This is a genomic window from Thalassospira profundimaris, assembly GCF_003326675.1.
In the GTDB taxonomy this organism is placed as follows: domain Bacteria; phylum Pseudomonadota; class Alphaproteobacteria; order Rhodospirillales; family Thalassospiraceae; genus Thalassospira; species Thalassospira aquimaris.
Genome location: NZ_JPWF01000002.1, coordinates 57,672 through 173,014, shown reverse-complemented (window position 1 = coordinate 173,014; position 115,343 = coordinate 57,672). Strand labels below are relative to the sequence as shown.

General features: G+C 51.8%; 113 protein-coding genes, 1 tRNA gene and 1 pseudogene (2 of these 115 cut by a window edge). 68 read left to right on the top strand and 47 right to left on the bottom strand.

Annotated features, from left to right (window positions below; all coding sequences use genetic code 11):
• From TH19_RS03450 to TH19_RS03440, 3 genes are all read left to right on the top strand, one after another.
• Positions 1–491, top strand: partial view of a M16 family metallopeptidase gene (locus TH19_RS03450; protein WP_114100942.1) — the 3' end only. 841 nt of this gene lie to the left of the window's left edge; 491 of the gene's 1,332 nt are visible here — the last part of the coding sequence; the start codon falls outside the window, past its left edge; the stop codon is at positions 489–491.
• 117 nt (positions 492–608) lie between these two features.
• Positions 609–2,561, top strand: coding sequence for a DNA mismatch repair endonuclease MutL (mutL, locus tag TH19_RS03445; protein WP_114101215.1), 1,953 nt, complete (start codon positions 609–611; stop codon positions 2,559–2,561).
• A gap of 8 nt (positions 2,562–2,569) precedes the next feature.
• Positions 2,570–3,082 (top strand): GNAT family N-acetyltransferase, encoded by a 513-nt coding sequence (locus TH19_RS03440; protein WP_114100941.1) that lies wholly within the window; start codon positions 2,570–2,572, stop codon positions 3,080–3,082.
• Here TH19_RS03440 and TH19_RS03435 read toward each other — a convergent pair.
• The 4 genes from TH19_RS03435 to TH19_RS03420 form a co-directional block, all read right to left on the bottom strand.
• Positions 3,079–4,548 carry a pentapeptide repeat-containing protein gene (locus TH19_RS03435; protein ID WP_114100940.1) on the bottom strand — a complete coding sequence of 490 codons (1,470 nt, stop codon included), beginning with the start codon at positions 4,546–4,548 and terminating at the stop codon, positions 3,079–3,081. The genes TH19_RS03440 and TH19_RS03435 overlap by 4 nt on opposite strands.
• A gap of 54 nt (positions 4,549–4,602) precedes the next feature.
• Positions 4,603–5,529, bottom strand: coding sequence for an OmpA family protein (locus TH19_RS03430; protein WP_114100939.1), 927 nt, complete (start codon positions 5,527–5,529; stop codon positions 4,603–4,605).
• A gap of 39 nt (positions 5,530–5,568) precedes the next feature.
• On the bottom strand, positions 5,569–6,336 hold the full coding sequence (locus tag TH19_RS03425) for a motility protein A (protein WP_114100938.1): 768 nt from the start codon (positions 6,334–6,336) through the stop codon (positions 5,569–5,571).
• Positions 6,337–6,827: 491 nt separating this feature from the next.
• Complete coding sequence (locus tag TH19_RS03420) at positions 6,828–7,679, bottom strand: GNAT family N-acetyltransferase (RefSeq protein ID WP_114100937.1); 852 nt, start codon at positions 7,677–7,679, stop codon at positions 6,828–6,830.
• Positions 7,680–7,869: 190 nt separating this feature from the next.
• On the opposite strand from TH19_RS03420, the gene TH19_RS03415 reads away from it, so the two are divergent.
• Positions 7,870–8,937: a siderophore-interacting protein gene (locus TH19_RS03415; RefSeq protein WP_114100936.1), complete on the top strand. Its 1,068-nt coding sequence runs from the start codon at positions 7,870–7,872 to the stop codon at positions 8,935–8,937.
• A 9-nt stretch (positions 8,938–8,946) separates the two neighbouring features.
• Here the strand turns inward: TH19_RS03415 and TH19_RS03410 are convergent, their stop codons facing one another.
• The 5 genes from TH19_RS03410 to TH19_RS03390 all read right to left on the bottom strand — a co-directional run bounded on the left by TH19_RS03410 (position 8,947) and on the right by TH19_RS03390 (position 13,995).
• Positions 8,947–9,885, bottom strand: a complete 939-nt coding sequence (locus TH19_RS03410; RefSeq protein ID WP_147250706.1) for a hypothetical protein — start codon at positions 9,883–9,885, stop codon at positions 8,947–8,949.
• Between the two features lie 75 nt (positions 9,886–9,960).
• Entirely contained in the window at positions 9,961–10,911 is a 951-nt protein-coding gene (locus TH19_RS03405) for a metal ABC transporter permease (protein ID WP_114100934.1), read from the bottom strand.
• On the bottom strand, positions 10,908–12,128 hold the full coding sequence (locus tag TH19_RS03400) for a metal ABC transporter permease (RefSeq protein ID WP_114100933.1): 1,221 nt from the start codon (positions 12,126–12,128) through the stop codon (positions 10,908–10,910). The genes TH19_RS03405 and TH19_RS03400 overlap by 4 nt, the downstream gene beginning before the upstream one ends.
• A 27-nt stretch (positions 12,129–12,155) precedes the next feature.
• The gene (locus TH19_RS03395; protein ID WP_114100932.1) at positions 12,156–12,956 is read right to left on the bottom strand and encodes a metal ABC transporter ATP-binding protein; all 801 of its coding nucleotides are present in this window, start codon (positions 12,954–12,956) and stop codon (positions 12,156–12,158) included.
• 64 nt (positions 12,957–13,020) lie between these two features.
• On the bottom strand, positions 13,021–13,995 hold the full coding sequence (locus TH19_RS03390) for a metal ABC transporter solute-binding protein, Zn/Mn family (RefSeq protein WP_114100931.1): 975 nt from the start codon (positions 13,993–13,995) through the stop codon (positions 13,021–13,023).
• A 140-nt stretch (positions 13,996–14,135) separates the two neighbouring features.
• On the opposite strand from TH19_RS03390, the gene mntR reads away from it, so the two are divergent.
• Positions 14,136–14,570, top strand: a complete 435-nt coding sequence (gene mntR / locus TH19_RS03385; protein WP_114100930.1) for a manganese-binding transcriptional regulator MntR — start codon at positions 14,136–14,138, stop codon at positions 14,568–14,570.
• 19 nt (positions 14,571–14,589) lie between these two features.
• Positions 14,590–15,813: a glycosyltransferase family 4 protein gene (locus tag TH19_RS03380; protein WP_181846299.1), complete on the top strand. Its 1,224-nt coding sequence runs from the start codon at positions 14,590–14,592 to the stop codon at positions 15,811–15,813.
• Here TH19_RS03380 and TH19_RS03375 read toward each other — a convergent pair.
• The gene (locus tag TH19_RS03375; protein ID WP_114100928.1) at positions 15,810–16,958 is read right to left on the bottom strand and encodes a glycosyltransferase; all 1,149 of its coding nucleotides are present in this window, start codon (positions 16,956–16,958) and stop codon (positions 15,810–15,812) included. The two genes, TH19_RS03380 and TH19_RS03375, sit on opposite strands and share 4 nt — an antisense overlap.
• A gap of 206 nt (positions 16,959–17,164) precedes the next feature.
• Between TH19_RS03375 and pseB the strand changes: the two genes are divergently transcribed.
• From pseB to TH19_RS03290, 17 genes are read left to right on the top strand one after another with little or no spacing between them, the layout of a single operon-like run.
• Positions 17,165–18,223 (top strand): UDP-N-acetylglucosamine 4,6-dehydratase (inverting), encoded by a 1,059-nt coding sequence (gene pseB, locus TH19_RS03370; RefSeq protein WP_181846298.1) that lies wholly within the window; start codon positions 17,165–17,167, stop codon positions 18,221–18,223.
• Positions 18,208–19,446, top strand: coding sequence for a UDP-4-amino-4,6-dideoxy-N-acetyl-beta-L-altrosamine transaminase (gene pseC / locus TH19_RS03365; RefSeq protein WP_114100927.1), 1,239 nt, complete (start codon positions 18,208–18,210; stop codon positions 19,444–19,446). Before pseB ends, pseC begins: the two co-directional genes overlap by 16 nt.
• Positions 19,447–19,478: 32 nt before the next feature.
• Positions 19,479–20,549: an N-acetylneuraminate synthase family protein gene (locus TH19_RS03360; protein WP_114100926.1), complete on the top strand. Its 1,071-nt coding sequence runs from the start codon at positions 19,479–19,481 to the stop codon at positions 20,547–20,549.
• A gap of 2 nt (positions 20,550–20,551) precedes the next feature.
• Positions 20,552–21,247 carry an acylneuraminate cytidylyltransferase family protein gene (locus tag TH19_RS03355; RefSeq protein ID WP_114100925.1) on the top strand — a complete coding sequence of 232 codons (696 nt, stop codon included), beginning with the start codon at positions 20,552–20,554 and terminating at the stop codon, positions 21,245–21,247.
• Complete coding sequence (locus tag TH19_RS03350) at positions 21,244–22,254, top strand: Gfo/Idh/MocA family protein (protein ID WP_114100924.1); 1,011 nt, start codon at positions 21,244–21,246, stop codon at positions 22,252–22,254. The genes TH19_RS03355 and TH19_RS03350 overlap by 4 nt, the downstream gene beginning before the upstream one ends.
• A gap of 15 nt (positions 22,255–22,269) precedes the next feature.
• Entirely contained in the window at positions 22,270–23,568 is a 1,299-nt protein-coding gene (locus tag TH19_RS03345) for an aspartate aminotransferase family protein (RefSeq protein WP_114100923.1), read from the top strand.
• 39 nt (positions 23,569–23,607) lie between these two features.
• The gene (gene pseG, locus TH19_RS03340; RefSeq protein WP_114100922.1) at positions 23,608–25,080 is read left to right on the top strand and encodes a UDP-2,4-diacetamido-2,4,6-trideoxy-beta-L-altropyranose hydrolase; all 1,473 of its coding nucleotides are present in this window, start codon (positions 23,608–23,610) and stop codon (positions 25,078–25,080) included.
• A 33-nt stretch (positions 25,081–25,113) separates the two neighbouring features.
• The gene (locus tag TH19_RS03335) at positions 25,114–25,791 is read left to right on the top strand and encodes a formyl transferase (protein ID WP_220151686.1); all 678 of its coding nucleotides are present in this window, start codon (positions 25,114–25,116) and stop codon (positions 25,789–25,791) included.
• Between the two features lie 16 nt (positions 25,792–25,807).
• Positions 25,808–26,878 (top strand): pseudaminic acid synthase, encoded by a 1,071-nt coding sequence (gene pseI, locus TH19_RS03330; RefSeq protein WP_258547807.1) that lies wholly within the window; start codon positions 25,808–25,810, stop codon positions 26,876–26,878.
• Between the two features lie 15 nt (positions 26,879–26,893).
• Complete coding sequence (locus TH19_RS03325; RefSeq protein WP_114100921.1) at positions 26,894–27,559, top strand: PIG-L deacetylase family protein; 666 nt, start codon at positions 26,894–26,896, stop codon at positions 27,557–27,559.
• Between the two features lie 24 nt (positions 27,560–27,583).
• On the top strand, positions 27,584–28,177 hold the full coding sequence (locus TH19_RS03320) for a GNAT family N-acetyltransferase (protein WP_181846297.1): 594 nt from the start codon (positions 27,584–27,586) through the stop codon (positions 28,175–28,177).
• Positions 28,170–29,927 carry an ABC transporter ATP-binding protein gene (locus tag TH19_RS03315; RefSeq protein WP_114100919.1) on the top strand — a complete coding sequence of 586 codons (1,758 nt, stop codon included), beginning with the start codon at positions 28,170–28,172 and terminating at the stop codon, positions 29,925–29,927. Before TH19_RS03320 ends, TH19_RS03315 begins: the two co-directional genes overlap by 8 nt.
• A gap of 14 nt (positions 29,928–29,941) precedes the next feature.
• Complete coding sequence (locus TH19_RS03310) at positions 29,942–31,423, top strand: hypothetical protein (RefSeq protein ID WP_114100918.1); 1,482 nt, start codon at positions 29,942–29,944, stop codon at positions 31,421–31,423.
• Positions 31,417–32,958 carry a hypothetical protein gene (locus TH19_RS03305; RefSeq protein ID WP_147250705.1) on the top strand — a complete coding sequence of 514 codons (1,542 nt, stop codon included), beginning with the start codon at positions 31,417–31,419 and terminating at the stop codon, positions 32,956–32,958. Before TH19_RS03310 ends, TH19_RS03305 begins: the two co-directional genes overlap by 7 nt.
• A 40-nt stretch (positions 32,959–32,998) precedes the next feature.
• The gene (locus TH19_RS03300) at positions 32,999–34,075 is read left to right on the top strand and encodes a nucleotidyltransferase family protein (protein WP_114100916.1); all 1,077 of its coding nucleotides are present in this window, start codon (positions 32,999–33,001) and stop codon (positions 34,073–34,075) included.
• A gap of 50 nt (positions 34,076–34,125) precedes the next feature.
• Complete coding sequence (locus TH19_RS03295; RefSeq protein ID WP_181846296.1) at positions 34,126–35,040, top strand: GHMP family kinase ATP-binding protein; 915 nt, start codon at positions 34,126–34,128, stop codon at positions 35,038–35,040.
• The gene (locus TH19_RS03290; RefSeq protein WP_181846295.1) at positions 35,019–35,648 is read left to right on the top strand and encodes an SIS domain-containing protein; all 630 of its coding nucleotides are present in this window, start codon (positions 35,019–35,021) and stop codon (positions 35,646–35,648) included. The genes TH19_RS03295 and TH19_RS03290 overlap by 22 nt, the downstream gene beginning before the upstream one ends.
• 20 nt (positions 35,649–35,668) lie before the next feature.
• On the opposite strand, the gene TH19_RS03285 is transcribed toward TH19_RS03290, so the two are convergent.
• The 3 genes from TH19_RS03285 to TH19_RS03275 all read right to left on the bottom strand — a co-directional run bounded on the left by TH19_RS03285 (position 35,669) and on the right by TH19_RS03275 (position 39,194).
• A complete protein-coding gene (locus TH19_RS03285; protein WP_114100913.1) occupies positions 35,669–36,547 on the bottom strand; it encodes a glycosyltransferase family A protein in 879 nt (292 codons plus the stop codon).
• Positions 36,540–37,112: a hypothetical protein gene (locus TH19_RS03280; protein ID WP_114100912.1), complete on the bottom strand. Its 573-nt coding sequence runs from the start codon at positions 37,110–37,112 to the stop codon at positions 36,540–36,542. The genes TH19_RS03285 and TH19_RS03280 overlap by 8 nt, the downstream gene beginning before the upstream one ends.
• Positions 37,113–37,853: 741 nt before the next feature.
• Positions 37,854–39,194, bottom strand: a complete 1,341-nt coding sequence (locus TH19_RS03275) for a hypothetical protein (RefSeq protein ID WP_114100911.1) — start codon at positions 39,192–39,194, stop codon at positions 37,854–37,856.
• Positions 39,195–39,454: 260 nt separating this feature from the next.
• Here TH19_RS03275 and TH19_RS23230 point away from each other — a divergent pair.
• The 3 genes and pseudogenes from TH19_RS23230 to TH19_RS03265 form a co-directional block, all read left to right on the top strand.
• Positions 39,455–39,616: pseudogene (locus tag TH19_RS23230) on the top strand (DUF6538 domain-containing protein); the annotation flags it as partial.
• Between the two features lie 24 nt (positions 39,617–39,640).
• Positions 39,641–41,254, top strand: a complete 1,614-nt coding sequence (locus TH19_RS03270) for a site-specific integrase (protein ID WP_181846294.1) — start codon at positions 39,641–39,643, stop codon at positions 41,252–41,254.
• A gap of 160 nt (positions 41,255–41,414) precedes the next feature.
• Entirely contained in the window at positions 41,415–42,332 is a 918-nt protein-coding gene (locus tag TH19_RS03265) for a HindIII family type II restriction endonuclease (protein ID WP_114101211.1), read from the top strand.
• On the opposite strand, the gene TH19_RS03260 is transcribed toward TH19_RS03265, so the two are convergent.
• Positions 42,327–43,283, bottom strand: a complete 957-nt coding sequence (locus TH19_RS03260; protein WP_114100909.1) for a DNA-methyltransferase — start codon at positions 43,281–43,283, stop codon at positions 42,327–42,329. The genes TH19_RS03265 and TH19_RS03260 overlap by 6 nt on opposite strands.
• Before the next feature lie 1,148 nt (positions 43,284–44,431).
• Here TH19_RS03260 and mobQ point away from each other — a divergent pair.
• Entirely contained in the window at positions 44,432–45,244 is an 813-nt protein-coding gene (gene mobQ, locus TH19_RS03240) for a MobQ family relaxase (RefSeq protein WP_114100905.1), read from the top strand.
• A gap of 172 nt (positions 45,245–45,416) precedes the next feature.
• Here the strand turns inward: mobQ and TH19_RS03235 are convergent, their stop codons facing one another.
• Positions 45,417–46,457, bottom strand: coding sequence for an AAA family ATPase (locus TH19_RS03235; protein ID WP_114100904.1), 1,041 nt, complete (start codon positions 46,455–46,457; stop codon positions 45,417–45,419).
• 305 nt (positions 46,458–46,762) lie between these two features.
• A tRNA-Ser gene (locus TH19_RS03230) sits at positions 46,763–46,852 on the bottom strand.
• 450 nt (positions 46,853–47,302) lie between these two features.
• Between TH19_RS03230 and rplU the strand changes: the two genes are divergently transcribed.
• The 4 genes from rplU (at position 47,303) to proB (ending at position 50,240) form a co-directional block, all read left to right on the top strand.
• Positions 47,303–47,614 (top strand): 50S ribosomal protein L21, encoded by a 312-nt coding sequence (gene rplU, locus TH19_RS03220; protein ID WP_114100902.1) that lies wholly within the window; start codon positions 47,303–47,305, stop codon positions 47,612–47,614.
• A 35-nt stretch (positions 47,615–47,649) separates the two neighbouring features.
• Complete coding sequence (rpmA, locus tag TH19_RS03215; RefSeq protein WP_008889409.1) at positions 47,650–47,910, top strand: 50S ribosomal protein L27; 261 nt, start codon at positions 47,650–47,652, stop codon at positions 47,908–47,910.
• 165 nt (positions 47,911–48,075) lie between these two features.
• Positions 48,076–49,113, top strand: a complete 1,038-nt coding sequence (gene obgE, locus TH19_RS03210; protein ID WP_114100901.1) for a GTPase ObgE — start codon at positions 48,076–48,078, stop codon at positions 49,111–49,113.
• Entirely contained in the window at positions 49,110–50,240 is a 1,131-nt protein-coding gene (gene proB / locus TH19_RS03205) for a glutamate 5-kinase (RefSeq protein ID WP_114100900.1), read from the top strand. The genes obgE and proB overlap by 4 nt, the downstream gene beginning before the upstream one ends.
• A gap of 9 nt (positions 50,241–50,249) precedes the next feature.
• Here proB and TH19_RS03200 read toward each other — a convergent pair whose 3' ends face one another.
• From TH19_RS03200 to phaR, 4 genes are all read right to left on the bottom strand, one after another.
• Positions 50,250–50,876 (bottom strand): bactofilin family protein, encoded by a 627-nt coding sequence (locus tag TH19_RS03200; protein WP_114100899.1) that lies wholly within the window; start codon positions 50,874–50,876, stop codon positions 50,250–50,252.
• Between the two features lie 130 nt (positions 50,877–51,006).
• Positions 51,007–51,402, bottom strand: a complete 396-nt coding sequence (locus tag TH19_RS03195; protein ID WP_101245549.1) for a helix-turn-helix domain-containing protein — start codon at positions 51,400–51,402, stop codon at positions 51,007–51,009.
• Positions 51,403–51,570: 168 nt separating this feature from the next.
• Positions 51,571–51,927, bottom strand: a complete 357-nt coding sequence (locus TH19_RS03190; protein WP_114100898.1) for a hypothetical protein — start codon at positions 51,925–51,927, stop codon at positions 51,571–51,573.
• A 297-nt stretch (positions 51,928–52,224) separates the two neighbouring features.
• Complete coding sequence (gene phaR / locus TH19_RS03185) at positions 52,225–52,845, bottom strand: polyhydroxyalkanoate synthesis repressor PhaR (RefSeq protein WP_114100897.1); 621 nt, start codon at positions 52,843–52,845, stop codon at positions 52,225–52,227.
• 315 nt (positions 52,846–53,160) lie between these two features.
• Here phaR and TH19_RS03180 point away from each other — a divergent pair, with 315 nt between their 5' ends.
• Complete coding sequence (locus tag TH19_RS03180) at positions 53,161–54,021, top strand: hypothetical protein (protein ID WP_114100896.1); 861 nt, start codon at positions 53,161–53,163, stop codon at positions 54,019–54,021.
• Positions 53,918–55,105, top strand: a complete 1,188-nt coding sequence (locus tag TH19_RS03175; protein WP_258547806.1) for an alpha/beta fold hydrolase — start codon at positions 53,918–53,920, stop codon at positions 55,103–55,105. The genes TH19_RS03180 and TH19_RS03175 overlap by 104 nt, the downstream gene beginning before the upstream one ends.
• Positions 55,106–55,120: 15 nt before the next feature.
• Here TH19_RS03175 and TH19_RS03170 read toward each other — a convergent pair whose 3' ends face one another.
• The 5 genes from TH19_RS03170 to TH19_RS03150 form a co-directional block, all read right to left on the bottom strand.
• Positions 55,121–55,585, bottom strand: coding sequence for an arsenate reductase/protein-tyrosine-phosphatase family protein (locus tag TH19_RS03170; RefSeq protein WP_114100894.1), 465 nt, complete (start codon positions 55,583–55,585; stop codon positions 55,121–55,123).
• 17 nt (positions 55,586–55,602) lie between these two features.
• Positions 55,603–56,388: an amino acid ABC transporter ATP-binding protein gene (locus tag TH19_RS03165; protein ID WP_114100893.1), complete on the bottom strand. Its 786-nt coding sequence runs from the start codon at positions 56,386–56,388 to the stop codon at positions 55,603–55,605.
• A gap of 121 nt (positions 56,389–56,509) precedes the next feature.
• Positions 56,510–57,553, bottom strand: a complete 1,044-nt coding sequence (locus TH19_RS03160) for a transporter substrate-binding domain-containing protein (RefSeq protein WP_114100892.1) — start codon at positions 57,551–57,553, stop codon at positions 56,510–56,512.
• A gap of 21 nt (positions 57,554–57,574) precedes the next feature.
• Positions 57,575–58,651: an amino acid ABC transporter permease gene (locus TH19_RS03155; RefSeq protein ID WP_181846293.1), complete on the bottom strand. Its 1,077-nt coding sequence runs from the start codon at positions 58,649–58,651 to the stop codon at positions 57,575–57,577.
• A 2-nt stretch (positions 58,652–58,653) separates the two neighbouring features.
• The gene (locus TH19_RS03150; RefSeq protein WP_181846292.1) at positions 58,654–59,790 is read right to left on the bottom strand and encodes an amino acid ABC transporter permease; all 1,137 of its coding nucleotides are present in this window, start codon (positions 59,788–59,790) and stop codon (positions 58,654–58,656) included.
• A 301-nt stretch (positions 59,791–60,091) separates the two neighbouring features.
• On the opposite strand from TH19_RS03150, the gene TH19_RS03145 reads away from it, so the two are divergent.
• Positions 60,092–60,736 (top strand): GntR family transcriptional regulator, encoded by a 645-nt coding sequence (locus TH19_RS03145; protein WP_181846291.1) that lies wholly within the window; start codon positions 60,092–60,094, stop codon positions 60,734–60,736.
• A 31-nt stretch (positions 60,737–60,767) separates the two neighbouring features.
• Here the strand turns inward: TH19_RS03145 and TH19_RS03140 are convergent, their stop codons facing one another.
• The 3 genes from TH19_RS03140 to TH19_RS03130 form a co-directional block, all read right to left on the bottom strand.
• Positions 60,768–61,238 (bottom strand): phosphatase domain-containing protein, encoded by a 471-nt coding sequence (locus tag TH19_RS03140; protein ID WP_181846290.1) that lies wholly within the window; start codon positions 61,236–61,238, stop codon positions 60,768–60,770.
• Between the two features lie 151 nt (positions 61,239–61,389).
• Positions 61,390–62,388: a nucleoside recognition domain-containing protein gene (locus tag TH19_RS03135; protein ID WP_258547805.1), complete on the bottom strand. Its 999-nt coding sequence runs from the start codon at positions 62,386–62,388 to the stop codon at positions 61,390–61,392.
• Between the two features lie 370 nt (positions 62,389–62,758).
• On the bottom strand, positions 62,759–63,454 hold the full coding sequence (locus tag TH19_RS03130) for a GntR family transcriptional regulator (protein ID WP_181846289.1): 696 nt from the start codon (positions 63,452–63,454) through the stop codon (positions 62,759–62,761).
• A 176-nt stretch (positions 63,455–63,630) separates the two neighbouring features.
• Between TH19_RS03130 and TH19_RS03125 the strand changes: the two genes are divergently transcribed.
• From TH19_RS03125 to phbB, 14 genes are all read left to right on the top strand, one after another.
• Entirely contained in the window at positions 63,631–64,668 is a 1,038-nt protein-coding gene (locus TH19_RS03125; RefSeq protein ID WP_258547804.1) for a C-terminal binding protein, read from the top strand.
• A gap of 85 nt (positions 64,669–64,753) precedes the next feature.
• Positions 64,754–65,770: a TRAP transporter substrate-binding protein gene (locus TH19_RS03120; RefSeq protein WP_114100885.1), complete on the top strand. Its 1,017-nt coding sequence runs from the start codon at positions 64,754–64,756 to the stop codon at positions 65,768–65,770.
• Between the two features lie 76 nt (positions 65,771–65,846).
• Positions 65,847–66,446 (top strand): TRAP transporter small permease subunit, encoded by a 600-nt coding sequence (locus tag TH19_RS03115; protein ID WP_114100884.1) that lies wholly within the window; start codon positions 65,847–65,849, stop codon positions 66,444–66,446.
• Positions 66,439–67,767 carry a TRAP transporter large permease gene (locus TH19_RS03110; protein ID WP_114101209.1) on the top strand — a complete coding sequence of 443 codons (1,329 nt, stop codon included), beginning with the start codon at positions 66,439–66,441 and terminating at the stop codon, positions 67,765–67,767. Before TH19_RS03115 ends, TH19_RS03110 begins: the two co-directional genes overlap by 8 nt.
• 21 nt (positions 67,768–67,788) lie before the next feature.
• Entirely contained in the window at positions 67,789–69,396 is a 1,608-nt protein-coding gene (locus TH19_RS03105; protein ID WP_114100883.1) for a GMC family oxidoreductase, read from the top strand.
• A gap of 38 nt (positions 69,397–69,434) precedes the next feature.
• A complete protein-coding gene (locus TH19_RS03100) occupies positions 69,435–70,274 on the top strand; it encodes a fumarylacetoacetate hydrolase family protein (protein WP_114100882.1) in 840 nt (279 codons plus the stop codon).
• Positions 70,275–70,538: 264 nt separating this feature from the next.
• Positions 70,539–71,000, top strand: coding sequence for an Lrp/AsnC family transcriptional regulator (locus tag TH19_RS03095; protein ID WP_114100881.1), 462 nt, complete (start codon positions 70,539–70,541; stop codon positions 70,998–71,000).
• A gap of 519 nt (positions 71,001–71,519) precedes the next feature.
• On the top strand, positions 71,520–72,518 hold the full coding sequence (locus tag TH19_RS03090) for a trypsin-like serine peptidase (RefSeq protein WP_147250702.1): 999 nt from the start codon (positions 71,520–71,522) through the stop codon (positions 72,516–72,518).
• A 35-nt stretch (positions 72,519–72,553) separates the two neighbouring features.
• Positions 72,554–74,131 carry a hypothetical protein gene (locus TH19_RS03085; RefSeq protein ID WP_147250701.1) on the top strand — a complete coding sequence of 526 codons (1,578 nt, stop codon included), beginning with the start codon at positions 72,554–72,556 and terminating at the stop codon, positions 74,129–74,131.
• A gap of 47 nt (positions 74,132–74,178) precedes the next feature.
• On the top strand, positions 74,179–74,592 hold the full coding sequence (locus tag TH19_RS03080) for a hypothetical protein (RefSeq protein WP_114100878.1): 414 nt from the start codon (positions 74,179–74,181) through the stop codon (positions 74,590–74,592).
• 105 nt (positions 74,593–74,697) lie between these two features.
• Positions 74,698–76,248 carry a multicopper oxidase family protein gene (locus TH19_RS03075; protein WP_114100877.1) on the top strand — a complete coding sequence of 517 codons (1,551 nt, stop codon included), beginning with the start codon at positions 74,698–74,700 and terminating at the stop codon, positions 76,246–76,248.
• A gap of 17 nt (positions 76,249–76,265) precedes the next feature.
• Complete coding sequence (locus TH19_RS03070) at positions 76,266–76,727, top strand: DUF411 domain-containing protein (protein WP_114100876.1); 462 nt, start codon at positions 76,266–76,268, stop codon at positions 76,725–76,727.
• Positions 76,728–77,045: 318 nt separating this feature from the next.
• Positions 77,046–78,218, top strand: coding sequence for an acetyl-CoA C-acetyltransferase (locus tag TH19_RS03065; RefSeq protein WP_114100875.1), 1,173 nt, complete (start codon positions 77,046–77,048; stop codon positions 78,216–78,218).
• 249 nt (positions 78,219–78,467) lie between these two features.
• Positions 78,468–79,190, top strand: coding sequence for an acetoacetyl-CoA reductase (gene phbB, locus TH19_RS03060; RefSeq protein WP_114100874.1), 723 nt, complete (start codon positions 78,468–78,470; stop codon positions 79,188–79,190).
• 91 nt (positions 79,191–79,281) lie between these two features.
• Here the strand turns inward: phbB and TH19_RS03055 are convergent, their stop codons facing one another.
• Positions 79,282–79,875, bottom strand: a complete 594-nt coding sequence (locus TH19_RS03055) for a cysteine hydrolase family protein (protein WP_114100873.1) — start codon at positions 79,873–79,875, stop codon at positions 79,282–79,284.
• Between the two features lie 113 nt (positions 79,876–79,988).
• Between TH19_RS03055 and TH19_RS03050 the strand changes: the two genes are divergently transcribed.
• Entirely contained in the window at positions 79,989–80,873 is an 885-nt protein-coding gene (locus TH19_RS03050; protein ID WP_114100872.1) for a LysR family transcriptional regulator, read from the top strand.
• Here TH19_RS03050 and TH19_RS03045 read toward each other — a convergent pair.
• Both TH19_RS03045 and gloB read right to left on the bottom strand, forming a co-directional pair.
• Positions 80,860–81,474 carry a nucleoside triphosphate hydrolase gene (locus TH19_RS03045; protein ID WP_114100871.1) on the bottom strand — a complete coding sequence of 205 codons (615 nt, stop codon included), beginning with the start codon at positions 81,472–81,474 and terminating at the stop codon, positions 80,860–80,862. The genes TH19_RS03050 and TH19_RS03045 overlap by 14 nt on opposite strands.
• Before the next feature lie 12 nt (positions 81,475–81,486).
• Positions 81,487–82,257 carry a hydroxyacylglutathione hydrolase gene (gene gloB, locus TH19_RS03040; RefSeq protein WP_114100870.1) on the bottom strand — a complete coding sequence of 257 codons (771 nt, stop codon included), beginning with the start codon at positions 82,255–82,257 and terminating at the stop codon, positions 81,487–81,489.
• 159 nt (positions 82,258–82,416) lie between these two features.
• Here gloB and TH19_RS03035 point away from each other — a divergent pair, with 159 nt between their 5' ends.
• Complete coding sequence (locus tag TH19_RS03035; RefSeq protein WP_258547803.1) at positions 82,417–83,253, top strand: methyltransferase domain-containing protein; 837 nt, start codon at positions 82,417–82,419, stop codon at positions 83,251–83,253.
• Between the two features lie 132 nt (positions 83,254–83,385).
• The gene (locus TH19_RS03030; protein WP_181846288.1) at positions 83,386–84,228 is read left to right on the top strand and encodes a substrate-binding periplasmic protein; all 843 of its coding nucleotides are present in this window, start codon (positions 83,386–83,388) and stop codon (positions 84,226–84,228) included.
• A gap of 42 nt (positions 84,229–84,270) precedes the next feature.
• On the opposite strand, the gene TH19_RS03025 is transcribed toward TH19_RS03030, so the two are convergent.
• The 5 genes from TH19_RS03025 to petA form a co-directional block, all read right to left on the bottom strand.
• Complete coding sequence (locus TH19_RS03025; protein ID WP_114100868.1) at positions 84,271–84,945, bottom strand: hypothetical protein; 675 nt, start codon at positions 84,943–84,945, stop codon at positions 84,271–84,273.
• A gap of 3 nt (positions 84,946–84,948) precedes the next feature.
• The gene (locus tag TH19_RS03020; protein WP_181846287.1) at positions 84,949–85,950 is read right to left on the bottom strand and encodes an inverse autotransporter beta domain-containing protein; all 1,002 of its coding nucleotides are present in this window, start codon (positions 85,948–85,950) and stop codon (positions 84,949–84,951) included.
• 218 nt (positions 85,951–86,168) lie between these two features.
• A complete protein-coding gene (locus tag TH19_RS03015; RefSeq protein ID WP_114100866.1) occupies positions 86,169–86,945 on the bottom strand; it encodes a cytochrome c1 in 777 nt (258 codons plus the stop codon).
• Positions 86,938–88,206, bottom strand: a complete 1,269-nt coding sequence (locus TH19_RS03010) for a cytochrome b (protein WP_114100865.1) — start codon at positions 88,204–88,206, stop codon at positions 86,938–86,940. Before TH19_RS03010 ends, TH19_RS03015 begins: the two co-directional genes overlap by 8 nt.
• Positions 88,207–88,217: 11 nt before the next feature.
• Positions 88,218–88,769, bottom strand: a complete 552-nt coding sequence (petA, locus tag TH19_RS03005) for a ubiquinol-cytochrome c reductase iron-sulfur subunit (protein WP_114100864.1) — start codon at positions 88,767–88,769, stop codon at positions 88,218–88,220.
• A gap of 514 nt (positions 88,770–89,283) precedes the next feature.
• On the opposite strand from petA, the gene TH19_RS03000 reads away from it, so the two are divergent.
• Positions 89,284–89,757, top strand: a complete 474-nt coding sequence (locus tag TH19_RS03000) for a tRNA (cytidine(34)-2'-O)-methyltransferase (RefSeq protein ID WP_114100863.1) — start codon at positions 89,284–89,286, stop codon at positions 89,755–89,757.
• A complete protein-coding gene (hemF, locus tag TH19_RS02995; protein WP_114100862.1) occupies positions 89,754–90,617 on the top strand; it encodes an oxygen-dependent coproporphyrinogen oxidase in 864 nt (287 codons plus the stop codon). Before TH19_RS03000 ends, hemF begins: the two co-directional genes overlap by 4 nt.
• A gap of 45 nt (positions 90,618–90,662) precedes the next feature.
• On the opposite strand, the gene TH19_RS02990 is transcribed toward hemF, so the two are convergent.
• The 3 genes from TH19_RS02990 to TH19_RS02980 form a co-directional block, all read right to left on the bottom strand.
• Positions 90,663–91,580 (bottom strand): hypothetical protein, encoded by a 918-nt coding sequence (locus tag TH19_RS02990; RefSeq protein ID WP_147250700.1) that lies wholly within the window; start codon positions 91,578–91,580, stop codon positions 90,663–90,665.
• Positions 91,581–92,189: 609 nt separating this feature from the next.
• Positions 92,190–92,840, bottom strand: a complete 651-nt coding sequence (locus TH19_RS02985; RefSeq protein ID WP_114100860.1) for a glutathione S-transferase family protein — start codon at positions 92,838–92,840, stop codon at positions 92,190–92,192.
• A 144-nt stretch (positions 92,841–92,984) separates the two neighbouring features.
• Positions 92,985–93,881, bottom strand: a complete 897-nt coding sequence (locus TH19_RS02980; protein ID WP_114100859.1) for a branched-chain amino acid aminotransferase — start codon at positions 93,879–93,881, stop codon at positions 92,985–92,987.
• A 113-nt stretch (positions 93,882–93,994) separates the two neighbouring features.
• On the opposite strand from TH19_RS02980, the gene TH19_RS02975 reads away from it, so the two are divergent.
• The 3 genes from TH19_RS02975 to TH19_RS02965 all read left to right on the top strand — a co-directional run bounded on the left by TH19_RS02975 (position 93,995) and on the right by TH19_RS02965 (position 96,865).
• Positions 93,995–94,510 carry a MarR family winged helix-turn-helix transcriptional regulator gene (locus TH19_RS02975; protein WP_114100858.1) on the top strand — a complete coding sequence of 172 codons (516 nt, stop codon included), beginning with the start codon at positions 93,995–93,997 and terminating at the stop codon, positions 94,508–94,510.
• A gap of 240 nt (positions 94,511–94,750) precedes the next feature.
• Positions 94,751–95,479, top strand: coding sequence for a response regulator (locus TH19_RS02970; protein WP_114101208.1), 729 nt, complete (start codon positions 94,751–94,753; stop codon positions 95,477–95,479).
• A 51-nt stretch (positions 95,480–95,530) separates the two neighbouring features.
• Complete coding sequence (locus tag TH19_RS02965) at positions 95,531–96,865, top strand: ATP-binding protein (protein WP_258547802.1); 1,335 nt, start codon at positions 95,531–95,533, stop codon at positions 96,863–96,865.
• A gap of 109 nt (positions 96,866–96,974) precedes the next feature.
• Here TH19_RS02965 and TH19_RS02960 read toward each other — a convergent pair whose 3' ends face one another.
• Together TH19_RS02960 and TH19_RS02955 are read right to left on the bottom strand one after the other, a co-directional pair.
• Positions 96,975–97,670, bottom strand: a complete 696-nt coding sequence (locus TH19_RS02960) for a nitroreductase family protein (RefSeq protein ID WP_114100856.1) — start codon at positions 97,668–97,670, stop codon at positions 96,975–96,977.
• 239 nt (positions 97,671–97,909) lie between these two features.
• A complete protein-coding gene (locus tag TH19_RS02955; protein WP_114100855.1) occupies positions 97,910–98,593 on the bottom strand; it encodes a GntR family transcriptional regulator in 684 nt (227 codons plus the stop codon).
• Between the two features lie 306 nt (positions 98,594–98,899).
• Between TH19_RS02955 and TH19_RS02950 the strand changes: the two genes are divergently transcribed.
• A complete protein-coding gene (locus tag TH19_RS02950) occupies positions 98,900–99,676 on the top strand; it encodes a ferredoxin--NADP reductase (RefSeq protein ID WP_114100854.1) in 777 nt (258 codons plus the stop codon).
• 204 nt (positions 99,677–99,880) lie between these two features.
• Complete coding sequence (locus TH19_RS02945) at positions 99,881–101,236, top strand: PAS domain-containing protein (protein ID WP_181846286.1); 1,356 nt, start codon at positions 99,881–99,883, stop codon at positions 101,234–101,236.
• A gap of 80 nt (positions 101,237–101,316) precedes the next feature.
• Here the strand turns inward: TH19_RS02945 and TH19_RS02940 are convergent, their stop codons facing one another.
• The 6 genes from TH19_RS02940 to TH19_RS02915 form a co-directional block, all read right to left on the bottom strand.
• Positions 101,317–101,661 carry a tRNA-binding protein gene (locus TH19_RS02940; protein WP_114100852.1) on the bottom strand — a complete coding sequence of 115 codons (345 nt, stop codon included), beginning with the start codon at positions 101,659–101,661 and terminating at the stop codon, positions 101,317–101,319.
• A gap of 184 nt (positions 101,662–101,845) precedes the next feature.
• The gene (locus tag TH19_RS02935; protein WP_114101207.1) at positions 101,846–102,298 is read right to left on the bottom strand and encodes a phasin family protein; all 453 of its coding nucleotides are present in this window, start codon (positions 102,296–102,298) and stop codon (positions 101,846–101,848) included.
• Between the two features lie 228 nt (positions 102,299–102,526).
• Positions 102,527–103,213 carry a TetR family transcriptional regulator gene (locus tag TH19_RS02930; protein WP_114100851.1) on the bottom strand — a complete coding sequence of 229 codons (687 nt, stop codon included), beginning with the start codon at positions 103,211–103,213 and terminating at the stop codon, positions 102,527–102,529.
• Positions 103,214–103,260: 47 nt separating this feature from the next.
• A complete protein-coding gene (proC, locus tag TH19_RS02925) occupies positions 103,261–104,076 on the bottom strand; it encodes a pyrroline-5-carboxylate reductase (RefSeq protein ID WP_114100850.1) in 816 nt (271 codons plus the stop codon).
• Between the two features lie 354 nt (positions 104,077–104,430).
• Positions 104,431–104,937 (bottom strand): type III secretion system chaperone family protein, encoded by a 507-nt coding sequence (locus TH19_RS02920; protein WP_114100849.1) that lies wholly within the window; start codon positions 104,935–104,937, stop codon positions 104,431–104,433.
• A 201-nt stretch (positions 104,938–105,138) separates the two neighbouring features.
• Positions 105,139–105,453 (bottom strand): accessory factor UbiK family protein, encoded by a 315-nt coding sequence (locus tag TH19_RS02915; protein ID WP_114100848.1) that lies wholly within the window; start codon positions 105,451–105,453, stop codon positions 105,139–105,141.
• Positions 105,454–105,664: 211 nt separating this feature from the next.
• On the opposite strand from TH19_RS02915, the gene rfaD reads away from it, so the two are divergent.
• From rfaD to TH19_RS02865, 10 genes are all read left to right on the top strand, one after another.
• The gene (gene rfaD / locus TH19_RS02910; RefSeq protein WP_114100847.1) at positions 105,665–106,651 is read left to right on the top strand and encodes an ADP-glyceromanno-heptose 6-epimerase; all 987 of its coding nucleotides are present in this window, start codon (positions 105,665–105,667) and stop codon (positions 106,649–106,651) included.
• Between the two features lie 109 nt (positions 106,652–106,760).
• Positions 106,761–107,594: a prolipoprotein diacylglyceryl transferase gene (lgt, locus tag TH19_RS02905; protein ID WP_181846285.1), complete on the top strand. Its 834-nt coding sequence runs from the start codon at positions 106,761–106,763 to the stop codon at positions 107,592–107,594.
• Entirely contained in the window at positions 107,591–108,724 is a 1,134-nt protein-coding gene (locus TH19_RS02900) for a class I SAM-dependent methyltransferase (RefSeq protein WP_258547801.1), read from the top strand. Before lgt ends, TH19_RS02900 begins: the two co-directional genes overlap by 4 nt.
• A 34-nt stretch (positions 108,725–108,758) precedes the next feature.
• On the top strand, positions 108,759–109,580 hold the full coding sequence (gene pgeF, locus TH19_RS02895; RefSeq protein WP_114100846.1) for a peptidoglycan editing factor PgeF: 822 nt from the start codon (positions 108,759–108,761) through the stop codon (positions 109,578–109,580).
• A 111-nt stretch (positions 109,581–109,691) separates the two neighbouring features.
• Positions 109,692–110,705: a hypothetical protein gene (locus TH19_RS02890; RefSeq protein WP_114100845.1), complete on the top strand. Its 1,014-nt coding sequence runs from the start codon at positions 109,692–109,694 to the stop codon at positions 110,703–110,705.
• 306 nt (positions 110,706–111,011) lie between these two features.
• Entirely contained in the window at positions 111,012–111,944 is a 933-nt protein-coding gene (locus TH19_RS02885; protein WP_114097993.1) for a ribose-phosphate pyrophosphokinase, read from the top strand.
• Between the two features lie 123 nt (positions 111,945–112,067).
• Positions 112,068–112,682 carry a 50S ribosomal protein L25/general stress protein Ctc gene (locus TH19_RS02880; RefSeq protein ID WP_114100844.1) on the top strand — a complete coding sequence of 205 codons (615 nt, stop codon included), beginning with the start codon at positions 112,068–112,070 and terminating at the stop codon, positions 112,680–112,682.
• Positions 112,683–112,697: 15 nt separating this feature from the next.
• A complete protein-coding gene (pth, locus tag TH19_RS02875; RefSeq protein WP_114100843.1) occupies positions 112,698–113,483 on the top strand; it encodes an aminoacyl-tRNA hydrolase in 786 nt (261 codons plus the stop codon).
• A 65-nt stretch (positions 113,484–113,548) separates the two neighbouring features.
• Positions 113,549–114,652, top strand: a complete 1,104-nt coding sequence (ychF, locus tag TH19_RS02870) for a redox-regulated ATPase YchF (protein ID WP_114100842.1) — start codon at positions 113,549–113,551, stop codon at positions 114,650–114,652.
• Positions 114,653–114,797: 145 nt separating this feature from the next.
• Positions 114,798–115,343 carry the 5' portion of a glutamine amidotransferase-related protein gene (locus TH19_RS02865; RefSeq protein ID WP_114100841.1) on the top strand. 192 nt of this gene lie beyond the right edge of the window, so only the first 546 of its 738 coding nucleotides appear in the window; its start codon is at positions 114,798–114,800; its stop codon lies beyond the right edge, outside the window.

Here is a 115,343-nt window from a genome sequence, read left to right as displayed (position 1 = left end):
ATTTCTACCCGGCCTATGTCATGAACTACATTCTTGGCGGCGGTGGCTTTTCATCGCGTCTGACCGAGGAGGTTCGTGAAAAGCGCGGTCTGGCCTATGGTGTCTATAGCTACCTTGCCAATCTTGATCATGCCGTCATGATGATGGGTGGGGTGGCAACGCGTAATGACGCAATTGGTCAAAGCCTGTCTCTGGTCAGTGCTGAATGGACGAAGATGAAGGAAAAAGGCGTTTCACAGGAAGAACTTGATAACGCCAAATCCTATCTGACCGGGGCTTATCCACTGCGCTTCACAAGCCTTGGCAACCTTTCGGGGATGCTGGTCGGTATGCAGAAAGACGACCTTGGCATGGACTTCCTGGATCGTCGTAACAGTCTGGTGGATGCCGTCACCCTCGACGATGTCAACCGCGTCGCCGCCGAGCTGATGGATCCGGCCAATGTAACGGTCACGGTGGTTGGCAAACCCGAAGGCAAACTGGCCTTCTAGGCACATCATCACACTTAAAATTTCAAAGCGCGGTGAAAGGGATTTCGCCGCGCTTTGTGCTTTGATAGGTTCAAGGCAACCAAGATAAATCATCCGAACATCGCGAGCATTGCCTTCATGACCCTGCGCGTCCTGCCCCAGAACCTGATCAACCAGATTGCCGCCGGTGAGGTGGTCGAACGCCCGGCTGCGGCGCTCAAGGAGCTGGTCGAAAACGCGCTTGATGCCGGGGCGACCAAGGTTGATGTCAATCTGCGCGATGGCGGGCGGACGCTGTTGTCGATCACCGATGACGGCAAGGGCATGACACCCGAAGAACTCTCGCTTGCGGTTGAACGTCATGCGACGTCCAAGCTGCCTGATGATGATCTTTTCAATATCGGTTTCATGGGCTTCCGCGGCGAGGCATTGCCCTCCATCGGGTCTGTCTCGCGGATGCGCCTGACCAGTCGGGTGCGCGGTTCGGAAAATGCATGGTCGCTGACCATTGAAGGCGGGGCCAAGGGCGAACCGGAACCGACTGCCCATCCGTTCGGAACCCGGGTCGAGGTCCGCGATCTTTTCTATGCCACCCCGGCCCGGTTGAAGTTCCTTAAAACCGCACGCACCGAACAGATGTATGCGCGTGAAATCATGGATCGCCTTGCGATGGCGCGCCCGGATGTGGGTTTCACCCTGACGGGCGATGGCAATAAATCGATCCTGAATTATCCTGCTTGCGAAGGCGATCTGTTTGATGCCCGCCTGAAACGCCTTGGTGCGGTGATGGGGCGCGAGTTCCAGGAAAACGCCCTTCAGATCGAAGCCGAACGCGAAGGCATTCGTCTGACCGGTTATGCCGGTGTGCCGACACTGAACCGTGGCAACGCCCAGATGCAGTTCATGTTCGTCAATGGCCGCCCGGTCAAGGACCGGTTGCTTCAGGGGGCTGTGCGCGGTGCCTATCAGGATTTCCTGGCGCGGGATCGTCATCCGCTGCTAGCCCTGTTTTTCGAACTTTCCCCGCGCGATGTTGACGTCAACGTCCATCCCGGCAAGACCGAGGTCCGGTTCCGTGATCCGGGTCTTGTCCGTGGTCTGATTGTCGGGGCACTCAAACATGCGCTGGCCGGGGCCGGGCACCGGGCATCGACCACGGTTGCCGATATGGCATTGGGGGCAGCACGCCGCGAAGGCGATGGTCCATCACTTCCTTATGGTGGCGGGGCACGCACCGGCGGTGGAAGCGGTTTTAACATCGGTCAGTATCAGCCAAGCATTCCAAGTCACGCGGCCATTGAACGCAATTACGCTGCCCAGGCCCCGATGGATCCGCAATCCGGTTATGGTGGCCTGTTTGATCGCGGGCGCGATTTTGGCGGGATGCTGTCAGAAACTTCCGGCGATGGCGGCTTTGCTGCTGCCGCGGCTGCGGCTTTGTCGGGTGGATATGCCGCCGCTGCACCGTCGGCACGGATTGATAATATCGCCGATGAAGGCAAGTTCGTGGATCACCCTTTGGGGGCGGCCCGCGGGCAGGTCCATGCCAATTACATTATTGCCCAGACCCGTGACGGTCTGGTGATTGTCGATCAGCACGCGGCCCATGAACGTATTGTCTATGAACGCATGAAGGCCGATCTTGCCGCCACCGGTGTCAAGCGTCAGGGACTTTTGTTACCAGAAGTCGTCGAACTGGACGAGGCATCAGCCGACCGCATTGCCGACCGTGCCGAAGAATTCGCCGAGCTTGGCCTGATCCTTGAACCGTTTGGACCCGGTGCAATCGTGGTGCGCGAAGTTCCGGCCATGCTGGGTAAGGTCGATGTCGGGGCATTGGTGCGTGACATGGCCGATGAAATTGCCGAGCTGGGGCAGGGCATGGCGTTAAAAGATCGCCTGATGTATGTCTGCGCGACCATGGCCTGTCATGGTTCGGTGCGGTCGGGGCGCAAGCTGAATGCTGATGAAATGAACGCCCTGTTGCGTCAGATGGAAGCAACCCCGCATTCCGGTCAATGCAATCACGGTCGTCCGACCTATGTCGAACTGAAACTGCATGACATCGAAAAGATGTTTGGCCGTCGATAAGGCCGCATATGGGGAAAATCACCGTCCATATTGCCAAACCCGGTGACGCCGATGCGGTGACGGCACTGTTTGAACGGTCCTATGCGGCGTTGCTGGCCAGGGATTACCAACCAGATATCTTGCGGCGTGGCATGGCGTTTCTTGCCCGTGCCAATCCTGATTTGTTGGCGTCCGGAACATATTATCTGGCCAGAACGGATGACGGTGACCTTGCCGGGGCCGGCGGCTGGACCGTAATGCGTCCGGGCGGTGATAAAACCGACATTCAAACCGGGATTGTCCATGTTCGTCATTTTGCGGTTGATCCCGACTACACCCGCAAAGGTATCGGCAAAATGTTGTTTGATCGCTGTGTGCAGGATGCAACGTGCAAGCAACATGTGGCGCAGTTCGAATGCTATTCCACGCTTTCAGCGCGCCGGTTCTATGAATCCCTTGGCTTTGAAGTCATCGGGCCGTTTGAGGCCCCCTTTGCCCCCGACTTTACGTTCCCCAGCCTGCATATGCGCAAGATGCTTTAGTCCCGCAGTTTCAGGTTCCGGGGAAGGCGGGTATTGGCATTGACCCGGGCGCGCTGGATTTGTTCGGCAAACAGGCCGCGTGTACCGCTAAGGTCGGCATCACGGAAATCTGTTCCAGCCAGATTTGTGCCGCTCAGATCACAATTTAGCAATTGCTGCCCGCGGAAACTGGCGTTGGACAGGTCTGAACCCAGAAATACCGTATTACGCAACATCGCATCATTGAACCGCGCGCCCGACAAGCGACTTGCCGCCAGATTGGCGCTATCGAGGTTGCTTTCAATAAAATCAGCCCCGGTAAGGTCGCAGCGGCGCAATACAGCTTGCTTGCAATTTGCCCGTTTGAAGCAGGCAAAGGGCAACCCGCACCGGCTAAGATCAATGCCTTCAAGCTCGGCTTCACGAAGGTCGGCATGTTCAATCGACATGACATTGCCTTCCTTGCCACCGGTATCGACCCAAAGCTTGTGCATAATCAGGGCTTCGTTCAGGTCAATTTCAACAAGTTCTTCGGTATCGTCATCACTTGCGGTATCAAGCGGTTCGTCCTCGACCAGATCAGCCGGGTCTTCCGCGGGTGTCTCCTGGGTCGGGGATAACAGGTCCCGGACCGATTGCACCGCCTTGATATTTTGTGCCTGGGCGTGTTTGTCGCTGACACTTGACGTTCTGCGAAGATCGCCATCATCAAAGATTTGCCCTGCCCCGTTCAGACGCGATTTCAGATCGGCAATATCAAGATTGCCCGCAATACCGGTAATCGGTGATTTGGCCTGTTCGGGTTGAGCTGCGGTTTCAATCGGTTCGGATTTAACCGGTTTGGATGCCGGCGCAGTTGGTGCAACAGGGGATTTGAACGATGTTGCAACCCGTTTGCCCGGTACCGATACCGGGGGCATTTCTTCCATTGCTGCCTTGATCCGGTCGCGTTTGCGGCGTCCCGGGTTTTCCTGCTCTTCCGGGGGTGTTGTGTATGCCTTCCCGGAAACGGTCACACCTGCATTGGCCAAATCTTCCGGCCGGGCAGGGCCGAAATAGTTGTCCTTCAGAACAAAGCGGCGCGGTGCCTTCATCACGGTTTCGATGATCTTGCACAGACGCTGTGGATCCACAGGTTGACGGAATATGCCTTCGATCCCGGCTTCTACCGCATCGCGCATGCCGCGGCGGTCAAGTTTCGGGGCGCCCAAAAGAACCGGGACTGTACGCCCGTGCAAATTGTCATCGGTTGCTGTTTCCCGAATGGCGCGGATGGTTGAAATGCCACGCATCCCGTCAAGATACAGTCCGATCAGAACCATATCCGGGCAGAGTTCGCGGACAAGCTCAATGGTCTTTTCACGATCATCACATGAAACGAAATTGCCAAACCCAAGTGGTTCAACCGCAGTTTTGGCAGCAAGGATGTTCCGTTCACTGTAATCGGCATACAGGATCGTTTTGTTCTTGTTGTCCTTGATCGCCATGATGCGCGATGTCCTTTATCCGCAAGTCACTCTTCTGCGCGCAAACATTCAATATTACGGTGTCGATGGAATGCTGAATGAACGGCGCGGAAGCCCTGTGCCAGTCGGGTCATTTTGACCGTTCATATCCGTTTCGTCAGCCCCTTTTGCATCGTCGCCTGAATTTCTGGAACCGTTGCCGGGATTGCTCGTGCCTTCTGATGCGTTGGATTCAACCATCTGGATGGTGATTTCAACGCGGCGGTTTTCTGCACGTCCCGCGGGCGTGCTGTTGTCAGCAATCGGACGACTGTCCCCATAGCCCTGAATGACCATGCGCCGCGGATCGGTGCCATTCTGATCAATCAGGAAATGCAGAACCGATGTCGCACGCGCAGCCGACAGGTCCCAGTTTGATATATAGGGTGACGATGATGAAACCGGAACATTATCGGTGTGACCGGCAACAAGAACCTCGCCCTCGGTCTGATTGATTACCGGGGCAAGGCGGTTAAGGATGGCCGCAAATTCCTCGGTCATGCCCGATGATCCTGACGGAAAGGCCAGCTCGTTGGGGAAGCGGATCACAACTTCGCCGTCAATGCGTTCAAGGCCGACCTGATCATCCAGGCTCATATTCTCAAGAACACCGCCAAGGGTTTCCTCAAGCGCCTTGGCCTTTTCTTCCTTGCTGTCGGTTTCTTCGATTTCGATCTTCGGGGTTTCGGGCTGCGGGATTTCTGAAACAACACGCGGGCTGTCCGGCGTTGGTGCCTTAAGCGCCTTGCCAACGATTGATCCGTCAAGTTCGATCACACCGGCAAGCTGGTCCTGATTGGAAAACCCGAAGGCCGCCTTGACCGATCCGGCAATCTGTTTGTAACGGATGACATCCATCTCGGCAAAGGTCAGCAACAGAACAAACAGAACAAGCAGCAATGACATCAGGTCGGCGAATGTCGCCATCCATGCCGGTGCGCCTGCTGCGGGTTTCTTTGCCATGGTCCTAGACTGCTACCTGTGTGTCAGAAGTCTTCATCTTTATGCGCCTTCTTCCGCATCCGCGGGCACACCGCCCGGAAGATAGGGACCAAGGATTTCTTTCATGACCATAGGGCTCTGGCTGGCCTGAATTTGCACAACCGATTCAATGATCAGCTGTTTGGTGTTGCGCAAACGATCAACCTTAAGGGCCAGTTTGTCGGCTATCGGAAGGGCAATCAGGTTGGCCAGAACCGCGCCATAGAACGTTGTCAGCATCGCAATTGCCATCGCCGGTCCAATGGCGTCCGGGTCCGACAGGTTGGCAAGCATCTGCACCAGACCGACCAGTGTTCCGATCATGCCGAATGCCGGGGCGGTGTCGCCGATGCCGCGGAACATCAATTCGCCCAGTTCGTCATTCTGGATGGATTTTTCAACTTCGCTTGAAATTGAACTTCTGATCACTTCGCCGCTATGGCCATCCACACACATGCGGATGCCGCGCGCCATGATCTCGTTTTCAACTTCGACATTTTCAAGACCCAAAAGGCCGTTCTTGCGAACCAGACCGGCAAGTTCGATGGCCTTCTCATAAATCGAAAGCGGATCTTCCTTGGGGTTCTTAAAGGCAATGCCAACCCCGATCTTGAGCGACTTGATCACATCGCGCATCGGGAATTTGATTAAAGTTGCGGCCGCCGTTCCGCCGAATACAACCATGATGGACGGTACATCAACAAAAGAATCAAGGCTGCCGCCCAACAAAATGGCGCCAACGATGACGCCCATGCCAGCGATAATCCCAATGAGTGTAGCTATATCCATGTCGGTTTTTTTATCCGGCGTTGAAACTTTTGGTTCGAAGCGTGCAGGTCATTAATTATGGCGTACAACACGCAGCGGTGAACATTATAATTTATTGTTCTGTCGATGTTGCCCGAATGCCTCGGGTTTCATCGGCGTAAAATGGAAGTTTGGTGTTCGGCACTCCACAAAAATTGGGTCTGTCACATCAATTTTCCAGAACAGGATGATAAACTTCCTGCGTCTTGGCGGATTATGGTTCTAACCAAAAGAAGCGCACGATTGTAAAATTACGGCATTCGGTTAGGGCGCGCTATACCTTTGGCATTAAATGTTTGTTGCCAGAAAATTGCGCATTGCTCAACCCCACCGTAAGAATAATTCCATTCGATGTGAACGCGAACAAAAAGGGGCGCATCCCCAGGAAACGCCCCTTGATATCGGCTCATTTGTCAAATCTGAGACTTGCGCAGAAAACTCGCCACATCGAACAGTTGCTTCAAAGCGGTCGATCAGCCCAGTTCAAATGATGAAATGCCAAAGGTCATGGCAAGATCAAGGTCCGGTGCAGTGCCCTTATACATGCGCGCCGTCTCGAATTCGGCGACCATCTTGTGACTGTCAACCAGTTCACGGGCGGCTTCGTTTGGTTCAGGAATATCAAGATAGACCTTACCGCTCTGATCCTTGCGGCTTTGCAAAAGGGCGCCAAACAGGGTTTTGGCATCTTCAAGATTGGCGGCAAACAGCGGGCCAACCTTGTGGCCTTCCTTGCAGGGGCGAATAACGCCATAGCCGCGCAAGCCCATCGGGCCTTTCAGGGCCAATGCCGTATGGTTTTCAGTGCCGATCCAGCCACGCAGGAACTCAATCCGGCTTTCGGCAAACAGTTTGCAAGTCTGTTCAAACGCATCAACGATGGCAATATCATCGATTTCAAGGGTGAACAGATCATCTGGCAGGGTGGCTTCGGCCTTAACAATTCCGCCATAGCGGATATTGCGATGGGCAAATTCAAACCCGGACTTGCGGTAATTGTCCTGCTGATCAATCACGCCATCCAGCCCGATGGTTTTCATCACGCTGTTGTCAAAGGCCGTTTGCCAAAGTTTATAGCCAAGACCGGTACCGCGGCGATCCTTGCGACAGATGTAAAAGCCGACAAAGCCGAAATCGGAACTGTATTGAACCGATGAAATCACGGCGGCCATGCCCTGCTTGTCAAAGGCGGCCCAGAAACCGTCCGGGTCGGTGTTAAAGAACACCCCGGCATCTGAAAGTCCGGGGTTCCAACCTTCACTGGCTGCCCATTCGACGGCAAGCGGAAACTCAAAGGATTTCAGGCGGCGGATCTTGTCTGTCATGTCGATGTCTTCAATGTTCCGGGATCAATAAATACCATCAGGGCCTTAACGCCAAAGGGCTGAGGCGCGACCATTTCCTACCTCTAACACGGTCAGGCAAATTTCCGGATAAATTTTGTTGAGAATGCCTATCAGTTTTATTATCAATAGCTATCCGCAGATTTGCGCCCACATTATGCCGAGGCCCCAAATGCCTTCTGCCATCCTGATTGCAACCACTCGTATCGATTTGCCGGAAAGTGCTGCGCTCGTTGCGCAGATGGCAGACTATTACAGAAGCCACGATTGCGAAGTTCAGGGGGGCGACGGGCAGGCGCGCATTCTGGTTTCGATCGGCCATATTGAATTGCGCAGTAACAAGAACGGCCTGGATGTCGAGGTTGGCGCTACGACCGAAGTCGGCGTTGTGCAGATGAAGTCCGCGATCATTGCCTTGCTACAAGGGGCTGCACCGGACGCCAATTTTGACTGCCGCTGGAAGGGGGCCGGGCAAAGCAATGGCAAGCTTCCCAATTTCCGTGAATTAACGGTTGGACAGATTACTGATCTGTCACCGCATATGCGTCGTCTGCGATTGCATGGTCCTGACCTTGATGCCTATGACGCCGAAGGCATTCATGTCCGTCTGATGATCCCGCCGCGCGGCAAAGCCAATCCGAAATGGCCGACTTTGGCGGAAAACGGCATGCCGGTTTGGCCGACGGGCGAGGACACCGTTGAACAGCGCGTCTATACCATCCGCGACATGGATGCCGATGCGGGCTGGATTGATGTTGATTTCGTCATGCATGGCGATAACGGACCGGGATCGGCCTTTGCCCTTCATGCCGCGGAAGGCGATCTGGTGGCGATGACCGGTCCGCTTGGCGCTGATTTGCCCGATGCAAACTGGATGTTGTTTGCCGGCGATGAAACCGCCCTTCCGGCGATCGGGCGTTATCTGCATGAACTGCCCGAATATGTTGGGGGGCACGCCCTGATCGAGGTGGGTAGCAAGGCGAATATCATCCCGCTTGAAACCAAAAGCCGGATCAGCGTGACCTGGCTTTTGCGCGAAAATGTCGAAGAAATCACCCACAGTCTGATCCAGGATGCCATTCGGGCCATCAATATCCCCAAAGATAGCAACAAGGTCTATTGTTGGGCCGGGGTGGAACAGGCGGACTACAAGCCAATCCACGCCTATTGGCGCAAGGAAATTGGCCTGTCGCGTGATGATTGTGTCGCCATGACCTTCTGGCGTAAAACAGCGGCCTGAAAAAACCGTTCAGTTTGATCGTCGTGTCGCGACCGATGCATGAAGCTTTGGCGCAAAATGGGCAACGGCATCGTCCAGATCAATCAGGATTTCAGAGATCAGCGGATTGTCAGTCTTGATCGTCCCGGCCACAGACCGTTCACGAAGTTCCGTAATGGCCCGGATCAGTTCCAGATTGGTCGGGGTTGCTTTGGCGGCAATCGCCTTGGCATGTGCTGTTACCAAGCGGCGAGTTGCCAGAAAGGCCGCGATTTCCTGTTCTGTGTTGATTGCCTCTTGATCAGATTGCGGGGCCAGCCCCCGCTTGATCGAAAGCCCGGTCATATGGGCTCGGTCGGCAAACAGGGCCGATGTGATCATGCGAAAGGCAAGGATATCGGTCGCCAACGCATTCCGGTTTGCCTTTGTTGAAAGTTTGTCAAAGGCAAACAGATCGGCGTCACGTTCATCCATGTGGTTCTCGGTGTCTGTGCCGCCAAAATGATCGGGCTGGCAATGGCGGACCTCGTGATAGATCAGCCAGCGGTATGTCATATCCACACTGGTAGCATAGGAAAGTTGCTGTCCGAACCAACCCCGCATCAATTGCGCAAAGATTTCCTGATCCAGAAGCGGTGTCAGATTGGCGGGCACAAATATCTGGCAGGTCGCAAGCGCTTTGCCATATTGACGGCCGGTAATCGTAAAGGGGGATCGGGGCAGCTTGGCAAAGGTCGTTTCCGGGTCCTTGATATTGCCAAGGCCAAGCGTTTCGTCGATCCGCGCAAGAAAGTCTGCGCGCCCATCAAAGACATAAAGCGCGATATCACCAAACTGCCCAAGTTCGGCTTGGATGTCGTTTGATCCTTGCGATGGTGCGGCATGCTGAGCCCTTGCATCTGGTTTGGTACCAAACGCAAGGCATGCGGCAATCACCAGCATCCGGACATATGAATGATATCTGCTCATGCGCCCAATTATGTCCGGGATCACGCCATTAGACGATAATAATCGCTTCGATGGCGTGTTTCATTTGACCGGCTTTCAGGCCTCGGCACGTTGCCCGGTACGTTTGCGCTGGGGACCAAACAGACAGGTCAGGATCAGGATGACACCGGAAATGGTGGCGATCATGCCCGCGGCACTGACCGCATAGGGCGATCCGAACCAGCCCGGGCCATATCCGGCAAAGACATATCCCAAAATGGCGGAAATACTGGCAAACAGGGCGGACCATCCGACCTGACGGCCAAGCTGATTGGTCATCAGCCGCGCGCTGGCCGGCGGGCAGACAAACATCGCAATCACAATGATCGACCCGACCGCATCAAATGCGGCCACGGCGGCAATCGCGGTAACGACGACCAATGCAAAGCTTAAAAGTCGGGTACGAATGCCAATCGCCCCGGCAAAGGCTGCATCAAAGGTCGAGATTTTAAGTTCTTTCCAGAACAGCAAAATAAACAACCCGATTCCGACCAGAACAATCGCCAGGCGCGGCAATTGCGGGGGCAGGGTGGCAAGGGCGGCGGGATCAAGAACCGATCCCCAACCGTCGGCATCAAACCAGATCAGGCTTTCAAGATTGCCAAGCAGCGCATGCTGCACATCAATATGCACCGAACTGGTGTCGGTGATTTCCAGGAACAAAACACCGGCGGCGAAAAGCGTGGTAAAAACCAGCCCCATGGCCGCCCCCGGCTCAACCCGGCCAAGGCGTTTGACCACTTCAATCATTACAACCGCAATGATTGCTGCCACACCGGCACCAAGCATCATCGGAACGGCGGTGATTGTCCCGGTTACCAGAAAGGCACCGACAATACCGGGCAAAACGACATGGCTGATCGCATCGCCAATCAGGGCCTGACGACGCAGCAACAGGAAATTGCCCGGAAGCGCACAGGCAACAGCAGCCAGAACACCAATGACAATCGGCGTCAGGCTCAGTTGAACAAACTCCGCCCCAAGGGCCGTGATCAGATCGTCGATCATGCTTTTGCTCCTTGCTGGGCCAAAATCATGCGGTCAATCTCGGCAATCTGGTCTGGTGTCATCATCTGTTCGATCGGGGTCAGGCCGTCATAACGTTCAATCACTGAATCATCGGGCAACATCCGTCGGGCAATTGCCCAGCGCGCCTCGTCACGGGCGGCTTTCTGGGCGGCAATGCGCCCGCGTGCGGTGGCAACCCCGTCACGGCGGATCATGCCCGAACGGCGCAGGATACGCAGGGTCAGTCCGTCATAGATTGGCTCGCGCCGGGCCAGGGACAGCAATCCCTGACGGCGATGTACCCGGCGCTGGAACTGTTGATGACGCAGGGCCGATGCCAACCCGCCGCGCAATGGTGAAAACAGGGCCGAGATCAGGAAAAAGCCAAAGGCGACCAGTACAATGATTGGCCCGGTCGGAAGCGATGCCTCGGCTGCCGAAAGGACCGCACCGATATACCCCGAAAGCCCGCCAACCGCGGCGGCAATGCCGATCATTGGTCCAACCTGATTGGTCCAGAACCGTGCGGTTACCGGCGGAATGATCAACAGGGCAACAATCAGGATCAACCCGACGATCTTAAGCCCGATCACCGTCACGATCAGGGCCAGTCCCATCATTGCCAGATCAATATTGCGGACATTGACCCCGGTGGTGGCGGCATATTCCGGATCAAAGGCGACAAGTGTCATCGGACGGCGCAACAGAAACACGAATGCCGCTGCCAAGGCCCCGGCAACCGCGATGGTCGCGGCTTCGGAAATCAGCATCCCGGCAGTTGATCCCAGCAGGAAGTTTTCAAGCCCGGCCTGGCGGCCTGATGACATGGTCTGGATGACGGTCAAAAGGACAATACCAAATCCGAAAAACACCGACAGGACCGCGCCAATTGCCGCATCTTCGGTCAGTCGGGTTTTACGCGTGATCCATTCAACCATCAAAAGCCCGATGGCCGATGAAATCGCCGATCCGATGATCAGCCCCGGAAGCCATCTTCCGTCACTGCCAAACGCCACCATGATCATGAAGGCAAGGCCAACACCGGGAAGGGTTGCATGACTGATGGCATCGGAAACAAGGGCACGTTTGCGCAGGAAAATAAACGCCCCGGCACTACCCGCAGACAGGCCAAGCAATCCCGCACCAATCGCGACTAGGGCGCTGTTATATCCGGCCTGAAGGAACAGGGCGCTTAGGAAGTAATCGATAAAACTCATGACGGATATCTGCCTTTGCCGGTCGCGCTATGCCAGGTGCAATTCGTCGATATGGGCTGAAGCAAGACGCCCGCCATAGGTTTCCTGAAGGTTCTCGGCGGTAAAGGTGGTCTCGACAGGGCCTTCGGCAATGCGGCGCACATTGATCAGAAGAACACGATCAAAATATTCCGGCACGGTCGACAGATCGTGATGCACGCACACAACGGTACGGCCTTCGGCCTTCAATTCCTTCAGGACCGATACAATGGCGCGTTCGGTGGCGGCATCAACCCCGGCAAACGGTTCATCCAGCAAATAGAACTCGGCATTTTGCGCCAAGGCACGGGCAAGGAAGACGCGCTGTTGCTGGCCACCGGAAAGCTGACCGATTTGACGGTCGGCGAAATCTGCCATGCCAACACGTTCAAGGCATTCCATTGCCTGTTCGCGGTGGCGTGAACGCCAGAGCCGGAAAAGCCCGACCGATCCGTAAAGCCCCATCAGGACAACATCAATCACACGCGCCGGAAAGTCCCAATCCACACTGGCGCGCTGGGGTACATAAGCCACGCGATCACGCGCCTCGGCAAACAGTTTGCCAAAGATACGGACTTCGCCCGACAGCCGGGGCACAACGCCCAGTGTACCTTTCAGAAACGTCGATTTTCCTGCGCCGTTCGGGCCGATAATCGCGGTCATCGATCCGGCCGGGATCGAGGCATCAACCGAAAACACTGCCGGCTTGTTGCCATAGGAAACCGTCAGGCCACGCACGGTCAGCGGTGCATCCGTGGTCGCGACATCAACGATTTTGCCGGATTCTGCAACCAGTTTGGCTGTGCTCATGGGGACTTCCTTGTTTGCCTGTGCGCGGTTTGGTCAATTAATTACGGCGGTCAATATCGTCGGGTCAGGATGCTGCGGCAAGTTTGCCCTGAAAACCGCCTTCGGGCGCATTGCCGCCAAGGGCACGGGTAATCAGGGTGACGTTATGGTCGATCATGCCGATATACGTACCTTCATAGGTGCCCGGTTCGCCCATCGCGTCGGAAAACAGGGTGCCGCCGATGACAACCTTTTGACCGCGGGCTTCGGCCCCTTCGATCAGGGCGCGAACATTACGTTCCGGGACCGAGCTTTCGACAAACACGGCCGAGATTTTGCGATCGACGATGGTGTTGACCAGTTCCTCGACCCGTCGAAGGCCTGCTTCGGATTCCGTTGAAATGCCCTGGATTCCCAGAACTTCGAAATCATAGCCGCGCCCGAAATAGCTGAAGGCGTCATGGGCGGTCAAAAGAACCCGGCTTGTTTCCGGGACGGTGACCGACACGGCTTTCATGTAATCGATCAGCTTGGCGATTTCGGCGATATGTTTATCTGCATTGGCGCGATAGGTGGTCTCGCCCTCCGGATCGGTTTTGATCAGGGCATCACGCACGGCAAGCACGACCGTTTCCCACAATTGCGGATCCATCCAGACATGCGGGTCATAACGGCCTTTGTAGGTCGCATGGCTCAGACGCTGTGCCTTGTCGATGGCTTCACCGACGGCAACCACATTGCGGCGCTTTTCCAGATCAAGGAAGAATTCCTCAAGCTGTGCTTCCAGATACAGGCCATGCCACAGAACAAGATCGGCGCGCGCCATGGCGGCAATGTCGCTTCGGGTTTGTCGATAGGAATGCGGATCAACACCCGGCCCCATCAAGGCGCGGACCTCTGCACGGTCACCGGCGACCTGGCGTGCGGCATCTGCAATCATTGACGTGGTTGCAACCACATTCAACGGTTTCGCCTGTGCCAGGGAAAGACCGGAAAACAGTCCCGCAGTCAGCAGGGTGATGGTCAGGATAAGGGCGCGCGTGGTTCGAACTAGGCTCATCGAAAGTCCCGAAAGCAAATTGAAATCACTCCAGCGAATATCCACTATTTATGTGCGGACTTTTAAAGTTAGTCAAGGCTAAATTGATTTTTGCAAACTTAGTTGTTATGAAGAACGCGGGACATAAATTGGAGAGATCAATGGGCGATGATACGGCGGTTAACCCGCGTCACAACAAGGCAGAAGTTTTCGCCCGCCTGCGCGATGCGCATGCCAGGGAAGTGACCGAAGATTACGTTGAAATGATCGGCGATCTGATCGCCGAAGAAGGCGAGGCGCGTTCTGTCGCCCTTGCCGAACGCTTTGGCGTTACCGCAGCTACGGTGAATAATACCATCAAACGCCTTGAACGCGACGGTTATGTCACCTCGCGCCCTTATCGCTCAATTTTCCTGACGGAAAAAGGTGAGACCCTTGCCAAAAAATGTCGCGCCCGCCACCAGATCGTCTATAACTTTCTCGTGTCGATTGGTGTCGATCCCGAAATAGCGGAATTCGATGCAGAGGGGATCGAGCACCATGTCAGCGAGGAGACGTTGGCGGTGTTTGAAGGGAGGCTCGATTCCCCGAGATGAGGGATGTTTCCTTTGGGAGTTGGTAGATTTATCTGCTGGTTTGAAATTTTATCGAAAATTTAAAATAGTGAAAAAAATATTTTATTTATCCGAAAGTATATTCCCATCTAAATCTGCCAATAGCGTGCATGTGATGAAGATGTGTGGTGCTTTTGTAAGGCAAGGTTTCGATGTAGAGCTTTTTGGTTATAAAGGGAATGCGGATCTTGGAGAAGTTAAAGATTTCTACAATGTGAAATCTTCGTTTAAGATTTTTCTTTTTTCTACGGCAGATATTTTTGTAAACAGACTTCTTATTTTTTGTAGAAGGTGGGTCCCTGGATTTCGTTACGGTTCGATACCGAACTTTTTGACTGGTGTCAGGGTCGTTTCAGAGATGAAGCTTGGTTGTGATGATGTTTGTTACGGTCGCAACCTTTTTTGGCTGTGTGAATTTGCTAGGCGTTACCCAAATAATCAGTTTGTTTTAGAAGTTCATCGCCCACCTAGTGGGGTGCTGGAGCTGCTTTGCTTAAAATATTTGGTAAGCCGAAAGGGTTTCAAGTCCTGCGTAGTTATTTCTTCCAAACTTAAGGCTTTGATGCTTGATCAGTGCAGCTTTCTAAGGGGGGGGTCTGTTCAGGTTCTACATGATGGCGCGGATGAGACAGGTTGGTTGTTTGGTCAACATCGCGAGAGGTTAGGGGCGTTCAAGGTTGGTTATGTTGGTCATCTCTACAAAGGGAGAGGTGTTCAGGAGGTTTTAATTCATGTTGCTCGAGAGTTGAGTGAGGTAGAGTTCCATATTGTAGGCGGTACGCCCGATGACCTTTCGGTGGTTCTTAAGCGCGGTATTCCTGCAAATATGATCATCCATGGTTTTAAAAGACAGGCAGAACTTCCTAAGTTGATGGAGTGTTTTGATGCTGTTGTTGCGCCTTACCAAGATGTTACAACGGTAAATAATGAAGGAAATACGTCTCCTTTTATGTCTCCGTTAAAGATATTTGAATATATGGCTGCTCAGAAAGCGATTGTAGTCTCAGATTTGCCGGTGCTTCATGAGGTTGTAACGCATAATAAGGAATGTTTATTTGTTAATCCAGAGAATGTAAGTGAATGGGTAGAGGCAATCAAGAAACTTATATTTGATGACGATATGAGGCGTGATTTGGGAGTTAACGCGCGTAAAAGATTAGTCTCGCAATACTCATGGGACGTTCGCGCGGGTCATATTTCTCGATTGTATGAATATAATAGCTAGTGTTTTCTGAAAACGTCTAGGTACAGGCTCTCATATCCCTCAATGCATTTGTCAATTGAGAAATACTTCTTAACTCTTCTTTCTGCATTTTGACCAAGTTGGATGCGTTTGTTCGGGTTTTCAATTAAATAATTGAGTGCAGCTGCCATGCTTTCAGGTGAATTTGGGGGAACGATAACTCCTGTAGTGCCGTGAGTTATCGCCTCGGAGTTTCCTCCAACATCTGTTACTATCATTGGAAGGCCCGCGGACATTCCTTCAAGAATTGCATTCGAAAAACCTTCTTCGTGGGAGGCTAAAATGCCGATGTCGCATCCCTTCAGGATGTGCGAAACGTCAGGTCTTGATCCAAGGAAGCGGACCTTAGTACTTATTTTCAAATAAGTAGCCATGTTTTCTAGATTCGAGCGCTCGTTTTGGTTGCCTCCGCCGACAATTAGGAGATGCCATTTTTTGCTCTGGATTTTATGACAGGCAAATAACAAATCTTTATGTCCTTTATAGGGGATAAGATTAGCAACAATCACCAACAATAGATGATCTTCTGGGATGTTGAGTTCGGACCGAATGTCTCGTCTTTGATTTATTGCAATGGGGGATTCTTTTACGCCGTTATAAATGATTTGCACCAGTTCTGAGGGGGCACCTTCATTGATAAGTTCTTTGGCAACAGCATTTGAGTTGGCGGAAATTCTGTCCATCAAATGATGTAGGTAGCGTTCGTACGAGTATATCGAGAGAGTTGATTTTTTTGAGCTTCGATTTAGGCCGCGCCGACTCATGACTCGTTTGAGATTGAAACGGGAAAAACTTAAAGGGGTAAAAAGTTTGTAGCTGGTAGGTAGGAAAAAATGAACTATGTCAATCTTCATCTTCCGAAGTAAAATAATAAATTTAACGGCAGCCCATGTGAATTTCATTGCCTTGGAAAGAAGTGGTTTTTGCAGGTCCTGAATAAAAAGGGGAGGCGATACGACCTTTATTCCTTGCTCCTTCATTTGGTTTGAAAGTTCACCGTCTTTAGCGAAGCAAAAAACAGTTATATTGAATTTCTCCCGATCAAGGCTAGGAAGTACTCGAAGCAAATGTGTTTCTGTTCCACCGCGCTCTAGGGAGCCGATGACAATTAAGATATTTATTGACATGATTCATACGCGGTTAAGGTGATTCGGTGCCAAAGTGCAGGCCTGGGAAGCGCCATTTGTTGATATTTAGGTGTTGGCATGGTTCTGCTTAGTAGGGTAAATATCGCGTCAACATAACCAAGGCAATGGTCAACATAGCTGATCGAAAAACGAGAACGCTCTCTTGTTCATTGCCTGTTATCATCCAAAATGGAAATGGGAAGTTTATGGGTAAAAACACCAAATCTGGAGCAATTTTCCGAGGGTTCTGCGGCGATTTCTCTGTGTTTGATAATATGTCAATCCTCGTTACTGGCGGGACGGGGTCTTTTGGGCAGGCCTTCGTTAAAAAAACTCTAGAAGACTCTAGGGTAAAAAAGGTTGTTGTTTTTTCAAGAGATGAACTGAAGCAGTACGAGTTTCAGCAGGTGCTTGCGGGCGAAGGTTATGATTTGTCCAGAGTTCGATTTTTTATCGGGGATGTCCGCGATGTAGATCGATTGGAAATGGCATTCAAAGATATCGATTTCGTGATTCACGCTGCTGCTCTCAAGCAAGTTACTACAGCAGAGTATAATCCTTTTGAGTGCATTCATACAAATGTCATTGGCGCAGAAAATATTATAAGAGCTTGCCTGAAAACAAACGTTAAAAAGGTGATTGCTCTTTCGACGGATAAGGCGGCCAATCCAATTAATCTTTACGGAGCAAGCAAGTTAGCTTCAGATAAGATATTTGTGGCGGCAAATAATCTGAGCGGCAGAAATGGATGCAGATTTTCAGTGGTTCGCTATGGCAATGTTGTTGGATCACGCGGCAGTGTAGTGCCGTTTTTCCGAAAGTTACTTCAAGATGGGGCAGAGTTTCTGCCAATTACAGATCCGGAGATGACACGTTTTTGGATAACGCTGAGTCAAGGTGTTTCCTTCGTAGTGTCAAGCCTTGCCGAAATGATCGGAGGAGAAGTTTTCGTTCCGAAAATTCCGAGTATGCAGATCGATGATTTGGCAGAGGCAATGGCGCCCGGCGTGGCACGTAAAGTTGTTGGCATTCGGCCCGGCGAGAAAATGCATGAAGTTATGATCCCGTCGGATGATGCCCGCAACACTATCGAGCTTGAAGATCGCTATGTTATTTTGCCGCAAAGTTCAACTCTTTGGCCGTCTGATGCCTTCAATCGCTACTATCAGATGGGGAAAAACGTGAACCAAGATTTTTACTACGCATCCGATAATAATTCGGAATGGTTGCAGGCTGATGATCTTCAAGAATGGCTGAAAAAGTGAACTCTCCTGAATCAGAAAACGGCGATCGACTACTTCCATATGGCCGTCAGTACATTGACGATGATGACATAGATGCAGTGGTGTCAGCTCTGCGTTCTGATTATCTTACGACTGGGCCTTTAGTTGCAAAGTTCGAGCATAAAATTTGCGAGATAACAGGAGCTACGCATGCTGCAGCTGTTTCTAATGGGACAGCTGCTCTGCATTTGGCCTATTTGTCTCTTGGCATTGGAGAGGGTGATATTGTTATTGTTCCTAGTATCACGTTCCTTAGTAGCGCTTACACTGCAATGCTTGTGGGGGCAGAGATCGTCTTTTCTGATGTAGATAGCAAAACCGGATTGATGACTGCCAATCACCTACGTAATGCAATTTCTCAATGTGACCCTGAACGCATTAAAGCCGTATGCGTTGTTCATTTGAATGGACAATGTGCGGATATGGCGGAAATTTGGGATATTGCAAAACAGTATAATATTCGTGTTGTTGAGGATGCTTGTCACGCTATCGGTGGAAAATACAAAGACAGAACGTGTTGGGAGAACGTAGGTTCGTGTAAGTATAGCGATCTTACTGTGTTTTCTTTTCATCCAGTCAAAACTATCGCAATGGGGGAAGGCGGTGCTGTTGTTGGCCGCTGTGGTGAAAGGTTAGAAAGAATTAGGTCTTTGCGGAATCATGGAATGACTCGCGACGTTGGAAAGTTCACCGACAGGTCACAGGCTTTCTCGTCGACGGGGGTAGCTAATCCTTGGTACTATGAGCAGCATGAATTAGGTTATAACTATCGGGTTCCTGATATACTTTGTGCACTAGGCATATCCCAGTTGTCTAAAATCGACATGTTTGTGAAAAAGCGTCGTGATTTGGTTGACTGTTATCGGAGAATGCTTGGCTGCTATGGTGATGTCTTGCAAAGTACTCAAATCTTTGGCGTTCAAAAACCTGCGTGGCATTTATATGTCTGTTTGATAGATTTTGAAAAGATACGTATATCACGAGCTGATGTTATGGAGAGACTTCGCAAAAAAAATATTCTGACAAATGTTCACTATATTCCTTTGTACCGGCAGCCCGTTTTTAGTGGGTGTGGGGATATCGCCGAATTCCCTGGGGCTGAAGCTTACTATGCCCAGTGCTTATCATTGCCTCTGTTCTTTGATATGGAAGAACGCGAAGTCGAGAGAGTAGTGAATAGTCTAGTTGAAGTCGTTAATTTATAGTTTGATGAAAAAGAATAACAAGGAGAAAGTGTGTGATTAAGATTGGGTCTCGTAGTATTGGTGCAGAATCCCCTTGTTTTATTACTTTTGAGGCCGGGCCGACCCATGAGGGTTTGAATAGCGCAAAGGAATTGGTTCTCGCTGCAAGTCAATCAGGTGGAGACGCCGTAAAATTTCAAATGATTGATCCTGACCGACTGGTCGCTGATCGAAAAATGCTATTCAGTTATGATGTGTTGGTTGATCGAAACACTGGTCGTACGGAAACGGTTTCTGAACCGCTTTATGACATTTTGGCTAGGCGTGCTCTATCCTTTGATGAATACAAAGAGATAAAAAGATATGCCGACACCTTAGGGATATCTGTATTTGCGACCGTTTTTTTTGAGGAAGAAGTCGAATTCGCAGCACGCATAGGCTTTGACTCGTTAAAAATTGCTTCGGCAGATGTTAATCATCTCCCTTTGTTGCGCCAGGCGGCAAAGACTGGACTTTGTCTTCAGTTGGACACAGGTAACGCAACAATTGGAGAAGTCGAACAAGCTATTGACGTGATTAGGGCGGTTGGGAACGAAAACATCATCATTCATCACTGCCCTTCGGGTTATCCCGCAAGAATTGAGGGGATTAACTTAAGGGTAATTCATACACTTGGGCAGATGTTCTCTTATCCAATTGCTTTTTCAGATCACACACCAGGTTGGGACATGGATATTGCTGCTCTGACACTTGGTGCAAAGTTGCTGGAGAAAACCATATCAGCGGATCGCACGACAAGAAGTGTCGAGCATATAATGTCACTTGAGCCGGCTGAAATGTCAGCTTTTGTAAAAGCAGTGAGAGAAGTCGAAGGTGCGCTTGGAAACCCGCGTCGGTTGATGTCTCCATTGGAGAAAGAAAAGCGACTAGGTGTTCGTCGTTCGGTGTTCGCGGCCAAAGATATCCTTGAAGGAGATGTTCTGGATGAAGGATCAGTCGAATACCGGCGGCCCGGGAATGGGATAGCCCCTGACCTCTTTGAAAGCTTGGGGCAAGCGAAGGCTAGGAGAGACATTGCGAAGGGCACGAAGTTAAGTGTTGGAGATCTTGACTGGAAAGGTTGAGGATGCGTCGTATAGCAATTATCCCCGCTAAGCGAAGGTCGCGAAGGTTACCAGAGAAAAATTTGTTGAGCGTTGATGGTGTGCCAATGTTTGCACATTCAGTCAAAGCTGCTCAGAAAGCTGAGGGTATTCACCGCGTTGTCGTATCGAGCGAAGACCACGAAATACTTTCAATTGCGGAGCGGTTTGGTGCACATGTTCATTTGCGTGATCCCAAGCTATCATTAGATACATCAACGGTTGCCGACGTTTGCAAAGCTGTTTTAGCTTCTGAAGCTTCTGCAGGTCGGTATTATGACATTATGGTTGTTCTTTATGCCACTGCGCCCTTGCGGTCGACTGAAATCGTTAAGAAAGTCATGGAACTAGCTGAGCAGGATGAAGTTGACGGCGCGCTTGCGGTTACCGATTACCCATATTCTCCATTCCAAGCACTGAAGTTCACGGATGGGGACACCGTGACGCCTGTCTGGCCAGATCTAGTCGGTCTGAAGTCCGAAAATTTACCACATGTATGTGTCGATAATGGTAGCACCTACGCATTAAAGACATCAAAGTTTATGGAGTTTGGGAGCTTTTACTTGCCTAGGATGAAAGCTTGTAAAATGCCACTATCTGAGTCGATTGACCTTGATGAGCCTAGTGATCTTGAATTGCTAAACTACTTTATTGACAAAAAAAGTAGGTCTTTACGGTGAAGGTTCTTGTAATTGGTGCAGGGTCAATTGGTAGCAGACATGCTGAAATCCTGAAGAATTCGGTGGAAACGGCGGTAGTAGAGCCAAGGGATGACTTGCGCCACAAATTTGAGACCTCGTCTGGACTTAAGACGTTTTCATCAGTTGCGGAAGCAAGGAATTGGCTGCCAGACGGGGTGATTGTTGCTGTCCCAACGGATAAGCATGAAGCTGTAATTAGAGAGTTGGCATGCTTTCATGGACCGTTGATGATTGAGAAGCCGTTAGCAGCAACGCGTACATCAGTTTCCAATATTATGAAAATTGTTCAAAATCGTCCAACGCCGACGTTTGTGATGGCAAATATGAGATGCCATATTGGGCCTCGGATGCTGAAGGAAAATATTGGAAAAATTGGTAAAGTATTCAGCGCCTATTCAAACTTTGGTAGCTACCTACCCGACATGAGGCTTGGGATCGATTATCGCAGTATCTATGCATCATCTCGAGAAAAGGGTGGGGGAGTTCTTTTGGATTGTATCCATGAGTTTGACTATCTGAACTGGATACTTGGTGCGTCAACTCTAAGGGTTGCTGCTTTGTCACGAATTTCTGATTTGAAGATTGATGTTGAAGACCACGCAACTGTCGTACTTTCCCATGTCAGTGGAGCGATCTCTACAGTTGAGTTGGATTATTTGCAGCGCGTAAAGCTTCGTGGGTGCAGGTTATCTGGTCATGAAGGTACATTAATTTGGCAAAGTCTCGGGAAGAAACCAGAAAATATCAAGATTACCTTGCTAAAATCAGGTTCGCAGATCCCGGATGTTCTGTTCGAAGGTGGTTACGATTTAAATACAGCTTACGAATCTTATTTGGCCGAATACTTAAAGGTTATCGGTGGTAAGTCATCCAGCGTACTTTTGAGTGCAGATGAAGCTGCTAAAGAGTCGAATCTATTATTTGATATCCTTGATGCAAATTGCGTTCGCGCTGGAACCCAGAAATTGCAGGAAAATAAAACCTAAACGGATGCGGCCAAAATGAACAAATCACTTATTTTTGCAAATAGCTCTGACCTATATAACAGAGCTTCTAAAATTATTCCTACTGCAACACAGACATTTTCGAAAAGTAGAATGCAGTTTCCAAAAGGAAAATCTCCCGACTTCTTGAAAAGAGGACATGGTTCACATGTTTGGGATGTTGATGGAAATGAATATATAGATTTTTTGATGGGGCTGTTGTCAAACTTACTTGGATATGCTGATCCTGATGTCAACTCCGCTGTAGTTAGACAGTTGGAAAAGGGGGTGTCTTTCAGTTTGGCAACCGAGCTTGAGGTTGAACTAGCCGAGAAAATCCAGAATCTTATGCCTAGCATGGAAATGGTAAGGTTTGGGAAAAATGGTACGGACGCAACGTCAGCTGCGGTTCGAGTTGCGAGAGCTGCAACAGGCAAAGATGGTGTTATCGCTATTGGTTATCATGGCTGGCAGGATTGGTACGTTGGCGCTACGTCTCGGCATAAAGGGGTGCCGCAAGCTGTCTCGGAGTTGACTAAAAAAGTACCTTATAACGATCTAGTTGCTTTGGAGGCCATGATCGCACGCATGCGAGACAATGTAGCCTGCGTTATTCTCGAGCCAATGTCAGTCGTTGAACCTTTCCCTGGATACTTGAAAGGCATCAGAGAGATAACCGAAAAGAAGGGAATTGTCCTGATCTTTGATGAAGTTGTAACTGGGTTTCGGTTGGCAAAGGGCGGAGCGCAGGAGCTGTTCGGTGTGCGCCCCGACTTGACAGCTATAGGGAAAGGAATGGGAAATGGTTTTCCTATTTCTGCAGTTGGCGGTCGTCGCGATCTAATGATGGAATTTGAAAATGTATTTTTCTCAGGCACATTTGGAGGTGAAGCTCTGTCACTTGCTGCATCTATTGCTGTTATCGATAAAATCAATCGTGAAGATGTGATCGGTAATATTTGGCAAAAGGGCGAATTGCTAAGAAGTGGAATACTTGCGGAAATACGGAAGTGTGGGCTTGATTCCGCAATTAAACTTCAGGGGGTTGCTCCCTGGCAGATTTTAAGTTTTGATAAAATACATTCTGCTTCTGCAGCTGAAGTTAAAACGTTCGTTGCTGTAGGGTTAATCACATCTGGGATTTTGACAACGGGTACATTTAATATGTCATTTTCTCACTCCATAGAAGACATTGAAGAAACTGTTTCTTCTTTGGCGCGGATTTTTAGTGCATTGACTGAAGAAGCTAAAGTGCCGGGACTAGGAGAAAGGCTTGGCTGCCCATTGATCGAGCCAGTCTTTAAAGTCAGAGACTAGATCGTTTTTGCTTATTGCCGAAGTAAGGATTATAGCAAAATGATTGTGGACTTTCGCTTTGATGCGAGCCATCAAATAGGCGGTGGGCACGCATATAGAAGTGTTGCATTATCTAGGTGGCTTCGTGCGCGTGGCCATTCCTGCCGGTTCATCCTTAATCGTGAAGCAATAAATGTATTACCTTTCCTGAGAACGGAGGGGGTCGATTTATTTGTAGTAAGTGACGATCAAAGTATTGAAATTGAACAGATCGTTAGCATGGCCCCCTCTGACATCTTCGTGATTGACCATTATGGCAAGGACGAGAGTTTTGAAAGGGCTGTAAAACGTGACGGTACGCTCTTAGTAAGTGTAGATGATATCCCAGGAAGAAAGCACAATGTTGATTTGTTAATTGACCCTACTTACGGTCGGGAGGTACGTGATTATTGCTCCTTGATACATGCAGATTGTAAAGTGTTATGTGGCTCGCAGTTTGCCGTTTTAAGAAAAGAGTTCTCTCAATTGAGAAGCCGAAGAAGGCGCGCTGTAGTGTGTCGCTTAAAGCGCATGTTGATTTTAGCGGGTAGTTTGGACCCCAATCGCTTGATCCCCTGGTTCCTTAACGCTGTTGAAACGTCATTCCCTAGCTGCTCTGTCGATATTGTTGTTGGAGGAGCATGTCAGCATTTAGATGAGGTTCGCCTCTCTGCTGAAAAATCCCCTTGCAGCGTGTCACTACATGTCGATGCAGAGAACGTCGCCGAATTAATGAGCTCTGCAGATTTGGTGCTTGGTGCTGCAGGTAGTTCAGTGTGGGAAATCTGTTCGATTGGGGGGGCCTCAATTGTTAAAGTTATCGCATCTAACCAAGTTGATATCGCAAAAGTACTGCAAGAAAATCAAGCCGCATACGTATTGTCCGACGATCCCGAAAATGGGAAGAGTGAACTAGAAAGTATTCTTAGGAAACTTTCAGAGAACCCTGGCCATTTGGAAAGGATCAGACTAAACGCCGCAAAGATGTGTGATGGTCTTGGTGGGGAAAGATTAGTGGCGTTTTTTGAGACTGTTATGCTGGAGCGCTCTGAAAATAAAGTAACAATCAGACCTATTCGAGAGGAAGATGTCGAAATAGTTTATAACTGGCAGATCGAGCCGGGGATGAGATCGTATTTCAGAAATCCAAAGTCACCAACGTGGCGAGAACACGTGAAATGGTTCGACCTGCGCCTAAAATCTTATCCTGATATGACATATATTGCAGAGCTTAACAATGTACCTGCAGGATTGATTCATTTGTACCCATTGGAAGATAATGTCTTTGAAGTATCTATTTTGGTTAGCAGGCAAATGCAGGGAAAGCGTGTGGCGTCGGAAGGCTTGAGCCAACTGCTTGATATACATGCAGAAAATACATTGACAGCAGTTGTCTCGGCAAAAAATGTTGCCTCTTTAAGGTTGTTTAAGTCGAAAGGATTTGTGCCAAGTGCGGGGAATAATGTTTTAGTACGTAAACCAGTTTCGCAATAGTTACAGCTACAAACATATATCTTGGTGCTTATTATGGAAGACTACATTATCGCCACAACCAAAACGTGGAACTTGGCTCAATTTGAGGCAGCACGGCAAAGGTTGCCTGGTAGATGGACCCTCTTTACCTCTCCAGATGATCTAACCTTTGAGGTGCTTAACAATCTCAAGCCGAGATATATATTTTTCCCTCACTGGTCTTGGATTGTGCCCAAGGACATCGTGGACAACTTTGAATGCGTACTGTTTCATATGACCGATTTACCTTTTGGAAGGGGGGGCAGTCCTCTACAAAATTTAATTGTAAGAGGTAACACCAGTACTAAATTAACAGCTTTGAGAATGACGACGGAATTAGATGCTGGACCTATTTATTTGAAGTCTGAACTTTCACTTGAGGGGCGAGCAAAGGATATTTTTGTGCGCGCCAGTGCTATGTGTTTCGACATGATCGAGGACATTGTTACGCAACAGCCGGAGCCGTATCCGCAATCTGGACAAGTTACCGTTTTCAATCGCAGAACTCCGGCGGAGAGCAGCTTACCTTTAACCGGCACAATTCAAGGACTCTTTGACCACATCCGAATGCTTGACGCTCCTAGCTACCCAAATGCTTATTTGGAATATGGCGATTGGAAAATTGAGTTTACAGATAGTGTGATATCAGATCAGGGTTCTTTGAAAGCAAGAGTGACAATTTCTCGGAAGTGAGAATAGTGGCTGCAGAATGAAAGTTTTGAACATGAGAAAATTCATAGACATCGGCGGCAGAAAAATCGGCGATGGTCATCAGCCGTTTATTATCGCTGAAATCTCGGGCAATCATAATGGGGATCTGTCCCGCGCTTTTCGAATCATTGATGCAGCGTACGAAGCAGGTGCTGACGCTGTTAAGTTGCAGACTTACACTGCAGATACGATGACGATCAATAGTGATCTTCCCGATTTTCAAATAACGCAAGGGACTTGGGCCGGATACAACCTATACGACTTGTATAGGGACGCGGCAACGCCTTGGGAATGGCATGCGCCACTCTTCGAATACGCTAAATCAAAAGGCCTCGAGATTTTCAGTACTCCATTTGATGAAAGTTCTGTTGATTTCTTAGAGAGCTTCAGTCCAGCCTTGTACAAGGTGGCTTCCTTTGAGCTTACGGATCATCCTTTGTTGCAATACATCGCAAGAAAGGGAAGGCCAATAATTATTTCGACTGGGATGGCCAGCATTGAGGAAATTGAAGCTGCTGTTCAAGTGATAAAGAATTCAGGAAATGATCAGATAATTGTACTACATTGTATCAGTGGCTATCCAACCCCTGTAAATCAAAGCAATTTGCGGACAATTCCGGATCTTGAAAAGAGATTGGGTTTAAATATTGGACTGTCGGATCATACTCTATCAAATGCGGTGGCTATTACTGCCGTGGGTCTTGGTGCGTGCGTGATTGAGAAGCACATCACATTGAAGCGTTCAGATGGAGGGCCTGATGCAACATTTTCTTTGGAACCGGAAGAATTTAAAAAACTTGTCGCGGACTGCAAAGATGCATTCCTAGCGCTCGGTAGTGCAGGTTATGTCAGGCGCGAAGTAGAGAAGGGCAATGCCATCTTTCGGCGGTCTATTTATGTCGTCGAGAACGTTAAAAAGGGTGATGTTCTTACAGAAAAAAATGTGCGACGAATTCGTCCTGGATATGGGCTTGCTCCAGAGAGATACAGAGAGATACTTGGAAGCATAGCATCAAGAGACTTGCATGTTGGTAAGGCATTAGCCGAAGACGATTTCCAACCCCAATAGAGGCAGAGTTAAATCATGACGAGAGTGCTCGTTGTAGCAGCACATCCTGACGATGATATCTTAGGATGTGGAGGAACAATTGCACGCCATTGCGATAACGGTGATGAAGTTCAGGTTGTTTTCATGACTGACGGTGTATCAGCCCGTGGTATTGATCGTAAGGCTGTAGCCGATCGGTGGAAGGCTTGTGAAAACGCGCTGAGCGTACTTGGTGTCGGCCTGTATCATCGGCTTTCTTTTCCTGATAACGAAATGGACTCTGTTTCCCTTTTATCGATTGTAAAGAAGATAGAAAACATAGCATCGGATGTTGCCCCCGATATAGTTTACAGTCATTTCATGGGCGATCTAAACATTGATCACATGTTGACAGCAAGAGCTGTTTTTACAACATTCCGTCCACAACCGGGTTCATCCGTGAGAACGCTTTTAAGTTTTGAGGTGCCTTCAAGTACGGGGTGGCTGAAAAACGATTTTTGTCCAAATTATTACGTTGATATTAGCGATCAAATTGAGAGAAAAGTATCCGCTCTGTTGAGTTATAATATGGAATTGCGGGACGAGCCGCACGCGAGATCGTTGTCTGCCATCAAGAATTTAGCTAAATATAGAGGATCTTCAGTGGGAAAGAAATTCGCTGAAGCTTTTATGCTTGAGCGCAATGTTATTTGGGATGAATGAAGATTTTCATTTAGGAGAATTACTTTGTCGAGAGTCAGGGATTTTAAAAATAGTTTTGAAAAATTTTCAGTCTGTCCTGATATTAAATTAGATATATTTCGAGAGAATTATTTATCAGAAAATTACGTTTCTTGGTTAAATGATTCAGAAGTAAACAGGTTTTTGGAATGCCGGCATAGTGTCAATGATATTACTAGCTGTAAGAACTATATAGCAGAAAACTATTTTAGCGATTCGTCTGTTTTGTTTGTTATCGTCGAGGGAGAGAAGAATGCTATTGGTACAGTTAGGATTAGCAATATAAATGAATATTACAAAACAGCAGATATCGGTTACTTGATTGGGAATCCGTTATTTTGGGGGAACGGTATTGCAACAAAATGTGTAAGAAAAGTTTGTTGTATTGGATTTGAGGATTTGTTTTTGAGAAAAATAACTGCAGGATATTATGCGAGTAATATTGCGAGTTGTCGACTACTTAATAGATTGGGATTTTCGCAGGAAGCAACGTTGCGCGAGCAGGTAATTGTTGGTGGAGTAGTTGAGGACGTCTTCCGAGCTGGTCTTTTTAGGGGAGATTTAATTAGTCAAAGTACTCTAGGTAATAGATATGCTTGATCGCAATATAGAGTCAATGCGTCACAGCACTCAGCATGGCTTGCTTAAAATGGTTTCGTGGTTTTTGAGTGAGCATCCAATTAGGGCGATTGTTGCGGTTTTACTGTTCTTACTTTCAGGTGTCTCTGAGAGTTTTGGGATCATAATGGTATTGCCATTGCTTGAAACATTACTAAGCGACGGCGGGTTAGGACAAAGTTGGATATCATCGCTGGTCGCTACAATCTTTGAACTTTCGGGCTATGAGCCGAGCACAATAGGTGTGGTTATTTTGATGGTGTCTTTAATGGCGCTAAAATTTTCTTTCACCCTCTCTGCAACGATGATCATCGGTTTCTTTACAGCAGATATTAGTGCTCGTGTCAGAACTGGCTTGGTGGGAGCGTTGTTTTCTGCTCGCTGGGAGTTGTTCTCTCGTGAAAAGACATCTGACTTCGTTCAAGCAATTTCCAACGACGCTGGCAAAACTGCAGACTCCGGGCTGGCAATAAGTAACTTTTGTGCAAAGTCATTGCAGGTTCTTTTCTTGATAATTGCGACGTTTGCACTGGATTGGATGTTCGCATCTAGCGCCGTCATTGTCGGGGCAGTTATTTTATCGATTTCCGTTTGGCCTATCAGATTGGCTAAGAGGGCGGCAACTAGGCAAGTCTCAAATACCAGAGGGCTGGCTAAAACGATGATTGACGTTTTGTCAGTTATGCGTGTTGTAAAGGCCATGAGCCGAGAAAAGTATATTCTCCCAAGAGTTGAAGGTTTTATATTTCGACTGAAATCTAACCAGATTTGGGGAGTTTTCAGTAATGAGCTTTTAAGGTTGTTACCCGAGTTTCTAGCTGTTGTTGCACTCTCGATAAGTATTGCGTTTTTGGTGCCAACTGCGGCTTTGGACCCTAAGGTTTTTCTTTCTTTTTGTTTTTTGTTTGTCCGAATTCTGCAAAGTCTTACTCAAGTACAAGCTCTCTATAAGAATCTTCAAACGGGACAACCAGCGTTTTGGTTTGTCATGAATTTGTATAAGGCTACTTCGACTTATTCTGAAACTCCGTGTGGAGATGTAAATGTGCCGCAATGGCAGACAATAATCTTAGACAATGTTTCGTTTGGATATGACGAAACATATGTACTGAGAGAAGTTAATCTGACGATTAATAGAGGTGAATTTGTAACACTAGTTGGACAATCAGGTAGCGGAAAAACAACAGCAATAAATTTGCTCATCGGATTGTTGGAGCCCACAGTTGGTCGTGTAATGGTTGATGATATAGACCTAATTGCGTTGAACAGGGCTCAGTGGCGATCTCGAATAGGATATCTTCCTCAAGATTGCGTATTATATGCTGGGACTCTATTCGAAAATATTACACTGGGAGATCCGTCCATAACCGAAGAAGCTGTATGGGTCTCATTGCAGAGAGCCGGCGCTACTGAGTTTGTTAAAAAATTATCTCATGGGCTCGACCAGCAAGTCGGCGAAAAGGGTGATTTCTTCTCGGGAGGTCAGAGGCAGCGCTTGGCGTTGGCGCGAGCTTTGGTGGGGCAGCCTGAGATTTTGATTTTAGATGAAGCAACATCTGCACTTGATGAGGATAGTGAAAGAGAGATTTGCAGGCAGCTGCAAAACTTGAGTAAAGATCACGAATATCCAATTACGATCATAGCAATTAGTCACAGAAGTGCATTAGCGAAAGTTGCTGATCAGGTTTACACTGTTCGCGATGGCGAACTCATGACTTGCTCATTGAGCTGAATGTGGAATGTACTATGAGATTTATTGTCATTGGTTTCGGAAGCGATTGGCAAAAAGATGCTGTAGTGAGAGCCGTCGATGAAGCCGATGGAGAAATTGTTTGGTGGAATCTCGCAGAAAGTAAATGGAGACAAATTGTTCGATCTAAATGGCCCAACGCGTTCTTGGGCTCTGCAGCGGACATGGGCTCGTTTTCGGGATGTAAAAATGTTTCCTTAGACGAAGTGATAGAAGCGTCAAAAGGTTTGGAAGCCATTTTGTGGCCGAGCTTTTTTAAGGCGAATAACAAGTTTAAATTTCACCGTCTAGGGCATGATGCGCATTTTTGTTTCTACAGTCAGGTTGGTATTGCATTAAGTATATTGGAGACATACCGGCCAGATGTCATAATTTTTGGGAATGTTCCAACTGGATTTGTTCCCCAGGCGATTTATCACTTAGCGAAGAGGAAAGGAATACGAACTAAATTACTTAAAAGAATGCTTATACCCGACTTCGATGAGTGCAGTGTTCTTATCGAATCTATCGAGGATGGGGCAGTAAATATAAAAAATTTATATCAGTTTCATTTGAACAACAAGAATTTGGGGGAGCTTGAGCTGTTGCCTCCTGTCCAGAGGCATTTAGACCGAATGTGGAATGGAACGACTATGCAAGACCAGGTTCCTGTGTATTCCAAGTGGCTAAAATATAGTGATAATGGCAAAAGTAAACTCAATGCTCCAAGTGTAAAATTATTCCGATCTTTGATAAATTCAGTGGCATTTCGAGTGGGTTTGAAAAAACAGGGGTTAGGCGGTGCGGACTCACTTACTTCGGCCTTTCAGAGGCGCCGTTTGTATAGATCATATCAGAGTAAAGTCAGTCTATTCTCGACGGGGGAAAAGTATATTTTTGTCCCTTTGCATTATCAACCGGAAGCATCGACATCGCCAAATGGCGGAATATTCGCTCATCAAACAGCATTAATTGATATGCTGTCGAAGGCGGTTCCAGACGATTGGGTGATATATGTGAAAGAGCAGCCATCACAGTTATTGTATTACTATCCAAATGATATCTTTCGAACTGATAAGTTCTATAAGCAAATCACCGATTACCCGAACGTTAAGTTGCTATCTGTTTTGGAATATAGTCGTCCGGTCATTGAGAAAGCGGAAGCAGTTGCAACGGTTACTGGGACGGCGGGGTGGGAAGCCATCAATCTTGGGGTGCCTTGCTTATCGTTCGGTTCTCCTTGGTATCAATATTGTGATGGAGTCGTTCAAATTAGAAATAGAGATGATCTAATCAAGGCAATTTCTAACTTGAGCAGCTTTACACCGGATAGGAATAAGATTCTTATCTTTCTAAAATGCTTGCAAAAATACTGTATGCTCGGCGGCTATCGAAGTGACGCTAATTTTACTGGCGACGAGTATGATAGGAAGGTGCAGCAGTTACAGAGTATTATGTTGCGTGGTTGCATTGAGGAAGATGGCGTCTTAACGTGTTAGATTTAATGAAAAACTCATATAAAGGAAAAAAAGTTCTTATCATCCAGCAGAGAGATTGGGCAAAGCGAATAGGCCACCCATTAGCATGTCGCCTCAATCAGTACGGAGCTGACGTTGGATGCGTGGTTATTAAGTCATCTACTATGAAGTTTATTTCCAACCAAATGGACTTTAAATATTCGTTCATTAAGTATGCTGATCCCATTAAAGATATAGGGCCTGGTCACCTCAGTATTTCGGGGATATCGCTTGACGACGTTTGTAAGGGATTAGGTGTCGATACAGTATGGACATTGGTTCAGTCTTCTAGAAATCACGTAAAAAATTATAAAGAAAAATTTTATTACAGCTACAGGCAGGGGATGACGGACGAGTGGCTTGAGGCTTTTATTAAAGCTACGTACAAACATGTTTGCGAAGTTGTTGACCACTTTAATCCAGACATTATTTTCATGCCTAATTTTGCCGCTCTCCAACAGATTATGTTCTCTCTGATTGCGAGGCAGAGAGGTATAAAGCTTTGTGGTGTGGTTGACAGTAAAGTTCCAGGAGTTTTTCTTTTTACAGAGAGTCATTTGGCGCAAAATACAAAGTTTTTGTCAGTCGCGGAAAGCCTAAAAAAGGGAAATTCACAGTCGGGAAACTACAAAAAGGCATTGGATTTCGTCGATGCACAAAAAAAGAAACTAGCCCCGCCAAATAATATTGATATAGCAAGCATTGTAACTAAGAATACAGGGTATCTCGACCTTCTTAGAGGGGGTGTGAATGTTGCAATTAATTCATGCTTTTTCTTTGTCGATTTGTATTTAAATAAAGTAATAAATTATAAAAATAAGGTAAGTATTGACTATCGACCGCCAAATATTCTTTTGAGAGATGAAGTGTCGGCGTGGTTGAACCGTTATAGTGCGGAGCGACGGAGGTATACGGCGTTAAGTGAAGTGAAATCCTACGCATACTTTCCATTACAAGTGCAGCCCGAAGCGACTATTGACGTCCACGCTACTCGGTTTAACAATCAGTTGGAGACGGCGCGGCAGGTTGCTATGTCGATGCCTGGTGATATGACCTTGGTTGTGAAAGATCACCCGAATATGTCCATGCGTCGGTCTCGTAGCTATTTAGACAAAATTCAACGCCTCCCAAATGTGAAGCTAGTAGATTTTCGTATTTCAACGATAGACGTTGTTCGTAACGCTCAATTAGTAATTAGTCCGTCAAGTACGACCATGTTTGAGGCAGCTTATCTCGGAGTTCCAGCTATCCAGTTGGGGGAGCTTGGTACTGCTCGTGCCTATCCTAATATTTGGTACCAACCAGTGTTGCATGAATTGCCATCTACAATTAAGCAGGTTCTTTCCGAATGGAAAATGCTTGATTCGGAAAAGTATCTTCATGATCTTACGTGTTGTGTCGCCGCAGCTTATGATACTGGTTTTGAGGCAAATTACTCTAAAGTATGGAGTGGGGACACTTCATCGGATCTTGAGCTAATCTTGACAGCGTTCTTGCGAGAAGGCCTGATCAAATAGCATAACGAGACATAGTCGTTGCCGCTAGAGAAGGGACCTAATGATAGATTTGGAAGTAGTGGTGGTTGCCGGCGGGAGGGGGACCCGTTTAAAACCAATCCTTGGCGACACGCCCAAAGTTCTTGCGGAATTTGGTGGAAAGTCGAATCTTAGTAGAATTGTTGAATTGGTAAACCGTCATGGCGGCACCAAAGTGACGGTTCTTGCGGGGGTTGGTGCTTCCAAAGTTGCACAAGAAATAGATAGGTTAAAAATTCTAATGCCACACGTTCGGATCGAGCTGCTTATTGAAGAGCAGGAGCTCGGGACAGCTGGTTGTTTTAATGTGTTAAAAGGTAGGCGTGATCACTCTTCATCACTTCTAGTGATATATGGTGATATTCTGTGTGATTTTAGCATTCCACATTTTCTCCATGCGCATGAGAAATCAGAATGTTTAGCCAGTGTCTTCGTTCAGCCAAATAATCACCTATTTGACTCTGACTTAGTTGAATTATCTTCTTCTGGGAAGATAAAGAGAATCCATAAGAAGCCTCATTCTGTGTCAATTAGCGGAACTTTATCTTTGACCAACGCTGCGGTTTATCTAATTAAGGTCGAAGCGCTTGATCGACTTAATCCTGGTTGCAGTGACTGGTTTCATGACGTTTTCCCGCGATTAATAGCGGATGGATACGGGGTATATGGGTACGATAGTTCTGAGTATTTGCACGATTATGGAACTGAAGAGAGATATGCAAAGGCATTAATTGATATTGAGCGGGATATCGTTGGTAAACGTAATAAAGGTGTGATCAGAAATTCTCTATTTTTGATCGAACGTTTAGTCCGGACAAGTAATATTGATCAGAGAAACACTCTAATAGATCTTTTAAAAATAGCAAACGAATATCGAATCCCAATAGTTCTAATGACTGAAGGTAGATTGGAGCCTTGGATACATTGGTGTTGGGAAAATAACGTTTATTTCGATCATGCCAAGCAAGGATCTAGTTTTAGGGACATAAAATTAAATTTCGTGGAGAATAATAACTTAGTCGTATCCAGTGAATTCAATGTTTGCAATAGCGAAAACATGAAGACGGCGTTAACAGTATTAAAAGAAAATTCACAATGATAATATCTAGGGCTCCTTTTAGAGTAAGCCTTCTTGGAGGTGGAAGTGATGTGGCGTGGTACTATAAAGAGTATGGCGGTGCAGTTCTCAGTTCATCTATACAAAAATACATGTATGTTATTATACATGAGTATTTTGGAGGAAAAAGATTTCGATTGAAGTATTCTGAATTGGAAGATGTTGATAGCGTAGAAGAAGTACGGCATCCTCTGATTCGAGCATGTCTTAAAGAATATGCTCCTAACGGTAAGCTGGAAATTGCATCTATTGCCGATGTACCCGCAGGAACAGGGCTGGGGTCTTCAAGTAGTTTTACTGTAGCGCTTTTACACGCACTTAGTACCTACAAAGGGACGATGAAGAGCAGATTGTCCCTTGCCGGTGAGGCTTGTCGAATTGAAATTGACGTTCTTGGCGCGCCGATTGGTAAGCAGGATCAGTATGCCGCTGCATGCGGTGGATTGAATGTTATTCGGTTCAATTCTGACGAAAGTGTGTCAGTGGAACCTGTTAGTATCTCTAGCCAGACCACGGAGACCCTTGAGCGGCGTCTTCGGCTATACTACCTTGGTCAAACTAGAGATGCGAATGTTATTCTCGCCGAGCAAAACGCCGAAACAGCCCGAAGCAATAAGGTTTCAATTCTCGGAGAGATGGTTGCTGGAGTAGATGCTCTAAAACGTGAGCTTGAGAGGGGAAATGCTGACGTTGTCGGAGAGGTACTTCATGAGGCGTGGATGAAGAAAAAATCGCTGGTGAATGGAATATCAAGCTCTAATATTGACGACGTCTATAGTAGAGCGATGTCTTTTGGAGCAACTGGTGGAAAAGTACTTGGTGCAGGGGGAGGTGGATTTTTTCTTTTGGATCATGAAAATCATGACTTTCTTGAAGAAAAACTGAAGATGTCTTCTTTACCTTTTAGAATAGATAAATCTGGGGCGTGTATTATGCCCATGTTTTAGAAATAGTAAGACGAATAGGTGTTGTTGTGGCTATTATAAATACAAGTGAATGGTTTTCAGAACTTAAGTCAGGCATAGATCAGACAAAGATTAAAGTCGATGGTGAGTATGCAGATTGGGATAAGGCGCAGAATAAGTTTACGGACTTGATCAACCAAACTCGAAGTGGCTACGGAACTGTGTGGTGGGTTGGTAATGGTGGAAGTAACTCAATTTGTTCTCATCTAGCTCAGGATGTTCTCGGTAAACTACGTATGGCATCGTTCGCTATAAACGATCCATCTTTACTTACTTGTATGGCTAATGATTTTGGGTACGAAAATGTTTACAGTCGTCCGTTGAGTTTTGTGGCCAAGAAAAACGACTTACTTATTGCAATTTCGAGTTCAGGAAATTCTCAAAATATCGTTTCTGCTATCGAGATATCAAGGTCCATTGGAATACCTATCGTGACATTATCTGGTTTTAACCCTGAAAATAGAATTGAGTTGCTCGATAGTGACCTTTCTTTTTATTTCCCGAGCTCTCATTACGGTCCTGTGGAGGTTGGGCATATGGCGCTACTTCATGCTCTAATCGAAGTTCAGTACTTTAGAGAGGTTGAGTGAATTGGTCTTAGTCTTATTAACTAAGAGTTTTTAATTCGATAAAGTAAAGCTTTTACTGCGTTGATCAATATGCTTGGCCTGCTTGATAAAATCTCAATTAGGCCGAGCATTCTAGTATGGAATGATCTTCCCCCCATTAGTCTGAAAAGCCCAGCTTCAGCCGTGAGGTGAAGCTTGGTGCTTGCACTCATCTGCTTTTGATGTTTTAGAAGAAAAAGGTATTTTCCACTGACTTGAAATTTGTGAAATGTATATGCTCCTGAAGCTTGGTCATTTGGGTGTACGCGATAAAGAATGAGCTCCTTTTCTTGTATTTTTACATTCATCTTCTCGGTCAGCGTGCGAATAAATAAGTCTTTGTCTTCTGACCCTAGCAAACTTTCATCAAAACCGCCCAAAGTGTCAAAAGATGATTTCTTGATTATGATGTTTGACCCGACTATCCCATGATTTTTCCTGTAATGGTCTAGCTCAGCAAATCTCGCGGGGATATGCTTCCCTGCCCATTGTTGTTGCCCACTAAAACATCGAAACCAGGTTACTAGTAGGTCGACATTGCAGGCCTGCAATAATTTGTTAGAGTGATGCAAGTAAGATTCGAGAAAAATATCATCGTCGTCTAGAAAAACGAGGTATTGACCCTTTGCGTCCTTGGCGCCGGCGTTCCGTGCACCTGATGGCCCGATGTCTTCTGTGCGTACAAATCTGATGAGCAAGTTAGTGGCGAGGAGGGGGGCGTATTCTTCCCACAGAGTCTTTATTGAAGGGGAAGATCCATCGTCAACTATGATGACCTCAACTGGCAGGAATTGTTGATTTGATATCGATCCAATAGCTTCAATTAAATAATGGAAGCGGTTGTGGCTAATGATAATTATAGAAAATGATATATCATTCATGGCATTTTATTATTTTAGTTAGTTCGAATTGTATCGTCTCGACTGTTTCTTCAACTGACGAGATGGTCGTGTCGATTTTTATTTTTTTAAACGCTTTATAGTTCTCAAAAACAGAGTTCCATTTTTCCTGATCCTTCTGAATTTCGAGAATGCTCCTTTCAGGCTTTCTAGAGTGTATTATATCTGGGGCGCCGTATAGAAATACGATTAAATCAGCGTTTGGTATGATTTTATCGTAAATTTTAAAGATCCATGAATTTTTTCTAGTGAATGCCCATCCAGGCACTCTGTCAAGCAGTATTATGCCGGTTCGTGGCAGTAGAAGTCGACGAATTGTGTATTCGATCGGTAGTAGTAAATATTTTGAAAATCTATCTGACCCGGCATTTTTGTTGAAAAAATATTTAAAATAAGGGATTTTAAAATTTTTAAGTCCATAATAACTATAAATTATATTATTGTCGGGTGATTGTGTTATTTTTTTCAATGTTGTTGTTTTTCCGGATCCGTCAGTGCCTATTGCAATGACAATAGTTCTGGTGTTTTCTTTTTTATAATTTATCATTATTCTCTCGAAAAATGTTAATAACTAAAGAAAGTATATTGCTATACTTTTGTTTTCTGTGTGTATTCAGTCGGCGTTGTGAAATGTCTTGCGATGCTTCTAGCTCGCACCGGCAAACTGCATAAGTAAGTATGTTTTTTAATGTGTAATTGTATTCGTTCTTAAGTGATACGAATTTGTGTGATTGAGTAAGTATGTCAGACCATTTTTTGGTTTCAGTATTTTTTAGATGGTCTGTAACCTCAAAATGCATTGGGTCGTACTTCGTCCAAAACATTCTGCGATAATTGCCCCAGTCAATTATTTTTATTGAGGGTGGGGCCCCGAATAGTAAGATATTTCCCCTGTGTAAGTCTCCGTGTGTACTGCTAAGGGGGGATCCCCTCAGAAGGGTGTATGCGGTGTCTAGGCCTGGATGGTTGGGGAAGGTGCTTGTTAGAGATGTTAAGCGAAATTGTGGTTTAGTTTCTGTCCAGGTTTGTCTTTTTTCTAATTCTATGAGAATTCCAAGATCTCCGTGGGGAGGGAGCTCATAGGGAGAGCCTAAAGGCGTTACCTTGTAGATATTTCCTGGGCCGTATTTTGTTGGTGTTAGGTATTTTGACCAGAAAGTGTCGGTAGCGACTTTCTTCTCACTAACTCGCTCTAGGCGCAACGCTTTACGAGCCTTTCCGGTGGGGGCCAGCTTAACGAATTGATTTTTATTGGCAAATGCGATGCAACTGCTACCTGGTAGATACTTCAATTTTTTGATCCGGCAACGTTCAAGAAGTACTGGCGAACTATTTGAGCAGCAACTTCGTCGGAGTTTATGAATGAAGTGTCTATGCTGTGATAGCGGTTGTCGAGCGTTTGTGCGTATTTTTCATGCAGCTCGGACAGAGAGGTTTCGCAATACTTTCCTTTCGGTTTTCTTGATACAGCGACTTTCGGCAAAGCTGTCAGAAAATAGCAGTAATCGCCATGGCGCTTTCCAATGAATTCTCCGAGTTTTCTTGCGACATACCCACTTATGTTCTTCCTGTTTTCGTATTTTATGCAGATGTCGTAAGCGGGGCGGTCGTATATGACGATAGCGCCGCCGAGTTTGTAAAGTTTTCCTATTAGGATACGGAGTGCAATCTCGGTAGTGGAAGACAGGGGCCATAATTGGCTCATGGGTCTTGATAGAATGCGGTTGGAGCGTAGTAGGTTGATCTTTGTGTTGATTGTGCCCCATTCTTTTCGACCCAGATAAATATACTTAGTTGGTGCGACTGGAGAAAAGAGCTCGCAAGCTTTCTTGGCAACGGTAGATTTTCCAGTTCCGTCATGACCAGCTATAATTATTTCAGCCGGCTTACGTGTCTTGTTTCTGGAAAACCCAAATCCAGTCGCTATTTTTTCAATGAGCCGGGGGCGAAATCTATTGAAGTTTGCTTCTTTTATATAATTGTCACTACTATTCTCTTTATTAAGTGTAGTTTTGACTTTATTTGCTGTGGATGCGAAAAAATGATCTGGGTTCGACTTGGAGTGATGTAAAAAGTCTTCTGTGCTGCAAGAAAAATATGTTTCTATCACTTGTTCCAAAATGGAATTGTGAGTGGGATTATTTTGGAGTTGGGTGATGATTCGTTCCAGTATGGGATCATTATACTTCCCTTGGACTGAGATTATCAGTAAACGGGATGCGTAGAATAGATCATCATTTAAGCGCTTCATCCCGTCTTGGAGTATGTGGGACTTAAACATCAATTTTTCGAACGGGAAGCGGTATTCTTTATGCAGTTTAGAGCCGAAGCGACACGCAAAGTGGGCATGAACTGTCGTGTATTTGCGGCTATGATAGTCAAAAGTCCGATAAACAAGTATTTCTCTGCCAACAGTGGCAATGCTTCGCGCGTCTAGGACAAATCCGTGAATTTGAAGTGCTTCTGTGACAGCTGTAGCCTGCTGTTTCGAGAAAACAACGTCAATGTCTCCGATCCCTTGGGTTTGAGCAGAGAAGTTTTCAAGGCTTTTCCAAATTGAGTAATCAATTTGGTTCGCATCTAAGTAGTTGAAAAGATCTGATAATACTGTAAGCGGAATCACAGGCATGATGTTTTGTTGCCCAACGCAGTTTCGTCCAAAGTTATCTAGTAGACCTTCTTCAATAGCACCTTGATTTGTCTATTTAAAGTAAAGCGTCTCTAGTATGTACATTCTTTGGTGAGCTATCGGACAAAATGGCGGAGAGGGTGGGACTCTCGAAATATATGATACTCCACTCTCAACACATTGAAGATAAATAAAAACAAAAGGTTAGCTTGTCAAGCGGTGTGACACAGGAGTGTGACACATTGAGCAGACAGAGCCATATGTATCGGCGTGGAGCAGTATACTACTTCCGAATGCGGGTTCCCTCCGATCTGAAAACCAAAATTAGTCAATCAGAGCTTAGATTTAGCCTCCGAACTCGCAACTTTTCGCTTGCAAAAGTTGCAGCTCTTGGGCTGCATACTCGTGCGTATGCGTTATTCCATCGGATAAGAGGATGCCCGAGTATGAACGACCGGCAGATTGTCGAAATGATCCGCACTTTCTTTAAAAATGAGTGTGGGGAGGATTTCTTTTGGCGTCAGATTTCCGACATACCGGATATGCATCGCGAAGAAGCAAAAGAGATTCTAGCTGAACGGATCAAAAACCGTGATGCGGTCGAATCGGAAATTGCTGACAACCTTCAGAATGGTGGTTTCAGTGCAGTTGAAGGGGACATTTGGAAGGCGCTATTGCTGAACGATCGTCTTGACCTCAACGACCAAGGAAATGCTGTTTACCGAAAATTGGGCCACGGTTTTTTGCGTGCAAAACGTGAAGCTAATCGCCTTGCAGCGGATGCAGATAAAGGGCGTTTCCAGATGGACATCCAAGACCCGTTGTTTTCCGATAGCTCAACAGATCAACTGGTGCGACTTTTCCAGCTTAGCACGGGGATTCTTCCCGACGAAGACGACGATCAGGATTGCCCAGCATCAGAGGTCACACCTGTTGTTGAAACGCCAAAAGCCACAACCTTGCCAAGTTCGAGCAACCAGTTGCGCCTAACACAAGTTTTTGAGAAATGGCGTCGCTTTAGAGCCCCGACGGAGAGAACGGCGGCAGATTTCGGAACGCACGTTAAGCGCTTTTGTGATCTCATAGGTGATTTGCCCGTTGACGAAATTACGACGAGTCATATTCGGGATTTTAGGGACGAGGTTGAAAAGATTCCGGCGAGAATGACCCAAGCACAAAGGGCAATGGATACCAAAGCGCTGATTATGTCACTGGAAGGCAGAGATGACATTCCTCGTCTGAGGCCTCAAACGGTGAAGGACAAGGCTCTTGCTGCAATCGCTGCAATTCTGGGCTTTGCTTGTCAGGAAGGTATGGTTGATCGCAATGTTGCTAACGGTGTAGCAGTTAGAAAAGCCAAAGAAGATGAGGATGAGCAGGAAGTGCTTTTCTTCTCGCCGGAACAGGTGGAAAAAATAATCAGATCTCCAGTGTTTTCGGAGGGGGAAAGGCCTCTTGGAGGGGCATCAGAAGCAGGGTTTTGGGTGCCTTTGATAGCCTTGTTCTCTGGCGCTCGACTGACCGAGGTGTGTGGTCTCGAACTTGAGGACATCGGGCGGGAAAAAGATGTGGATTTCTTCTTTATTCGTCCTAACTCAACCCGAAAGCTAAAAACGAAATCCTCGCGTCGTAAAATCCCGGTGCATTCAAAGCTGATTGAATGGGGGTTCCTCGACTATGTTGAGCATCAGCGCAAAACAAATCAAAACAGGGTTTTCGATCAGGTCAATGCAAAAGGGCATACAATCAGTTCGGCTTGGTCTGCGTGGTGGGGAAGGTATATTCGAAAAGTTGTTGGGATCGAGGACAGTAGGATCAAATTTCATTCTTTCCGGCACACTGCTCGACGGGAATTGCTGGACAAAGAAGTCAACGAATTGTTGGTTGATGCCATTATGGGGCACTCAAGCGGTAAGGTATCGGAGCGATATGGTCGAGATGCAGATGGACTAACTTACTCAATGGATAGGCTAAAGACAGCTATCGAAAACCTAAGTTATGAAAATGTGGATTTTTCTGAGTTGAAGAAAAATGAATATCAAGTTTCACGGTTCAAATAGTCAGATTTGGCAGCCCCCCCTTTGTCGCAGTGCGGTGTTGGAAGATTTTGATTCTAACCGATTGCAATCTGAAGTCCATCGAAGATAGTGTATGGATAATAGGTTGCGATTATTTGTATTTTTTCTCTTTAAGTTAGAACAATTGTCTTGGGGGACAGGAATGACGAATCAATTTATTCTTCAATCTACCGTTGATCGCCGAAATAGGTGGCTAGACCATATCGTTCAGATAAGTGGTCACTTCGGTAATGATGCAACCCGTATTGAACTTGAGCTTAGGCAGGAGGCTGCCAGAGATGGATGTGTGGCGGTGGAGGATCATTTACGTTTAGCCGGTGCGATACCGGAGTATTATGGACACGATAGCAGTGAGGAAAAACTGTATTCCAAATACACGGATGCGCTTCTGTCTGAGGCGTTCAGTTTCATTGGACTGAATAGCGCGGTTTTGGCTGAGCGCGCCGATGCAGCTGACGTTGAAGCGGCAAACAAGGACTACGCTCTTGTCGCAGATGCAAAAGCATTTCGGTTAAGTCGTACTGCTAAAAATCAAAAAGATTTCAAGGTCGAAGCTATGCATTCTTGGAAGCGCGGCGCGCCGTTTGCCATAGTAGTATGTCCGATCTATCAACTTCCAACCCGTCAGAGCCAGATATATCAGCAAGCAATATCACGCACTGTATGTATATTTACATATTCACATCTCTCTGTATTGGTGCGATTAGCGCAAGCGACATCGCAGACGACTGCAATGGATGTCCTGCACAGGATACTGCTTTCTACTGAGGTCTTAAATCCTGGCAAAGAGGCAGCACCTTATTGGTATCGAGTAAATAGGACTATGCTTGATGCTCACCCTTCAATTTCTAAACTCTGGCAGGAAGAAAAAATTGCGAACTTGGAGGCTATTCAGGCGGCCAAGGACGAGGCATTGAATGCCCTCGCCTTAGAACGCCGACGTGTTTTGCGAATGAGTCATCAGGAGGCTATTCAAGCACTTCTGTATGATAAGAATCTTGACGGTCGTAGCTCTATAATTCAGAGAGTTTCTGATAGTGGAATTTTGGAGATTTCATAAGTCAAGGGTGGGTTGCCTAAACCGGGTTTGTGCGGTCTTAAAATACTCTTCGGAACGCTCAAACATTAGATAGTTCCTGCCTAGGTGTTTTGCTGCAAAACCAGTTGTTCCGCTTCCAGCGAAAGGGTCAAGAACGAGCTGCCCTTTTTTAGTTGTGAGCTCAATAAGAGCTTCCATCAGTTCTTGCGGTTTTTGAGTAGGATGTAAGCCTCCTTCGAGCGGCTTATATCCTGCTTTGATAATATTGCGGGCATTTGGGGAATAATTTTCGAAAGCGGCTTGGTTATATGCGCCGACTTCGTTTTTAAGCACGTTGTCAGCTATCGTTGAACCGATCTTGTATGGCTTTGTAAACCATAGGATTGGCTCAAAAGATGGTCTTAAGTTGCCAACGCGCCATCCACTCCATTCCTCTGCTGCTTTGTGGTTTCCACGGCGTTCATAAACAACGCTAAGTCGCTGTGCTCTATGCACTGCCCGTTCCCGTTCCCATGCCAGCATATCTTTGAACGAGAAGCCGGTATCTTCCAGTGCAGTGATACAGCGGTGTGCATAACGGCGACCTGCAAATATGATAGCAGATCCTCCGGGTTTAAGGACGCGCAGCCATTCTGAGGCCCAAGTCAAGCACCAATCGTGATACTGCTTAGGGATTTGTCTATCTGCTTCAGACCATCCATTGATAGGTTTTCCGCGCGACTTGAAAACTTTACCTGCTTTTGACTGGGCTGGACTAGAGCCAAGGTAAGCTGAGTTTGCATTGTCGTGCAAAACATCCCAATCATCCACCCCGATACCATATGGAATATCACTAAGGATGAGGTGCGCTGTATTATCTGGAACACGTTTTAAGCCCTCAATGCAATCCTCGTTGAAAAATTGGTCATTCCAATTATCGACTTCGGTTGCCGGGGAGTTAATGTCTGAACAGCAGTTAGCGACGGTTTTCATTTTTGCCTTACAATGTTCGATTTATGCTCTTTTAGAGGCGTTCTTCGAGTAGAGAACGGAGATATTCGGCTATAGTTATGCCTTCGTTCGCTACGTGGATTTTCAGTTTTCGATGGACTGATTTTGTAAGATCGAGAGTAATCCGGACAGTTTCACGATTGCCATTTTGTGACTGCTCTGGTGTAAGCACATCGAATGCGTTTTCGAGAGGTTCTACGTTTTTGTGATCAACATGGCCAAAGGCCTCTTTATCACTGGGAGAATTTGCTAACTTCGAATTCATGTGGATACAGTGTTCTGCTGAGAGCCAACGTGGGGCTATTTTCCCGACCAACATAACAGGCTTTTTACATTTGTGAATCCAATTTGCAGTAATTGCTGCAATCCGGGCTCACTTTTGAAAGTTTGAAATCGTGATTGATGAATTTGAAATATAGGCAGTATGCCCATATATCATTGATATTATTAGATGTTGAGGTGATAGAATGAAGTGCCAAACGGATTGGAAGCGGGAACGGGAAAAGCGGGAAGGGATTTATCAGTCTCTGGTGCAAGAAGCACAGCCAAGCCAGCACCTGTTCAGTGCAAAGGGCTTTGTGAGGGAGCAGACCAAGGCCAATCGTCGGGCTCTAGCTCAATTTTTAAAGCTTCCAGACGAAACGGCCCTCTGGCCTGCAATGGATACACCTTCTTTTCTGACGCCGGGTGTAATCTGGCGCCTTTGCCTTTGGGGGTGGAACCCATACCAAGAACGAGCGCCAAAGCGCAGCCGATCAGGTTAGTCCAATCCGAACATTCTGCGATCTGCCGGGGTATTGAGAGCATCGCGCAAAAGCTTGCGTGCTATGTCCCTGTTTATTCCCGGCCCCATCAGCGCCCATTCCATCACATTCGCCAGCGTAGCCCGGCGCTTTGCGTTCACTCGGTCCTGTGCTTGTCGCGCTTGAGCTGCTTTCCGCTGTTCTCTGGCTCTTGCCTGTCTCCGATCTCTGTCTGATATTGACGATGACATTTTCACCTCCTTGATTGCTTTCAAAGGATGTGGTGGCGTTATCAATTTGTTTCCATTGGAAAATTCCCCGGTTCAATCCCATTTCTTCCGTCGTAAGGGCGCAACTTAGCAATCTGACGATTGCAAGGGGGGAGGAATGGCAATTTTCTATTTGGCAGTGCAGTCAGTAAGACGAGGGGAAGGGCGCAGTGCAGTCGCAGCAGCGGCATACCGAGCTGGGGAAAAACTTGATGATGAGCGCACGGGGGAGACGTTCAACTATACGCGCAGGCGTGGCGTTGTGGCCTCTGAGGTGATCGGCTGGCAAGGCGACAGGTCCAGTTTATGGAATGCAGCAGAAGCCGCAGAAAACAGAAAAAATTCTGTTGTTGCTCGCGAAATTGTCATTGCCTTGCCCTGTGAACTTGATGACGTTCGTCGTGCTGAGCTTGTTAAGAGTTTCGCTCATTGGCTTCACTCGCGTCACGGTGTTGCAATAGATTACGCAATTCATTCCCCCGACAAAGATGGAGACCAAAGAAATCACCACGCGCATTTGATGGTGACGACCAGAAAAATTGAGGGCGGTCGTATGGGAGCGAAGACGAGGGAACTCGACCAGAAACAGCATTCCCGCAAGCATATTGAGGCGTGGCGGAGCGAGTGGGCAGCTATATGCAACAGAGCGTTGGCATTGGGTGGGGCTGATACGGCTTTGGATCATCGTTCATATTTGCGACAGGCCGAGCCGTTCGGTGCCGTTCCATTGGAGCCTCAAAAACATTTGGGGCCTTCGGAAACGCGCCTGAACAGGAAAGGAAGAATGACAGCGAAGGCAAAGCAAAATGCTTGGGCGAGGGCGGTCAACAAAGGTTTACATCAGACCGGCCGGCTCTTTGGAAGGGGGCTGGTCAGAGGGATGAACGCAATGATTGACGCGGCAGGAAAAGAGAATTTACGAGAAAGATGATTTGGTTTTCTCGTAAATGAACCTATATAAAAGTTGTGGAGAAATTGCGTTTTTTACCGCCGTATAGGCGGCTTTGAATTAGGTTGTAGCTGTGTGAGTGATTTCTTCCAATGGAAAGCCAAAGCCCGCCATTACGGCGGGCTTTTGGGTTTTGGCTTTGATTTTTTGGGTATCAGTTCGCAACAAACTTTCCGCCAATCTCCGAAACCAATTTTCTCTTGAGCAGGGCTATCTTTGCTTCTCGGAAGGCGCGACGGTTATCTGATCCAATGCATTCGGTAAACGCCGTTTGCCAATCCTCTTCTGTTAAACCTGATACAGATGCCTCGCTTAAAACCTCAAGGGCAATCGCCTGATTCCGTCCTTTGGGTCCGTTGTTTTTGCCTTTTGCTTGAGGAGAAATTTTGTCGAAGAGCGCAACAGGCACCTCGATTGGTTCTCCGTCCTCGTCTATCCCGAGTTCTACCAGATCATAATGGCCCGAAATGACAAGCCCATCAGCTGCGTCTTTTTGCTTTTCGATGACGGCTTCAAACCCTTTTCCGTCAGTCGGAGTGACGTGGATGATGGTATCAGCTGCGCCCGGTAAAACTGTGCTTCCTCTTGCGGATCCCTGTTTCGCTTCGTGATGGACGAGGCAAACAGAACACCCCAGTTCCCGCTGAATGATTTGGCACGCTGAAACCAGTTGTGCCATTTCGTCGGCTCTGTTTTCGTCCCCGGCAAAGCATCTGGAAAGTGTGTCTATGAATACGAGACCGATATCCTGACCGGCCAGCTTGTGAACGATAGCGAGGACAAAGTCTTCAAGGTCACCGTCGTGCAGAAGAGAAACCGGGCAATCCAGATACAGAACATCCCCCTCTGAATCTTCCGGAATATTCCTATATACCCGATGGGCTTCAACGCGGTTGCTGGCTCCTGCTGCACCCTCGGCGGCAACATAAACAATCTTGGCTTTGTTCGTTCGTCGTCCAAGAATCTCATACCCGTTTGCAATGCTCTGTGTCAGGGCAAGGGCAATATGGCTTTTCCCCGCACCCGGTGCTCCATACATCAGAATGAGGGAATTGGTAGGGATGAGGTGCTTAACAAGCCATTGCGGGCCGGGAAGGCTTATGAGTTCTTTTTCTGTGCGAAGTTTGAAGCGTGGCTCGAAATCTGCTTCAAAGGCAGCGGATTTATCGATTTTTCCAATGGAAATGTAAGACATAATTTAAATATCCTTATAAAAAATTGTCAGCGAAATTGCTGACTTTTCGGATATTCGTTCAAAAAAATTTCAGTCAACAGACCGCTTCATTTTTTTTCAACAGGAAGACGGACGGACGGTTTTCTATACAAAACCGTCCGTCCGTCTTCCATTGATGACATTGCTGAAAATGCCACCCTGAAAATAGAAAAAAGGGGATTGGATGTGCTGGCGACTGTGACGCAATCGTGATACACAAGATTTTTAAACCAGCCGCTTGCAGTGCTAGCCAAAAATCTTTGTTTTTCAGTGCTTTATCTGGAAAATGGCGGAGAGGGTGGGATTCGAACCCACGGTACTATTGCTAGTACAACGGTTTTCGAGACCGCCCCGTTCGACCACTCCGGCACCTCTCCGCATGTGTGGTCTTGGCGTTCGAGGCGGTGTTTAACGGTCCTCGCGCCATATTGCAAGAGGGAAATCGCAAAATCGGTGACTCTTTTATGCATTTCTCACTGGCGGCGGGGTCGGGCCTCGCGGCGGGTTTGTTTGCGCGGTTGAATGATCTTCTTTCGATTGTCGCCAGTCGATTGTGATTGTTGATTTCACTGGCGGTTTGATTTGTCGTTTTGGCGCGTTCGGGATGCTGGGCACGGCCATGCAGCCGGCGCAGGGCGGATGCCCGCTTGGCGGGGGCGCAATCACCGGGGAATATGCGGGTTTGCGTCGCTTTGCGGTTGACTCAATTGTTGACTCTGGCGGTCAAAAGGGGTAATTCACCCGTTCTTCGCAGCGGTTCGGTATCTGTTAGCAGCGGCACCGAGCTGCGCGTTTGTGTTTCCAGAATGTTTTTCAGGAACTTTTAGATGTACGCAATCATCAAAACTGGCGGCAAACAGTATAAAGTTGCTGCCAACGACGTTATCAAAGTCGAAAAGATCGCTGCCCAGGCTGGTGAAACCGTGAAACTTGAAGAAGTTCTCATGGTTGCTGGCGACGGTGCGCCGAAAGTTGGTGCTCCGTTGGTTGCAGGTGCTTCTGTCACTGCAGAAGTTCTCGAGCAGGCCAAGGGCGACAAGGTGATCGTTTTCAAGAAAAAGCGCCGGCATAACTACCGTCGTAAAAATGGTCATCGCCAGAACCTGACTGTTCTGCGCATCAAGGACATCAACGCCTGATTTTTCAGGTTGAGATGCAGTTTTAGGAGAGTTTCATGGCTCATAAGAAAGCTGGTGGTAGTTCGCGCAACGGTCGTGACTCCGAAGGTCGCCGTCTCGGCGTTAAAAAATTCGGTGGTCAGGCAGTTGTCGCAGGCAACATTCTCGTTCGTCAGCGTGGCACCAAGTTCCATGCCGGTGACAATGTTGGCCTCGCCAAAGACCACACCCTGTTTGCGACTGTGAACGGTTCCGTTCAGTTCAAGTCGGGCTTCAAGGGTCGTACCTACGTAACCGTCGTTCCGGCAGAGGCGTAAGCCTCCCGTCGGCTGCGCGATACGTAGCAAGATTTTCGAGGGAGGAATGAGCAATCATTCCTCCCTTGTTGTATGTGATATAGAAGAATTCCCGAACCCGTTGATGCGCTGTTTGTGGCGCGCCGGGCTCATAATGAAAAATGGGCATCGCCCGAAGGACCGGTTATGAAGTTTCTTGATGAAGCCAAGATTTATGTGCGTAGTGGCCGCGGCGGTGCCGGTTCGGTCAGCTTCCGCCGTGAAAAATTTATCGAGTATGGCGGGCCGGACGGTGGTGATGGCGGCCGTGGCGGTGACATCGTTCTCGAAGCGGTCGAAAACCTCAATACCCTGATCGATTTCCGTTATCAGCAGCACTTCAAGGCCGAAGTCGGCATGCACGGCATGGGCCGTCAGCGTACCGGCCGTTCGGGCAAATCCATCACGATCAAGGTCCCGGTCGGGACCCAGGTTCTCGCCGAAGACCGCGAAACCCTGATCGTCGATATGATCGAACCGGGTCAGACCTATATGCTGTGCCGCGGCGGTGATGGCGGTCGTGGTAACACGCATTTCAAATCCTCCACCAACCAGGCCCCGCGCCGCGCCGAAGAAGGCTGGCCGGCCGAGGAAATGTGGGTTTGGCTGCGCCTGAAACTGATCGCCGATGCCGGTCTGGTCGGTCTGCCAAACGCTGGCAAGTCGACTTTCCTTGCGGCCTCGTCGCATGCGCGTCCGAAAATCGCCGATTATCCCTTCACCACCCTGCATCCGCAGCTTGGTGTTGTGAATATCGATGACCGCGAATTCGTCTTGGCCGATATTCCCGGCCTGATCGAAGGCGCGTCCGAGGGCAAAGGCATCGGAACCCGCTTCCTGGGCCATATCGAACGCTGCGAAGTCCTTGTGCATCTGATCGATTGCGCCGAGGAAGACCCGGTTGCGACCTATCGCACCGTGCGCGAGGAACTTGAAAGCTACGCCGACGTGCTGATCGACAAGCCGGAAATCGTCGTGCTGTCCAAGGCCGATCAGCTTCTGCCGGAAATGGTCGAGGAACAGCGTGAAATCCTTGAAAAAGGCATCGGCAAAAAGGTCCATGTCGTTTCTGGCGTGACCCAGCAGGGGATCAAGGATATCCACCGTCAGGTCCGCGCCTATATCGATAGCGAACGTGAACGTCGCGCCATGGAAGGTCGCGAGGATAAGGGATTCCAGCCGTGAGCCTTCAGCACGCTTCTCTGAGTGATGCAAAACGCCTGATCATCAAGGTCGGCTCGGCCCTTCTGGTCGATGAAAATACCGGCAAGCTGCGCCGTGCATGGCTCGAAGCACTTGCCGATGATATCGCCCACCTGCGCGAACGCGGGGTCGAGGTGATTGTGGTTTCCAGTGGTGCGATTGCCCTTGGCCGTCGTCTGCTGGGCCTTGATCACCGCACCATCAGTCTCGCCGATAAACAGGCCGCTGCCGCTACTGGCCAGATCAGTCTGTCACAGGTCTGGCAGGAGGCCCTGGGCCGCAACGGCCTGACCATGGCACAGGTCCTTGTTACGCTCGAGGATATGGAAGGCCGCCGTCGCTACCTTAATGCGCGCGGTACGCTCAATGCGCTTCTGGCCCGCGGTGCCGTCCCGCTGATCAATGAAAACGATACGGTCGCGACGGAGGAAATCCGCTTTGGCGATAATGATCGTCTGGGTGCCAAGGTCGCCCATATGATCTCGGCCGATACGCTGGTTCTGCTTTCGGATATTGACGGTCTTTATACCGCCGATCCGCGCAAGAACCCGGATGCGACCCTGATCCCCGAAGTGCGCGAACTGACCTCGGAAATCTTCGATATGGCCGGTGTTGCACCGACCATGTATAGCTCCGGCGGGATGGTGACCAAGCTTCAGGCGGCTGAAATCGCCATGAAGGCCGGTTGCCGCATGTTTATCGCGCGTGGCACCATCTATCACCCGCTCAAAGCCCAGCTTGAAGGTGCGCCCAATACCGTCTTCCTGCCAAGTGAAAGCCCCCTTGCCGCACGTCGTCACTGGATTGCCACCTCGCTCAAGGCGTCGGGCGCGATCATTGTCGATGCCGGTGCGGCCAAGGCGTTACACGCGGGCAAGAACCTTCTGGCGGCGGGCATCACGGCGGTCGATGGCCGGTTCAAGCATGGCGATGCGGTGCGTGTTCTTGATGTCGAAGGCAATCAAATCGCACGTGGCATCACGTCCTATGGCGCCGAAGAAACCCGTCTTCTGATGGGCCATGCATCGGGCGATATCGAAGCCACCCTTGGCTTCACCCGGGGCAATGCCGTCATTCATTCCGATGATCTGGTGATTTCGGACCAATAGGGCGCGAATTCACCGCGCTTCGGGGTGATAGAACGACTGTGACTTCTGCGCACTGATGCAGAAGTCACCACTGCCTGCGATCACCTTGCCGGTCTCAAGCCGGATGTTGGTCGCCTTTCCAAATCCCTTAAGCACCGCACCACGTTCATCTGCAATCGGATGTTCGAACGATCCGCCATCGGCAAGGCATACCGACTGTGCGCTGATCTGGCCAAGGATCTGGCTGCCATTCCCCAACGCGCACTGGCCATCCATGTCGATGGTGCCGCGATATCGCCCGTGCGAACCGATAGTGATCATCGCATCCTTGCGCCCGGTCGATAGGGTGATGTTGCCCGGACCAAAGATGTTCCCATCCCCGATCCTGATCGGCCCGGTCTGCGCAATGATCGTGGTGTTGCCGGAAAACGTGTTGCCGTTCCCGATGGATAATTCCCCGTCCTGATCGGCTTCCAAACGGATGTTGGGGCAAAGGATGTTGTTGGCCCCCATCACGACATGCCGGGAAACAAGGGTCGAAAACGGATCAAAAACGATATTGCCCGTCCGGCCAAGTGCGATGGTTTCTGCAATGGTCAAAAAACCGCTGTCGCGCCGGTATTGGTCAAGTTGATCAATCAGGTGATCGGTGATCATGGTTTGGTCGCCTTTTTGCCAGTTGCACCAAGATTACAACGACCAGCCCCCGCGACAAGGCACAAAAAAAGGCTGCCAACCTTGACAGGGGCAGCCTTTTTAGCGGTGGCGCGTAAGTTCGAACGTGAACTTATGCGGCCTGATCAGCAAGGGCGCGAGCCATCTGGCTCAGAGCTTCCTGATGTTTTTCGTGCTTGATGCTTGCGAAGTTACGCGCCAGTTCAAGGCACATACGCTGACGTGCGTTAAGCTCGGTTTCCTGATTGCCATCAAGGCCTTCGTAGAAATAGCTTACCGGAACGCCCAGAACCTGCGAAATCTCGTACAGGCGACCCGCAGAGATGCGGTTGATACCGCGCTCGTATTTGTGGGCCTGCTGGTAGGTAACACCGATCAGGTCAGCCATCTGCTGCTGGGAAAGGCCCAGCATGATGCGACGTTCACGGATACGCTGACCAACATAACGGTCAGTGTCAGTAGCGCGGTTAGCGCGCTTCGGTTCTTCGTTTGCAGCAATCTCAGTCATTTTATAATCCGTTATCAACCGCCAGTTATAGATCCCCACTTTGGATGCTGTTGGGCTTGTTTGATTTGTGCCCAATGACCACGCGCTCGCAGCACCATAAATGCACTGCGATTACATGATCTGTATCTGAACTTTGGTCAGGTAATCATTACAGCAATCCGCCAGAAGCTAGCTATATAGGTCAATTGAGCTGTCTTTGTCTAGTCCAGAAGGCGAAAAAAAGACGTGGGTTTCTACGCCATAAGGTTTGGAATGCCGTGCATAGCTGGCATGCATTTCCTGAATGACCGGCGGTTGCAAAAGGTTTTCCTGTGGCAAGAGTTGCCCGATCAGCTGTGCCCAGAATGCTGCACTGCCCCCAAGATCATGGGGTTGCAGCCACGCGCCACCATTCTGCGCAATTTCGCGTACAGGTGAAATTTGCGCAGGGATTTCGATTCCGATGCCGGCAGGACCATCCGTTCCGGTGCTCGCAGACGGAGTCCAGCGGGCCGGTTGCATGGGTATCGGTGTGATCGCGGTCATACTGTTTCAGCGTTATGGGTTGAAATTACCTGTCTGTTTCGGGACTCCGTGTGTTTGGGGCATTTACCCGGCAAAAATTGCCGCCTGTCGGCCATGCCGGGCGGGTTTAAATGGTTAACAAAAAGTTTATGCAGGATTAATGCCGACTTGGACGGCGGGAAATTGCCGACTCTGCATTGATCATCGGCTTGCGCATCGGTGCAATTGGCATCAGTGGGGCCGCAAACCGCTTTCTGCGCATGAAAAGGGCGGGGTGCCTGCGCAACCCCGCCCTTGAACTGTTCATGAAGCCGGAAACTATTTCTCGGACTTGCCGCTTGCCAGACTGTTAAGCTGGGCCTGCATGGCTTCAAGCTGACTTTTCAGCTCATTGAGTGACGCATCCGAAGACGGGCTTGCCGGTGCGGCCGGTTTGGTCGGGGTTGCGCCCGGCTGGCCGCCATTTTCATTTTCCTGAAGGAACGGCGAAAACATTTTCATCGTCTGTTCAAACAGCGCGATATTCTGTTTGTTCATTTCCTCGAACTGGCCGAACGGGAACATGCCCTGCATCGTGCCCTGCATATATTCGCGCATCTGTTCCTGATTATGGCCAAAGGCACGCATCGCCTGTTCAAGATAGCTCGGCACAAGGCCCTGAAGGCTGTCGCCATAGAACCCGATCAATTGACGCAGGAAGCTGATCGGCAAAAGGTTCTGCCCCTTGTTCTCTTCCTCGACGATGATCTGGGTAAGGACCGGGCGGGTGATGTCTTCGCCCGACTTGGCATCGTAAACCACAAAGTCGGTGTTTTCTTTGACCATCTGTGAAAGGTGATCAAGCGTCACATAGGAACTGGTCGCCGTGTTATAGAGGCGACGGTTCGCATATTTCTTGATTACGATGCGGTCCTGATCATCGGATTTCTTGGTGGTCATGGCGTCTTTCCTGCTTCCCTGTTTCCCGGACGTCTGTCTGGCGAACGTTTGTCACGGTGGCTTTCTGCCTGATTTGCGTCTGCACAATTTACGATGTTGCGCAGCATTTTCGATTTTGCATTCGCTCAGAAGACAACAAGAGTGCCGCGATTTTTCCAATGTGTCCAGTATTCAACGCGAAGTGCGGTGCGAAAAACAACTTGCGATACCATTTGTTGCTGCGCAGCACGGGAATTCGTTTTCCCGCCCTTGCCAACGATCTATAGTATTTGACGATATAAAGCCTTCGTATCAGGGAACGAAAAGGCCGCACCCATGACGACTGACAGGAACACCGGGGATCACCCGGAAAGTTCGGCACCCGGCGCATCATCTGATGATGACAAGCTCGAACAGCTTGCCGCCCGCTTTCTTGCCCTTTGGCGCGAACAGGTTGCCGCAACTGCCGACGGGGCCGATGCCGCAAGTGCCATCGGGCGTCTGTATGCGTCGCTGGGCGCGGACACCACGCGCATGGGCGAAGGGTTTGAAGCATGGGGCAAGCTGATTGGCCAAATGGCAATGGGCCAACAGGCCGCCCCGCAAAGCGCCAATCCGTTTGCCGCCGCCTTTTCCGGTGTGACGGGTGAAAACAATCCGTTGATGGCGATGATGGATCAAATGGCCAAGGCCGCACGCGATTTGCCAACCGCACCCTTCCCGACCGGCATGCCGTTCCCGCCCAACATGGCGGTGATGGCCGGAATGCCGGGCATGTCGGGTATGGGGGCTGCCGGGGCAAAGCCGTCCTCCTCCGCGCCAAAGGCGGAGCAAGCTGCTCAAGCAGCCGAGGACAAGGCAACCGAGGACAAGGGGGCTGACGGGGTCCCGGATAAGACCACAGACAAGACCGGCAAAAAGGCTTCTGCAACCTCACCGGACGCCGCATCGAAAAAGACCAAGGCCGCAAAAAATACTGCAAAGGGGCAGGGCAAGAATGATCAGTCCACTGAAACAAAAGCCGCTTCCGCCAAAAAGACAAAGCCTGAAACGGGCAGGACCGCGGCCGCTTCCGATGCACATGGCAGTCGAGATGACGAGCTGGCTCAGCTCACGCGCCGCATTGCCGATCTTTCTGAAACAATTGCTGCCCTGGAAGCCGGAACTGAAGGAACAGGCAGAAAACCTCCTAAGTGAGATTGAAGCCTTTCACCCCGATGACGTCGCCCAGGCGCTTGATCGTGTTGCCTTTGATCGCCATGCCGGGTTCCATGACGGTGTGCGTGCCTATCAACGCCATCCCTATTTGCGGCCGCGTGAACAGTCCCGCAAGGACATCCCGGTCATCTGGGAAGACGGATCGACCTGTGTCTATGATTACGGGGCCATCACGCCCAAAAAGGATCAGCAACCGGGCAAGATCGTGCTTCTGGTGCCATCCCTGGTGAACCGCGGCTATATCCTTGATCTGAACGAAAAGCGCAGCTTCGCCCGCTATCTTGCCAAATGCGGCTATCGTCCATTGCTTGTTGAATGGGGGTATCCCGGCATGGACGAGGCCAATTTTGGCCTTGATGATTATATCGCTGCCCGCCTTGTAACCATCCTTCAGGATGTCGCGGACATGAATGGCGGGCCGGTGCCAATGATCGGTTATTGTATGGGCGGGGTTCTGGCGTTGGCGGCAACGCTTCTGGATCCGGCACAGGTATCAAGGCTTGTGCTGTTGGCGACCCCTTGGGATTTCATGGCCGCTGGCCCGACCCAGTCTCGGATTGCCGCGGCCTTTGCGCCGTCTTTGCCCCATATGCTGGCCATTCATGACACATTGCCGGTCGATGTGCTGCAAAGCCTGTTTGCCAGCCTCGATCCCTTTATGATTGGCGAGAAATTCCGGCGTTTTGAAAAAATGGCACCGGATTCTGCCAAGGCCCATGATTTCGTCGCCCTTGAAGACTGGCTGAATGATGGTGTGCCCTTGACCCGGCGCGTGTCGGTCGATTGCCTGATCGGCTGGTATGTCGAAAACAAACCGGCCAAGGGCGAATGGCAGATTGATGGAATTGATATCAATCCGGCTGATTTGTCCTGTCCGGTGCTGGCGGTCATTCCGGAAAATGACCGCATCGTACCGCCCGAAAGTGCGCAGGCCCTGTTTGATGCCTTCCCCGAAGATTTGCGCACCGAACTTCACCCATCAAGTGGACATATCGGCATGATGGTCGGATCACGGGCGGAAAAATCAACGTGGGAGCCGGTGGTAAACTGGCTCGGTCAGTAACCGGGCCAGTTACGATTAGCCCTCTGTTGCGGCCGGGCTTTTGGCAAGGCCGCTCAGGACCCCGGGCACAAGACCAAGCATCTGTTTGGTCAGATTGTCGTAGGCATTCTGCCCCTTGCCCAGCGGATCGGCGATATCACCCATCGGGTCAATCATCATGACCACGGGCGGGGTGGCAAGTGCCATCTGCCTGACCTGATCAATCACTTTTTCGGCCTGCCAGTTTTCCATGACAAAGATCGCGTCACTCGACCCGATCAGTTCAGGTGTCAGGGGCTGACTGGCATGGACGGTATCAATGCCGATATTTTGAAGCGACAGATGTGCCTCGGGGGTAATCGGACAGTTGCTGTCGGCATGCAGCCCGGCAGAACTGATCTTGAAAGGCATATTATGCAGTTTGACATATTGCCGGGCGATGGCCGCGGCAATCGGGGACCGACAGGTATTGCCCGTGCAGGCAAACAATACGGAAATCATATAAACGGGTCCTGACCCTAGTGGCTGAAAACTTTGGCCAGAAAGGCCTTGCCGCGTGCTGATTGCGGCTGATCAAAGAAGGTGTCCGGAGTTGCGATCTCGACGATCTCGCCGCTATCCATGAAAACCACCCGGTCGGCAACACGTCTGGCAAAACCCATCTCGTGGGTGACGCAAACCATGGTGATCTGTTCGCTGGCCAGATCGATCATCACATCGAGAACCTCGGTGATCATTTCGGGATCAAGGGCCGATGTCGGTTCATCAAACAGGATGATTTTGGGGCCGACACACAATGTACGCGCAATCGCCGCACGCTGTTGTTGCCCGCCCGATAACTGGTGCGGGTATTTGCTGGCCTGTGCGGCGATGTTGACGCGCTCCAGAAAACGAAACGCGGTTTCTTCGGCCTGTTTGCGCGGGATCTTATGCACCCACATCGGGGCCAGAACGCAATTCTCCAGAATGCTCAGATGCGGATACAGGTTGAATTGCTGAAACACCATGCCGGTTGTCTTGCGAATACGCGCAAGCGACGGTCCGTCTGCGCTCATCTCTGTGCCGCCGATGGAAATTGAACCGCTTTCGGCCTGTTCAAGACCGTTCATGCAGCGGATCAGGGTTGATTTTCCCGACCCGGACGGGCCGCAAATCACCATGCGTTCCCCGGCTTGAACATTAAGCGATATATCGTTCAATGCCTGAAAGCTGCCGTACCATTTATTCAGATTGCGAATATGGATTGCGGCACTCTGGCTGCTTTGCGCAGAACTGGCGCGATCACGCCCGAGATTGATATTCATGGCTCATCCATCCCTGTTTACGGGCCCGGTTTGGGAAACTCCGGCAAAAGGAACAGGACCGACACGCGCGCATGTGGTGAGATACGGGGAGGCTATGCACCCGCATCGGTCCTGTGGGCGGTTAACGGATCGGATCGGGATAAAGCAGCCCGCCATCCTGACTAAGCGCGTTGGCCGTTGCCGTGCGCGCCATGTCAAAGCTGGTGTTCGGGCCAAGATGGCGGTCATAGACTTCGCCATAATTGCCGACCTGCTTGATGATCTGATAGCTCCAGTCTGCCGGAAGGCCGATCTGCTGCGCCATTTCCCCGGCGGCTGAATCCTGACCGAACAGGCGCTGGACGCCTTTGGGCTGATTGGCAAGATCGGCCATGATGCCATCGATATTTTCCGATGTAACACCCATCGCCTCGGCATTCAGCATCACCTGAAACGCCCAGTAAATGGCGGTTTCAAATGCATCATCAGGACGTGACAGCAAGGTCAGCGGTTCATTGGAAATCACTTCGGGCAGGATCGCAAAGTCACCCGGATTATCGGCCAGAAGCCGGTCCGAACTCAGGGCCGTGCGGTCACTGGCCAGAACGTCGCATTTCCCGGCGAAAAATGCCTGCAGGCGGGCCGATTTGTCGGCAATATTTTCAACCCGGTACTCGATATTGCGATCACCAAACCAGTCGGCAATGTTCAAAAGCGTGGTTGATCCTTCTTCGGCGCACACCGTTGCCCCGTTAAGTTCGCTGGCGTGATTGACGCCCAGCTTTTTGGGGATCATGAAGCCCTGACCGTCATAATAGGTCGTCACGACAAAACGCATGCCCGGATTGGCGTCACGGGTGCCGGTACGGGTGATGCTGCGCGATGCCATATCGGCACCTTCGGCAACGATTGTTTTCATGCTGTCGGAAAAACCGATGCCGCGAATATCGGCTTTCTTGGCATCGCCCAGAATGGCGGCTGCGGTCATGCGGCAGAAATCGGTGTTAAATCCCTGATAGACCCCCTGACTGTCAGGAACCGAAAATCCCGGCGAGTTGGTATTGACCAGACAGACCAGACTGTCTTCGGCCTTGATCTTATCCATAACGGGACCGGCATTGGCCTGTGTGGCAAAACCGGCAAGAACTGCAAACGCAGCAGGCAAGACAAAACGCACTTTCATCATGAGGCTCCCTGTTAAAATGCCCTACGAAGTTCTTCTCTCCAACCACCTGCTGTAGGATGAAAGGCACCAGCAGGTCGCAAGGAACCAGCCGCCTACAAACAGATATGCTTCCAGCCCGTACCGCTGCCAGACAGGATCACTGAATGACATTTTTGCGGTGGCCATGATGTCGTGAATGCCGATGATGACGACCAGGGATGTGTCCTTGTAGGCCCCCAGAACCGTGTTCAGGATGCCGGGCATCGCGATGCGCAATGCCTGCGGCAAAATGATCAAACGGGTCTTCTGGAACCAGCTTAATCCCTGGCTGTCGGCTGCCTCATATTGTCCAAGCGGCACGGTTTGCAAACCGCCGCGAATGGACTCGGCAAAATAGGCAGAATGAAAAATCACCAGCGCGATCATGGTCGTGATCAGCGGGTTCAGCTTGATGTCATCGGGCATCATCAGGGGCAGGACAAACAACCCCAGAAACAGCACCATGATCATCGGAACACCGCGCACAAGCTCGATCCACAGAACCGCAATCGCGCGAAGGGCGGGCAGCTTGTCCTGATGACGCGCCAGCGCAAGGAAAAGCCCCAGCGGAAAGGCAAAGACCAGCCCGAAAATCGCCAGCATCAGCAAAACCGGCAAGCCGTTCCAGCGTTCCGGCTGCACATATTCAAGCCCGCCAACGCCGCCCCGCATCAAAACGGTAAATGTCACCGCAAGGCCAAGCCACACCCAGATCAGGCGCTTGTCCTGCCAGTGCGGCACCATTGAAACACCGACCCCGATCAAAAGGATCAGGCTGGCCATAAATGGTCGCCATTGCTGTTCCCACGGATAGGTGCCAAACAGGATCAGACGGTGCTTTTCCACCAGAAACGGCCAACAGGCCCCGGTGGCTTCCCGGCATAAATCTGCCGTACTCCAGGGTGCAACCGCATTGATGACAAGCCAGTTGATCGCAACACTGCCCAGTCCAAGAACCGCTGCGATCAGGATCATGGTCAGGATGCCGTCGCGGAGATTGCCAAACAGTCTGCGCCGCCATTTTTCGGCAAATCCGATCTTTGGGGGCAGGGTGGTTTGCGCGCGGATCGTCTGTTCCATGATCATGCCCTCACCGCGATAACGCGCGCGTTATAGATATTGACCAGCCACGAAACGATCAGGCAGATGCCAAGATAAACGCACATCGAAACCGTCATCAGTTCGATGGGGCGGAATGTCTGGTTGATTGACGTCGTCATTACCGACACCAGATCGGAATAACCAACTGCCAGCGCGATCGATGTGTTCTTGGTGATGTTCAGATACTGGTTGCCCATTGATGGCACGGCGGCCCGGATGGCTTGGGGCAGGATCACCAACCGCGTCATCTGCGCAAAGCTCAGTCCCGATGCCTTGGCCGCCTCAAACTGCCCGACCGGGACCGATGCAATGGCACCGCGCACCAGTTCGGCAACCTGTCCGCCGTGATAGATCGAAAGCGCGAGAACAAGAACCACGAACTGCACCGAAATGCGGCCGCCCCCGGCAAAATCGAACCCTTTAAGGACCGGCCATGAAATCTGATAGTCGATCAGGCCAATCATCGCAGGTCCGGCAATCAGGATCAGAACGCACATTGTTACCGGCCAGATCACCGGATACCGGATGCCGGTTTTGTCCTGTATACGGCGGGCAACTTTGCCAAGCACACAAATCGCAATCGGCCAGACCGCGATCATCGCCCACAGCCACCAAAGCCCGAAACCCTGTTCAACAATCGGGAAGTAAACAGCGCGGTTTGAAATCTCGATCAGGCCGAAAACCGACCAGCTTTCACGCACCACCGGCAGGGTTGTGACCATCGCCAGATAAAGTGCGAGAAGGATCAGAAGTTTGGGAAGGTTGCGGGTGATTTCGATGTAAAGTCCGGCAATCCGTTCGCCAAGATAATGGCCGCCGGATCGCATGATCCCCATCATCACCCCGATGATGGTCGCCCCGACAATACAGCACACTGCAAGAACCAGCGTATTGATCACACCGGCAAGGATCACCGCGCCATAGCTGCTGGTGGCCGACACCGAAAGCAGGCTTTCACTGATGTCAAAGCCGGCCTGTGCGGACAGGAAATCGAACGACAGAACGATATTCGATTTCGCAAGGTTGGCTTCGATATTCTGCGCCAGTATATAGCCCAGCCAGATCAGAAGCCCGACAGCCGCAACCTGCCAGAAAATCTGTGATCTTAAAACGCGCATCTCTTCACCCATTCCCTGATACGAGTGCTTTGTGCAGTGCAGCTAATGTACCTGTATACAGCTATACAGTAAATGACTTTTCTGTGACATAGCTGTTCGACCGTGGGGTCGCGGCACTTGAATTCACTAAAAACGGCAGTTAACAGCGATATTCGGCAAGATGGAAAAATCTTGCTGTTGCTGTTTTGGTTGCATACATGTACATCTTTCCGAATGGCGAATTTGCCATTTCGGGGTTCAATCTGCCGTAATTACACGGCGACTCCGATCCTGTCCTGCCCTTGTAACAAGAACAGACCGCATGAACGCCACTCAGAAATCCAGCGTCGACATCATTTACGAAGCCATCCGGGAACGTATTTGTCTTGGCGTCTATGCCAGTGGCGATGTGCTGTATGAAGGGGAGCTGGGCAAGGAATTCGAAGTCAGCCGCACGCCGATCCGGCAGGTCCTGCAACGTCTGGCCCATGAAAAACTTGCCATGGTCAAGGTTGGTGTCGGCACCACCGTGCAGGATCAACCGATCGAGGCGCAGCGTCAGGGGCTGCAAATCCGTTCGGGCATCTATCACATCATTGATGATCTGAGTGTCACCACCATGCCCCAGGATATCGAAGCCTCGGTCGCACCACTGTTTTACCGGATTTCACGCCTGTCAGCCGGTGCGGAACGTGAAAAGTTCTGGGGTGTATTACGCGATGTTCATCTTCTTTCGGCCAGTCTGATTGGCGATGACGTGCTGCAACGGACCGATGATATGTTGTTTTATCGCACTGTTCCCGGACTTGTCCGTCAGTCGGCCCGTTTCCCGGATCTGGCGACCGGCTTGCTTAAGGCGGAATTTGACCGGCTGGTCGATCCGATTGAACAAGGGGATTTGCGCGCTTTCTTTCGGGTGCGTGCCGAAACCTTGCTGACATTCACCGCATTGCTGGATGCCGAATAATTGCGGTGATTATGTTGCTGCGTTCAGGCGGTCACAGGCGATGACGTGACAACAGGAATGCCTGTTGCGTGGCACTTTCAATCGATTCTTCATTGATTGCCCGAACCGTTTCAATTGCCTGTTGTGGTGCCATGCCGCGTTCAATCAATAGCAGGGCAGCGATTGTGCCGCTGCGCCCGCATCCGGCCAGACATTGCAAAACAACCCCGCCACCGGCATCAAGGCTTCGATGCAGCTCGGCTGACATCTCCGCCCAGGATTGAAGGAACGCCTCGTCGGGCTGTGCATAATCCTCGACCGGCATATGATATGCGCTAATGCCGCGTGCCCGCACCAGATCGCAGATATCGTCAATCTCTTCCTGATCGATTTCCGATGCTGTCGACAGGCAAATATAATGCCGGGCATCAAGCGTCTTCAGGTGACCAAGGGCGGCTTGGCACCGGGCGAAATCCATCGCAAGGTTCCCGGCATCATCAATCTCGTAGCCTGGAATGGCCATTTGAAGGATGCCGGTTTTCGACGTAGGCAAGATCGGAATAATCGCGCGTATATAATGGTCGTCTGGCATCGGATACGGCTTTGGATGATGGAAAGGTGCCATCACTCTACACGCGCCGGGATGGCTGGCAACCTTGCAATTGTTGCAATGCCTATGCGTTGCTGCCTTCCGATGCCAATTGATCCGATTTTTGATCCGGTTTCTTGTCCCAGCGAATGGTCAGGCGTGCCAAAAGGGCGATGATGATCAATGTCAGGATCACCCGCCCGACCAGAACCACCCAGATATCCGCACCAAGGGCCAGCATGATCGCCGTATCCTCGATCAGCGAATGTGAAAGCGACAACCAGCTGAGTGACAGGAAAAGTGTGCGTGGCGGGTAATTATTCTTGCGCGCATCATCAATGATCAGCGCCCCGCCAAATGTCAGGCCCAGCAACACGCCAATGGTGGTCACCGGGGCGACTTCACGCGACAGACCCGAAACCCGCAGGATCGGTGACAGGGCAAGGGTGAATTTGTCGGTCAACCCCGTGACCTTCATGACATCAAGCACAACCAGAAGCCCGGTAATCACCACAAAGCTGACCGCAAGCGACTTGACGGTCTGAATTGCCCAATCCCCCCATGCCGCAAGTCCGGTGCTGGCCTCGGCAACCTCGCTGCCTGCCATCCATGAAAAATCAACCGGCTCGGACAGCCAGCCGGTTTTGCTGCTGACCCAGGTCACCAGCGCGCCATACCCGATGGCCGCCCCGACCCGAAGGGCGGTGGTGGCAATCAGGCTGGCACCGGCCCGTTTGACAATCGCCTGTTCAACCGGAAGCCCGTGGGCAAACAGCATCATGGCGCAAAGCGCGCTTAACTGTGCCGCTGTCATATCAAGATGGGCTGATAACCCGATAAAGGCACCAACCGCGCCATACATGCTGACCAGTGCACAGGTCGCCCAGATCAACCCCGCCTCGGGCGGCAATCCAATCAGGGCCATAACCGGGGTCAAAAGATCGGACGCAACATCAATCGCGCCAAATTCCTCGGCAATACGGACAATGATCATCACCGGCAGCATAACTTTCATCAGGGTGACAAAAAGCTTCTGGCTGCGATTGATCAGATCAAAAACATAACGTTGCATGGCGCGGGTCATCTGGGGCGTCTATCCATCGTGCAAGTTCCGTCGACGACCGGTTTGGCATCGGGCGGGTGGGGCGTATCGGGGCGGTTGAAGGTCAACCCGGCATCTCTGGGGCAAAGATGCCGGTCTGTCCATCACGTTCTTTGACAGCTGTTTGAAATCTGTCAGCAGCAAATATTCGTTGGTGGGCGAGGGTGTCTAACAGCGCCGATCATGCCACGCCGACCCGCATGATGGTCGGCGAATTTGCTGAAGGATGCGCAATATGCAGGCGTAGATTGACGCGATTGCGCCGATAAATTGCGTCGATCTAGGCTCGGCAGGGAGCTGATATAAAAAGGGAGACACATTTTTGTGTCTCCCTAATGTGCTGAAACGGCAATCACGAAAGCAGTGATGCATATTCCTCGTCCGTGCGCCGGCGGCTTTTGGTGCGTTGATTGATGTTCGCCGATGGCAGTGATATCGACCGGTTGATCACCAGAATATGTTCTTCCAGCAACGCCTGGGCATCATCAAACTGGCGGTTCGCCATCATGTCGCGCATTTGCGTATGTTCGGCAAAGGATCGTTGCCAGAAATCGCCTTCACCCGATTGCAGATGTGCGCGTAGCGCTTCGAGTGCCGTTGCCGTCAGGTCATAGGCCTTTTCCAGATATCGATTGCCGGCATGTTGCAGGATCACCCGGTGATAGGCACTGTCCGCGCGGCTATAAAGCGTGAATTCATCAACATCAATGGCGTGCTTCATCTGCGCGATTGCCGCCGAAAGCCCCTGCACAAGACCGTCGGGGTCGCGTGCCAGCGCACTGCCAAGCGCCTCGCGCTCCAGCATCGCACGAAAGTGGCTCATTTCTTTGATTTCCTGTGGTGTTGGCGTGAACACATATGTACCGGCCTGGGGTACGATGCTGACCAATCCCATATCGCGCAGGTCGGTGAATGCCGCACGTACCGGTGCTTTGCTCATGCCAAGCGCCCGGGCAATCTGCTCCTCGGACAGTCGTTCGCCAAATTCAAATTTGCCCGACACGATCGCATCGCGAAGTCGTTCACAAGCCTCTTGAGTGAGCGACACAGCAGTCTCCTTCGAAATTCTGATCAGTTCCGTAATGGCACCATTTGCCATCAATCCCATGATTTTGTGCGGCTATCAAACACCAAAAAAACAATGTTGACAAGAAATTAAAATTCTAGAATTCTAGAATGGCAATTCAACGATACCCGATGTCGACGAACCCCAAAGAGGTCCATATGTCTCGCTTCCGCCTACTCACACCCGATGCCCAATATCCAGACGATGCGCAGATCGAGCGTCGCACATCCGGCGATCAGGTCGACTGGGATATTTACCGGGAACGTTCGCCCGAAAACATTCCGGCCGACGTGCTGGGCAATTGTGATGCGATGGTGGTGTGGCATGAAATGCCGGTCACCCGTGCGGTGATCGCAAAGCTTGACCGGTGCCGCATCATCGTGCGGGCCGGTGTGGGATTTGATCACATCGATCTTGATGCCGCGGCCGAGGCGGGCATTCCCGTTTGCAACACCCCGGATTACGGCACAAGCGAGGTCGCCGACCATGCCATTGCCCTGATGCTGACCATGCGGCGCGGCATCAGTTCCTATCACCGGAACCTGATGGACTCCCCGCGTGCCGGCTTTGACCATGCGCGTGCACCATTGCTGGCGCGCCTTCGCGGTAAAACATTCGGGGTTGTCGGGCTGGGCCGCATTGGTATTGCTGCTGCCTTGCGGGCAAAGGCATTCGGGATGCGTGTTCTGGCCTATGATCCGCTGGTGTCGCGCGGGACGGAAATTGCAGTTGGTGTCGACCGCTGTGACAAGCTTGAAGACCTTCTGTCGCAAAGCGACGTGGTCAGCTTGCATTGCCCGCTGACGACCGAAAGTCACAAAATGATCAACGCGGAACGGCTGGCGATGATGCAGCCCCATGCGCTTCTGATCAACACCGCACGCGGTGCGATTATCGACATTGATGCTTTGCTTGATGCCTTGCGCAACGGAACGATTGCCGGTGCGGGCATTGATGTTTTGCCGACCGAACCGCCCGCACCCGAAGACGCCATTGCCCTGGCCTATGCCAATGGCAAGGATCCGATTGTCGGTGAACGTCTGTTCCTGACCCCGCATGCCGCATGGTCAAGCCCGGAAAGTGTCGCCGATGCCCGTCGTCTTTCGGTGGAAACGGCGATGCAATATCTGGTCGACGGCTCGTTGCGCAACCTCGTCAACGCGCCGGTGCAAAAACGTCTAAGCGGGGCTGCCTGACGCTGGCGCATGACACAATCTCGCGTAGGATACGGTCCAAAGGCATGGGATCACCAAAACATGCTGCAAATAGGGAGGAAAAACCATGAAACCAACATATCTGAAAGCCGCACTTGCCCTGCTTCTATTCAGTGGCACCGCCGCCACTGCACAGGAGTTTTCACTTACCTTCCAGTCGGTTGACCCGGCCGGAAACCCGAACTTCGCCATTCAGAAAGAATGGACCGAACGGGTCAATAAAATGTCGGGTGGCCGCATTGCCATCGAACTTCTGCCTGTTGGCTCGGTCGTGGAATATAACGAAACCCAGGAAGCTGTCGGTGCCGGTATTCTCGATGGTCACGTCACCGATGTAAGCTACTTTTCCGGCAAGGACCCGGCATTCGGTCTGATTGCCAACCCGATTGGCGCATGGGCTTCGCCTGATGAAATGTTCCGCTTCATCAATTATGGCGGCGGCTATGAACTGATGAACGAACTTGAAGGCCCCTATGGCCTGCATTTTGTCGGCGCGACCACAACCGGCCTTGAAGGCTTTGTTTCTGATCGCCCGCTTGATGGTGTTGCCGATCTCAAAGGCCTGAAAGTTCGCGCACCCGAAGGCCTTATTCAGGAAGTCTTTGCTGCGGCCGGGGCCGTTCCGGTGAACCTGCCTTATTCCGAGGTTTACACATCCCTTGATAAAGGTGTGATTGATGCTGCCGATTCCACGGTGTTCTCAACCAACCATCAGCAAGGCCTGCACAAGGTTGCCGTCCATCCCGTCTATCCGGGCTTCCATTCCATGCCGCTGGTTGAAGTGGCCATGAACCTTGAAAAATGGAACTCGATGCCCGAAGACCTGCAGGAAATCATGACCGTTTCGGTTCGTGACTTTGCCCAGGATGCCGTCGCCAGACTGTCGATGAACGATCTCAAAGCATTGGCAGAAGCCACAGCAGATCCTTCGATCACCGTGCATAACTGGCCGGCCGAAGAACGCGCCAAGTTCCGCGCTATTGCCATGGGTCAGTGGTCAAAAGTCGCCGCAAGCTCCGAGAACGCACAAAAGGTCTATGACCTGCTGACCGAATATCTGAAATCCCAAGGTCTCTTGAACTGACAGGATGCCTCCGGGCGCAGGTAATGCGCCCGGACCTCTCCCCGATCATTGCTCCGCTTTAAACGATTGGTCTGCCATGTCAGTGCTTCCCGATCATACCCCTGCCACGCCCGATTTTCCCCAATCCGATACACCCCAATTGGACTATCTGCCACAAGCCGGTTGGCTTGGACGTGTCATCACCCTTGTTGCACGCGGTTTTGCGATTTGCATCATCGCTGCCATGGCGATCCTCGTGATGGAAGTTTTCCTGCGCTATGTGTTCAACCGTCCGACCGTATGGGCGCACGAGACATCAATATTCTTAAGTGCCGTCACCTTTATCTATGGCGGGCTTTATTGTGTGGCGCGCAACACGCATATCCGCGTTGTCCTGATCTATGATGTTGTCAGGTCATCGGCACGCCGTGTCCTTGATGTGGTCATTTCAATTGCCTGCCTTGGTGTCAGTCTGTTTTTCGCATGGGCCGCCTGGCTGATGGTGAAAAAGGCGATGTTTCGCCCCGATGGCAGTTTCTTTCTGGAAACCACCGGCAGTGCCTGGAACTCGCCCGCGCCCGCAGTTTTGAAAATATTCATGCTCTGCGTGCTCGTGGTCATGAGCGTCCAGTTCTTCATCCTCACTTTCAATTACGCACGTGGCCGCAACGCGCCACAAGGGCATGACGATGTTTGACCTTCTTGATCTTGGACTGAACCTCAAGGCGCTGGGGATCGGCTGGGGAACATTGGTGATGTTCGCCCTTCTGGTTGCGCTGCTTTTGACTGGCGCGCCGCTTGCGATGGTGACCCTGCTTGTTGCGCTGATTTTTGCGGTGGGCTGGTTTGGGCCAAGCTCGGTGCCCCTGATCACCAGCCGCGTTTACAGTTTCGTGTCGTCCTTTGTCTTTGTCTCGGTGCCGATGTTCGTCCTGATGGCAGCCATCCTTGACCGGTCGGGCATTGCGCGTGATCTGTTTGACGCAATGAAGCTGATCGGCGGTCGGTTGCGCGGCGGGGTTGCCGTTCAGACGATTTTCGTTGCCGTCATTCTTGCCGCGATGAGTGGTATTATCGGCGGTGAAATTGTGCTGCTTGGCCTTGTCGCCCTGCCTCAGATGCTGCGCCTTGGCTATAACCGGCGCTTGGCGATTGGTGTCGTATGTGCTGGCGGATCGCTTGGCACGATGGTGCCGCCTTCCATTGTTCTGATCATCTATGGTTTGACCGCCAATGTCTCGGTCGGGGATTTGTTTACCGCGGCCTTTCTGCCGGGCTTCATGCTGGCCGGGCTTTATGTCGCCTATGTTTTGCTGCGCTCCTATCTTGATCCGAACGCCTCCCCGCCAACCCCGGTCGAACGTGCCTCGGTCCGCGATAACCTGCCTTTGCTACGCGGTCTTGTTCTTCCGTTTCTTGTCGTCTTTGCCGTTCTTGGATCGATTTATGGCGGCATCGCCTCGGTGACCGAGGCGTCCGCGATTGGCGTTGCCGGGGTCATCCTTTCCACCATTTTGCGCGGAGAATTCTCGCTGCGCATGTTGCTTGATGCGGCCATGCATACATTGGCAACCGTCGGCATGATCATGTGGATCGGTATCGGCGCAAGTGCGCTGGTCGGGGTCTATAACCTGATGGGGGGTATTCGCTTTATCTCGCAGCTGATCATCGGCATTTCGGACGAACCGATGGTCATCATCCTGTTCATGATGCTGATTCTGTTCATCCTTGGCATGTTTCTCGACTGGGTGGGGATCGCACTTCTGACCATGCCGATTTTCGTGCCGATCATTCTGCATCTTGGCTATGACCCGGTCTGGTTCGGCGTGCTGTTTGCCATGAATATGCAGGTCTCTTTCCTGACACCGCCATTCGGGCCGGCCGCCTTTTACCTCAAAAGCGTGACGCCACCCGACATCACCCTTGGCGAGATATTTCGATCCCTCGCACCGTTCATATGCCTGCAGGTGCTGGCCGTTGGCCTGCTGGTTCTCTTCCCGGCAATTGCAATTTACTAGACCAAATTTCCAGGTATCGACATGACACGCACTTTAGACGGCGAGTACGATTACATCATCATTGGCGCCGGAACGGCGGGATGTGTGCTTGCAAACCGGCTTAGCGACAATCCCGCCAACCGTGTTCTTCTGATCGAGGCGGGCGGCAAAGATACCTATCCGTGGATCCATATTCCGGTCGGCTATCTTTACTGCATGGGCAATCCGCGCACCGACTGGATGATGAAAACCACCCGCGAAGCAGGCCTGAACGGACGCCAGCTGGCCTATCCGCGCGGCAAGGTTCTTGGCGGATGCAGCTCGATCAACGGCATGATCTATATGCGCGGTCAGGCTGCGGACTATGACGGCTGGGCGCAGATGGGCAATACCGGCTGGGGTTGGGATGATGTGCTGCCCTATTTCATCCGCTCCCAGGATCGGCCTGATGGAGATGGCCATATTCACGGGCAGGGCGGTGAATGGAAAGTCGCCCGCCAGCGCCTTAAATGGGACTTGCTTGATGATTTTCAGCGCGCGGCACAGGAAATGGGAATACCGCCGACCGATGATTTCAACGGCGGGGACAACGAAGGTGCCGGCTATTTCGAGGTGAACCAGAATGGCGGCCGCCGCTGGAGTGCCGCACGCGCTTTCCTTAAACCGGCGCTCCAACGTTCCAACCTGCGGCTTCTGACCCATGCCCATGTTCAAAAAATCACGTTTGAGGATGGCCGTGCAAAGGCCGTGAAATTCAAAAAGGACGGTGTGGTTCATACCGCTTCCGCCAAGGCAGAAATCCTTCTTGCCGCTGGTGCGATCCATTCGCCCTTGCTGCTGGAAGCATCAGGCATCGGGCAGGGCAATCGTCTTAGGGATGCGGGCATTGATGTCTATCGCGACCGGCAAGATGTTGGTGAAAACCTTCAGGATCATCTTCAGCTGCGCATGGTTTTCCGGGTCGAAAATGCCCGCACCCTTAATCAGATCGCCAATTCCTGGTCGGGCAAGATCGGCATGGCGGCAAGCTATTTGTGGAACCGTTCCGGTCCGTTGTCGATGGCACCCAGCCAGTTCGGAATTTTCACCAAAAGTCGCCCCGAACTGGCAACGCCGGACCTTGAATATCACATTCAACCGCTATCAACCGACAAGCTGGGCGAACCACTTCATCCCTATCCGGCTGTGACGGTATCGGTCTGCAACCTGCGCCCGGACAGTCGGGGGTCCACCCACATCACCAACGCCGGCCTGTCGGCCCATCCCGATATTTCGCCACGCTATCTAAGCACTGAAAGCGACGTCGATATCGCCGTGCGCGCATTGCGCCAGGCACGGCAATTGATGACCATGCCTGCTTTGAAAAAATATGCCCCTTCTGAAAACCTGCCCGGCGCGGACATCACAGACGACGCCAGTCTCGCCCGTGCCGCCGGTGACATTGGCACAACCATTTTCCATCCCGTCGGAACCTGCCGCATGGGCATTGATGACGGTGCGGTGGTTGACCCGCAATTGCGGGTACGCGGGGTCGATGGTTTGCGGGTGATTGATGCATCCATCATGCCGCGAATTGTATCGGGAAACACCGCCTCGCCGGTGGTGATGATTGCGGAAAAAGCCGCTGACATGATCTTGCGCTCGGCCTGACAGCGCATCTGAAAAACACTTTTAAAAAGGACTGAAAGATGAAGTTTCTCCGCTATGGACCGATTGGGGCCGAAAAGCCCGGATGCCTCGATCAGGATGGCAATATCCGCGACCTTGGTCACCTGATTGCCGATTTCACCCCGGAAACCATAACCTGCGACCAGTTGGCGGCCTTGGCCGATCGTGATCTGGCTGATTTGCCAATTATTGATCCCGGCACACGTATTGGTGCTTGCGTCGGGGCTGCGCGTAACTTTTATGCGGTCGGTTTGAACTATGCGCGTCATGCGCGCGAAACCAACAATCCCGAACCCAAAGAACCGGTGCTGTTTTCAAAATCCACATCCTCCATTTGCGGGCCGAATGATCCGATCATTTTGCCGCGCGGTTCCGTCAAAACCGATTGGGAGGTTGAGCTTGGCATCATCATCGGCCGCCCGTGCAGCTATGTGACCAAGGACGAGGCGCTTGATTATGTTGCGGGTTTCTGCACGATCAACGATGTCAGCGAACGCGCCTATCAGATCGAACGTGGCGGCCAATGGATCAAGGGGAAATCGGCTCCGAATTTCGGCCCGATGGGGCCGTGGCTGGTAACAACGGACGAGGTTGGTGATCCTCAGAACCTGACCCTGACACTTTCTGTCAATGGCGAGACCGTGCAAAACAGCTCGACCGCTGACATGATTTTCCCGGTTGCCGAAATCATATCCTATATGTCGGGCTTCATGCGCCTTATGCCGGGCGACGTCATCGCAACCGGCACACCCGAAGGTGTCGGCATGGGCCTCAGCCCACAGCGCTTCCTGAAGGCGGGCGATATCGTCGAACTCTCGGTCGAAGGGCTTGGTTCCCAGCGCCAGACAGTTATCAGCTAGTCAAATGGTCTGCGCGCAAAGCCCGGATCGGGCTTTGCAAATATAGGCTATCCTGTTCCGCTGGATTGATCTGTTCGGTCCAGCGGAATTTTTGAAGGGATGCCAACCGACTATTTCCGCTTAATCCCGCCTAATCCAGCTTGATCCAGTCAGCTTTGACAATTACCTGCAGAACCAAACACTTGTCAGCCCGCAACATCATGGTGCAAACTTGCGCAATATGTCGGTGTAATATTGTAAAAAACGCTTGGGAGTTGTGCGAAGATGGCCGAACTGGATCAGATCGATCTGAAAATCCTGCGTTTGTTGCAGCTTGACGCAGATATCCCCAATACCGAACTGGCCGAAAAGATCGGTCTTTCGGCCTCGGCGGCTTTGCGCCGGGTGGCCAAACTGCGCGAAAACGGGGTGATCCGCAAAACCGTGGCGGTGGTCGATCCGGCCCATATCGGCCGTCCCCTGACCGCGGTGATCAATCTCGAATTCCACCGGCACGGCAATCATTACCGCAAGGACTTCATCGCCAAAGTCAAAAGCCTTGCCGCGGTTCAGCAATGCTATCTCGTGACCGGCGAAGTTACCGGGGTTCTGGTTTTGCACATGCGCGACATGGCCGAATATACAGCCCTGTGCGAAACGCTTTTTGATGCTGACGACAATATCGTCTGGTATCGCACCTATATCGTCACTGAAACGCTTAAGGATGATGTGACAATCGCCCTGTAATAGAAGCCGGGTACCTTTGGTGTTGGTTTCCCATCGTTATTGACCAAGCATACTTTAAATGATTTTTGCCTCAATCAACTCAAGATTGAGGTTTTCGGTCCGCTTTGCTATATTCCTCTCGCTCGGCGGGGCGGGGGCCAGATGCAAACATCGAAAAAATTCAGATCATTTATTGTTGCTGCGATAGCATCACTGCTGTCGTTGAAGTCTGCATCAGCGCAGACGCTTGGAACTGGCGGCTATCAATTAGAAGCACAGCCGGAATTCAAGGCTCTGCAAATGCCTGATGATTTTTTGCACCGATATGGCGTTCCGATAATATCCGGTCAAGGTAATGCGCTTGATGCCGGTAGGATTTATGACCTATTGCCGGCAGCAGCGAGCGGTAATGTGGTGTTACCGCTTCTGAGGGATTATCCAGCCTATCCGACCCAGCCGGTCAACCCAATCGGGATTTGGCAATCTCCACCCGGACAACAGATATTTGATATTCGATATTCACCAAATTTCGGAAGCGTCTTGGATGGTGGTGATCAACGACCCGAAATCCAATATCCGGCAAATCCGGACGGTATTTTCGGATCGCCACTTGGACAGAAAATCTTTGCCGGAATTCCGTCTGATATTCTCTATCCGACAAATCCTGACGGGGTTGTTGCGGGGGCGGCACAACTGCCCGCCGGTCGATTGATCCTGCCCGAAGAACTCCGCAAGGTGACATGGAACACTTGCGCGAAGATGTCTCTCAACCTTCGGGTGGCGTTTAATACCGACCGTTCGACGACACCGCCCGAGGCCGTGGCATTCGACCGGGCGTGTTTGTCCCCTATTTCCGATATTCCCTTGCCGCTTAGGGATACTGGCATCGAACGCACCGTCGGCTTTCTGACAATCGAACAGGACGGCAAAGAGACCGCCTTTTGTACGGCGTTGCGTTTTTCCAAAACCAAAATTGTCACGGCCAAGCATTGCTTCTTTGATAAATCAAAGGGCAGCACAAAGGCGCAATACGACTATCTGCAATATGGCATGGTCCGTCTCTATCTGTTGGGCGATCTGTCAAAACCCTATGTGCTTGATTACGTTCAGCTGGCTGCGCCATCCTCATCCGGTGCCATTCCAACAAGCGACGATTATGTCATCCTGCCGGTCGATACCCGTGATACGGACCTTCCGGCGATCAACATGAATGAACCGGTACCGCTTCAGGCCCTGACCACGCCCGGTATCAACGGCTATCTCGTCACAGATGACTGGCGTGATCAACTGCGCTGGTCGTCTGCAAATATGTGCTTTGTTCTTCAGCTTAATAACGGCTGCCTTGTTCATGGCTGTAACACAACAAGCGGGTTTAGCGGTGCACCAGTCTTCTCCCTTCATGGTGATGGCGGGATCGAGGTGGTCGGGCTGCATTCTTCCGGCGGCAATCAGGATGCGTCCTGCGGAACCGGGCTATTTTATGAATCATCAAACATGGCCACACTTATGGCCGGAAATCTGATGGCCGATCTTCAGTGATCAGTCGCGGCAAACTTTCGGGGAAATTGGGAAAAATGAAATCGACTGTCATGAACGGCTTTGCCGTCACCGCCTTGTTCCTTGTGTCTGCATGCGGCACTGTTCAGACAGGCTCGGCACCTGCTGCCGAAACCTCCACACCGGCACAGCGCATAGAGGCGCGCGCAGTGATCAATCATCAATGTATTCAGGGCACCAAATCCGCAGATTCAGGCGAAAGTGTCCCGATCCTCGGCATGTTGGGGGCGGCCCTGATCCCCAAAGCGATTGATAGCGGTGTCAATGCACTTGCTGCCGCCGTGCGCAAGGCGGGCGAGGAAACCAACGAACCGATCTTTAACACCGTAACCACCTCATACGCCTACGCACTGGCTGATGGCTCAAACGACATTGTTGTGTCCCCTGATTTCGGATGTCTGATTGTGGCCATGGGCAATGTCGTGCCGGGTGCTGCGTCCCATGATCGCGCCCCTTGGAATGGCGAGGCCTATAAGGAAAAGGCCGCAATTCTTGAAAAGCTGACAGGAATTACCGGCGCGCTTGCATTCTATTACGAAGCCCGGATTGTCCCGTCCACGGACAACAATTCCTTCCATCTTCTCAGCAAACGACTTGAATATTACGGGGCACGCGATGTTTGGCGCTCCCAGCGTGATTTGGCGATGACCGTTACCTTCCAGCGACCCGGTGGGACGAACGGTGCCGATCAGGTATTCGGCGTGACGAACTTGATCTTTAAAGATGTTGCCAACGGTGTATCGCTTGATGAAACCGCGATGGCCGGTCATGGTTCTGCCTGGATTCCGTTGCCATCCATCCCCGCAGGTTTGACGTCGCTGGTAAGTTCAATCCAGGCCTTGGAAACCAGCAAGCTGGCAGTCGACAGTCAGTTGCAAAATCTGGCCCGTAATGGTGCGGATCAGTACGATCAGAATGTTCAGGATGGCAAAACGCTCCGTACGGTTACGGCGTTGGCTGATACGAAGCTGGTTGCCGCCGAAGACACGCTCGACAGGCTTCAGGATGATGCCAATGCCAGTAAAAAGCCCGCGGCTGTCAACCGTGCCAAGGAACGGCTGGAACGTGAAAACCGCCGGGTTTCAGCCTCCTACAATCTGGCAGAGCCCGCCATTCAATCGTTTGATGACGCCAGGAAGAACCTGGCGGAACAAGGTGCCAAGCTTGCCGGCAATATCAGAGCCCTTCGCAACAATACAAACCGCGGTGCCATTACCGCCAAGGTCGAATTGGCCGAGACCAAGGATGCCAACAAATTCCTGATCGCAATTGCCGATATTCTCGACGATGCAAAACCGGAAATCAGTACAGCCCTTAAAACAACGATTGATCCGACAACCCGTGAAAATGCCAAGAAGGCAGAAGAACAAGCTGCCGAAACGGCTGCACAAAACCTCTATACCCAGCAACTCAATGTTCAAAAGGCTGATCAGCTGGTCGAAAAACTTGATCTTGAGCTCTCGCTGCTTTCGCAAACCGAAAACCCGACGAACTACCTGCTGAAAAAGCACGAGCTTGATAATGCCAAACTGGCTGCCAATGAACTCAGACGGCGTGCCGGTCTTGCGCAAACCCATATCGTCGGCACCCCTTGATTAAAATCATGGACCTTGGCCGGTTTGATGGGTAAAGCTGACCCATCATGAAAAACCTTGCGCGCATCCTGATGACCTTTTTCCTGCTGGTATTTACCAGCGGTGCGGTTGTGCATGGCGGTTTGGGCAATGTTGGCGTGGGCTATGATGGCCTGATGAATGACGGGGGCATGGCCGTTGATGTTACGGCACCCGACAACGTCACATCCATGATATCGGGCGAAAGTTCCATGTCCCGCCATGCCGCCATCAAGGATGCCGAGAATTGTGATGATTGCACCGAAATGGCCGGGGCAAGTCCGGCCTGCCATTTCCTCTGTGCCATTGTAGTGATGCCTGAAATTGCAATGATCGGCGATGTCGTCTTGCCACGCCGATTACTGACGGTCCTGCCTGCCATGGATCGGGCGACCGGCCTGTCACATGTGCCTGATCCTTCCCCTCCGAGAATGCTTTCCTGATTTCCCTGTCGGTCTTAACGGACTGACAGCCTGTTTTGTTACCGTATCATGCCCGGCTTCGGGCTTGTGCGGTGATCCATAAACCTGTTCAGGAAAGATTGTCTGATGACTTGCAAATCTTCCTTCCTTTCCTCCCGGCGGGGTTTCCTGCTGGGCGGGGCGGCGGCCGTCGGGATTGTCGCAACCCGCGGCTGGCCTTTGGTGCCTGCACGTGCATATGCGGGTGAAATACCGGCCTCTGGTTCGTCTGATGTAGTTTTGCGCGCCGGTGCCGCGCGGGCAAACCTTGTCTCGAACCCGGCCTATCCGACTGATGTCTGGGCCTATAACGGAACCGTTCCGGGGTCTGAAATCCGTATGCGCCAAGGGCAACGCCTGCGCGCCCGGCTGGTCAATAACCTGTCGCAGGAAACAACCATTCACTGGCATGGCATCCGCGTGCCCAATGCCATGGATGGTGTGCCCGGCCTGACCCAGACGGCGGTCAAACCCGGGGACAGTTTTGATTATGTGTTTGATCTGCCCGATGCCGGGACATATTGGTATCACCCACATGCCAATACCACCGAACAGCTTGGCCGTGGGCTGTATGGTCCCCTGATCGTCGAAGAAGCCGAACCGCTCCGCGTTGATCGTGAACTGGTCTGGATGCTTGATGACTGGCGGCTTGATGAAACCGCAGCAATCGATAACGGCTTTAATGCCATGCATGATGTTGGCCATGCCGGACGGATTGGCAATGTGGTGACAATCAATGGCAAGGTGCCCGACGATGTTACTGTGCGTCCGGGCGAACGTATTCGTCTGCGTCTTCTCAATGCGGCAAACGGTCGGATTTTCGCACTCGATTTTGCCGGTCTTGCCCCGACGGTGATCGCCTTGGACGGCCATCCGGTAACACCGCATGCCCTTGATACGCCGATGTTGTTGCTTGGACCGGGGATGCGGTGTGATCTGGTGATCGACGTTCCTGTTTCCGGGAAAACGTCATTTCCGGTAATGGACCGCTTTTATGACGGTATGGAAAATACCCTCGCCACTCTTGTGGTTGCCGGGGCTGCGGTACGCGACCGCGTGGCCGACTGGGATATGGCGTTAAAACCCAATCCCTTGCCTGAACCCGATCTTGATCAGGCCATCCGTCAGAACCTGATTTATAGCGGTGGCATGATGGGCGACATGATTCTTCAGCAAATGATCAAATCCCGGCACATCACCCCGGAAATGCTTGGTCATATGGGCGTGGATGTTTCCGGTGCCACGGGTTCGGGCGACATGGCGGGCATGGGCGGCATGGCCAATATGATGCGGTCCATGTTTGGCGCAGGCAATGTCTGGGCGGTGAACGGGCGTGACCCGGATCGTGATGGCGACGGGCCTCTGGTAACGGTGGACCGCGGACAAACCTGTCATTTGACCCTGATGAATGCGACCGCCTGGCTTCATCCAATTCATTTGCATGGCCATGCCTTTCGTCTGCTGGCCCGCAATGATGTTGCGGTGCCTTATCAACCCTGGATCGACACGGTGCTGATTGCACCGGGCGAACGGGTCGAAATTGCCTTTGTTGCAGACAATCCCGGTGACTGGCTGATCCATTGTCACATTCTTGAACACAAGGTCGGTGGCATGTCCGGTGTCATCCGCGTTCTTTGATTTTATGAGGATATAAAATGTCCAAATCTCTGAAAAAATATGGGTCACGTCTGTTGATCGCCTTGGCAGCAACAAGTGTCATGACCCTGTCATCGGTTGCGGCCCATGCTGCAAATCTCGAAGCCAAAATCATCAAGAACCCGAATTGCGGATGTTGCACCATGCACGGGGATTATCTGCGCGCGCATGGTTTTGATGTCACGATCACCAATGATGAAAATGTGTATGATATCGCCCGTATGGCCGGTGTTCCCGATGAGATGCAGGGCTGTCACCTGACCATGATTGACGGTTATGCCATCAGTGGTCATGTGCCGGTCGAAACCATTTTGAAAATGCTCGAAGAACGTCCCGATATCACCGCAATCACCTTGCCGGGCATGCCGATGGGATCGCCCGGAATGGGCGGGCAAAAGGAAGCCCCGTTCGAGATCTATAGTCTCAAGGCCGGGCAGGCTGAAATCTATGACGTAAGATAAACCATCTTCCAACCGGCCGGGGCGTGATGACGTACCCGGCCTTTTTTTTGATCTGTCGCATTCAAATTCATGACAATTGCTCTGCGCTCTTGCGATTGCCGGTCAATGGCCCCACACTCTTAATCACAGGTTATGCTAAGACACGATGTTTCTCGGCTTTGGGATGTTGTTCAAACGGACTGCCCGAAAGTGGTAAGCATCAGGGCTTGGAAAATTGTTGCAGTGCGATAATATCGTTCCAAGGACCATGTCTGGGCAGCATAAAAAGATCGTTGCCCGGTCCGGGGAAACGTAATCAGGAATATATCGGAGGGTTTCATGACCGACGTCGTAATTGTAGGTGCAGCACGTACACCAATCGGCGCATTCAGTGGCACGCTGGCAAATACACCGGCGCACGATCTGGGTGCAATTGCCATCAAGGCTGCACTGGAACGCGCAGGCGTTGAAGGGGACGCGGTGGATGAAGTCATCCTCGGTCAGGTTCTTACCGGTGGTCAGGGACAGAACCCCGCCCGTCAGGCCGCCATTGGTGCCGGTATCTCGGATCGTGCAACCGCCTTTCTGATCAACCAAGTTTGCGGTTCGGGCCTGCGCACGGTGGCCCTTGCCGCCCAGCAGATCATGACCGGGGATGCCAATATCGTGGTTGCCGGTGGCCAGGAAAACATGTCGCTTTCGACCCATGTCGCGCATCTGCGCGCCGGTCATAAAATGGGCGATGTCAAATTCATCGACAGCATGATCAAGGACGGCCTGTGGTGCGCTTTCAACGGCTATCACATGGGCAATACCGCAGAAAACATTGCTGCCAAATGGGGTATCTCGCGCGAAGAACAGGATGCCTTTGCCGCCGGTTCCCAGAACAAGGCCGAAGCCGCCCAGAAATCCGGTCGTTTCAATGATGAAATTGCTGCTGTCACCATCGCCAACCGCAAGGGCGATATCGTCTTTGATGCTGACGAATATCCGCGCCACGGTGCGACTGCCGAAAGCATGGCCAAACTGCGCCCGGCTTTTGATAAGGAAGGCACGGTGACGGCTGGTAACGCATCGGGCATCAATGATGGGGCTGCTGCCCTTGTCGTGATGTCCGCCGCCGAGGCCGCCAAGCGTGGCCTGACCCCGCTTGCAACAATCAAAAGCTGGGCGACTGCGGGTGTTGATCCGGCAATCATGGGTTCCGGCCCGATCCCAGCCTCGAAAAAGGCCCTTGAAAAAGCCGGCTGGTCGGCCGCTGATCTTGACCTGATCGAAGCCAACGAAGCCTTTGCCGCCCAGGCGATTGCGGTGAACCGCGATATGGGCTGGGATACCGACAAGGTTAACGTTAATGGCGGCGCAATCGCACTTGGCCATCCGATCGGTGCATCGGGCGCACGTGTCTTCACCACGCTGCTCTATGAAATGCAGAAACGTGACGCGAAAAAAGGTCTCGCGACGCTTTGCATTGGCGGCGGCATGGGGGTTGCGCTGTGCGTCGAACGCTAAGCAAAGCTCTTCTTTAATCTGATCAACAGGCAGGGCGTCCTCAGGCGGGGATGCCCTGTTTGTTTATGTGCGCTTTTATTGTGCGCTGCGACGAAAGACTAAACCGCTTGGCTGATATAGATCATGGAGAAGAAATAAAGTTACGTATATAAGTGTATTTATGGACTAAAGTTACGTGTGTCGTAGAAGGGCAAACTACGAGAATCGTTATGAAGACAGGCTTGATGAACGAAGTTTAGGGAGGCGACCATGACAAAAACAGCACTGGTAACCGGTGGAACGCGCGGAATCGGCAAGGCAATCAGCCTGTCGCTCAGGGATGCGGGATATACCGTTGTTGCGAACTATGCTGGCAATGAGGAGGCCGCAAAGGCCTTCACCGATGAAACCGGTATTGCGGCCTATAAATGGAGTGTCGCGGACCCCGATGGCTGTGCTGCGGGTATCGCCAAGGTCGAGGCGGAAGTCGCCCCGATTGATATCCTGATCAACAATGCCGGCATCACCCGTGACGGTTTCATGCATAAAATGGAAACCGAACAATGGGCCGCTGTGATCGAAACCAATCTCAGCTCGCTGTTCTATATGACCAAGCCGGTTCTTGAAGGTATGCGCGCGCGCGGCTATGGCCGGGTTGTGAACATTTCTTCGATCAACGGACAGGCAGGGCAACTGGGCCAGACCAACTATTCCGCGGCCAAGGCCGGCGTGCACGGCTTTACCAAGGCACTCGCCCAGGAAGTCGCCCGCAAGGGCATCACGGTCAACACCATCGCACCGGGCTATATCAATACCGACATGGTGGCGGCTGTTCCGGAAAAGGTTCTCGAAGGCATCATTGCCAAAATCCCGGTCGGCCGGCTGGGCGAAGCCGATGAAATCGCGCAGGCGATCCTTTATCTCTGCGGCCCGAATTCGGGCTTCATCACCGGCTCCTGCCTGTCGATCAATGGTGGACAACATATGTTCTGATCCGGTCTCGGACCGAAACCCAAAACGCCCCGCACATATGCGGGGCGTTTTTCGTTGGGAACATGTCTCGACCTGTCAGGCCGTCATGAAGCTATGCCTCAAGAACATCTCCGGTCGAGACGATCTTGGCAAAGGTATCGGCAAGCATGGTCAGTTCGTGCTGGTGAAGGTCGGCGGCCAGAACGGTTTTGCCACTGATGGCATTGGGTAGGTCGCGGGTAGTGGTGGCATCTGAAACCACAGTGACCCCGTATCCTTTTTCATCGGCAACCCGGGCGGTGGTCGAAACACAGACATGGGTCATGAAGCCGGTCAGGACGACCTGTTTGAAACCGCCTTCGACAAGGAGTTCCTCAAGTCTGGTGCCGCCGAATGAACTTGGCACCGATTTGGTCAGGATTGCCTCGCCCTCCTTGGGGGCGACTTCGGGCATGATTGCGGCATACGGGCCGCTTGGGTCAAAAAGACCGGTGGCATGATGCTGCACATGGATGATCGTGCCGCCCCGTGCCCGCCAATGGGCCAGAAGTTTCTGGATATTGGCAAGGGCGGGCTCAAGACCCGACAGTTTCAATTTGCCATCCCGATATTCTTCCTGGGCATCAATCACAATAAGGGCCGCATCGTCGGGCGTTCCGGTCACAAGGGTCGCACCGGCAAGATCAAAAATGGTTTTCGCAGTCATTTTTCACATCCTTGGATCATTTCGTTGATGCCCATCATGTCGCTGCGAATTTGCATTATCCAGCGGCATTAATTCGATTATAATCTGCGTAAACGCAGGTATTGGAGCATGCCATGTCACTGGATTGGGAAGGATTGCGCACCTTTGCCCATGTCTGTCAGACCGGGAATATGAGTGCCGCCGCCCGCGAGCTTGGCGTTAATCAAACCACGGTGGCGCGCCGGATCGCCCGGCTTGAAGAATGGTTGGGCTATGCTGTTTTGCATCGTGATGGCCGCGCCCTTGCCCCGACGGCACGCGCCCAGACTCTGTTGCAAACCGCCATGCAGATGCAGGACAAGGTATCGGATTTGCTGGCCCGTGAACCGTTGGATCAAGGTGATGTGCCGTCGGTTGGCGGCATCGTGCGCCTGACCGGGGTTGATGCGATTTTGCAAGATTGCGTCGCCCCGCATATCGCCGATCTGCATCAACGCTTTCCCAAAATCGCGCTGGAACTGATCGGGGCCAACCGCAATCTAAGCCTGCCACAACGCGAAACCGACATTGCCATTCGCCTTGCCCGGCCCGATAGCGGGGCGTTTCATATCCGAAGGCTCGGTTATCTTGAATATGGCATCTATTGCAATCCGAACGGGCAACCGATTGCGGAGCTTGATCCGAATGCTTTGCCCTGGATTGATCTGGATGATTTTTTTGCCGACAAGCCCGAACAGAAATGGCTGGCCGATCATTTCCCGGATCGTCACACACTGGGTTATGCCAATCGCGGATCAATCATGGTGTCGATGATGACCGGCCATGCATGCTGTGCGTTATTGCCGCTGTGTGTTGGCGAGCGGATCGATTTCCTTGAACGGTTCGCGGATTATCGCCCCGATGGTCGCGAAGTCTGGCTTCTGACCCATCAGGACAAACGTCATCTGCCCCATGTCCGTGCTGTGATCGACTGGTTGGGTGCAATATTGCTTGATGGGAAATTCATTACCCGTTTGTAAGGGTGATATCGGCCGGTTTGCTGTGCCGGGTGACGGTCAGGGCATTGGGCAGGTCATTGTGTTCGGCCTTGGCAATCGCGGTTTGGCGATCAAAGCCCAATCCATGCCACCGGTCCAGCAACCTTGCGCGCAGGGTCTCTTCGGGCACCTCAAGATAGATCGAAAGATCAAACAAGCCCGCAAGCTGATCCCAAGGCGCTTGATCAAGCAAAAGGTAATTGCCTTCAACAAGGATCACCCGGTGATGGTGCGAAATCACACGGGCCGACCCGCGTGAAATTTCAAGTTTGCGGTCAAAAACCGGCACATAAACATCATCCTCCGCATCTTCGCGAAGGGCTGCCAGGGTGCGTTTCAGCCCGCCAACGTCAAAGGTATCGGGTGCCCCCTTGCGCGTCAAAAGTCCGCGTTCTTTCAATATCCCGTCATCAAAATGAAAACCGTCCATCGGCACGATTGCCGCGTCACCGCCAAGCTGTTCGCACAAGGCCTCGGTCAGGGTTGATTTGCCCGATGCCGGTGCTCCGATGATTGCGACAATAAGGCGATCCGTGCCGGTCTGTGCCGCACGGATCTGCCGGATCAATTGCCCGATTTCCATGATGACGGAATCCTAGAAATGATCTTTGCGTTTGCGAATCTCGGTAAAGACCTCGACCGGGCTTTTGCCGCTCATGCCAAGATTGGCCGCAATGCCGGCCTCGTCGGCGCGCAGGAACGGATTGGTTGCCAGTTCGACATCAAGACGCGATGGAATGGTTGGCAAATTGCGTGCACGCAATCCGTCAATATCCTGACATCGCGCAATCAGGATCGGGTTATCAGGCTCGATGGTTTTGGCAAAGCGGGCATTGGATTGGGTATATTCATGGCCGCAATAAATCTGGGTGCTGGCCGGAAGATCACGGAACTTGCAAAGCGATTCCCACATCTGTGCCGGTGTTCCTTCAAACAACCGCCCGCAGCCCAGCGCAAAAAGGCTGTCACCCGAAAACAGGGCGGTCACCGCCGGGAAGTAAAATGCGATATGCCCGGTCGTATGGCCCGGCACGTCAAAAACCCGGCCCTTCAAATCCCCAACAAGAACCTGATCCCCCTCGGCACAGGTTTCGTCCATATTCGGAATGCGTGCCGTTTCTGCCGCCGGTCCCAAAAGTTTGGCCCCGTATTTTTCAATCAGTTCGGCATTGCCGCCAATATGGTCATGGTGGTGATGGGTATTGATCACCAGATCAAGGTTCCAGTCGCGTTCTTCAAGGGCGGCAATCACCGGTCCCGCTTCGCCCGGATCAATGACCGCGGTGACTTCGCTGTAATGACAGCGCACAAGATAGGTGTAATTGTCTGAAAGACACGGGATAACGATGACTTCGCCGGCGGCCATGGCGTACCTCTGGACTGCAAAATGGAATTATCTGCCAAGACTATCAGCAACGACTGTCTTGAAACAATCTCCCAAAATCCAAAGATTTTGACATTCTATGTGACCCGGATTGAGCGTAAAGATATTCCCGTGCAAGAAAGGTGATGATAGGTTTACCGGATGCCGCAGGATGTTGTTGATCTTCACCGTTTTTATGCCAGCAGTACCGGACAGGCCGCCCGGCGCCTGATCCGCAGGCGTTTGCGCGTGATGTGGTCGGATGTGCGCGGCATGCGCGTCCTTGGTTTTGGCTATGCCACGCCCTATCTCCGCCCCTTCATTGGCGAGGCCGAACGCGTCATGGCCTTCATGCCCGCCCGCCAGGGCTGCGTGCATTGGCCCGCCGACGAACAAAACCGCGTCGCCCTGACCGAAGAAACCATGTTGCCGCTGCCCGATAGTTCGGTTGATCGCATCTTGCTGGTTCATCTGGTCGAACATTCCGATTCCATGCGCCGCCTGATGCGCGAATGCTGGCGGGTGTTAACCCCCAATGGCCGCATCGTGGTCGTGACCCCGAACCGAAGCTCGCTTTGGTCCTGGTCGGAAAAAACACCCTTTGGCTATGGCCATCCCTATAGCGTGTCACAGCTTCAAAACCTGATGCGTGAAAACATGTTCCTGCCGATCCAGCACAGCCGCGCCCTGTTCCTGCCGCCAACCCGGCGTCGTTTATTCCTGCGCTGGTCGCAATTGTTTGAAAATATCGGATCACGTTTGTTCAAGGCCTTTGCCGGTGTCTCGATTGTCGAAGCCGGCAAACAGCTTTATGCCAGCACCGGCACGCCATCACGCAAACGCCGTCTGGTGCATATCCCGGTATCGGTCTCGCCGCTCCGCCCGGCCGAGGGCAATCACCCGCATCGCCTTGAGCTTGACGAACCCTGTTCCCTGTCCTGTAAACAGGTCGCTTCTGACAGGATGGATGATCCTGTCGCCGAAACGGATCGCTCCTGAATAGTGCGGCAGGCAAATAAAGTGCGGGCATGTGATGGTGCGCACAGTAATTTCGATTATTCTAATTTAATTCGGTGCCACAACATCAATATCGGGTCATTAATGGGTTCTGCCCCCAAAGAGAATGCCGGAATGGATTTAGGATGCTGTTACCATCGTCTGTGCGGTGCCAAACCGGCCCGCACCGGTATTTGCGTGCTGCTGTTGGCGATGATGGTCATTCTGCTGTCTGGTCGGCCCTTATCTGCACAGGACAGGATAACCGTCTCCCTTTATAGCGAGGATAGCAACGTTCCCTATGCCTTTCTTGATGGGGACGAACCGGACGGCATCTATACCCGCATCCTGAAGGAAGCCGTTGCAAGGCTACCGAAATATGACCTTGAAATCGTCAATGTTCCGTTCCGGCGCGGCATGGATCTTCTCAGGAACGGGACGGTGATGGGATTTTTCCCGCCTTATCAACGTTTGGAACGCGACTGGATCGAACGGTATTCCATCCCGATTTTGCGCGAAACCGTCGTCGCGATTTGCAGCAGTGACTATGCAAATCGCCGCGAGCTTAATCATTTTCCTGCCGATTATGCGGGCGCACGTTTCGCCAATAATGCCGGTTACAAACTGGCCGGTGATGCCTTCTTTAAAATGGTTGATCAGGGCGAGATCGTTCTGGAAGAAGCCAATACAACCGCAAGCAACCTGCGTTTTATGATGGCGGGCCGGGTCGATTGCTATGTCAATGAACGTTTGGCCATTCTCGATGGTATGCGCGAACTTGATGTCGACAGGAATATAACGCGCCTGTTTGACGAAACCGCGATCATTGGTCAGGAATACGGATTTCTTGCCTATGGCCCCGACCCCGAAAACCAGTGGCCCTGGCGCAATACCTTTGCGGATGCCCTTGATACGGTTCTGGCTAAAATGCGCGACAGCGGCGTGATTGACCAACTGGTTTCGGATTACTTTGCCTAGTAAGAAGCCCGCCTCTGGGGCGGGCTTCGGGAAATGCCGGGCTTATGGGTCTGTCACCGTAATGGTAACTTCTGGTGGTCTTGGAAAGGCACCGCATTGACCGGCACCCGGATCAACATAGCCAAAGGCCTCGCTGGTGTTAAACTCAACTGCGATTCTTGGCATAACACCCTTGCAGGTATAAGGCGCATTGAGTGGATAGGTAATAACGGCTGTCCCGGCCCCGTTGCTCTTGCTCAGGTTAAAGCCGTCATAGTCAGCCGATGTGATTCCGTTAAAGCCGATATTGGGGATGACAAAGGCCGCCGGGGTTGCGGTTCCGTTTGCCGGTGCCCCATATGTTTGCGTATGACCGCTGGCCTGTACCGGATTGCTGGTGCCGCAATTGTCTGTGCCATCATTCCAGGTTGCACCTATATTGATGGTGGTCGATATGGTGACCCGGACATGACTCCATGTCTGGAAAAGCGGAATGCCCGAAAGGTCGGTATAACTGCCAACATCCGACCCGGCGGTGGCAGATGAAATATCAAAGGACTGGCTGCCCGATCCGGCAATATAACTTTCGGTGCAGGCGGCATCTGAACACAGTTCAACCTGTGTGACTGTTACTTCATATACGGACGGTTGGCTTGCAGTTCCGGGGATCGCGGATTGGGCGATGTTGGGCAATAGGATCAATCCGGTAATGCCCAGAGAAGTGATGACGTTCTTCATGGATTAATCCCCTCGTGTAATAACCACGCCCGAACTGACACGTTCGACAACGATACGGTTGTTGCGTCTGACTTTGTCGAGTGTATGGGTCGACATATCACGCATTTCCCATGCCTGATCCGTGACAAAGGCGGTGCTTAGTGCAACGGGTTTTTTCCCTTTCTCTTCTGCACCAAACCCGAACCGGAATGACACCAGGGCAAAAACTTCCTCTTCGGAGAAATTATCGTCCTGCCAGCCTGCCTCAATCGAGAAATTCTGATGAAGATCAGCATAAAGCGATGTTTTCCATCCCTTGATATCATCGTTATTGCGTTCAGAATCCCAGACATAGCGACTACCATAAACCTTCAGCCATGGCAGATAGGGAACCTGTGCGCCAAGTTCGAGATCATAACCATCCAGAACCTCTTCGCGTGTATCGCCGGTCAATCCCTTGGTCGATGCACCGCCAAGTCCGTAATAGGTGTTGCCGGTAAAATCCAGACCGTACCATTTGGCTTCGACGCCGAAACCGGCGCGTTTGTGCTGGCGTTCCCATTCCCAGTCAAAAAAGGTATTGGCCCCGAGAAGCACGGTATTATCAGCAAACAACTTGCGATATCCCAGACCAATATTGGTGACATCCCGGTTCAGGTCGAGATAGTCATATCGCTGCTGGCTAAGCTGGGTAAAGAAAGTATGTTCAAGATTGTCGGATTGATAAAGCGGCTGAACGGTCAGCACCGACCAGTTGAAATCGCCATCGGAATTGACACCGGTTTCGACTTCAAACCTTTTTACCCATTCAGGAAGGGATTCGCCGACATCTGCCATCCAGTAATCAATACCGCCTTCCACAAGCGAAAGGGCAGCTGCTTCGGTCTGATTCTGGGCCAGATATTGTGCCGACTGACCAACGGCACTGCGCAGTGTGTTTTGTGTTTCGTCTGCATTCACAGAATGGGGCAGAACATAAACCAGTCCCACCGCGATCAAGATAGCCGATAGTCCTTTATGAGACATCCACCTGGTTCCCCCGAAGACCTGATTTGACATATCCATTTCGATGAATATTAGGCATATCAGTGGAATGAGGTCAATCTCAAGTAGTGCATGTGTTCTATTGGAATAAATCCTGGGTTTGTAATGAATGAAAATGTTTCAGTTATGGTTTGAGGCAAAAGAAAAACAGGCCACCGCAGAACGATGGCCTGTCTTGAATATGGTACAGATATTCGAACTTAATGTTCGATATCGCGCCAGATTTTGCGTTTCACCGCATAGAGCATTGCGGTCAGGAAGATCAGGAACAGCAGAACCTTGATACCCATTGCTTTACGGGCTTCAAGTTCCGGCTGTGCCGTCCACTTCAGGAACGCTGCGATGTCATGCGCATGCTGCTCAAGGGTTGCCGGCGTTCCATCGGTATACTCGACCGCTTCATCATAAAGCGGCGGTGCCATGGAAATCTGGTGACCCGGGAAGTAGTGGTTGTAATGCTTGCCTTCCGACAGGCTGAAGCCCTCAGGAGCTTCTTCCTCATAGCCGGTCATCAAACCTACAATGTAATCCGGGCCATTCATGCGGGCCTTGGCCATCAGGGACAGATCGGGCGGAATTGCGCCACCGTTCGACGCGGCTGCTGCCTTGTCATTGGCGAACGGAGACGGGAAGTAATCCGACGCGATACCCGGACGGGTGAACATGTCACCATCATCGTTCGGGCCGTCCTCGATGTCATACTCGGCGGCGATTGCCTTGATCTGGTCTTCGTTGAAACCGATACCTTCAAGGTTACGGAAAGCAATGAAGCGAAGGCTGTGGCAACCCGCACAGACGTTTTTGTAAACCTGGAAACCACGCTGCAGCTGTGCACGGTCAAACGTGCCAAACAGGTTGTCCCAGCTCCAGGTCTGTGCCGGCGGCACCGGGGTAGCCCCCGATGCCTTGGCCGCAGTTCCGGTAAATGCCGTTACAGCAAAGGCAGCGGCAATTGCGGTCAGTGCAAACTTACGCATTGGCACCCTCCTTGAGTACGGATTCACTGATACTGGTCGGAAGCGGTTTGGGCCGTTCCAACTTGCCCACGATCGGCATGACCACAAGGAAATGCGCAAAGTAGTAAAGCGTTGCCAACTGACCAACGACAATCACCTTCAGGCCTTCAATGCCCATGAAATAGTCGTCCGGGGCCTTCTTGCCGCAATATCCGAGGACAAAGCAGTCAATGAACAGGATCAGGAAGAACCATTTGTAAACAGGGCGGAATTTCGAGCTGCGTACTTTCGAGGTATCAAGCCACGGAATAACAAACAGCACGATGATGGATGCGAACATCGCCAGAACGCCAAGCAGCTTTGCCGGGATGCCAAAGACGGTGAAGTCGATGGAACGCAGGATCGCATAGAACGGCAGGAAGTACCATTCCGGAACGATGTGCGGCGGCGTTACCAGCGGGTTGGCCGGGATATAGTTGTCCGGCTCGCCGAAGAAGTCCGGTGCAAAGAACACGAAGAACATGAAGAAGATCAGGAACACGCCCATCCCGAACAGATCTTTGATCGTGTAGTACGGGTGGAACGGAATCGCGTCTTGCGGGGTCTTGATTTCGACGCCGGTCGGGTTGTTCGACCGCACGCTGTGCAGCGCCCAGACATGCAGGACAACAAGGCCCAGAATGACGAACGGCATCAGATAATGCAGCGAGAAGAACCGGTTCAGTGTCGGGTTATCAACCGAGAAACCACCCCAAAGCCAGGTCACCAGCGGATCACCAATGATCGGGAAGGCAGAGAACAGGTTGGTAATAACCGTCGCACCCCAGAATGACATCTGGCCCCACGGCAGGACATAACCCATGAAGGCGGTTGCCATCATTGCCAGAAGGATCAGGATGCCGATCCACCAAAGCACCTCGCGCGGTGCCTTGTAGGACCCGTAATACAGGCCGCGGAAGATATGAATGTAAACGCAGATGAAGAACATCGATGCGCCGTTCATATGGATATAACGGATCAGCCAGCCATAGTTCACATCACGCATGATGCGCTCGACCGACCAGAAGGCCATATCGGCATGCGGGGTATAGTTCATCACCAGGAAAATCCCGGTAAGGATCATCGTCACCAGAACAAAGCCCGCCAGGGAACCGAAGTTCCACATATAGGACAGGTTTTTCGGTGTCGGATATTCGTATGCAGAGTGATGCAGCATGGTGAAGACCGGAAGGCGGTCATCAACCCATTTCACCACTTTATTATTCCAGACAGGTGCGCTCATCTTACTGCTCCCTAGCCGATCTTGACTGTCGTGTCAGTGAGGAAGGTGTAAGTCGGCACCTCAAGGTTCTTCGGCGCCGGACCCTTGCGGATACGTCCCGAAGTATCATAGTGCGACCCGTGGCACGGACAGTACCAACCATCGAAATCGCCACGCGCTTCGCCCGTAGCGGTGCCCATCGGGATGCAGCCCAGATGGGTGCAGACACCGACGACAATCAGCCATTCCTTTTTCTCAACGCGCGCTTCATCAGACTGCGGGTCGACCAGCTCGTTCAATGCAACCTCTTCGGCTTCATTGATTTCGCGCTCGGTTCGATGTCGGATGAAGACCGGCTTGCCGCGCCACATAACTTTGACGGCTTGGCCGACGGGAATGTTGGAAAGGCTGACCTCGACCGAGGCAAGCGCGAGAACATCTTTGGACGGGTTCATGCTGTCCACGAACGGCCACAGTGCGACGCCGGTGCCAACGACACCAACGGCTGTGGTCGCCAAGGTCAGGAAATCCCTGCGGTTCTCGTCCGGCTGGTGATCGCCGGAAGAATGCACCGTTTGCGACATAATTTATCCCTCTTTCTGCCCCCAAAACAGGCATGTGGATTGCCAAAAGCAAGACTTAGGACATCCTCGTTCAATTTCCCTTGATGAAAATCAAACAATGAAGTCACTAAAAGCCTTTAGCCCTGTTTCTGGTCCGTCATACTAACAAAAAACCGGTTTGTTAAGGAGAACTTGGAGTTGCAATTTGTTTGCATTCAACAAGACCATTTGGTTTTGCAGTGCACAATTAGGTAAAACCTAGCGTAATTGCGGGTATCCTGCCCATTGTGCACCAATGGTTTAGTCCTTTGGTTTTTCTTATTCCAAAAAAGTCTAATAGGGCTGTTTACGGGTAATTTTCTGTCTCTGTGAAACTGATTCGACCGGCGTCGGTCACGAATCTGGTGTTTGTCCGGTACAGTCTGTATCTCTGATACGGGCTTCATCCGGTCACACCGCATAGCCTTTCACGGCAGTTTGCAAATGACATATAAAATCGATGTCATCTGATCAAAACAGGCTCTAAAAGAACGCCATGAGAATTTGTTTGTTTGAACCTGACATCCCGCAAAATACCGGAACGATCCTGCGCATGGCGGCCTGTTTCGGTTTACCGGTCGATATTATCGAACCGTGCGGATTTTTGCTGACATCTGCTGCGCTCAAGCGTGCGGGCATGGATTATCTCGGCAAGGCTGATTATATACGCCATGCCGACTGGCGCAGCTTCGTTGAGGCCCGCGATAAAGGCACGGTTCCCGGTCGGCTGGTTCTGCTGACCACCAAGGGGGCGGAACCCTATTGCGATTTTGAATTTCGCGCCGACGATATCCTGATGCTGGGCTCCGAAAGCAAAGGCGTGCCCGATCCGGTTCATAATTATGTCGATGCCCGTGTGGTGATCCCGATGCAGCCGGGAATGCGATCATTGAATGTGGCAATGGCAACCGCGATGACGCTGGGCGAGGCGCTCCGTCAGACCAACAGTTTTCCAAAGAGGACGCAATGAGCAGCACAGACGCAACCCTGATCGAAACCCGCAAGGAAACGGCAAAGGCGTGGTTCCGTCAGCTCCGTGATGAAATCTGTGCCAGCTTCGAGGCACTTGAAGACAGCTATACCGGACCGCTTTCGGATCGTCCGGCCGGGCGGTTTGAACGCACGGTCTGGGAACGCGGCACCAATGAAGGTGGCGGCGAAATGTCGGTCATGAAGGGCCGGGTGTTTGAAAAGGTCGGGGTCAATATCTCGACCGTGCATGGCGAATTTTCCGAAAAATTCCGCGCTGAAATCCCCGGTGCCGCCGAAAACCCGAATTTCTGGGCGGCGGGCATTTCACTGGTGGCCCATCCCTGTTCGCCCCATGTCCCGGCGGTGCATATGAATACCCGCCATATCGTCACCACCAAGGCATGGTTTGGCGGCGGTGCTGACCTGACCCCGGTATTCCCGCAAGAAGCCGATACCGCCGATTTCCACGGCGCGCTGAAGGCTGCTTGCGATGCCCACGGTGATGATTATTACGACCGCTTCAAAAAATGGTGCGACGAATATTTCTGGCTGCCGCACCGTAATGAACCACGTGGCGTTGGCGGGATTTTCTATGATTACCTTGATGCCGACTGGGACAAGGATTTTGCCTTTACCAGGGATGTCGGCATGGCGTTTCGCGATATCTATCCGAAACTGGTGGCGCGCCATTACAACAAATCCTGGACCGACGAAGACCGTCAGGCACAGCTGGTTAAACGCGGCCGCTATGTCGAGTTCAATCTGCTGCATGACCGCGGCACGCGCTTTGGTCTGATGACCGGCGGCAACACCGAAGCCATCCTGATGTCTCTCCCGCCCGAAGCAAAGTGGCCTTAGGCGACGTCGCGTTTGCTTAAAGCTGTCCGAAAATCAGTGGCGAATTTACTGCGTGGAAACGGTCGCGGGTTCGGCCCGGATCGTTTCCGTCATCGAATTCAGGGTCTGCCAATAGGCGACAGCCGGATTGATCACGCCGCTATTGACCAGACAGCGCTGGATGAAACCGCTTTCACGCAGTGTCCTGATGCCCCGGTTCAGGGCGTCGACAACCTTGTCGGCATTTTCAAGCCGGGCCGAGACCATGAAATGCTGTGTGGCGGGCAGGGATATTTTGACGTTCGGGATCGGGTAAAGCCGGATGCCGTCAACCTCGCGGCCCATATCTTCCTGCGATGAAAATTCAAGAAGCGTGAAATCAGCCCGCCCGGCATCAATCACGGCAAAGACCTGTATGGTGGTTGCCGCACTGCTCAGCGTTGCTGGTGACAGGCTTTCAAGGACCTGCCAGTCAAGCCGCCAGTTCCGGATGCCAACGGCACGCATGGTTTTGATATCGGCAAGTCCGATTTGACGGTCCGCATCAATGAAGTCCCGTCGGGCATAAAGACCCTTTTCAATTTCGCCGGTCAGAAAAAGCGGCTCCGTCCGAAGCGTGCTGTCATCGGTTGCGATATTGAATATCCAGTCGGTTTTGACATCGGCCTGGCCTGCCTCGATCATTTTGCGGCTGCGTTCCGAATTCGGGGACAGCACCGGCTCGACAGTGGCATCAAAACCACCTGCTGCCAGTGCTTCGCGCAGCAATGTATATTGCATCAGTGACAGGTTTGACTGGTTTGCCTGCCGACATTTCCGGCAATCCTCGGAACCGCTGCGGATACAGGCGTCCAGGCCATCCATATCGGCCTGTTTGACCGGGATGCGGATGGTACGGTTTTGCTCGGTCGCGTGCGCGCCGGAAACCATACCGAAAACGGCAAACGATGCGGCAATGATCAAAATGACAGGCCTGAACCGCACGACGTCCCTCAAGTACATTGTTTGCGATGTAGTTTTGGCTATTACATCAATTTAAAGATGAATGCCACACAAGAGGCTCGCGCGCTTGTCTGCTATGCGCTGGCCTGAACCATCAGCTCCCATTCAGACTGGCCAAAGATTCCCACGCTCGATACCTGCAATCTCACAGACCCGTGGCGTCACACGTACACCAACGCGCCACCCCGGCAATGGATGGCGTCAAATGTCAGTCAACCCGCCACCTCACCAACCTTCCAACTCAGCAATCCCGCGGATCCGACTGCGCGAGCTGAGCATCACGGACCGAACACCACGAACCCAGCACCACGAACCCAGCATCATGAGCCCAGCATCATGAGCCCAGCACCACGAGCCAAACATCAAGAGCCGAGCACTAAAGACCGAACAGCACGGGTCGAGCACCACGTTTCAGCACGCAGCGCGCAAACGCCAGATATCGTCAGCCCCTTTTTTCTGATGCCTGCTGCAAGATGTTGGTTTGGGTGCATCGCTTGGATCGTGCGTGCCTTGTGGAGGCCTTTCCTTGAGAATTTGTATTGTATGAGGAATTGAAGTTTGTATTTCCCAAGTGATTATAGGTGCTTACCCCTAATCGTGGGTTTGGCCGCTATAACGGGTTTGGGTCATTGACGGACGGGCGCCAAATTCCTCATACCATTGCGAAAGGATCGGACGGCCGGTTTTGAAATCGGCCAGTTCGCGAAATGCGATCCATTCCAGTCCGGTGGCCAGTGCGATATGGCCGATTGTGACCGGGTGTTCGGGATCAAGGCTGGTTTCAAGGTAATCGAATGTTTCGATCAGTTTGGCCTTTTGTCCCTCGGCCAATGGGGGATAGCGCAAAGGTTGCGGGCGGCGCGCGGTTTCCCAGCGATACAGCACCCCGGCATCGCACATGCCTTGGGCCAGGGCATGTAAACGCAAGGCATGCAGCCGCTTTGGCGCCTTGTGCGGGATCAGTTTGCGGCCACCCTGCAGCCGGTCGAGATAGTCGCAAATCACCAGTGAATCATAAAGTGTCATGCCATCGGGCAGAACGAGAACCGGCACCTTGCCCAGCGGATTGGCAGCAAAGATCGCGTCATTGCGATTGGTCGGGCTGGTTTCGTGATGGATGACTTCAAGCCGGTTTTGCAGGCCTGCCTCGATGGCAAAGACCAGCACCTTGCGGGCAAAGGGCGAGTGGGTCTGATACAGAAGCTGGTGGTCGGGTTTTAAATTATCAGACTTTTGGGGCATTGATTTCGGCCTTGGCTGGGGTGCTGAGTGCTTGAAGGCGACTTAGCCATGCCGACGGGGTGGGGGCAATAAAAAACCCGGTCCAGTGGACCGGGCTCTTTATTTGGCAAAATTTAATAATCAGTGCGATTATTAAAAATAAACTTACTCGGCAGCAACGGCGGCTTCGTCGCCACGGACCAGCGCCATGTAATCTTCCATCAGGGTCTTGCAGACCGTGGCGGGGGTAAATTTGTACTGGCCGATTTCGGCAACCGGGGTGACTTCGGCAGCGGTGCCGGTCAGGAAGCATTCTTCGAATTCTGCCATTTCTTCGGGCAGAATGGTGCGTTCGATGACTTCATAACCGCGCGCCTTTGCAAGGCCGATTACGGTACGACGGGTGATGCCATCGAGGAAGCAATCCGGGGTCGGGGTATGGATTTTGCCATCCTTGACGAAGAAGATGTTCGCACCGGTCGCTTCGGCCACATGACCACGGTAATCAAGCAGCAGGGCATCGGCATAACCCTTGCGCTCTGCCTCGTGTTTGGACAGGGTGCAGATCATGTAAAGACCGGCTGCCTTGGCGTTGGTCGGCGCGGTATTCGGTGCCGGACGTGCCCATTTCGACAGGTCAAGACGGATGCCTTTCAGGCGTTCTTCCGGCTTGAAATAGCTTGGCCATTCCCAGCAGGCAATCGCCACATTGATGCGCGTGGTCTGGGCCGAAACGCCCATCATTTCACTGCCGCGCCAAGCAATACGACGAACATAGCCCTCGGTAATGTTGTTGGCAGCAAGGGTTTCGATGACCGCGTCATCAAGTTCCTTGGCGCCATAAGGGACCTTCATATCCAGGATTTCGCCCGACTTGATCAGACGTTCGCCATGTTCGGCAAGTTTGAAAACCTTGCCGTTATAGCAACGTTCACCTTCAAAAACCGCACTACCATAATGGACAGCGTGGCTCAGCACGTGCAGAGTGCTTTCACGCCAGGGTTTAAGTTCACCATTATACCAGATAAAACCATCACGGTTGTCGAAGGTCAGAGCAGTCATTTGCCAAATTCCATTTCAAAATCGTTCCCGGACGTAACTTTATGTCCTTATTTGTCTGGTCGAAGTAACATTCATAGATTATTATGTCAATAAAACTGACTTAACGGATAAGCATGGCAGATATCTCTACACGTAAAGTCAATCCGCTTTTCTTGCGGGAAGAAGAGCTTAGGCAGGGCATTGAATTGCTGTTTTATGCCTATCGCGATTTCACCGCGGTCGCGGACCAGATGCTTGAGCAATATAATTTCGGGCGGGCCCACCATCGGGTCATTTATTTCGTAAGCCGGAATCCCGGCATCACGGTCAGCGACCTGTTGTCGATTCTCAAGATCACCAAACAATCCCTGTCACGCGTTCTGGGCCAGCTGGTTCGTGAAGGATTCATTGACCAAAGAACCGGTTTGCAGGATCGCCGCCAGCGTCTTTTGACCCTCACCGAAAAGGGCGAGGCACTTGAACGTGAACTGACTGAAAAGCAGCGTGCCCTGATTGCTGCCGCCTATCGCGAAGCCGGTGCCGAAGCGGTCGAAGGTTTCCGCAAGGTCATGCTTGGCATGTTGGGCGAGGAAGATCGCCAGCGGTTTGGTGATGATGGCCCGACGGGCTTTCGCCAGCGCGCCGGTTAGGCCCGCTGCGCCAGCGGTAACGACAGTCGTGGTGTGAGTCGTGACCGGCACAATTTCCGGTTCTAGTGTCCCGCACTATATGAAGTGCCTTGCGATAGGATCGCCGGGCACTTTATTGCTTTCGGGTGGAGGCGTTAAACGCCCCGATCCTTACGCTTTTGAAACACTTTATTGCCAAGTTACTCAGCATTAAATCATTGTGCGTTTAATCAAATTGATTGCGATCGTTGGGGGCATATGATGGCCGGTGCGGATCAACCTCATATTCTGGTTGTCGATGATGATGATCGTCTGCGTGATCTGCTGACCCGTTATCTTGGCGAGAACGGGTTTTCTGTATCATCTGCGCGCGATGCGGCCCATGCGCGTGCAAGCCTTGCCGGATTGCAGTTTGATCTGATTGTCCTGGATGTCCTGATGCCCGGTGAAAAGGGTGTTGATCTGGCGCGCAGTCTGCGCGATGCCGGATCAAAGGTGCCGATCCTTTTGCTGACCGCCCTTTCGGAAACCGAAGACCGCATTGCCGGGCTTGAGGCCGGGGTCGATGATTATCTGGCCAAACCGTTCGAACCCCGCGAGCTTGTCCTGCGCATTGAAGCGATCCTGCGCCGTTATGGCGAGCTGCCGGAAACGACCGAGGAAAAGGTCGAAACAGCAACCAGTGACAAGGTGACGTTTGGCCGATTCAGCTTTGATCTGGGCAAGATGAATTTGCAATGTGACGGCGAACATATCTATCTGACATCGGCCGAACAGGCATTGCTTTCGGCCCTGATCAAGCGCCGCGGGCAAACAACTTCGCGTGAACAGCTGCACGAAATGATCAGCGGCAATGCCGTTGATCCGGCGGCGTCGCGCAGTATTGATGTGCAAGTCACACGGCTGCGCCGTAAATTTGAAGAAGACCCGAAGCAACCAAGATACTTGCAGACGGTACGTGGTCGGGGCTATGTCCTTTATACCGATTAGGCCGGGCCGCTGATGGGCTGGTCCAAGACGAAATGAACAGGGAACTGCACTGTGGGTAGTGAAAAGAATAGCCCGATCAAGTCATTGATGCCGACCGGCCTGTTGGGGCGGTCGTTGCTGATTCTGATGACGCCGATGCTGCTTTTGCAGATCGTCACTGTTCTGATCTTTTTCGAACGTCACTGGGATACGGTCGCCCGTCAGCTCAGCCGTGGTCTTGCCGGTGATGTCGCCTATGTGATCGATTATCTGGGCGAGTATCCCGACGAGGAGCATTACCGTTCCCTGCAGCATTCTGCGCGCGCACATATGCAGCTTGATATCGCGTTCGAGCCCGATGAAATCCTTGAAGAACAAACAATCGAGCCGCCGCTTGGTCTGGTGTCCGAGGAATTGTTTGTCGCCCTGACCGAACGGGTGCAGCGCCCGTTCTATTTCAATCTTGATCTTGATAACCGCCGCCTTGAAATCCGGGTTCAGTTCAAGGAAGGGGTGATTTCCATCGTCGCGCCGCGCAAGCGTCTTTACAGCTCGACCACCTATATCTTCTTTATGTGGATCGCCGGTTCCGCGTTGATTCTGTACGGGGTTGCGGTGATCTTCATGCGCAATCAGGTGCGCCCGATCCGCCGCCTGGCAAAGGCCGCCGATCAGTTTGGCCGCGGTGTGAATGTTGATGACTTCAAGCCCGAAGGTGCGGCCGAAGTTCGCATGGCGGCAAGTTCGTTCCTGTCGATGCGCGACCGTATTGCACGCCACCTGTCGCAACGAACCGCATTGTTGGCCGGTGTGTCGCATGATCTGCGCACACCACTGACCCGCATGAAACTTGAACTGGCCATGCAGCAATCTTCGCCCGGTGTCGATGCATTGAAGCAGGATGTGATTGATATGGAGCGCATGGTCGATGCCTATCTGGCATTCGCGCGCGGGGAAGAGGGTGAAAAAGCCGAACCAACCGAGATCGGTAAACTTCTGACCGATCAGGTTGGCGAGGCCCTTCGCGATGGTCAGCAGATTGACCTGCATATCGAAGACAGTCTTGAAATGGATGTGCGCCCGCAATCCCTGCGCCGCTGCATTTCCAACATCATGTCCAATGCCGGGCGCTATGCCAACAATCTGTCCGTGCGGGCAGGGCGGCGCGGGCATGATTATGAAATCGTGTTTGACGATGATGGTCCCGGCATTCCGGCCGATAAACGCGAAGAAGTCTTCAAACCGTTTTATCGTCTTGAGGAATCGCGCAATCAGGCCACGGGCGGCGTTGGCCTTGGCATGACCATCGCGCGCGATTCTGCGCGCGGTCATGGTGGCGATGTCATTCTTGAAGATGCGCCGGGCGGAGGCCTGCGGGTGCGTCTGGTTCTGCCGATCGGACATTGATCGCACCGAAAGTTAATAACAAAAAGCCCCGCAGAATATGCGGGGCTTTTTGTTTGCGGGGTGGCACGAGGCGGATTGATGTCTGGTCGCAACACTCTGATTTAGGGGTCTAGAAAAACGTCGCGATTTCCGCGAGGTCCTTTTTCTCGGTCGCGTGGGCCGGGATGGTGGCGTCTTCGGCCGGGTAGCCGGTGACAAGCAGGATATAGGGCTTGTTATGATCCGGACGGCCACAGATATCGGTCAGGAAGCTCATCGGGTTTGGCGTGTGGGTCAGGGTTGCCAAGCCAGCCCGATGCAGGGCGGCAATCAGAAAACCGGTGGCAATCGAGACCGATTCCGGGACGTAATAGTTCTTGCGCAGCTTACCGTCGGCAGAGGCACTTTTACGTTCGCCAAAGATGCAAATCAGCCAAGGGGCGGTTTCAAGGAACGGTTTGCTGTCATCGGTGCCCAGCGGTTTAAGTGCTTCGAGCCATTCCTCGCCCGCGCGGCCTTCATAGAAGGCACGTTCTTCTTCCTCGGCGGCGTCGCGGATTTTCTTTTTCATTGCCGGGTCGCCAATCACCGAAAAATGCCAGGGTTGATGATTGGCGCCATTTGGTGCGGTACCGGCTGCGCGAATGCAGGTTTCAATAATGTCGCGCGGAACAGGCCGGTCCGAGAAATCGCGCACGGTATGGCGCGTTTTGATCTCGTCATAAAACGCCTGGGCGCGGGCGCGCATTTCGGCAACGTCATATTCCTGATAGTCGGGCAACGGGATCGGTAGAAATTCGGTGGTGAGTTCCTTTGGGGCGGACATGGCGCTTCCTGAAATGTTGTTATGTTAAATTGTCAGACAATCCTAGATGTGAACATCTGAAGCAGCAAGCTATAAAATGTGCCGTGCCGTGCCGTGCCGTGGTCCCGTTCTGCTCCGTCCTGTCCTGCTCCGTCCCGTCGTTCCGTCCAGTTCAGGGCGCCTTGTCTTGTGTTAGGGCATCTTGAAAGTGCAGGTATGGGCGAGGGGGCAAAGTATGACTTTGTATGTCGGAAGGGGGATCAGTCCAAAACGGGTTCGGCAAAATGGTCGTCTGACAGGGCCTGTACCAGTTGCCGGGACTGATCAATATGGTCGATCATGATGGCCTCGGCGCGTTTGGGATCATTGGCGCGCACAGCTTCAAGCAGGTCACGGTGGGCTGCATTGGTGGCCAGTACCTTTTCATCGGCGACCAGAACGCGGAATTGCAGCCAATAGACATTGTTGGAAATCCGGCGCAACTGTTCGCGCAGAAGTTCGTTCCTGCTGACATCGGCAAACAGCATGTGGAAGGCTAGATTGTGCCGGGACATCGCATTGAGGTCGCGGGCGGCCTCGGCGGTATCAAGGGCGGTTTGGATGTCTTCGAGCGGGGTGATGGCATTTGTCAGGATCGGCGTTGCCAATCGCACGGCCAATCCTTCGAGGGCGCCACGCACCGTAAACAGATCGTCGACTTCACGCCGGGACATGTGGCGGACACTGACCCCGCGATAGGGTTGGGAATGCAGCAATCCGTCCGAACTGAGTTGGCGAAAGGCTTCGCGAACAGACGGGCGGCTGACATTCAGCTTCTTGGCGAAATCGATTTCAGTCAGTCGCTGTCCGGGGGCAAGACGACCTTCGCGGATGGCATTGGTGATGGCATCTGCGACATGCTGAACGGTCAGGGCATCCGAAGTTTCGGCCGAAGCTTGCGTCATATATCACCGTATTGAGATGTGTCATTGTGTCGCGGCAAGACAGGGTATATCAAGCCGACAGAATAACTTGCCAAGCAGTTGTGATCTGCCTAGTCTGCATGATTGTCAGACAATATTCTACACTTATTTTGTATTGTTTTATGTGATTTACACAAAATGACAAGAAATATGGATTGTTCACTTGCGATATACGTTTGATTGATGTTAAATCGCGCCAACTTGGCATGGAATGCGTGCCGGGATAAAACTCCGTGTTTCCCGCCACGGTTCCACACACAGACAGACGAAACGGATTGATGTAGCGTTATGGCCAGCAATTTAAACGAAGAAACAGTCACTTATGTCCATCACTGGACTGACACACTCTTCACGTTCAAAACCACCCGTGATCCGGGCTTCCGATTCATCAATGGTCAGTTCGCAATGATCGGACTCGAAGTCGAGGGCAAGCCGCTTTTGCGCGCCTATTCGATGGTCAGTGCGAATTACGATGAAGAACTTGAGTTCTTCTCGATCAAGGTCCCGAACGGTCCGCTGACCTCGCGTTTGCAGCATGTCAAAGTCGGCGACAAGATTCTGGTCGGGCGCAAGCCGACCGGCACCCTGATCCATGACAACCTGTTGCCGGGCAAAAATCTGTGGCTGCTGTCGACCGGAACCGGTCTGGCACCGTTCATGAGCGTGATCCGCGATTACGAAACCTATGAACGTTACGAGAAGGTCATTCTCGTACATGGTTGCCGTGAAGTCCGTGAACTAGCCTATCAGGAATTCATTCACAGCGAACTACCGAACAACGAGTTCTTTGGCGAAGATGTTCAGAACAAGCTTCTGTATTATCCGACCGTGACCCGTGAAGAGTTCAAGAACCAGGGCCGCATCACCGAGCTGATGAAGTCGGGCAAGCTTTATGATGATCTTGGCGTGCCCAAGCCGAGCCTTGAAAACGATCGCTTCATGCTGTGCGGCAATCCGGAAATGATTGCTGATACCCGCCAGATGCTGGTTGAGTGGGGCGGCAAGGAAGGCAACATGAACGAGCCGGGTCACTTCGTGATCGAAAAGGCCTTCGTCGAGAAGTAAAGTCGACTTCCCGATCTTCTATTTAAAAAGGCATGGCGCGCAATCGCCGTGCCTTTTTTGTTGGTCGCCCCGTCGGGAAATTATCTATGCGCGTGTATATATATCTCCCCATATGAGGATATCTGACCGGACAGGCCGGGTTCTATATTCGTGAGAATGAATGTGGGCTGTATCAAAGCCAGAAAACAATCCGGGAGAGCCGTCATGAATTCCCTTAGCGCGTCTATCAGACACGAAGACCATGATCTGTCATCGATCATGCTGGATGCGGTAAATGCGTCATTTGCCGCTGCCGAATTTGATTTGACGGGCGCGGTGGTGCGGGTGAATGACAGGTTTCTGTCGATGACGGGATATGATGAAGACGAAGTTATCGGTAACCATCATTCAATGTTTCTGCCAGAGGAGCTGGTGAATGGCCCGGATTATGATTTGTGCTGGGCTGATTTGCGCGCAGGAAAAGGTAAGCGTGTTGTCCTGCCCTGTGTAACAAAGCAGGGTGAGAGGATCTGGGTTGAAGAGACCTATAGCCCGATACGCGATTGTCGCGGGGATGTGACCGGTATTGTGCGGCTTGGTGTTGACGTTACCGAACGGCACGACAAGCTTTCCGATTTACAGGGCAAGGTTGACGCAATCGAGCATAGTCACGCCGTGGTCGAGTTTGATGTGAAGGGCAACATCCTGACCGCCAATCACCATTTTCTTTCGGTTATGGGATATGATTTATCGGAAATTGCGGGTCAGCATCACAGTATGCTGGTTGATCCCGACTATGCGCAAAGTGCCGATTATCGAGCGTTTTGGCGATCTTTGGCCAAGGGGAAATACAGCGCAAGGCAGTTTAAGCGCATCGGCAAAGACGGCGAGGAAGTCTGGTTCGAGGCAACCTATAACCCGGTATTTAATCCCGATGGTTCGGTTAAAAAAATCGTCAAGTTTGCCGTCGATATCACCGGCGAAGTTGCTTCGCTGACGGATTTGAAAACCACTCTTGATACCAGCTTTGTCGATGTTGATCGCAGCCTGTGCAAGTTTGACCAGAATTACGAAAACGTCGCCAAAGTATGCCATCAGGCAAAAGGGCATCTTGAGGCAAGCGGGATGGTTGCCGGAAGAATGGTTGCGAGTGTCGGCGAAAGTGCGCAACGCATGACCGAGCTGCGGTCTGTTGCAGATAACGTGTTTGATTTGGTTATTGAAGGTGATGTCGCGGCGGTGGCACTTGAAAATGCGATTGATGCGTTGCGTGACCAGGCCGCAAATACACCGGCACTTGGCCGTCTGATTGACAATGTGGATGATTGTATCAGCGAAAATGTCCGTATCCTGACGGCTCTTCGGCTGGATATGAAGGCGATGCTTGAACGGGTTGCTGTTGTATCGCTTGCGGTTGACAAGCAGGGTGAAATTACCGGTCAGATCACCAGCGAGATGCAGGGGATCGAGACATCGATTGCGGCATCCCAGGACTTGCTTTCGGGCATGCAGAAAGTTTCAGAAGAAATGGCACTTGCCATTGGACAAACACGCGAAGCATCGGTGGTTTTGGCGCGCTAGTCCATTAAGGATGGCGCGGCACGAGCGGGGACAGGCATCTTTGGTGCCTGTCCTTCTCGTTTTTGTCCGGGATCAGAAGATCAGAACAGGCGACCGCCATTGGGGATATCGTGATCAGGGCGGATCAGAACGATGCCCTTGTCGTCTTCGCCATCCGGGAAGCCAAGGCACAGGAATTCGGACATGAAGGGGCCGACCTGCTTTTTCGGGAAATTGATCACACCGGCAACCTGGCGGCCGATCAGTTTTTCCGGGGTATAATATTTGGTGATCTGGGCAGATGTTTTCCGGGTGCCAATTTCCGGACCGAAATCCACCCACAGCTTAAGGGCTGGGCGGCGGGCTTCGGGGAATTCCTGGGCGTCGATGACGGTGCCCACACGGATATCGACTTTGAGAAAGTCATCAAAACTGATTTCGCTCATTGGGTAAGGGTCTCCTTGTTATGGAGACAGCTTACTGATCAGAAATCGGCCTGATAAGTCCAAAGCGTGGTGATGAGGGTAAATTCGGAGTTTGGGCAAAATGCCGTGACGCGGGCAAAGAAAATGGCAGGACCATAAGGCCCTGCCATCAAGTAGATTACGGGAAGTTATCAGCGAAAAGCTGTTACTTCGCAGCAGCGGCCTTTTCGATCGCTGCCTTGAATTCATCAAGGGATTCGGTAAAGCGAGCCTGAAGAAGAGAAAGAGCTTCTTCCTGAGACTTGGTTACCAGACCAGACAGTTCCTTGGCGGTCGAAAGTGCTTCTTCGTATGCAGCTTTCGCGGCTTCGGTCTGCTTGGCAGCCGTTGCCATCGGATCGTCAGCGGTAGTAGCAGCGAAATCTTTGCCCTGGGTCTGAACTTTATCCAGCAGCGTTTTGAAGATTTCGCTCTGACGCTGAGCGACAGCCTGGAAACCGTCGAAGGCTACCTTGTTGGCTTTGGTGAGGGCTTCCACGTTTTTACGCTGGAAAGCCATCATTTCGTTCACGTCTACGCCCGGAATTTTGAAATCCGCAGTGTATTTGGTGAAGTCGAGGTCAAAGAACGGGTTGGTTGCCTTTTTTGCGGCGGTCATGGTTTTGCACTCCATCAACATTTGCAACAGGTGTGGAATGAGGCGCTATTGTGCGCCGCACAAATTCAACTGCAATATGCCGGAATGACTGGATCGCGTCAAGGGTTATTTTGCGCTGCACAATAACTTTAAGGTTAATGTTTTGTGTCGTGATATTCCCTTGGGTTGGGTTGTCTGATTTCGTCTGTCAGATCAGATGGTTAGGCATCCGGCGGGTTTTATCGGTGCTTATTGACGGATGTCGGCTGGTTCTGTGTTCGCACTGTTTTCGGATGCCTTTGCCGAGAATCGGCGGCGTTTTTCCGAAATTTTTCCGCACAGCTTGAAGGCCTTGCCCAGACCCTTTTCAACCTTTCGGTCATAGCCGGCTGCCTTGGACAATTCCCGATCCAGATAGGCCATGGTCGGGGAGAAGTCGGTGCTGTCATCCCCAAGCCATTGCTGAAAAGTCCTGGCATAAATGGCTGTCAGGCCGACAACCCGCAAGGAGCCGTGCAGGCCCGAGGTTTTAAAACCGGCTGCTTCGAGCATCCAGCGCATCGATCCGAAATGGGTTTTGATGGCGCGCAGCGAATCAGATGGGCCAAGATCACCGCGGGCGGCAATGATCGATTGCAAGGCCGGGCGATAATCGGCAAGGGCATCAAACCGCGCCATGATGACGGCCATCAGGCGGTCATGACCGGGTTCGTTGAAATCGGCATCATCAAGATCGGCCAGGACTTCCTGATCAATCTGATGGATGAAGCGCCGCAGAAGATCGCCCTTGCCGGTGCAATGTTCGTGACAGTCGGCAAGGGTTACGCCCGCCGTCTGTGCGATATCGATCATGGAGACGTCATGCCAGCTTTTCTCGGCAGCCAGTTTGAGGGCGGCGTTGATCAGGATATTTGGGATATCCTTTTTGGCGGGCATAACAGTCTCCGATCACATCAGGGTGTTGGGATGGTTACAGACCTTGATCAGCCTGCAAGTTCAACGGAACGTTTGCGGGCTGCCTCGATCGCGCGGGTCATCAATTCGGGAAGACCTGATTTCTGATCCATCAGAACATCAAGGGCAGCGGCAGTGGTGCCGCCGGGGCTTGTAACGTTCTGACGCAGGGTTGCGGCGGTTTCTTCGCTGGCATCCAGCAGGAAGCCCGCACCCACCACGGTCTGACGTGCCAGCAGCATGGCCTGATCTGCCGGAAGGCCCGCTGTTTCGCCCGCCTGTGCCATGGCTTCGACCAGATGGAAGATATAGGCCGGACCACTGCCCGAAAGGGCGGTAACCGCATCCATCAGGCTTTCATCTTCGACCCAGGAAACCAGACCGACGGTGGCCAGCAGGGTTTCGCACATATCACGCTGGGCGATGCTGACATTTTCGGTCGGGCACATCACGGTCATGCCGCGTGAAACAGCCGCCGGGGTATTGGGCATGGCGCGCACGATGCGGGCCAGTTCGCCAAGGTGGCTTGCGAAAAATTCGATGGTCTTGCCAGCGGCAACCGACAGGAAGACGGTTTCGGCACGGGCAAGCGGTTTGTAAGCGTCGATCACATCGGGCAGGACCTGGGGCTTGACCGCGAACAAAACGACCTGCGGGATAAAGTCCTGCGGAACATCGGCAACATCGGTGACGCCGTGAATGCCATAGCTTGTTTCAAGCTTTTCGGCGGCTTCGGCCTGTTCAACGATATAGACATTATCAGCCTTGAGACCTTGGGCCAGCCAACCTTCGAGCATGGCACTGCCCATCTTGCCACAGCCGACCAGCAAAAGACGCGTATTCATAAAATCTGCTCCGCTTTATCCATCGGGTTCTGTTGATCATGATGTTTTCAACAGTCTTGATGCAATGCCGTAGCGATCTTCTCAAGGTGGGTCAAGTCACCCTGAAGGGCAAGAGGTTCCGTGCCGATGGCATTGAAAAAGAAGCGGGATGGTTCCCCCGGATGCTTTGGCTATGACCGGGGTGGTTTGCCAGATAATGTTTTGCACCGGGCTTTTTGCGGTCCCGGTTTGGGGGAAATGTTTTGTTTTGCCGTTTACGACGACAAAGCGAAAAAAAACTGCCCGAAACGCAAACAGGACGGCAATCGTGCCATCCTGTGTGTTTTTGTCAGATGATCTGTCGGAATCCGGTTCCTATGCCTGACCTGCCGGTTCAAGCATGGCATGGGTCAATGCTTCGTCGGGTGATTTGCCCTGACCGAGAACAAAGTTGAAGGCCGGGAAGAAGCGTTCGCATTCGGAAATCGCGATATCAATCAGTTCTTCGAACTGTTCGACCATCGGCGGAACGTCACCACCAAACAACAGGGTGTGACGGAACAGCGGCATGTTTTCTTCGAGCCACAATCCGAAATGCCCGATCCAGAGCTGTTCATTGCATTTTGTCACCAGCTCATACATGCGCGGACGCAAGGGTTCGGGGACAAACAGATCAAAGCAGCAAGCGATATGCAGGGCTTCGGCATCATCGCGCCAGGTGAAATAGACCAGATAGGTGCACCAATGTGCCGGGATCTCGACCACCACCTCGTCAGAGCTGCGTCGTTCCAGATGCCATTGGTTTGTACGGGCGATATCTTCGACCAGTAGCAACGGATTTTCGTCGCCGAGATCGCCAATATCGTCGAGTTGGTCGTTCATATATACCCAGCCTGTTTAAGCATGTGCGAAAGGGCGCGCACTATATGCCGGTGCCCGCCGTCTTTCAACCGTCCCGCAACGCAGGACTGCAATGAATTTTGGAAGTGGGGTCACCCCCGATCCGTTTTGCCGGCTGTGATCGACCTTTCCGCGATCCTGACAAGACGGTCTGTTCCCCTTTATGTGGGGATTAAACAGACGTCAGTCGTCTTTTTTTGCAGCCGGTTTGGATGCAGCACGCTTGGCCGCCGGTTTGGCCGGGGCTTCGGCGGTTTCAAGGCGCTTTTCAAGGTCGGCAATGCGGGCTTCGAGTGCATCGATGCGCTCGGCAGCCTTGATCGCGACATCATGAACCACGTCAAATTCCTCGCGGGTGACCATATCCATGCCCATCAGGATTTTTTCAAATTGCTGACGGACAAGGGCATCAACTTCGCCTTTGACGCCGGTCATGGTGCCCAGTGCAGAATTGGTTACACGGGTGATGTCGTCGAGAATGCGGTTGTTGATCTGCATTTTTATGGTCTCCGTCTTCTGGATCAAAGTGTTGGGCATAATATGGGTGTTCGTTGCCATTGGGCAAGCTGATCATCGCGGGCGGGTCAATATGGCGACGCTGGCGTGACGATATCGTGATTTTGATGGCTTTTCTTGCTCCAGATCAGGGGTGGTCCTATAAAGTGACCAGAAAATTTGATCAACGGGTTTGGCCCGTCAGGAGAATGTAATGCTTATCGTTACCGGTGGTGCCGGGTTTATCGGTTCCAATATTGTCGCAGCGCTTGAAGAACGTGGTGAAACCGACATTGTTGTTGTTGATCGCCTGCGCGATGGCATCAAATGGAAAAACATCGCCAAGCGTAACCTGCGCGACATTGTGCATCCCGACGATCTTCCGGCATTTCTTGAAAAGCATTCCGGGGATGTCGATACGATTTTCCATATGGGCGCGATTTCCGCGACCACGGAAACCGATGCCGACAAGATCCTGAACAACAACCTGAAACTGACCACCTGGCTTTGGGAATGGTGTTCGCGCCATTCGGCCCGCCTGATCTATGCGTCCTCGGCGGCGACTTATGGTGATGGCAAGCAGGGCTTTGACGACAGCTTTGACGAGGGTGACCTTGCCAAGCTGGCGCCGCTTAATGCCTATGGCTGGTCCAAACATGCAACGGACCGTCGTTTCCGTCGCATTCTTGATCAGAACGGTTTCCGTCCCAAACAGTGGGCCGGGCTTAAATTCTTTAACGTCTATGGCCCGAACGAATATCACAAGGGCGGGATGCGTTCGGTCGTATCGCAGATGTTTGACAAGCTTTCAGCCGGTGAAACCGCGACATTGTTCAAGTCCCATCACCCGGATTACGAGGATGGCGGACAGCTGCGTGATTTTGTCTGGGTTGGTGATGTCGTCAATATCATCATGTGGCTTTATGACAATCCGCAGGTCAGCGACCTGTTCAATATCGGAACCGGCAAGGCGCGCAGTTTCAAGGATCTGGCATTGGCGGTATTCAGCGCCATGGGCAAGGAGCCGGTGATCAATTACGTCCCGACCCCCGAAGCCATCCGCGACAAGTACCAGTATTTCACCGAGGCCAACATGGCCAAGCTGCGCAATGCGGGTTATGACCGCGACATGACGTCCCTTGAAGAAGGGGTGCGAACCTATATCCAGGATTACCTCGCGACCGAGGATGTGTTCCGCTAAGCGCGCAAAACATAAGGACGGGGTGCGTTGCCATGATGCTGCCCCACTCCTTTGCGAACTGAACCGGGACCATATCACCCTGTCTTCTTTCTGATCCGGAGTTTCCCCGATGCTGAGCCTTGCCTTTCCGGCGATAGACCCGATTGCAATATCCATCGGCCCGATTGCCATTCGCTGGTATGCGCTGGCCTATATCGCGGGTTTGCTTCTGGGCTGGAAATATGTGGTTTATTACTGCACCAAGACGCCCAACATCATGAGCAAACGCGATGTTGATGATTTGCTGTTCTGGGCGACGCTTGGCGTGATCCTTGGCGGGCGGCTTGGATATATCCTGTTCTACAATCTGGATTATTACGTCGAAAACCCGGCCAATATCCTGAAAGTCTGGCAGGGCGGCATGGCGTTCCATGGCGGCTTTATGGGCGTGATTTTGGCGATCATCCTGTTTGCACGCAAACGCGGGATTTCGATCCTTGCCGTGCTGGATGCCGCCGCGGTGGCGACCCCGATCGGTTTGTTCTTTGGCCGGATTGCCAATTTCATCAATGGCGAGCTGTTTGGTCGCACCACCGATGTGGCCTGGGGCATTGTGTTTCCCCATGGCGGACCGGACCCGCGCCATCCCAGCCAGCTTTATGAAGCAGCGCTTGAAGGTTTGATCCTGTTTGTTGTGCTGTTTGTCTTGTCGCGCAAGGCGTTCGTGCGTCACCATCCGGGTATTCTGGGCGGCACCTTTGTTGCCGGTTATGGCATTTCACGTATCATTGTCGAATTCTTCCGCCAGCCCGATGCGCAGCTTGGCTTCCTTGCCGGTGGGGCAACCATGGGGCAGCTTTTGTCGATCCCGATGGTTCTGTTTGGTCTTGGCTGCATTGTCTATGCGCTGAAATCAGCCCCGATTGAAACCCGTAGGCATCCCAAACAGGCAGACGCCGCGTGAGCCAAGTGCCCGAAACCCAGTCCCCGCTTCTGGATCATATCAAACGCCGGATCGCCCTTTCCGGGCCGATCAGCATTGCCGATTTCATGAATGAGGCCCTGGCACATCCGGAATATGGCTATTACCGCAAACAGGACCCGTTCGGGCGCGCAGGTGACTTTATTACCGCCCCCGAAGTCAGTCAGATGTTTGGCGAGTTGATCGGACTTTGGGCAGCGGTAAGCTGGCAGCAGATGGGTTGCCCACCCAAAATTGACCTAGTCGAGCTGGGGCCGGGGCGTGGCACCTTGATGTCCGATGCGCTGCGCGCTGTGCGCAATGTGCCGGGCTTTGGCGATTCCCTAACCGTGCGGTTTGTTGAAACCAGCCCGGTTTTGCGTACCCATCAGCAAACAGCGATCATGGCCTATGGCATTCCCGCCACCTGGCACGAAGCATTTGACGACATTCCGACCCGTGCCAATGTGCCGGCGATTGTGATCGGCAATGAATTTTTTGACGCATTGCCGATCCGTCAGTTCGAACGTGGGGATCATGGTTGGGCCGAACGTCTTGTCGGTGTGGATGCCAAGAGTGGCGAGCTTGGCTTTGTGCGCGGGCGTGAAACGCCGGTGACAGATGCACTGATCCCGGCGACCCTGCGCGGGACCGCGAAAAAGGGCGATATCTATGAAAGTTGCGCCCCGGCGATTGCCATTGCCGATCAGATTGCGCGTCGCTTGAATGAGACCCACGGGGCGGCCCTGTTCATTGATTACGGCCATCCAAGCAGTGCGTTTGGCGATACCTTGCAGGCCCTGAAGGGGCATGAATATCATCCGGTTTTGAGCGATCCGGGTGATGCGGACCTGACCGCGCATGTCGATTTTGCCGCGATTGCGCGTGCCATGAACGAGGCCGGTGGACGTACGGGCGCGGTTCTGACGCAGGGCACGTTCCTTAGAATGCTGGGCATTGAACAGCGTGCCGAGCTTTTGAAAACCAGTGCTGATGAACAGCAGGCCGTTGCAATTGATCAGGCATTGGCACGGTTGATCGACGCCGATCAGATGGGAACGCTTTTTAAAGTTCTGATCGGTTATGGTCGGGAAACCACACCGCCACCTTGCGTCAGCGGTGTCGCAGGATAAATAGCGACCATTCAAACCTTGGAGCCACCCACCCATGACCCATCCGATTACCGACGGTATTGAACGTTCGTCAAACGGACTGACATGGTTTGAGGCCGAACGCCTTTCGGGCAAGGATGGATTGCGTCACGGGTTTCTCAGCCGCAAGGGCGGGGTTAGTGACGGTCTTCATGGCGGGTTGAATGTCGGTTTCGGGTCCGATGACAACAAGGACCGGGTGGCCGAAAACCGTGCGCGTGCGGCATCGGCCTTTGCCACCATTTCTGAAAATCTGACCACGGTTTATCAGGTGCATGGCACCGATGTTGCCGTTCTTGATAAGCCGCTTTCACGTGATGAAGCGCCCAAGGCCGATGCGATGGTCACCGACCGTCCGGGCATCATGCTGGGTATTTTGACCGCCGACTGTACGCCGGTCCTGTTTCATGATCCGGTTGCCGGAGTGATCGGCGCATGCCATTCGGGATGGCGCGGATCATATGGCGGTATTTCGGCCAGCACGGTTGATGCGATGGAAAAGCTTGGCGCGAAGCGTGAAAATATTACCGCCGCGGTCGGCCCGTGCATCGCACGCAAATCCTATGAAGTAGATGGTGCGTTTCGCGATACCATTCTGGGCGGGCCGGAAGGCAGTGACGATTTGTTTGATACATCGGTTCGGGCCGGGCATTTCATGTTTGATTTGCCGGAATATGTCCGTCGCCGGACGATTGCGACCGGGATCGCATCGGTCGAATTGGTCGCGCGTGATACGCTGGCCGAGGAAGAACTGTTTTACAGTTATCGCCGCACGACGCTTCGCAAGGAACCCGATTACGGTCGGCAACTTTCCGCAATCATGTTGACCGGGGCGTAGGGCGATAAGGCCCGGGGGGATACGTCATGCCGCATATGATTATGCTGTTTTTCTTTATTATCATCGCGACCATGATCGGTTGCGTTTTGATGTGAATATATAAGTGACGATATGAAATCGATCCTCCGTTCCCTTGTTCTGTTTGTTGTGACGGCTGTGCCGCTGGCGGCCTGTGGTGATTTGCCGCGCCCGTTTGAAGGGGCCGGACGTGAAGGCGATCCGTCACTTTTGGAATTGCGCGATACCGGAACCGTCAGGGTCGAGACGGGCGATGATCTGCCCGAAGGTGCATCGGCACATCTGGCCCGTGCGATGGCGCGTGCCCTTCGTAACCGGGATATCCCGGCCTATAGCGACAGTAATATTGGTGGCAGTTACATCCTGCGTCCCAATATCGAAGCCAGCCTGATTGAAAATGGTGCGAAACTTGACGTGACCTGGGTTCTGATGCGCCCGGACGGATTGGCAATTGATACCACCCGTTCGGTTGGCGAGTTATCCGCGCAGCAATGGTTTGCCGACAATCCGACCGGGCCGGAAGAAAACAACATGGCCCTGCCCAAGGAGTTTGTCGACAAGGTGCGCGAACTTGACGGGATCAAGGAAGACCCGATGCACCTGACCTATGACGGGCTTGTTGCGCAATCGGCCGATCAGATTGCCTTCATGATTACGGGGGACCGGTCATCGTTCAAGGCGGCACCCTTTATGAAGATTGCCCTGATTGATTTTGCCGGGGCACCGGGGGATGGCAATACCGCACTGGCACGTTCGGCCGGGGCATTGTTGGTATCAAAGGGCATCCTTGTTGATAACAAGGAGATTGATGAAAACAGTGTGATCCTGTCCGCAACGATTGATGTCGCCCCCATCGAGAACGGTCAAAAGCCGCCGGTTGATAAAGTCGCCATTGAATGGGTGATCATGGAAGCCGATGGCACGGAACTTGGACAGATGAAGCAAAACAATGTCGTGCCCCATGGCAGTCTTGATAAATATTGGGGCGGGGTGGCATCCCTTGCCGCCCAGGCGGCGGTTGAAACCCTTGAAGGGGTTTTGGGGCAAATTGCCACCCGTAAAAAGCTGCAATTCCGGGCAGATAAAAAGACGCTTTCAGCGCGCTAGAACGCTTGAAAGCCAAGGGATGGCCGTCTGATGCATGACAGCCTTGTCGTTATTCGTCATTGCCCCCATTTACAGACTGTTAACGGCTGGTTATAAAGCCGCCGCGCACTGCCAAGGTGCAGGTTTGCCTATATATGGTCTTTGAGTGTCGTGAACATGTCGTCGTTTCGGGCGGGGTTTCCCCGGTTTCCGGGCTTTTGGGCGACAGGGGCAAACGGGACCACACCCGGCTGACCTGTGTTGGTGGAGTCGCAAAAAGGATTTTGTTTTTTCGCTTTCCCGGCACCCATTAACCGAGGCCCCGCTATGAAGATCCTCGCTGGTAACAGTAACCGCCCGTTGGCTGAGGCTATTGCTGACCATCTGAATCTGCCGCTTACCCGTGCAGATGTTAAGCGTTTCTCCGATGAGGAAATCTGGTGTGAAATTCAGGAAAACGTCCGCGGTGAGGACGTTTTTGTCATTCAGAGCACCTCTTTCCCCGCAAACGACAACCTGATGGAACTTCTGGTGATACTCGACGCGCTGCGTCGTGGGTCTGCACGTCGCATCACGGCTGTCATTCCGTATTTCGGTTATGCCCGTCAGGACCGTAAATCCGGTCCCCGTACCCCGATTTCGGCAAAGCTGGTTGCCAACCTGATTACGGTTGCCGGTGCTGACCGCGTTCTGACCATGGACCTCCACGCCGGTCAGATTCAGGGCTTCTTCGACATTCCGCTTGATAACCTGTTTGCGTCGCCGGTTCTGACCAGCGATATCCGCAACAAGTTCGAAGGCCAGAAACTGGTCATCGTCAGCCCGGATGTCGGCGGTGTTGCCCGTGCGCGTTCCGTTGCGAAACGTCTGGATGCCGAACTTGCGATCATCGACAAACGTCGTCCGCAGGCCGGTGTTTCCGAAGTCATGCATGTTATCGGCGACGTCAAAGACGCAGCCTGCATCCTGGTTGACGATATCGTTGACTCGGCAGGTACGCTTTGCAACGCAGCCGGTGCACTGAAAGAACGCGGTGCATCGTCGGTTGCGGCCTATGTTTCCCACGGTGTCCTGTCGGGCCCGGCGGTTGAACGTATCGCCAATTCGCCGATGACCGAAGTCGTCACCACCGATTCCATCCGTGCATCGGATGCGGTTCGTGATTGCACCAAAATTCGTCAGCTTCCGATTGCGCCGCTGATGGCAGAAGCCATTCGCCGTATCTCGGAAGAAAAATCTGTTTCCGTTCTTTTCGATTGAGGGTATAAGGCCCTCGCCGCGGTGGCACCCCTGGAGGCCACCGCGCTTGTTTTCGTGGGCTTTCAGCGGTGATTTACACCAACCTGCGAAGACAATACTTTCTTAGTTCAAGGAGATTTTCCGATGGCAAACACTGTTATCACTGCGGAAATCCGTGAACGGGCCGGAAAGGGGGCCGCCCGTGCCGTGCGTCGTGCCGGTATGGTCCCTGGTGTCATCTATGGTGCAAAACAGGAAGCTGTTCTGTTCCAGATCGACCCGCGTCCGCTTTGGAAACTTCTGCATAAGCCGGGCTTCTATTCTCATGTTCTGACTGTTGAAGTCGGAAGCGAGAAATATGACGTTCTGCCGCGCGACGTTCAGTTCGACAAAGTTACCGACGAAATCATGCACATCGATCTTCTGCGCTTTGCAAAAGGCCAGACCATCCATGTGGAAGTTCCGGTTCGCTTCGAAAACGAAGAGAAATCGCCGGGCCTGAAAAAAGGCGGCGTTCTTAACGTTGTCCGTCATGATGTTGAAGTTATCTGCGCTCCGAACGCAATTCCGGAAGAGCTGGTCTTCGACCTTTCTGGCGTTGCAGTTGGTGACTCGATCCACATTTCGGCAATCAAACTGCCGAAAGGTGTCGAACTCGCAATCACCGACCGTGACTTCACCGTTGCGACCGTTGCTGCTCCGTCCGCTCTGAAGTCGGAAGAAAATGCCGCTTCGGACGAAGAAGCAGGCGAAGAATAAGATCGAGGTCTTGTAATGTTTTTGGTGGTTGGACTGGGAAACCCGGGATCGGGATATGCCGCCAATCGCCACAACATTGGCTTCATGGCGGCGGACGAAATCGTCCGCCGCTATTCTTTTGGGCCCTGGCGCAAAAAGTTTCAGGGTCAGATTTCCGAAGGCGACGTGAACGGTCACAAAGTTCTGGTTCTCAAACCGGAAACCTTCATGAACCTGTCGGGGCAAAGCGTTTGCGAAGTGCTGCGCTTTTACAAGATTCCGGTCGAAGACGTTATTGTTCTGCATGACGAGCTGGATTTGCCGCCGGGCAAATTGCGCGTGAAACGCGGTGGCGGGCATGGCGGGCATAACGGATTACGATCAATTGACGCCCATTGTGGCAAGGAATATCGCCGCGTGCGTCTTGGCATTGGTCATCCGGGGGATAAATCCCGTGTGCATGACCATGTTCTTGGGGATTTCTCCAAGGCCGAGAGCGAAGGCTGGCTGATGGCGCTTTTGGACGGGGTTGCTGCGGAATTCGCGCGACTGGTCAAAGGCGATGATGGCGGCTTTATGAGCAAGGTCTCGGCCATCGTAAGCCCGCCCAAGCCAAAGGCACCGAAAAAGGATAAACCGGCGGCCAAACCGGATCAAAAAGATGGCAATGACGACGCAGGTCTGCAAAAGCAGGCTGGCGAAGGAATGGAAGATTTGTCCGGTGCGGCAAAAGTCCGCGTGGAACGCGCAGACACACCGGTCAGCAATGCAGCCTCGGCCATGGCCGAGGCACTTGCCAAGGCATTTGGCAAAAAGAAATAGTCTTTCGGTCGGGGGCTGCCCGGATCGATTCCGATGAACAGAAATTCAAGTGACGGAGCCCGAAGATGGGATTCAAATGCGGTATTGTTGGTCTGCCCAACGTTGGCAAATCGACCCTTTTTAACGCCCTGACCCAGACGGCCGCTGCGGAAGCAGCAAACTTCCCGTTCTGCACCATCGAACCGAATACCGGTCGTGTCAGCGTTCCTGATGATCGTCTTGATAAAGTTGCGGCGATTGCAAAATCGGCCAACATCATCCCGACCCAGCTTGAATTTGTCGATATTGCCGGTCTGGTTCGGGGCGCGTCGAAGGGCGAGGGCCTTGGCAACCAGTTCCTTGCCAATATTCGCGAAACCGATGCCATCGTGCATGTTCTGCGCTGCTTTGAAGATGGCGATATCACCCATGTCGAAGGTTCTGTGAACCCGGTCCGTGATGCGGAAACCATCGAAACCGAATTGATGCTGGCCGATATGGACAGCCTTGAAAAGCGGATCACCGGTCTTCAGAAACGTGCCAAGGGCAACGACAAGGATGCCAAGCTGACGCTTGAGCTGGTGGAACGGACCCTTGAAGTTCTGCGCGAAGGCAAACCGGCCCGTGTCGTTGAAGTAAACAACGAAGACGAAGCCAAGGCATTCCGTATGTTGCAGCTTTTGACCAGCAAGCCGGTTCTGTATGCCTGCAACGTGGATGAAGACAGTGCCGCTGATGGCAACGAACTGTCGGCCAAGGTTGCCGAAATGGCCGCTGCACAGGGTGCGCGTTCGGTCGTGATTTCAGCAGCCATTGAATCCGAAGTGGCGCTTCTTGAAAGTGCCGAAGACAAGAAAGAGTTCCTTGAAGGTCTTGGTCTTGAAGAAACCGGTCTGGCCCGCGTTATTCGCGAAGGCTACAAGCTTTTGAACCTTTTGACCTTCTTTACGGTTGGTCCGAAAGAGGCACGCGCATGGACCGTGCATGAAGGTGCAACTGCCCCGAATGCAGCGGGCGTAATTCACACCGATTTCGAGCGCGGCTTTATCAAGGCCGAAACCATTGCCTATGACGATTTCATCGCATTTAACGGTGAAGTTGGTGCGCGTGATAACGGCAAGCTGCGTCAGGAAGGCAAGACCTATATCGTCAAGGATGGCGATATCTTCCACTTCAAATTCAACGTTTAAGCCATCGCTTGGCTGTTTTGATCTTTGAAGCCGTCGCACAATGTGCGGCGGCTTTTTGATTTTAGCACAGGGTTTTTGACGATGCGGGACTTGTCAAAACGACGAAGGGCGGTCTACCCTTCGCTAACGCAGCAATGAGGTCCCGATGAACGAACTAAGCCCTGCCAACCGCATTCTTCTGATTTTCAATTCGGCCACCGGACAGCCGGGACGGTTGGGAACGGTATTGCGCAAGTACGGTTATGAGTTCGATATTCGCCGTCCGGGCGAAGGCGATGCATTGCCCGATGATCTGTCTGCCTATCACCTTGTCGTGGTGTTTGGCGGCCCGATGAGCGCCAATGACGATGACCTTGGCAATGTGCAGGCGATCATGGAATTCCTGCCCAAGGTGGTTGCAAGTAACGCGCTGTATCTTGGTATCTGTCTTGGGGCGCAGATGATGGCGCGTCATCTGGGGGCGGAAATCGAACCCCATCCCGAAGGCCTGACCGAGATCGGCTATTACCCGGTGCAGGCGACCGAGGCGGGGCAGGACCTGTTTCCCGATGAAATGATGGTCTATCACTGGCACAGCGAAGGGTTCGGGCTTCCGGCCGGTGCAGAGCTTGTTGCGACCGGATCGGTATTTCCCCATCAGGCCTATCACATTGATGAACGTATCTGGGGCATTCAGTTCCACCCGGAAGTC

Coding starts and splice junctions, on each gene's coding strand:
- mutL (WP_114101215.1), top strand. CDS start 609: ATGACCCTGCGCGTCCTGCCCCAGAACCTGATCAACCAGATTGCCGCC.
- TH19_RS03440 (WP_114100941.1), top strand. CDS start 2,570: ATGGGGAAAATCACCGTCCATATTGCCAAACCCGGTGACGCCGATGCG.
- TH19_RS03435 (WP_114100940.1), bottom strand. CDS start 4,548: ATGGCGATCAAGGACAACAAGAACAAAACGATCCTGTATGCCGATTAC.
- TH19_RS03430 (WP_114100939.1), bottom strand. CDS start 5,529: ATGGCAAAGAAACCCGCAGCAGGCGCACCGGCATGGATGGCGACATTC.
- TH19_RS03425 (WP_114100938.1), bottom strand. CDS start 6,336: ATGGATATAGCTACACTCATTGGGATTATCGCTGGCATGGGCGTCATC.
- TH19_RS03420 (WP_114100937.1), bottom strand. CDS start 7,679: ATGACAGACAAGATCCGCCGCCTGAAATCCTTTGAGTTTCCGCTTGCC.
- TH19_RS03415 (WP_114100936.1), top strand. CDS start 7,870: ATGCCTTCTGCCATCCTGATTGCAACCACTCGTATCGATTTGCCGGAA.
- TH19_RS03410 (WP_147250706.1), bottom strand. CDS start 9,885: ATGAGCAGATATCATTCATATGTCCGGATGCTGGTGATTGCCGCATGC.
- TH19_RS03405 (WP_114100934.1), bottom strand. CDS start 10,911: ATGATCGACGATCTGATCACGGCCCTTGGGGCGGAGTTTGTTCAACTG.
- TH19_RS03400 (WP_114100933.1), bottom strand. CDS start 12,128: ATGAGTTTTATCGATTACTTCCTAAGCGCCCTGTTCCTTCAGGCCGGA.
- TH19_RS03395 (WP_114100932.1), bottom strand. CDS start 12,956: ATGAGCACAGCCAAACTGGTTGCAGAATCCGGCAAAATCGTTGATGTC.
- TH19_RS03390 (WP_114100931.1), bottom strand. CDS start 13,995: ATGAGCCTAGTTCGAACCACGCGCGCCCTTATCCTGACCATCACCCTG.
- mntR (WP_114100930.1), top strand. CDS start 14,136: ATGGGCGATGATACGGCGGTTAACCCGCGTCACAACAAGGCAGAAGTT.
- TH19_RS03375 (WP_114100928.1), bottom strand. CDS start 16,958: ATGTCAATAAATATCTTAATTGTCATCGGCTCCCTAGAGCGCGGTGGA.
- pseB (WP_181846298.1), top strand. CDS start 17,165: ATGGGTAAAAACACCAAATCTGGAGCAATTTTCCGAGGGTTCTGCGGC.
- pseC (WP_114100927.1), top strand. CDS start 18,208: ATGGCTGAAAAAGTGAACTCTCCTGAATCAGAAAACGGCGATCGACTA.
- TH19_RS03355 (WP_114100925.1), top strand. CDS start 20,552: ATGCGTCGTATAGCAATTATCCCCGCTAAGCGAAGGTCGCGAAGGTTA.
- TH19_RS03345 (WP_114100923.1), top strand. CDS start 22,270: ATGAACAAATCACTTATTTTTGCAAATAGCTCTGACCTATATAACAGA.
- pseG (WP_114100922.1), top strand. CDS start 23,608: ATGATTGTGGACTTTCGCTTTGATGCGAGCCATCAAATAGGCGGTGGG.
- TH19_RS03335 (WP_220151686.1), top strand. CDS start 25,114: ATGGAAGACTACATTATCGCCACAACCAAAACGTGGAACTTGGCTCAA.
- pseI (WP_258547807.1), top strand. CDS start 25,808: ATGAAAGTTTTGAACATGAGAAAATTCATAGACATCGGCGGCAGAAAA.
- TH19_RS03325 (WP_114100921.1), top strand. CDS start 26,894: ATGACGAGAGTGCTCGTTGTAGCAGCACATCCTGACGATGATATCTTA.
- TH19_RS03315 (WP_114100919.1), top strand. CDS start 28,170: ATGCTTGATCGCAATATAGAGTCAATGCGTCACAGCACTCAGCATGGC.
- TH19_RS03310 (WP_114100918.1), top strand. CDS start 29,942: ATGAGATTTATTGTCATTGGTTTCGGAAGCGATTGGCAAAAAGATGCT.
- TH19_RS03300 (WP_114100916.1), top strand. CDS start 32,999: ATGATAGATTTGGAAGTAGTGGTGGTTGCCGGCGGGAGGGGGACCCGT.
- TH19_RS03285 (WP_114100913.1), bottom strand. CDS start 36,547: ATGAATGATATATCATTTTCTATAATTATCATTAGCCACAACCGCTTC.
- TH19_RS03280 (WP_114100912.1), bottom strand. CDS start 37,112: ATGATAAATTATAAAAAAGAAAACACCAGAACTATTGTCATTGCAATA.
- TH19_RS03275 (WP_114100911.1), bottom strand. CDS start 39,194: ATGCCTGTGATTCCGCTTACAGTATTATCAGATCTTTTCAACTACTTA.
- TH19_RS03270 (WP_181846294.1), top strand. CDS start 39,641: ATGAACGACCGGCAGATTGTCGAAATGATCCGCACTTTCTTTAAAAAT.
- TH19_RS03265 (WP_114101211.1), top strand. CDS start 41,415: ATGACGAATCAATTTATTCTTCAATCTACCGTTGATCGCCGAAATAGG.
- TH19_RS03260 (WP_114100909.1), bottom strand. CDS start 43,283: ATGAAAACCGTCGCTAACTGCTGTTCAGACATTAACTCCCCGGCAACC.
- mobQ (WP_114100905.1), top strand. CDS start 44,432: ATGGCAATTTTCTATTTGGCAGTGCAGTCAGTAAGACGAGGGGAAGGG.
- TH19_RS03235 (WP_114100904.1), bottom strand. CDS start 46,457: ATGTCTTACATTTCCATTGGAAAAATCGATAAATCCGCTGCCTTTGAA.
- rplU (WP_114100902.1), top strand. CDS start 47,303: ATGTACGCAATCATCAAAACTGGCGGCAAACAGTATAAAGTTGCTGCC.
- rpmA (WP_008889409.1), top strand. CDS start 47,650: ATGGCTCATAAGAAAGCTGGTGGTAGTTCGCGCAACGGTCGTGACTCC.
- obgE (WP_114100901.1), top strand. CDS start 48,076: ATGAAGTTTCTTGATGAAGCCAAGATTTATGTGCGTAGTGGCCGCGGC.
- TH19_RS03200 (WP_114100899.1), bottom strand. CDS start 50,876: ATGATCACCGATCACCTGATTGATCAACTTGACCAATACCGGCGCGAC.
- TH19_RS03195 (WP_101245549.1), bottom strand. CDS start 51,402: ATGACTGAGATTGCTGCAAACGAAGAACCGAAGCGCGCTAACCGCGCT.
- TH19_RS03190 (WP_114100898.1), bottom strand. CDS start 51,927: ATGACCGCGATCACACCGATACCCATGCAACCGGCCCGCTGGACTCCG.
- phaR (WP_114100897.1), bottom strand. CDS start 52,845: ATGACCACCAAGAAATCCGATGATCAGGACCGCATCGTAATCAAGAAA.
- TH19_RS03180 (WP_114100896.1), top strand. CDS start 53,161: ATGACGACTGACAGGAACACCGGGGATCACCCGGAAAGTTCGGCACCC.
- TH19_RS03175 (WP_258547806.1), top strand. CDS start 53,918: ATGACGAGCTGGCTCAGCTCACGCGCCGCATTGCCGATCTTTCTGAAA.
- TH19_RS03170 (WP_114100894.1), bottom strand. CDS start 55,585: ATGATTTCCGTATTGTTTGCCTGCACGGGCAATACCTGTCGGTCCCCG.
- TH19_RS03165 (WP_114100893.1), bottom strand. CDS start 56,388: ATGAATATCAATCTCGGGCGTGATCGCGCCAGTTCTGCGCAAAGCAGC.
- TH19_RS03160 (WP_114100892.1), bottom strand. CDS start 57,553: ATGATGAAAGTGCGTTTTGTCTTGCCTGCTGCGTTTGCAGTTCTTGCC.
- TH19_RS03155 (WP_181846293.1), bottom strand. CDS start 58,651: ATGGAACAGACGATCCGCGCGCAAACCACCCTGCCCCCAAAGATCGGA.
- TH19_RS03150 (WP_181846292.1), bottom strand. CDS start 59,790: ATGCGCGTTTTAAGATCACAGATTTTCTGGCAGGTTGCGGCTGTCGGG.
- TH19_RS03145 (WP_181846291.1), top strand. CDS start 60,092: ATGAACGCCACTCAGAAATCCAGCGTCGACATCATTTACGAAGCCATC.
- TH19_RS03140 (WP_181846290.1), bottom strand. CDS start 61,238: ATGGCCATTCCAGGCTACGAGATTGATGATGCCGGGAACCTTGCGATG.
- TH19_RS03135 (WP_258547805.1), bottom strand. CDS start 62,388: ATGACCCGCGCCATGCAACGTTATGTTTTTGATCTGATCAATCGCAGC.
- TH19_RS03125 (WP_258547804.1), top strand. CDS start 63,631: ATGTCTCGCTTCCGCCTACTCACACCCGATGCCCAATATCCAGACGAT.
- TH19_RS03120 (WP_114100885.1), top strand. CDS start 64,754: ATGAAACCAACATATCTGAAAGCCGCACTTGCCCTGCTTCTATTCAGT.
- TH19_RS03115 (WP_114100884.1), top strand. CDS start 65,847: ATGTCAGTGCTTCCCGATCATACCCCTGCCACGCCCGATTTTCCCCAA.
- TH19_RS03110 (WP_114101209.1), top strand. CDS start 66,439: ATGTTTGACCTTCTTGATCTTGGACTGAACCTCAAGGCGCTGGGGATC.
- TH19_RS03105 (WP_114100883.1), top strand. CDS start 67,789: ATGACACGCACTTTAGACGGCGAGTACGATTACATCATCATTGGCGCC.
- TH19_RS03100 (WP_114100882.1), top strand. CDS start 69,435: ATGAAGTTTCTCCGCTATGGACCGATTGGGGCCGAAAAGCCCGGATGC.
- TH19_RS03095 (WP_114100881.1), top strand. CDS start 70,539: ATGGCCGAACTGGATCAGATCGATCTGAAAATCCTGCGTTTGTTGCAG.
- TH19_RS03085 (WP_147250701.1), top strand. CDS start 72,554: ATGAAATCGACTGTCATGAACGGCTTTGCCGTCACCGCCTTGTTCCTT.
- TH19_RS03080 (WP_114100878.1), top strand. CDS start 74,179: ATGAAAAACCTTGCGCGCATCCTGATGACCTTTTTCCTGCTGGTATTT.
- TH19_RS03075 (WP_114100877.1), top strand. CDS start 74,698: ATGACTTGCAAATCTTCCTTCCTTTCCTCCCGGCGGGGTTTCCTGCTG.
- TH19_RS03070 (WP_114100876.1), top strand. CDS start 76,266: ATGTCCAAATCTCTGAAAAAATATGGGTCACGTCTGTTGATCGCCTTG.
- TH19_RS03065 (WP_114100875.1), top strand. CDS start 77,046: ATGACCGACGTCGTAATTGTAGGTGCAGCACGTACACCAATCGGCGCA.
- phbB (WP_114100874.1), top strand. CDS start 78,468: ATGACAAAAACAGCACTGGTAACCGGTGGAACGCGCGGAATCGGCAAG.
- TH19_RS03055 (WP_114100873.1), bottom strand. CDS start 79,875: ATGACTGCGAAAACCATTTTTGATCTTGCCGGTGCGACCCTTGTGACC.
- TH19_RS03050 (WP_114100872.1), top strand. CDS start 79,989: ATGTCACTGGATTGGGAAGGATTGCGCACCTTTGCCCATGTCTGTCAG.
- TH19_RS03045 (WP_114100871.1), bottom strand. CDS start 81,474: ATGGAAATCGGGCAATTGATCCGGCAGATCCGTGCGGCACAGACCGGC.
- gloB (WP_114100870.1), bottom strand. CDS start 82,257: ATGGCCGCCGGCGAAGTCATCGTTATCCCGTGTCTTTCAGACAATTAC.
- TH19_RS03035 (WP_258547803.1), top strand. CDS start 82,417: ATGCCGCAGGATGTTGTTGATCTTCACCGTTTTTATGCCAGCAGTACC.
- TH19_RS03030 (WP_181846288.1), top strand. CDS start 83,386: ATGGATTTAGGATGCTGTTACCATCGTCTGTGCGGTGCCAAACCGGCC.
- TH19_RS03025 (WP_114100868.1), bottom strand. CDS start 84,945: ATGAAGAACGTCATCACTTCTCTGGGCATTACCGGATTGATCCTATTG.
- TH19_RS03020 (WP_181846287.1), bottom strand. CDS start 85,950: ATGTCTCATAAAGGACTATCGGCTATCTTGATCGCGGTGGGACTGGTT.
- TH19_RS03015 (WP_114100866.1), bottom strand. CDS start 86,945: ATGCGTAAGTTTGCACTGACCGCAATTGCCGCTGCCTTTGCTGTAACG.
- TH19_RS03010 (WP_114100865.1), bottom strand. CDS start 88,206: ATGAGCGCACCTGTCTGGAATAATAAAGTGGTGAAATGGGTTGATGAC.
- petA (WP_114100864.1), bottom strand. CDS start 88,769: ATGTCGCAAACGGTGCATTCTTCCGGCGATCACCAGCCGGACGAGAAC.
- TH19_RS03000 (WP_114100863.1), top strand. CDS start 89,284: ATGAGAATTTGTTTGTTTGAACCTGACATCCCGCAAAATACCGGAACG.
- hemF (WP_114100862.1), top strand. CDS start 89,754: ATGAGCAGCACAGACGCAACCCTGATCGAAACCCGCAAGGAAACGGCA.
- TH19_RS02985 (WP_114100860.1), bottom strand. CDS start 92,840: ATGCCCCAAAAGTCTGATAATTTAAAACCCGACCACCAGCTTCTGTAT.
- TH19_RS02980 (WP_114100859.1), bottom strand. CDS start 93,881: ATGACTGCTCTGACCTTCGACAACCGTGATGGTTTTATCTGGTATAAT.
- TH19_RS02975 (WP_114100858.1), top strand. CDS start 93,995: ATGGCAGATATCTCTACACGTAAAGTCAATCCGCTTTTCTTGCGGGAA.
- TH19_RS02970 (WP_114101208.1), top strand. CDS start 94,751: ATGGCCGGTGCGGATCAACCTCATATTCTGGTTGTCGATGATGATGAT.
- TH19_RS02960 (WP_114100856.1), bottom strand. CDS start 97,670: ATGTCCGCCCCAAAGGAACTCACCACCGAATTTCTACCGATCCCGTTG.
- TH19_RS02955 (WP_114100855.1), bottom strand. CDS start 98,593: ATGACGCAAGCTTCGGCCGAAACTTCGGATGCCCTGACCGTTCAGCAT.
- TH19_RS02950 (WP_114100854.1), top strand. CDS start 98,900: ATGGCCAGCAATTTAAACGAAGAAACAGTCACTTATGTCCATCACTGG.
- TH19_RS02945 (WP_181846286.1), top strand. CDS start 99,881: ATGAATTCCCTTAGCGCGTCTATCAGACACGAAGACCATGATCTGTCA.
- TH19_RS02940 (WP_114100852.1), bottom strand. CDS start 101,661: ATGAGCGAAATCAGTTTTGATGACTTTCTCAAAGTCGATATCCGTGTG.
- TH19_RS02935 (WP_114101207.1), bottom strand. CDS start 102,298: ATGACCGCCGCAAAAAAGGCAACCAACCCGTTCTTTGACCTCGACTTC.
- TH19_RS02930 (WP_114100851.1), bottom strand. CDS start 103,213: ATGCCCGCCAAAAAGGATATCCCAAATATCCTGATCAACGCCGCCCTC.
- proC (WP_114100850.1), bottom strand. CDS start 104,076: ATGAATACGCGTCTTTTGCTGGTCGGCTGTGGCAAGATGGGCAGTGCC.
- TH19_RS02920 (WP_114100849.1), bottom strand. CDS start 104,937: ATGAACGACCAACTCGACGATATTGGCGATCTCGGCGACGAAAATCCG.
- TH19_RS02915 (WP_114100848.1), bottom strand. CDS start 105,453: ATGCAGATCAACAACCGCATTCTCGACGACATCACCCGTGTAACCAAT.
- rfaD (WP_114100847.1), top strand. CDS start 105,665: ATGCTTATCGTTACCGGTGGTGCCGGGTTTATCGGTTCCAATATTGTC.
- lgt (WP_181846285.1), top strand. CDS start 106,761: ATGCTGAGCCTTGCCTTTCCGGCGATAGACCCGATTGCAATATCCATC.
- pgeF (WP_114100846.1), top strand. CDS start 108,759: ATGACCCATCCGATTACCGACGGTATTGAACGTTCGTCAAACGGACTG.
- TH19_RS02890 (WP_114100845.1), top strand. CDS start 109,692: ATGAAATCGATCCTCCGTTCCCTTGTTCTGTTTGTTGTGACGGCTGTG.
- TH19_RS02885 (WP_114097993.1), top strand. CDS start 111,012: ATGAAGATCCTCGCTGGTAACAGTAACCGCCCGTTGGCTGAGGCTATT.
- TH19_RS02880 (WP_114100844.1), top strand. CDS start 112,068: ATGGCAAACACTGTTATCACTGCGGAAATCCGTGAACGGGCCGGAAAG.
- pth (WP_114100843.1), top strand. CDS start 112,698: ATGTTTTTGGTGGTTGGACTGGGAAACCCGGGATCGGGATATGCCGCC.
- ychF (WP_114100842.1), top strand. CDS start 113,549: ATGGGATTCAAATGCGGTATTGTTGGTCTGCCCAACGTTGGCAAATCG.